This is a genomic window from Vibrio sp. 9-16B-A1 (assembly GCF_056726165.1).
Genome location: NZ_JBSDZD010000002.1, coordinates 230,685 through 346,027 on the forward strand (window position 1 = coordinate 230,685; position 115,343 = coordinate 346,027).

Here is a 115,343-nt window from a genome sequence, read left to right on the forward strand (position 1 = left end):
ACGATCACGCCCTGAGCGATCCGGACGGGCTGCTCGCCATGGGCGGCGATCTCAGCCCTGGCAGATTGCTGACTGCCTACTCGCAGGGGATCTTTCCCTGGTACAGCGCAGGTGAGCCTATCCTGTGGTGGAGCCCGGCAAATCGAGCTGTGTTTGATCCTAAGACATTCAAACCGTCCAAAAGTCTTAAAAAATTTGTCAGAAAAAGTGGCTACCAGGTGTCCGTCAACCGGGCAACCGACGAAGTGATCCGCCTGTGTGCCGAAACCCGCGGCCCGGAAGAGACCTGGCTGCTGCCGGAAATGCGCGAGGCTTACCTGGCGCTGGCAGACCTTGGCCGGGTTCACTCTGTGGAAGTGTGGCTCGAAGACAGCCTGATAGGCGGCCTGTATGGCGTCTCAGTCGGCCAGGTCTTTTGTGGCGAGTCGATGTTCAGCCTGGAAACCAACGCCTCCAAAACGGCGCTGTGGTACTTCTGTGAGCACTTTTCTGCCCATGGCGGGCAACTTATCGACTGCCAGGTGATGAACGACCATCTCAGCTCGCTTGGCGCGCAGGGCATGGCGCGCGAAGATTTTCTTGCCCGGCTGCGTGACTGGAAAGACCAGCCATTGGCTGAGCGCTGTTTTCAGCCCCAGGCACTGCGCTCACCGCAGACAGAGGAGCCCCATGAATAAAAAAGATCAGACCCAGATCCGTATCGGACTGACCGACAACCACCCCTGCAGCTATCTGGAAGATCACCAGGAGCGCGTTGCAGTGGTCATGGATCCGTCCCTTCACAACAGCAATGGCTATGAACTGCTGCTTGCAAATGGCTTTCGCCGCAGCGGCGATACTATTTACAAACCCCATTGTGACAACTGCACCGCCTGCCACTCACTCAGGCTGAGCGTGCCCGAGTATACGCCGACCAAAAGCCATAAGCGGCTGATCAAACAGGCTGATAATCTGGAATGGCAGATGAAGGACAAACTGGATGATGGCTGGTATGAACTTTACGAGCGTTACATCGAATCCCGCCACGCCGGGGGCAGCATGTACCCGCCAAATAAACAGGAGTTCGACGAGTTCGCCCGCTGTAAATGGCTCGACTGCCAGTTTTTACACGTCTACCAGAACGGCAAACTGATTTCGGTTGCGGTCACCGATGTGATGTCTCAGTGCGCGTCTGCGTTCTATACCTTCTTCGACCCGGACAGCCCGTTATCACTGGGTACTCTGTCGGTATTACTGCAAATTGCCTACTGCAAACAGGCCCGTAAACAGTGGCTCTATCTTGGCTATCAAATCGACGCCTGTCCCGCAATGAACTACAAAGTGCGGTTTAAGCCAAATCAAAGGCTAGTAAATCACCGGTGGCAAGGGTAGAATACGCCGCAACTTTACTTTTTTCATTTTTAACGGCAAAATTCGCCCGTTAAAAATGCAGCCAATTTTCAAAGAGGATTAAATGGCCAAAGAAGACGTAATTGAGATGCAAGGCACGGTTCTTGACACTCTTCCAAACACTATGTTCCGTGTTGAGCTTGAAAACGGTCACGTAGTGACTGCGCACATCTCTGGTAAAATGCGTAAGAACTACATCCGTATTCTTACTGGTGACAAAGTAACCGTAGAGATGACTCCATACGACCTGTCTAAAGGCCGTATCGTCTTCCGCGCGCGTTAATCTCCCGGCATACCCCGGTGCAGGCCTCTGTCTGCTGAAACGGTATACGAGAACGGAGCCTGAGGCTCCGTTTTTGCGTTTTCATATTTGTTCAGTTCCGCTCCTGCCGGGTCTACAGGCTCCGGATAAGACTCTGGATCAGTGCCGCTGTAGTCATCTGATTCGAGTGATAGTTCCCACCGGTTGCGACAATAACTGCATTCTTGTCCGGCACCACGACAATATATTGCTCACCATACCCCTGAGCCGCGTACGCACCTGAACCATCTTTCCATTGCCAGAAATGCATCCCATAGCCGACGCTGTAGTAACCAAAACGGCTTTTGCTGACTTCCTCAGCCCAGTGCGCTGCCACAATCTGTTTGCCCTGCCAGACGCCCCGGTTCAGCCACATCTGGCCAAAACGGCCCATCGCTTCAGTGTCGATCATCAGCCCCCAGTCTGCTCCGGGCTCTCCGCTCCCCTGATGAGGTATCCAGCGATAGTTCTTGATCCCAAGCGGGTCAAACAGTTTTACTTTCATCACCTTTGCGAAAGGCTCGCCGTATAACTGCTCCACTATTTTGCTCAGTCCAACCGTAGACATACCGCTGTAACAGAACTTAGAGCCGGGTTCAAATGCCAGCCGGGTTTCAAGAAACTGGGCCTTCAGATCAGGCGCCATATAGTGCCGGTTGAAAGGATTACCTGTGCCGTATGGCACCGAGAGCTCATCGAGTGCGTACCCGGCAGACATATCCAGTAAATCCCGCACCGTCATTGCCTGCTTCTCCTTCCGGTCATCCCCCTCATATTCAGGAAACAGAGAAAACACCGGAACATCCAGCCCCTCAAGCCGGCCTTCATCTACAGCGATGAATATCAGCGTTGCAACGAAAGATTTGGTGACTGAGTGGACATTATGGAGCTCTCCGGGCCCCGACGGGACATTCGGCGTATTGTACAGGCCATAATACCCGGAGCCGCTGCGATACAACTCCAGTTCCTTAATCCCATCCTGCCACACCACCAGGCTGTGCAGGTTACCTGTTTGTTGTTGCTGAACCTTTTCTGTCAGCAGCTGAAAACGTTCACCAGCAGTAACCACATCGACATCTTTCTGCCCGCAGCCAGCCACTACCAGTGTAATTAAAACCCATTTAAACCATTTCATATCTGTCTGTCCGCTGTATCGTTCAGCTCAGGTATAGCAGCAGTCAGATAAAGAAACGATAAACAGCAGATGAAATCGTACGTTCTTACAAAACCATGCGGGGCAAATAAAAAAACGCGCGGTAAATACCGCGCGCTTTATCAGGTTTGAGTCAGATTAATGGACCGCTTCCGTGGCCTTGTCCACGTAATGGAAGTCCAGCTCGCCGTCTTTCAGCGTCACCCTGACGGTGCCACCGTTGACCAGTGAGCCAAACAGCAGCTCATTCGCCAGAGGCTTCTTAAGCTGCTCCTGAATAACCCTGGCCATAGGACGGGCGCCCATGGTCTTGTCGTAGCCTTTTTCTGCCAGCCAGTGACGGGCATCCTGGGATACTTCCATCGACACGCCACGGGAATCCAGCTGCGCCTGAAGCTCGACGATGAACTTGTCCACTACCAGGTGAATAACGTCTTCGCTCAGGCTGTTGAACCAGATGATGTTATCCAGACGGTTACGGAACTCAGGTGCAAACACCTTGTTGATTTCACTCATCGCATCATGGCTGTGATCCTGCTCGATCAGACCGATCGATTTCTTCACAGTTTCACTCACACCGGCGTTAGTGGTCATCACCAGGATCACATTGCGGAAGTCCGCTTTGCGGCCGTTGTTATCAGTCAGGGTACCGTTATCCATCACCTGCAGCAGCAGGTTGAAGATATCCGGGTGCGCTTTTTCAATCTCATCAAGCAGCACCACCGCGTGCGGATGCTTGATCACAGAGTCAGTCAGCAGACCACCCTGGTCATAACCCACGTAACCCGGAGGTGCGCCAATCAGACGGCTTACCGAATGACGCTCACCATACTCAGACATATCGAAACGCAGCAGCTCAACACCCAGCAGTTTGGACAACTGAAGGGTAACCTCGGTTTTACCCACACCGGTAGGACCAGCAAACAGGAACGAACCAACCGGCTTGTTATCCGCACCCAGGCCGGCACGGCTGAGTTTGATTGCTTCTGCCAGCACTTCGATAGCCGGATCCTGCCCAAACACCAGCATTTTCATCTTGGCGTCCAGTTTGGCAAGAATGTCTTTATCGGTAGACGACACTGACTTCTCTGGAATACGGGCCATTTTGGCAACCATATTCTCAATATCCGACACTCCCACAGTTTTCTTACGACGGCTGGCCGGAGCCAGACGACAGCGGGCTCCCGCTTCATCAATCACGTCGATCGCTTTATCCGGCAGGTGACGTTCATTGATGTACTTAGCCGACAGCTCTACTGCAGCACGCAGTGCCTGCTTGGTGTAGCGAACCTCGTGGTGCGCTTCGTATTTTGGCTTCAGGCCCATCAGGATCTTGGTGGTATCGTCCAGCGATGGCTCCACCACATCAATCTTCTGGAATCGTCGTGACAGCGCGCGCTCCTTATCGAAGATATTGCTGTATTCCTGATAGGTGGTTGAACCGATGCAACGCAGCTTACCGCTGCTCAGCAGTGGTTTGATCAGGTTAGCCGCATCCACCTGTCCGCCTGAGGCGGCACCCGCACCGATAATGGTGTGGATCTCATCGATAAACAGGATGGCTTCGTCTTCTTTCTCGAGCTGACGCAAAATCGCTTTAAATCGTTTCTCGAAGTCACCGCGGTACTTGGTTCCCGCCAGCAGCGAGCCGATATCCAGCGAGTAGATCACGCTGTCCTGGATCACTTCCGGTACCTGACCTTCAACAATGCGCCAGGCCAGACCTTCTGCAATCGCAGTTTTACCCACACCGGCCTCACCCACCAGCAGCGGGTTGTTTTTACGGCGGCGGCAAAGTACCTGAATGGTACGTTCCAGCTCTTTGTCACGGCCAATAAGCGGGTCAATGTTGCCCTGTCTGGCCAGCTGGTTCAGGTTGGTGGCAAAATTCTCAAGGCGCTCTTCTGAGTTACCCTCTTCACCAGACTGATCATCACCGAACACACCGCCGGAGTGCTGATCTTCATCCCCGCTCTGCGGAGATTTGGTAATACCATGAGAAATGAAATTAACGATATCCAGACGACTGATGTCATTTTTCTTCAGCAGGTAAGCCGCGTGCGACTCCTGCTCGCTGAAAATGGCAACCAGTACGTTGGCGCCGGTCACTTCACTGCGACCGGAAGACTGAACGTGGAATACCGCGCGTTGCAGTACGCGCTGGAAACTCAGCGTTGGCTGGGTTTCGCGGGTATCATCGTTTTCGGGAATAAGGGGCGTGGTTTGATCGATAAATGCATCAAGTTCCTGGCGCAGAACGTCCAGGTCTGCCTGGCAGGCCTTCAGCGCTTCCTGAGCCGCCCCGTTGTCCAACAGTGCCAGCAACAGATGCTCGACTGTCATAAATTCGTGGCGCTTATCCCTTGCGCGTGCGAACGCGCTGTTAAGGCTCGACTCTAGTTCTTTATTCAGCATAAGTACCTCCCCAAAGAACAACTCCGTTGTTCACACAGACTTTTTATGCCTGTTCCATTGTACATAACAGTGGATGCTCATTTTCCCGTGAATACGTGGTGACCTGGGCCACCTTGGTCTCAGCAACTTCTGCAGTAAACGTGCCACAAATCGCCTTGCCGTCATAATGCACTTTGAGCATCACTTGCGTTGCTTTTTCCAAATCCATGGAAAAAAAACGTTCAAGAATTTCAATAACAAAATCCATCGGGGTGTAGTCATCGTTGTTGAGCACGACGTTGTACATCGCCGGTGGACGGACTTTTGTTTTCTCTTTCTCCAGTAGATCTGAGTCTGGAGTGACCCATTGATATTGCTTACTCATGGTTCCGTCGAAATTCTGGCGCTTTTTTGCCGTTATCGGCTTTAAAACACTCTCAGTTAAAGACTAATGCAGCAATTGTATCCCTGCAAATAAAACATTGCTATCGCGGCGCTTCAAAGAAACGTAACTGACTAAAAAATAACAGTTCCATCAGAAGCTCACTGTGTGATGCAGCACGTGTCAAATCATTCCTCAGTTAATACTTTGTTAATCTCAAAACTGAAATCTTTGTGAAAGTGTTAGAGTTTATTCCCCAAAACTATTGACTCCCGCAAGTCATTGACTAAATTGTGTTCTGATGCTTTGAAATTTTATTGCTATGAAGTGACATGCATCAAACCCCGTAAACGCAACCCAAACGGCATGACGCCAGGATTGCACCGTAACAACTCAGTCAGTAAACAATGCAACGAAGGATGTAACGCATGGCTACAGGTACAGTAAAGTGGTTCAATAACGCCAAAGGATTTGGTTTTATCTGCGCAGAAGGTGGTGACGATGGTGATATTTTTGCTCATTACTCAACCATCAAAATGGATGGGTATCGCACCCTCAAGGCAGGCCAGTTGGTGTCTTACGAAATAGAAGAGGGCCCTAAAGGCTACCATGCAAGTTCAGTTGTCCCGATTGAAGGGGAAGCTGTAAAATAAATTAAAATATGCTCCCATAAAGAGCAGTTACACCAACAGCGCTCAGCCCTCTTTTGCGACTGCCTGTCGCACCCCATTTTGCTGATCGCGACTGGTGCCTGAGGCCCGTGTTTGCGGGCTTCTTTGTTTTTAAAGAACAGGTTCTGGGTTCTGGGTAGCTATTCCCAGGCACCAGGACCTGTCAACCCAATCCCCAAAAAACAAAGGCCACCCTTTCAGGCAGCCTTACTCATAATGTTCTGCGACTAATTACAACGCGTCAATCACCTCATTCAACAATGCACTTGGGCGCATCAGCGCTGCCGTTTTTGCATCGTCCGGTGCGTAGTAACCGCCAAGTTCACCCTGTACGCCCTGAGCGTCGTTCAGCTGCTTAACAATTTCTGCCTCGCCTTCTGCCAGAGCTTTGGCTACCGGAGCAAACTGCGCAGACAGCTCTGCGTCTTCTGCCTGCTCTGCCAGAGCCTGTGCCCAGTAGGTGGCCAGGTAGTAATGGCTGCCGCGGTTATCCAGTTCATTCACTTTACGTGATGGTGACTTGTTGTTGTCCAGGAACTGGCCGGTGGCTTTATCCAGTGCATCAGCCAGAATCTGAGCCTTACCGTTGCCGGTTACTGTACTGAGGTGCTCCAGAGAGGCCGCCAGTGCCAGGAACTCACCCAGCGAGTCCCAGCGAAGGTGGTTTTCCTTCTGAACCTGCTGAACGTGCTTAGGCGCAGAACCACCCGCACCGGTCTCAAACAGACCGCCACCATTCATCAGAGGCACGATGGACAGCATCTTGGCCGAAGTACCCAGCTCCAGAATCGGGAACAGGTCGGTCAGGTAATCACGCAGTACGTTACCGGTCACAGAGATAGTGTCCAGCCCCTGTTTAATACGCTCCAGCGAGAATTTGGTTGCTTCCAGCGGTGCCAGGATCTTAATTTCCAGACCGGAAGTATCGTGCTCTGGCAGGTACTGGTTAACCTTTTTAATCAGCTCGGCGTCATGAGCGCGGTTTTCATCCAGCCAGAATACCGCCGGTACACCGGTTGCACGCGAGCGGGTTACCGCCAGCTTCACCCAGTCCTGTACCGGTGCGTCTTTCACCTGACACATACGGAAGATGTCTTCCTGCTCCACCGGTTGCTCAAGCAGCACATTGCCATCTGTATCAACCACTTTCACCACACCGTCTGCCGGCAGCATGAAGGTTTTGTCATGTGAGCCGTACTCTTCGGCTTTTTGCGCCATCAGACCTACGTTAGGCACGCTTCCCATGGTCGTCGGGTCAAATGCACCGTGTTCTTTACAGAAATCAATCACCGCCTGGTACACGCTGGCGTAGCTGCGGTCCGGGATCATCGCTTTGGTGTCTTTCAGGCGGCCATCCGGGCCCCACATTTGGCCGGATGAACGCAACATGGCCGGCATAGAGGCATCGACAATTACATCACTCGGTACATGCAGGTTGGTGATACCGCGGTCTGAGTCAACCATCGCCAGTGCCGGGCGGGTTTCATATACCGCATCCAGCGCAGCTTTGATTTCATCCTGCTGCGCCTGTGGCAGGGACGAGATTTTCGCGTACACATCGCCAATACCGTTGTTGGCGTCCACACCCAGCTCTTCAAACAGCGCTGCGTACTTCGCAAACACGTCTTTGTAGTACACCTTCACCGCATGACCAAAGATCACCGGATCCGAGACTTTCATCATGGTCGCTTTCATGTGCAACGACAGCAGTACGTCCTGCTGCTTCGCCTCTTCGATCTGCTGCTCAAAAAACGCCACCAGGGCTTTCTTGTTCATCACAGCCGTATCGATGATCTCTTTATCCTGCAGGGAAAACTCCGGCTTGAGCACCTGAGTGTTACCCGCGGCATCGGTGAACTCGATACGAACCTGAGTTGCTTTATCCAGGGTGAGTGATTTCTCACTGCCGAAGAAGTCTTTATCCGCCATGCTGGCCACATGAGACTGGGACTCAGAGCGCCATGCGCCCATCGAATGCGGGTTTTTCTTCGCGTAATTCTTAACAGACAGTGGCGCGCGGCGGTCAGAGTTACCTTCACGCAGCACCGGGTTTACCGCACTGCCTTTCACTTTGTCATAAGTCGCTTTGATTTTTGCCTGCTCATCGTTAGCCGGCTCTTCCGGGTAGTCCGGCAGCGCATAGCCTTTCTCCTGCAGCTCTTTAATTGCCGCTTTAAGCTGAGGGACTGAAGCGGAAATGTTTGGCAGTTTGATGATGTTTGCCTGCGGCGTTTTAGCCAGTTCACCCAGTTCTGTCAGGGCATCACCGATGCGCTGCTCTTCGCTCAGGTATTCGGGGAAGTTAGCAATGATCCGCCCCGCCAGCGAAATGTCCCGGGTATCTACCTCAATTCCTGAAGAAGCCGTGAATGCACGAATGATCGGCAGCAGAGAGTAAGTTGCCAATGCCGGGGCTTCATCAGTAATGGTATAAATAATCGTAGGCTTAGTCGTTGACATGAAATTTCCCTATTTTTTGACAGTCTCCGTTGGATGAGGAACAGAGCTGTATATCTGTATTGCTGGTCAGTGCTCCACCCCCGACTCCGGAAGCGGTGACACAACATCCTGTGGGGAACCCTTTTCCCCTCTCCTGACCGCAAGTTTTTGCGAACAAACACCTGTTTATCATATTATTGGCCAGGTGTCGCCTTTCTGAGCGCCATCCGGTATCAAACACAGCACATGCTATGCTGTTGATTTAAGAGTTGAATACCGTTTCAGGGCGGCCAGATCATAGCGTACCTGATTTTTATTTTAAACTTTTGCCCACAGCGCATTTACATTTTTGCAAGGTAGTTAACATGTCTTTCCGCTCCCGCAGCGTCTCTTCTTCCGACAAATCCCCGGCTGGTAAAACCCGTTTTAAACGCAGCAAACCTTCCGGTAGCAGCCACGGAAATCCCCCGCGAAAAGGTACGCGCAAGCCAGGTTCACAGGCTAAGAAACCCGCTATCAGCCCGGAAGAACGAAAGATCATCCTGTTTAACAAGCCGTTCGATACCCTGAGCCAGTTTACCGATGGCGAAGGCCGCCAAACCCTGGCCGACTATATCCCGGTCAAAGATGTCTACGCCGCCGGCCGCCTGGATCGCGACAGCGAAGGGCTGATGGTGCTGACCAACGACGGCATTCTTCAGGCGCGCCTGACTCAGCCAAAATCAAAATCGGCCAAAACCTATTGGGTGCAGGTCGAAGGCGCACCAACAGAAACTGACCTGCAGAAACTTCGTGATGGCGTCACACTAAAAGACGGCCCTACCCTGCCAGCAGAAGTAGAGGTAATGGAACAGCCCGCGGTCTGGGAGCGTAATCCGCCTGTGCGCTTTCGCGCCGCCATCCCGACCACCTGGCTTGCAATCACCATCATCGAAGGACGCAACCGCCAGGTGCGACGCATGACTGCCAACATCGGTTTTCCGACCCTGCGCCTTATCCGCCATTCAATGGGGCAATGGCAGCTCGGCGACCTTCAGCCAGGCGAATGGAAAGAGGTTAAACTCTGAGCATTTTTGTCGCCAGTGAACTGAATTTGGCCGAAAAAACTGTGATTAAGCTCCCGGATCTGTTTTGACACAATTCTTTCTGATAGAATCTGCGTCCGAGTAATTTTTGTGGTAGAGAACCATGTCAGATAACAGCCAAAAGAAAGTGATTGTCGGTATGTCCGGCGGTGTGGACTCATCTGTGTCAGCGTATCTTCTTAAACAACAGGGCTACCAAGTGGAAGGTCTGTTTATGAAAAACTGGGAAGAAGACGACAACGAAGAGTATTGCACCGCGGCGGAAGATCTTGCCGATGCTCAGGCTGTGTGTGACAAACTGGGTATTCATCTGCACACCATTAACTTTGCTTCTGAGTACTGGGACAACGTGTTCGAGTACTTCCTGGCAGAGTACAAAGCCGGCCGCACGCCAAACCCGGACATTCTTTGTAACAAAGAAATCAAGTTCAAAGCCTTCCTGGAGTTTGCAGATGAAGTGCTTGAAGCGGATTATATCGCTATGGGCCACTACGTGCGCCGCACCTTCCCGACTGCCGAAGGCGAAAAGCCGCAAATGCTGCGCGGTCTGGACGGTAACAAAGACCAGAGCTACTTCCTGTACACCCTGAGTTCAGATCAGGTTGCACGCAGCCTGTTCCCGGTTGGTGAACTGGAGAAACCTGAAGTACGCCGCATTGCGGAAGAGCAGGATCTCATCACCGCCAAGAAAAAAGACTCAACCGGCATCTGTTTTATCGGTGAGCGCAAATTTACTGAGTTTCTTTCTCGCTACCTGCCTGCGCAACCGGGTAAAATCAAAACCCCTGAGGGTGAAGTGATCGGTGAGCACCAGGGTCTGATGTACCATACTCTGGGTCAGCGTAAGGGCCTTCACATCGGTGGCCGTAAGGGCGGCAGCGAAGAGCCATGGTACGTGGCAGACAAAGATCTCAAGCGTAACGTACTGATCGCCGTACAGGGCGGTGACCACCCACTGCTGAAGTCGCAGGGTCTGGTTGCTTCCCAGCTGCACTGGGTTGACCGCGAAGTCATTCGCGAGCCACGCAGCTGCACGGTGAAAACCCGTTACCGCCAGCACGATATCCCTTGTACCATCATCCCGGTTGATGATGAGACCATTAAGGTGATCTTCGACGAGCCGCAGGTAGCGGTGACTCCGGGACAGTCCGCCGTATTTTACGATGGTGATGTCTGCCTGGGCGGTGGCATCATCGAACAACGAATTTAAAAGCAGTATATAAAGAGGAGTTTCTAAGTGGCTAATACACTATACGACCGTACAATCGCATTCGCAGGCATGTGTCAGGCTGTTGCCCTGGTTCAACAGGTCGCGAAAGACGGTCATTGTGATTCAGACGCTTTTGAAACTTCCATCAACGCGATTCTGAACACCAATCCAGCCAGCACGCTGGATGTGTTCGGTCACGAATCTGACCTCAAACAAGGCCTTGAATGTCTGATCTCTGGTATCGACAGCACCCCGGCCGGCAGTGAAGTGACCCGTTACCTGATCAGCCTGATGGCGCTGGAGCGCAAGCTCTCTGCCCGCCGTGATTCGATGGCCCAGCTGGGCGACCGCATCTCCATGGTTCAGCGCCAGACCGAACACTTCGACCTGTTCGATGACCAGATGATCAGCAACCTTGCCAGCATCTACCTGGACGTGATCAGCCCTGTCGGCCCGCGTATCCAGGTCACCGGCACCCCATCCGTATTACAGCAAACCACCAACCAGCACAAAGTGCGCGCCCTGCTGCTTTCCGGCATCCGCTGCGCCGTACTTTGGCGCCAGACCGGTGGTAAGCGTCGCCATCTGATTTTCGGCCGCAAAAAAATGATCGAGCAGGCCCAAATTCTTTTGGCCCGAATCTAACCCCACTAACACAATTTCAGGAGAACAACATGGAACTGTCAGCTTTGACTGCTGTTTCACCAGTAGATGGCCGCTACGGCAGTAAAACGATTGCGTTACGCAGCATCTTTAGTGAGTATGGCCTCCTAAAGTACCGCGCTATCGTTGAAATCCGTTGGCTACAGAAGCTTGCAGCCACTGATGCCATCGCAGAAGTGCCTGCTTTCAGCGCTGAAGCAAACAAATTCCTGGACGAGCTTGCGGCTAACTTCAACGAAGAAGACGCAGCACGTATCAAAGAGATCGAACGTACTACCAACCACGACGTAAAAGCGGTTGAGTACTTCCTGAAAGAAAAAGTGGCCAGTGTTCCTGAGCTGCACGCAGTGAACGAGTTCATTCACTTTGCATGTACTTCAGAAGACATCAACAACACTTCTCACGCTCTGATGCTGAAAGAAGCGCGCGATACCGTGATCCTGCCTGAGATCCGCAACATCATCGACGCAATCAGCAAGCTTGCAGAAGAGTACCGTGACATTCCTCTGCTGTCGCGTACCCACGGCCAGCCTGCCTCTCCTTCTACCATGGGTAAAGAGATGGCGAACGTGGCGTACCGTATGGAGCGTCAGTACAAGCAAATCGCTAACGTTGAGATCCTGGCGAAAATCAACGGTGCTGTAGGTAACTACAACGCTCACCTGTCTGCTTATCCTGAAGTAAACTGGCACCAGTTCAGCGAGGAGTTCATCACTGAATCTCTGGGCGTAACCTGGAACCCGTTCACCACTCAGATCGAGCCGCACGATTACATCGCAGAGCTGTTTGACGCTATCGCACGCTTCAACACCATCCTGATCGACTTCGACCGTGACGTATGGGGTTACATCGCTCTGGGTCACTTCAAGCAGAAGACCATCGCGGGTGAAATCGGCTCTTCAACCATGCCGCACAAAGTTAACCCAATCGACTTTGAAAACTCAGAAGGTAACCTGGGTCTGGCGAACGCAGTATTCGGCCACCTGGCACAGAAACTGCCAATCTCACGCTGGCAGCGCGACCTGACTGACTCAACCGTTCTGCGTAACCTGGGCGTGGGCGCTGGCTACGCAATCATCGCGTACACCTCTACCCTGAAGGGCATCAGCAAGCTGGAAGTAAACCGCGAAGCACTGCTGGCAGAGCTGGACAAGAACTGGGAAGTACTGGCTGAGCCTGTACAGACCGTTATGCGTCGTTACGGCATCGAGAAACCATACGAGAAGCTGAAAGAGCTGACCCGTGGTAAGCGTGTAGACGGCGATGCAATGCGCGCTTTCATCGACGGCCTGGAACTGCCAGAACACGAGAAAGCACGTCTGAAAGAGATGACTCCGGCGAACTACATTGGTCAGGCTATTGAGCTGACTGATTCGCTGTAAGTTTATCGGCCCTGGGTGCTTGGCTCTGGGTACTGGGTTAAGAGCCGTCCTGCTTTGCAGGGCGGCTTTTTTTTTGTTTTCGTTCTGACCAGAATCTAAAAAATACTCCCGGCCCTGAGCCGGTATCTCATAAAGCATGCGCCAAACCAATTTCTTGAAAAAGCTTTTATGTAGAAAGCCCCTTTGGGATAGCAGGTAAATGTCAGGCCTGATAATTTCACATTAGCCTGTTACCGACTATCTGCACTGCAACTCCCGTCACGCTACCAAACCCCTCCTAACCTCCCCTTGGAAAGGGGAGGAACTGGTCCTGATCCGGCTGAATATATCGGACAAAACGCAAGAGTTTCCCTGCCTCTTAAACTGACGCCCCTCAGACAAAGATTTAATAACAAACAATTATAATATTCTCCACGACTCCAACAAATATCAGAACGAATGACCAGATTCCTGACTCCCAAGATCATCCTTACTGTAGTTCTTAACAGCCTCTACCTGACCGCATCCATACTATGGTACAAATGGACAGAGGAGAGTGTGTTCGGCACACCACATCATATCTTCTGGATGCCTCTTGTTGCCGGTATCCTGGCCTGCAGAGTCGTCTTTCCCGATGCTCTGGCAAGCTATCGGCACGCACTGTCCGGAGCCATAACCTATTGTGTTATTTCCGCAGGAGGAGGCGCACTGCTGTGGGTTGGCTATGCGCTTGTTGCGTCGGGTTTCTCAGTCATGATCTTTGACCCATTCTCAATGTTTCCGGCTTTTATGATGGGGGTTGACGGTGTCAGGAACATGCTGGTAATGGTGCCTGTTTTTATAGTACTGGCATGGGCCTGGAAAAAGCTGGACAACTAACTGAGCGGCGAAAAAGCTCGCTGCCCCTGTTATGACATCCTCACTGGCTCCAGTGCACGCCCCACCAGATCCCGGCTCTACCGGCCGGGATGACACAAATTCTTGCTTTAACTCATTCCGTACCCCCTAATCCCAGGTTCCGCGACCAATGCCACGTTCAATACACCCGCCATTCACTGCATTTCACCCCTCTCTCCATTATCATACTGGCTGACTAATACATTCAGGTTCAGATAACAGGGAGGTTATTTTGACCAAAGCACAACTGGCAAAAGCCATTTACGAGATTTCCAACATCCGCGGTGAGTTCCGTCTTCGCTCCGGGGTAACTGCAACGGAGTACTTTGATAAATACCTGTTTGAAGCCAACCCCATTATCCTCAAAGCCATTGCAGAGCAAATGAGCGCCCTGCTCCCGGCAAGATATGACCAGCTCGCGGGTCTTGAGATGGGCGGCATTCCTGTCGCTACGGCACTTTCCCTTGAAACCGGCATGCCGGCTCTGTTCGTCAGAAAGAAAGCCAAAGAATACGGCACCTGTAAACTTGCAGAGGGAGGGCTGGTTGAAAGGAAGGATCTGATGATTATTGAAGACGTTGTAACCTCCGGTGGCGCTGTTATAGATGCAGTTCATGCTCTTCGCAAGCGCGGCATCATGTTTTATGTGTCATAGACAGAGAAGCCGGTGGCCGGCAGCCCTGGAGGCACTGGGACTGACGTTTTCACCTTTGTTTACCAAGACAGAGCTGGAAAGCACTAGCAACTGACACTCTCAGCCTCACTCACTGATACAGCCTGCTGATTTCGAACCCGGCAACTCCTGCCGGGCCCTCTCCATTCTGAAGACTATCTGTTCTGTACCTCAACCACCACAGACAAACCTGGCATAAGACTGTACCGGTGGTATTTCTGCGTACCTGCTACATAGCCGAGAATAGTGACAAGCCTCGCACCAATTCACACGGATAATAAGCATGTTTATATATACTCTATAAAATCAGCTGTGTTAGCACGAATCAACATGTTATTACGTGCGCCGTCAACACCAATACTTCCACACAATAAGGGTTGCTCATGGACAGAAAAACGATTGTATCTGCGCTCGTCATTGCGCTCGCTTCCCCTGGGGCCCTGGCACTGGATACGGTTTACTACAACGCTGAAGTATATACCGTAGACACAAACCAGCCATGGGTAACTGCGTTTGCTGTTGACGATGGAAAGTTCGTTGCGGTTGGCAATGACAGTGACATCAAAGCTATGGCGACCAAAAACACCAGGTTGGTCGATATGAAAGGGCAGTTCGTCATGCCTGGTATGATCGACAGCCATACACATCCGGTTCGGGTGATTATGATGGAAGATATCCTGTTCCGTAATGATAACTTCATCCCCCGCACGCCCGATGAGTTTGGGAAAATTCTGAAAGCATACGCAGATAAAAATCCGGACAAAGAGTGGATTTACGGCGCGGCGTTTTCCTGGAGCTACTTCCTCAACTCTGGCATCACCATGGATCGCCATTTCCTTGATAAGTATGTATCAGACCGCCCGGTTGTAGTGGAAGACGACGGTGGGCATGTCGTAGTTGCCAACACCAAAGCCCTGCAGATTGCCGGTATAACCAAAGATACACCAGACCCTGTCGGTGGCTCCATTGTAAGGGATGAGCAGGGAAATCCGACCGGACGGTTAAACGCCGCGCCAGCCATCAAACTGGTCCTGAAACATCATCCCAGGTTTGAGTTTGATGATGTTTATTATGCCGCAAAAAAAGCTACCGACATCATAACCTCTTTCGGCTTTACCGGAATTAAAGTGCTCGAAGGTGATGAGGTACAGATGGCAGCGTTCAAACAGCTGGATCTGGATGGTCATCTGAAAATGGACATACGTCATTACCCATACCAGGAAGACTTCTATTTTGGATTCCGCAATGACGATGCGATTTTAAAACGGGCCGAATACGAGACCGGGCATTATAAAGTTGATGGCGTGAAGCTGTTTATTGACTCAACTCCATTTGGCCGGGCTATCGCGGTTAAAGAACCGTTTACCGGTGATGGTACCGATTTCGGCCAGACGTTTACCACCTATGAACAGTTCCGGGATGATATGGTTCGGTGGAACGGTTTGGGGCTTTCTGTCGCAACCCATACCATGGGGGATCGTGGCCTGGAACTTGAAGTAAGCGCAATGGAAGAGTCCGCAAAAATCAATGGTCTGGAAGAAGTCCGGGCACTGCGTAATCAGGTAGCACACGCAATGATGGTGGACCCGAAAGATCTGCCGCGTCTGCGTCATGTCAACGGATTTTTGGAATTCTCACCAAACGTGTTCCTGGGCATCCAACTGGTAGACGCCGTCAAACCTGAAATGAAAATGCATGTCATCCGGCGCTTTTGGCCAATGGCAGACGCGGTTAACTATGGCGTGAACTATACCATTGCCAGTGACTGGATTCAGGCACCAATGAACCCGTTCCTGCATATCGAACAGGCAATGACACGGAGCCCTGCAGGGGCAGGAGAAATTCAGGACGAATTTGCGTACTCACAAACCATTTCACTGCCACAGGCCATCAATGGCTACACCATTAATGCTGCCCGTTTGTTGCGTATTGAAGATAAAGCCGGCTCAATTGAAGTAAACAAAAATGCGAACTTCGTTGTTATTGACCGCAATCCATTCAACGTTCCTGTATTTGAAATCCATAAACTTTTTGCAAAAGAGGTGTTCTTTGAGGGAGAGTTAGTTCACACCAACGAGAAACAAGTTGAACGTAATTGACCTTCGGTTACCTTTCATCGATGGTAATACTCAGGCAGGTCTGGCTCCGTCCAGACCTGCATCATATCCTGCCGCTACACCAGCTATTTCAGTTTAGCATCCAGCTCAATCAGCTGTTTTTTACCCTCTTCTGTCGCATACGGCGTGACCATCGAAGTCATCTGCTTCATCCCCTGAAGAATAATTTGCTCAGTTACCTGAGTTTGGGGAGAGATAGTAAACTGGTAGCTCAGCCAGTTAGTCGCGATCAGGTGCAGGGTGCGCAGAAGATATTTCATTTCATCATCGCTGGCGGCAAGCAGCTGCTGTGAACGGAACTCCTGCATAATCGCCAGCAGGTTGGACTGCAGTTTGCCCTGAACAATCAGGTAATCATCGTGCAGTGACGGGTCACGGCTCAGGATTTCAGGCAGATTGGAGTAGAAAAAGCGGTATTTCCACATCAGTGTGAAAATGGCTTCCATATAGTATTCCAACAGGGTGAGATCATTAGGCGTTTCTGCAGCCGGGGTGAACTTCTCCAGCAGCTCCTGAGAATAGAGATCAAAAATGCTGCGGACAATTTCCTGCTTATTACGAAAATGGTAGTAAAGGTTCCCTGGGCTAATCTCCAGATGAGCGGCGATATGGTTAGTGGTGATTGTACGCTCTCCCTGTTCATTAAACAGCTCAAGTGCACCAAAGACGATTTTATCGCGGGTTTTCATCCGGCTCCCTCAAAATATAATAGGTTAACCTTCAAATGATCGCCCAAATCCTGGCGGGTTGCAAGTTGCGCAAGGCCTTTCAGGCCGTTGTTTTGCCATTAGTTGACCTGGTCGGGCCAACGTTCGGGCGCTCACTGCCTTCAGCCTGGGTAATACACGCACTAAAAGAGATGGGCCAGTTCGAATCCGAAAGCGCATCAATACAATCATTCGAATTCGAACATAAAACAGCTTTATGGCCCGGATAATTTCGAAACCGAAACCCTGTAATGTTCGGTTTCGCTCACCTCACTCCGGAATGATAACCCCACCCCGCCCATCAAAAGGACAAATAACCTCTTACAGTTTTGAAAACAATATTATGTTTTAATGACTTAACCTGGACTGTCACAATATCTTCATCTTTCGCCACTACTCTCACTGCAACTTAATTTGCCTGAGCAGACTACTCTTATGAAACACTTTACCCTGGCTCTGTCCTCTCTGTTACTGACAGCACCTGTTGCAGCTTTTGATCTTGATGCGCCATCAAACAATGACACAACTAACCTGGTCTGGACCGGTCACCTCAGCCCGGATACCGATACCGTGACTTCAGCGATGATTGCCGCGCACCTGTATGGCGGCGAAGCGGTTGTACCTGGCAGGGTTAATCCGGAAAGCCAGTTTGTACTGGAGTACTGTAACGCAGAGCAACCACCACTCCAGGTGGACTTCTCCGGCAAACGGGTAGGCCTGGTGGATTTCAACCAGAAAACCCAACTGCATAAAACCATTGATGAAGCCAGTATCGTCGCGATTGTGGACCATCACGCGATTGGGGGACAGCCGGTAAACATGGCTCAGGTGGCGACGCTGGATGTTCGTCCATGGGGCTCTGCGGCGACCATCCTGGCTGACCGCGCAGCAAAGATGAACCGTAGCCTGACCAAAGAGATTGCCTGCGTGACCCTCGGCGGGATCCTGTCTGATACTGTCGTGCTGCAATCACCGACCACCACACAATATGACCATCAGTATGCTGCTTCACTGGCAAAGCAGGCCGGGATTACAGATATGAAAGAGTTCGGCCGCAGGATGCTTGAAGCCAAATCGGACCTGAGCCGCCTTGATGCAAATGTGATTCTGACCATGGATTACAAGAACTTTAAGTTTGCCGGTAAAAAAGTTGGCATCGGCGTGGCAGAAACCCTGACTGCAGAGCAGCTTCTTAGCCGCAAAGCCGAGTTCATCCAGGCGATGAAAGCACACAAAAATTCAGCCGGACTGGATCATCTTTTCTTCTCGGTAACTGACACCAAAAACAAGCAGGCGAACCTGATCTGGATTGATGAAAGCGATACCAAAGTCGCGCAAAAGGCGTTTAAAGGCAGTAAAGCTGAAAAATGGCTGACACTGCCTGGCGTAACTTCCCGTAAACGTCAGCTGGCACCATCCATTCAAAAAGCCGTTGAAGCGCTGAACTAAGCAAGCAGTAAAAACAGAAAGAGAGGCAAAGTGCCTCTCTTTCCTGTCCGGTATCAGGGAAGGATTGAAAAACCGTACTTCCCATAAATACTGATTGTTGTACCTTCTTCCGCCATTTGCCGAAACACGGGCCCAAGTCTCTCAGCTAATGCTTTATGACGCTGATGAAATGCAACATAAACCGACACGCTGAAAATCGGATCGTCACTGACAGCCAGTTCGCTGTACTCCTCCCAATCAAGCAACTTTTTTGCTCCGCTGAAAGAGAGAAAGGCAAACGCCCGCTCATGCAACACCATTTTCATCCCGGCTTCTTTTGAATTGACCCAGTGGACATTCAGGCCCAGGCTCTCTACCTGTTTGTCACCCCTGACCGCGACCACCTTTTCCGCTTTCCACTGCTCAAGACGCTGCACGGCTTCTCCCTTCCTGTAGAACAGGTAGTAATGAGCGCTGAATACTGGTGAAGATGGCAATACCACCTCTTCGGTATCCTGATACGCCAGCAGGGTACGGCCAAAGTCCGCATCCAGTTTACCCGCCTCCATCATGTACCGGGCCCGCTCCAGCGGAACCAGTTTCCACTCCGTCCCGATGCCGGGAGCCACTCTGGCTATTGCAGCATCGATCACCTCTTTACTCGGCGCAATTAAATCGTCCGCATGATTGCGGTAAGCAATGGTCAGTTGCCCTGCCCATCCACCGAAGCTCACCAAAAGTAACAAAGAGATTATCCCGCGCATTTCACCTGCCTGTTGGTTAAGCCGCTTAAACTAACCTTAGCCAGGCCGATTCCGGGTGTCGAATATGCTCAGCAACTCTCCGGCGCATGCCACAAAGTTACTGACATCCAAACCTAACCCGCGCACTTCGCCAGCAAAGCACCAACTGCGTGCTTGCTGGTTTTGCCGATTTTCTGCATCAGCGCAAAGTCTGGCTGATGAACGCCCTTTTCTTCCAGCTCCCTGAGCATCAGCATCCAGAGTCTCGCTGTCATCTGGGAGTCTGCCAGCGCCCGGTGGAAAGTGCCGTCGTTTTCAATTTGCTTATAACGCACCAGATCACCCAGCTTATGGGTGGGCGCATCCTGGATCAGGCGGCGTGCAACCAGCATGGAGCAGGCAAACTGCCCCGGATAACAGGCACCGATACGGTCAAACTCAGCATCGAGAAAACGCTTATCGAAAGAAGCGTTATGCGCGACAAGTGGTGTGTCACCGATAAACTGCGCAAACTCTGCCATCACTTCCTCACAGCCCGGCGCTCCACTTAGCATGTTATTGGTGATCCCGGTATAGTTCTCGATAAAACCGCTAACCCGAAAGCCCGGATTCATCAGCTGCTGAAAGGTATCTGTGACCTCACCATCAACCAGCTTTACTGCACCAATCTCTATTGCCCTGTCTCCCATATTTGGAGAAAGACCGGTGGTTTCGAAATCGAGTACGATGACTGAGTTTGCCAAAGGCTGCATGGGATAATCCTGAAATGGGGTAAACCCGGAATTATAGCGGGAATGAGCAGAAACAAAACACCCGGCCAGATGCCGGGTGCCCGTTTTATCAGAAATTGCCCGCTCTGGCGACAAATGCTCGGGTACGCTCATGCTGCGGCTCACCAAAGATCTGCTCCGGAGGTCCCTGCTCGACAATCACGCCACCTTCCATAAAGATGACTTTATCTGCAACTTCACGGGCAAACTGCATTTCATGGGTAACCACTATCATGGTCTGTTTCTGCCGGGCAAGCTGCTTCATCACAGCCAGCACTTCCTCAACCCACTCAGGGTCAAGGGCAGAAGTCGGTTCATCAAACAGGATGACCTCTCCTTTACAGGCCATAGCACGGGCAATCCCCACCCTTTGCTGCTGGCCACCAGAGAGCTGGGCCGGGTATTTATGCTGATGCTCTGTCATACCGACGCTGTCAAGCAGCTCTGCTGCGGTTTGAAATGCCTCTGCTTTGGGCTCTTTCCACACGGTTACCAGAGATTCAGCGACATTCTCCAGCGCAGTTTTATTGGCAAACAATGCGTAGTTTTGAAACACAAAACTGCTTTGAGTTCTGAGCCGGTGGATCTCTTTCTCACTGGCCTGTTCAGCATCCAGCGCGACATCGCCAATTGAAATCTTACCGCTGGTTGGCGTCTCCAGGTAGTTCAGGCAGCGCAGCAGGGTTGATTTTCCGGTGCCGGACGGGCCAATGATCACCACTATCTCACCTTTCTCCACTTCCAGGTCTATCTGATTCAGCACCAGATGGTCACCAAATTGTTTACTCAGTTGTTTTACCTGGATCATCGTACAAACGCCTTGTTCAGTTTAAGCTCCAGGGCGTGCTGAATTTGTGTAAAGAACACCACCACAACCCAGTAAATCAGTGCTACGGCCATAAACGCCTCAAAAAACTTAAAGCTTGAGGAAGCTTCCATCTGCGCTTTTGCCATGATTTCGGCAACACCCAGGGTAAAGGCCAGCGAAGTACTTTTTATCATGTCGATAAAGTAGTTCATCAATGACGGAGTGGCGACACGGGCAGCCTGCGGCAAAATGATCCGCTGCATAGCCTGCAGCTTTGTCATACCTATGCTCAGGCTGGCTTCCATCTGACTTTTATCTATACCCAGAATAGCGGCGCGAATACTCTCTGCCATGTAGGCAGAAAAGTGCAACGAAAGACCAGTCACCGCTGCGGTGAACGCGTCCATTCCGACAAATACCGGGAAGATCTGCGGCAGACCATAGTAGAGCAGAAACAGCTGAACCAGCAGCGGCGTACCACGAAAAAATGAGATATATACGACAACCAGAGCGCTGAGGCCTTTCACCCGGAAGACTCGCACCAGAGCCAGGAGGACGGACAGGACCAGAGCGACTGCAAATCCTGTCAGCGACATCTGCAGCGTTATTCCCAGATACTTTACCAGTATCGGGAATAACGCCAGCATGTAATCTAAATCGAAGCTACTCATTACTGGGTGATATCTGCATCAAACCACTTCTGAGAGATCCGGGTCAGGGTGCCGTCGGCTTTCATTTCGGTCAGCGCCTTATCCACCTTAGCTTTGATGGCCAGTTTTTCAGGCGTGTTCAGAAACGGCATCGCGTTCTCGATAGTTTCAAACGGCTTACCTGCCAGTTGAAGAGGCAGACCAGACTGCTTAATCAGCTCAGCAGAGGAAACACGGTCCATCACGAAGGCATCGGTACGGCCAAGGGCGACGTCCTGCTCAAAACCACTGTCATAAGTGATGATATTAATCTCGTTGCTTTTATCGTGGCTGCGCAGCAGTTGCTCGAAGTTACTGCCCAGGTTAACCGCGACTTTCTTACCTTTCAGATCTTCAATACCCTGAATATCATCACGGCCTTTACGCACAACAACCTGAGCGCCGTCCACTACGTATGGGACAGAAAACGCATACTTGGCTTTACGCGCGTCAGTGATGGTGATCTGGTTACTGATAGTATCGATATGGCCGGCTTCCAGCATACCGAACAGGCCGGAGAAGTTTGCGGTCACGAACTCGACTTTGTAGTCAGCACGCTTGCCGATTTCATTCCATACATCGATTTCATAACCCTGAAGCTCATCAAGTTTGACAAAGGTAAACGGGAAATAGCGGCCAGACATGCCCACCTTGACTTCTTCCTGAGCGAGCGCTGCGCTTGAAGTGAAAGTAGTGGCGATAGCGAGGGAAGCAAGTAATAGTTTTTTGAAAGCGGACATGATTAGTACTCCTTGATCTAATTTCCGCTCACTCTAACCCAGGCTGAAATCTGTGATAAATAACGAATTGATCTATGTAATTCACCACAAGAATGAACCAGAATCGTGATATTGAACAGGTTCCTTATTCAAGGGCCCGGCCTTCACAGAACACGCCCCTTACAAAAAAGCCCGGCATTTCGCCGGGCTCTGATTATTTTCCACACTGACTGCGGTTTCCCGAAGGACACCCCGAACAGCCACCACACTGACCGCGCTTTCTCACCCATTTGTAGTAAAGGTATCCACCTGCTGCGGTAACAGCAGCTGCAAGAACCAAAATTTCTGTCAGGCTGGTTGATTGTTCGTACATAGTCACTCCTTATCCGGCTGAAGGCTGGGTGGTCATATCTTGACTGGTTTTGTGCTTATACAAACCGATGGTCAGCAGCAATGCCAGTGCCAGGGCATAAGTCCCCCCCATCGCAGCGATACCCGATATCGCAAACGCACTGCCGATGGTATAAACCGCAGAGGCAACACCCAACCCAAGTGCCGTTGGCAGCGTCATTGAAAGCAGCATCCAGCGGTACTGACCGGTCTGAACTTTGATCATCATGACCGTCGCCAGACAAGGCGGGTACAGGGCGAAGAACAGGATCAGCGCCACCGCAGACAGCTGGCCTTTCTGTTTGAAATCGCTGGCAGAGCCAATACGGTTTTCCAGTTTTTCACTGCTGTCTTCATCCGGCTGGAAAAGCACGCCCAGGGTTGCCACGCTTGACTCACGGGCAGCAAATGATGAGAACAGAGCGACGTTGATCTTCCAGTCAAAACCTGCGTATTGTGTCACCGGCTCCAGAGCGCGGCCAAAACGGCCAAGCAGGGAGGTAGCCAGTTGCTGCTCTTTGATCTCGCGTCGGATCTTTTTACGCTCCGAGTCCAGTTTACGCAGCGCACGGTTAAGCTGCTTCGCCTCTTTACTGCGTGGCACCACGACGGTGAAATACTCACTGTTACGGGCTTTGAATTTCTCGCTCACCGCTTTCGAACCTTCTGCGCCTGAAGCGTTCAGTTTGGCCCGCTTAAAGTCGGTGTAGTAGTTAACCAGATCGGTCAGGTTGTCACGGTTGATGTGCTCAGCGTACTGCGTTTTATTCAGTGCGCGTTCAAATCTGGTCACCGCCTTCTCAGCACGTACCTGATAGCCCTGCTCCGCTTCCTGTGACAGGCCCGGGAACTGAAGCAATACAAAAATCACGGTAGAAACTGCGACAACGATAGTTCCGACTTTTTTCACGTAGGTCCAGGTACGTTCAAACGCACGGGTCAGCACGCTGCGCAGTGTTGGCAGGTTGTATCGTGGCAGCTCCATTACGAACGGGGCCGTTTCCGTACCTTTAAGAACAGTTTTGGTCAGCAGTTTGGCCACCAGCAGTGCAAAAACGATGGTAATGGTCGAGATAAAGAACATCATCAGCGCTTTGTCTTCAGCGAAGAAAGTACTCACCAGCAGGGTATAAAGCGGTACCTTAGCCAGGCAGTTCATAAATGGCACCGTCATAATGGTGGCCAGCCTCGCCCGGTTGTCGGGAATGCCTTTGGTCGCCATGATGCCTGGTACGGCACAGCCACCGGCAAACACACCGCTCAAAATCATGGGTAGCGTGCTCTGGCCGTGCAGACCAAAACGGTTCAGTACCCGATCCGCAATAAAAGCAATACGCGCCATATAACCCGAGTCTTCCAGGATAGCGATAAGTGCAAACAGGATCAGGAAGATAGGAATATAGTTCAGCAGTGTGTTGGCTGAGTCCACGATCCACAGACCCAGTGCTCGGGTGTATGGATCATGCAGGAAACCGGCTGCCGGAAGCAGAGATGCCGCCCACTCACGCAGGCTTGCCAGCAGCGGCCAGGTGTAGTTGGTCAGTTCATAACCCCAGACAATCGATGCCTGATAGATAGCAAATACGGTAGCCAGCAGACAAAGCGGCGCGCCGATCGGATGCAGCACAACTTTATCTATTTTGGCGCTCAGGCTGTTGGCCTTACCCGGCTCAGACACCTGAGTGCAGTCCTGCAGAAGCTGCTGTATATAAGCGTGACGCTGGGCAACGATATAGTCACGTACCGGCAGTTCCAGTTGCTCCTCAGCCTTGCTGACCAGAGACTCGACCGAAGGGCTGAGTTCAGGCGACAACTGCTGCCATACCTGGTCGTCACGCTCCAGCAGGCGCAGGGCCAGCCAGTTCAGTGGTGCATCAAGACTGATCTCTTCGCTTTCCAGCAGGCCCGCAATGGCTTTAATACTGATATCCAGTTCAGGAAAACCGTAATCAGGCTTGCCATTGGCTACAGAATCAAGCTCAGACAGGATAGCTTCCGTTCCCTGAGCCTTACGGCCAACCGCTTTGATTACCGGTATCCCAAGATTGCGGGACATAGCATCACCGTCGATGCTCCAGCCGGCCTTTTCTGCCACATCCATCATATTGAGGACCAGCATCAGCGGCTTTTCCATTTCAATCAGCTGCAGGGTAAGGTGCAGTGAGCGCGACAGGTTCGCGGCATCAACCACGTTGATCACCGCATCCGTCTGCTCATCGAGCAGTGCGCCACGGGCCACCCGCTCTTCCAGAGAGTAACAGGTCAGGCTGTATGTACCCGGAAGATCGGTAACGCAGACAGTACGGCCGTCATGCGACAGGTTGCCGCTCTTCTTATCAACAGTGACACCCGGATAGTTGGCAACGTGCTGGCGCGCACCTGTCAGCATGTTAAACAGGGTGGATTTTCCGGCATTTTGCTGCCCGGCAAGCAGAACATTCATCGGTTTCATTGTTTCTTATTACCCGGCCAGCGCTACCTGAACGGTATCCGCTTCAGAGATGCGCAGAACCACGTGATTGTGACCCACTTTTACTTCTATCGGGTCACCCAGTGGTGCAGTGCGAACCAGCGTAATATCGGACGACGGGATCAGGCCAAGGTCAAGCAGTCGCTGCCTTATCGCGCCCTGACCATGATGAGAGAGAATTTTACCTGTACGTCCCACTTCCAGTTGCGAGAGCAGCTTGTTATTACGCATAGCGTTCTACATCCAATTACTTACTGTTTATTGCTGAGCAAAGTCTAGCACAGACACAATTGAGAACCATTATCATTTTTATGATCCAGATCAATTTTATTGCAAATGAGATTAATTCTCCATTCCAAATGAGAATAATTCCGGATAGACTGCATCGCATCTGAATCGGGCCCGTTTAAGAAAAGCCCGTAATGCACTGAATTAAGGAATAAATAATGAAAAAGTCTGTTGCCGTTCTAATCGCAGCTACATTCGTACCAGGCCTGGCGATGGCGCATACCCCTCTGTTTTCCTGCTATGACTTTGGTGACAACACGGTACTGTGTGAAGGCGGATTCTCTGACGGCTCTTCTGCCGCAGGCGTTGAGATCCTGGTAAAAGATGGCAACGGTGCTGAAGTAGTTAAAGGTAAAATGTCTGAAGACAGCGAGTTCGAGTTCCAGAAACCGGCTGGCGACTACTCAGTGGAGTTCAATGCAGGCCCGGGCCACTCTATCGTAATTGCAGGCAAAGACATCGTCGAATAAACCTCATAGCCCCCTTTTTTTGGCGTTGCCCCTTTTAGCAGCGCCCTATAATCGTTTACAGGATGAACAATATGAAAAAACTGACTCTGGCCGCTACTGCTGCAGCCCTGACATTCTCGGCAGCATCAAACGCTCACTTCCTTCTGATGTACACCCCGGAATCTATGGTTGAACAGCCAACAACACTGGACATGAAACTGGTGTTTGGTCACCCAATGGAAAACGGCCACGTAATGGATATGGAAAAACCAGAACAGTTTTTCGTATCATTCAAAGGCAAGCAGACTGACCTGACCTCTTCACTGAAAGAGATCACCTGGACTGGTCCGGACAACAAAGCGAAAGCTTACCAGGCAGAATACAAAGTACGCCGCAACGGCGACTACATCTTTGCAGCAACTCCGGCTCCATACTACGAGAAAGGCGAAGACATCTACATTCAGCAGATCACCAAGCGCTTCATTAACAAATCTGCGATGCCAACTGGCTGGGAAGAGCCTCTGGGTCTGAAAACCGAAATCGTTCCTATGAACAAGCCATACCAGGTTATTGCAGGCAGCACGTTCAGCGGTCAGGTTCTGTCAAACGGCAAGCCGGTTGCAGGCGCTGAGTGTGAGATCGAGTTCATCAACACTGATATCGACAGCAAAGCGAACGCATTCGGTAAAGGTACGCACAAAGATGTACCGGCAGCGTCAATGGTAGCGTTGACTGATGCGAACGGCGTGTTCACTTTCGGTATTCCGGCAGCCGGCCACTGGGGCTTTGCGTGTCTGGGCACCGGTCCTGACACCGAGTACAAAGGCAAAGAGCTGTCTCAGGACGCTGTTATCTGGATTGAAGCAAAAGACCTGTAATGTCAGCTTAGCTGACAATCGGGAACAAGCACGGGGAGCCGTTGGGCTCCCCGTCTCTTTCGAGTATTCAAATGCCAGGGTGGCTCAGTGTGAGACCGTCTGGGAGAACAAGTTGATAATCGCAGTACCGGCCAGAATAAGTGCAATCCCGAGCACTGCATAGATATCCAGTTTCTGACCGTAGACCAGCCAGCCAAGGCCGGCAACCAGGACAATGCCCGCGCCACACCAGATAGCATAAGCGATACCGAGCGGCATTGTTTTTACTGCTATCGCCAACAGGTAAAATGCGGCACCATACCCTCCAAGAACGAGTGCCGTCGGCAGCAGCTGGGTAAACTGCTCCGTTTTGGGCAGATAAGAGGTAGCAAATACCTCACAAATAATTGCCATGCTCAACGCCACGGCGGGCGGAGCGGATGCAAGCAGAGATAACATTTCAGTACTCCCGAACTTAAACCATAAACTAACAAAGCTGCTTTCCGCTAAATAGCAATACCCTCAGTGACAGCATCACTGTTGCATTTCAGGTACGCAATGTCGTCCAGATATCCCTTAAGATGCCCCTTCTCCAGATTGTCCAGAAACTGCTGATCTCCTTTGCTGGCCTGAGCGCGCATAAAATCCACCAGAGCTCTGAGCCGCTTTATCATCCACTCAACCAATGTCAGCCGCTCAGCCTGAGACAGGCCGTAACTATCGCAAAAACATTTCGCCCTTCGGATCTGCTCTTCCAGCCCACCGAGCTTATCCCCCTCATCGGTTTTAAACGGTGCCCAGCAATAAACGGCATAAGCGACATCCCAGACCCGGGGGCCCGGATGAAGCGTGTCGAAGTCAATGATCCCGGTGACCTCCTCCCCCGTCATCACCAGGTTATAAGGAGCAAAATCACCATGACACAATACCTGCAGAGGCTGCTGAGGTGGCAGCATCCAGCACGCGTTTTCCGGCACAGGGTAATCCTGGGCGGCCTGATGGTAATCGCGAAGCAGGCGCGCAGCTGACAGCAGAGCCTTTTCCCCGGCCACAGCGCCACTTAGTGGATAATTGCTCACTTCTCCGGGAACAAAGCTCACCACTTCCTGGCCATCAGTAAGAGTAACCGGCCGGGGCGCAGCATGAAAACCACGCAGATGGAGGTGATTGAGAAAGTCATGCACATACGGCGTCCAGGGACTGGCAGGGCGGTACACATTATCTCCTTCGCGGTAAATCCCGTCACGCCCGCCTTCCAGCGCCTCTCTGGTTTCACTGTTCATCAAACACCAGCTCCATTTTAAAATAAGCGACATCCGCCTTGTAAAAACGCTCACCAAAAGGCTCAAGCCCAAAGCGGCGGTAAAAATCCAGTGCGCTTTCCCGGGCATCACACCAGAACCGGGTAGCCCCGCTGGCAGTGAGCTCATCCAGGAGATAGCGCAACATTTCACTGCCAATCCCCTTCCCCTGAAACGCATCCAGAGTGGCAAACTTACGCAGCCGGACCTCCCCTTTATGCTCAAACAGGGAAGCCACACATACCAGCTGCTCATCAACAAAAGCGCCATAGTGCGCACCGTTTTGATCGTCTTCCAGCAGACAAAAACTGGCTGGCTTGTGGGGCCAGAGAACCTGGTGGCGAACGGGAACCGTCTGCTGAGGTGAAACAGGGCGAATAGTCAGTGCGCGTTGCATGTAGCCTCCTGAATGCGGGATGATCTGCTCTCGCAAAATTCCATACTTTTTGGCTATAATCAACCACCTTGTGCGCAAAGCGCGCTCTGGATAATAAGGAATCTAAATGAAAGTCATCAGCTTCAACATCAACGGCCTGCGAGCCCGCCTTCATCAGCTTCAGGCTATTATCGACAAACACGACCCGGATGTGATCGGTCTGCAGGAAATCAAGGTGCATGACGAGGCTTTCCCGGTCGCAGACGTTGAGGCGATGGGTTACAAAGTTTACTTCCACGGCCAGAAAGCCCACTACGGTGTAGCTATGCTGTGCAAGCAGGAGCCGGTGAAAGTACAAAAAGGCTTCCCGACCGATAATGAAGAACACCAGAAACGCATGATCATGGCGACGTTTGAGCAGGAAGATGGCCAGAAAGTAACGGTTCTGAACGGCTACTTCCCTCAGGGTGACAACATCAGTCACGAGACCAAGTTCCCGTACAAAGAACAGTTCTACAAAGATCTGATGACGTATCTCAATGAGCACCACAACCGCGACGAGCAGCTGATTGTGATGGGTGACATCAACATCAGCCCGATCGACGCTGACATCGGTATCGGTGAGCCAAACCGCAAGCGCTGGCTGAAAACCGGCAAATGTTCATTCCAGCCAATTGAGCGCGAATGGCTGCAGATCCTTCTGGACTGGGGCTTTGAAGATACCTTCCGCAACCTGCACCCGGATGTGGATGACAAGTTCTCGTGGTTTGATTACCGCTCAAAAGGCTTTGACGATAACCGTGGCCTGCGTATTGACGTGATCCTGGCGACCCCATCTCTGGCAGGTAAGTGCACCGAAGCTGGTATCGACTACGAACTGCGTGGTATCGAGAAACCTTCCGACCACGCACCTATCTGGTCTGTGTTTAAGTAATCCCTTTCTGTATAAAGTAAAAAGCCCGGTTTTGAGCATTCAAAACCGGGCTTTTTTATACTTCACACTCTCAGCCTGACTTTAACAGGTCATCCTGAACCATAGCGTTAGACTGCTCGTGCATGGTGTTGATCCGGACACGCTTCTCCGGCTGAGCCCGCTCATACTCGGTCAGGTAGATATCACTGTGGATGTGTTCGGCAATCATCTTCACCATAAGTTTATTGTTGGTGTACAAGCCAACCGTTTCTGCCCGGTGAGAAAAAACCAGCGCCTTCTTCATGTCAGCCACCAGCATAAAGCGGTGAGACGGGTAATTTTTTTCGGTCTCTTCTGAACGGGAGTACATCTCCATTTTTTCATGCGGAAGTTCAAGCTTATTAAATGAAAACCCGATGACCCGTACACCACGTTCAATCGCCTCACACAGCTCTTTGCGGAACAGCTTCAGGTGGAAGTCTGAGTTAATGTAAATTTCCAGATGTGCCTGAACGATCAGCTCCTTTGCCTTCTGAACCAGGTTCTCATAGCCGGATACGTTGTAAACAAACTCTTTCTCTTCCTGAAGCGCCATCTGAGCCAGTTCTTTTTTCAGGTAAGCAATATTAGTGAGCGTGTTCTTTTCGATCTGACTGAAGATAAGATCCGGTGACTTCGCCTGATACTCTTTAGTGTCACCGTCAGACAAAAAGATAAAGCCATTGGCATAAAGATTATCAATCGAAGAGTAAACCGAAGAGCGGGAAAGGGAGATTTCCTTGGCAATTTTATAGCCACTGGAGCGCCCGTTTTTTAACAGGTTGATATACACCATGGCATCGGTTTTGGTAAATCCGAAGTCCATCAACTTGGTTACAATATCTGACACCGACTGACCTCTGAAACTATTCATTGTAAATTTTTCCCAAGATTATCACTCCAGACACACTGACTCTAGTTTTTTATAGGCAAGATGCAGCGCCTGTAAGCTCATGAAAAACCACAAACACCTGCATCAACAGGAAAGATATAATTGAAGAAAAAACCTGGCTGTGAGGAACACAGCGGATACTGCTGTGTTCCTCAAATACAGGGAGAATTCTGAGCCGAAGGGTTTCAGGCAATGGTGTCTATCTGGTAACCGTATTCACCCAAAGTCACCTCTTCTCCGGTCACACAGATACATTTAGACTGTCTGGAATTGTTCAGTACGAAGCGAAACTTACCACGCTGATAAGCGACACAATCCTCATCACCGGTTTCCAGCCAGTCGATTGATGCCTGATTGAACTCAGGATGCCCGCGGCGCAGTTCGATCATCGACTTAATGAAAGCCCGGAACTCCAGATCCTGATCTGCCTCGTCCCACGGCATGCATTTTCGGTTGCCCTCTTCACCCATACCGCGGCCACCATCCAGACCAATCTCTCCACCGTAGTAAATACATGGTGCACCCACCTGGGTGAACATAAACAGGTACGCCAGCCGGGCTTTCCTTTTGTCCCCACCACACAGAGTGATAATCCGGGTAGTATCGTGACTGTCGAGCAGGTTAAACATCGCTTCGTTAACGTTACGCGGATAGGCCAGATACGACTGACTCACACCATCCATAAACTCCTGCTTGTCTGTCGAACCCAGGGCGAAATAATCTGTTACCGCCTGGGTCAGCGGGTAGTTCATCAGTGAATCGTACTGGTCACCACGCAACCATGGCATGCCCTCATGCCAAATCTCACCCAGAATGTAGCAATCGGGTTTGAGATCTTTTACCACCCGGCGGAAATCACGCCAGAAATCATGGTCTACTTCATTGGCTACATCCAGGCGCCAACCATCGATATCAAACTCTTCCACCCAGTGGCGGGCCACATCCAGCAGGTAGGCCCGGCATTCTTCATTTTCAGTATTGAGTTTTGGCATCTCAATCACGTTGCCAAAGGTCTCGTAGTTAAAGTTGTGGTAATCCCACTCTTCACGGGGTTTGTCCGGATAAACCGGGAAGCGGTGGATCCAGAACCAGTCTGCGTATTTGGAATCCTGACCGTTTTCCACCACATCCAGCCACAGTGGTGACTTTGAGCCAATATGGTTGAACACGGCATCGAGCATCACTTTCATACCGCGTTTATGAGCTTCTTCCACCAGGGCTTTAAACGCTTCATTGCCACCAAAATGCGGGTCGACATTGTAATAATCCACCGTGTCATACTTGTGGTTGGCATTAGCGGTAAAAATCGGGCAGAAGTACAGGCCGTTGATCCCCAGCTCCTGAAGGTAATCGAGCTTATCGATCACTCCCCACAGATCGCCGCCCATAAAGTTGTCCGACTTCGGCACTGAGCCCCATGGCATCACGCCTTCTGGTGAAATCTCCGGACGGCCATTGGCAAATCGTTCCGGGAAAATCTGATACCAGATGGTGTCTGTTACCCAGTCCGGTGTTTTTAAAACATCTCTGGGATTGATGTACGGGAAGCAATAGAAGTTGCTGAGATTACTCAGCTCTGACTTCGCTGTGTTTTCATCACTCAGATCCACACTCTTCTTTTCACCAAAGAGGATCTTTTCTCCTTCCTTACCGTGCAGAATAAAACCGTAGCGGCTGCGGCGCTTTGGCGGCTTAAACTCGGCAAACCAGTGGTCATGATGTTCGGTACGCCCTTCCAGGCTCATCTCTACTTCGTTACCACCAATCCATCCGTGAGCATCACTGCCACCGAGATTTCCGCCATCCAGACCACCCTTGGCCCATACATAAGGGTCACCTATCCAGAGTGATACACGTTCAACTTCGCCTTTGGCGCTGCGCAACCGAATGTGCAGGGTTTCATTATCGTAGGCGTAACTGTCCGCACTCTTTGCCGAGTGTACTAATGCACTTCTTGTAATCATAAAACTGCTTCCTGATTATTATTCTTTTACTGCACCGCTGACGAGACCGGTGGTGATGTGTTTTTGAGTCGCGACAAACAGCAGGGTGATTGGCACCGCGACTAACAGGGAACCTGCAGCAAACAGGGTAAAGTTTTCGGCCGAGTTGGAAGAGATCCAACTGAAGATGCCGATTGCCAGGGTCATTTTTTCTTCGCTTCGCAGGATCAGCGTTGGCAGAATAAAGTCCATCCATGGCCCGGTGAAGGAGACCAGCCCGACAAACACCAGGATAGGTTTTGCCAGTGGCAGGATGATCTCCAGGAAGATGGTCATGTGTCCCGCACCATCGATTTTGGCCGCCTCATCCAGTGAGGTGGGAATCGCATCGAAGTAACCTTTTACCAGCCACACCATAAAGGGCAGCGAACCGGTCACATAAACAAACAGCAGGCCGATATAGGTGTCGATCAGTCCCATTTTTGACAGCAGAATATATATCGCGGTCATGGAGAGGAACGCCGGAAACATCTGCAGGACCAGGATACTCATCATGATGTTGCGCTTACCCTTAAAGCGGTAACGGGAAAACACAAACGCCGTCATGGTCACGATCACCAGTGAAATCAGCATGTTCGCCGAGGCCAGAAAGAAGGTGTTCTTGTACCACTCAAAATAGGGTGTGTCGGTAAACAGCGCCACGTAGTGGTCCAGAGTAAACTCAAAGTTTCCAAACGATGAGCTGAACAGGTTATTACCCGGCTTAAATGAAGCCATGATGGTCCAGATCACCGGCCCCAGCACCAGCAGGGCATTCAGGGTCAGGAACAGGTAGACTATCGCTGTTCCCAGTTTTTCAAGTAGCTTACCCATAATTACATCCCCACATCGTCTTTAAAGGATTTCATTCTGCGGAACTGCCAGATGGCAATGCCGGAGAGGAACAGGAAGATAATGATCGAAATCACTGAAGCAATCTGATACTGCTGGAAGTCGAGCGTCAGCTTGTAGATCCAGGTGATCAGAATGTCTGTGTGTCCTGCAAAACGGTACTCAGGGTTAATTGGCCCGCCTTCTGTCAGCAGGAAAATCGCGCCGAAGTTGTTAAAGTTGTGGGCAAAAGTCATCACAAGAGATGGCGCTACCTGGTGTAATACCATCGGCAGGGTTATCTCCCAAAACTGCTGAAACTTGTTTGCTCCATCCACTTCACTCGCCTCATAGAGATCGGTCGGGATGTTGGTCAGCGCACCGGAGATAAGCAGCATAAAGTAAGGTGCCCCCACCCAGACACTGACCGCGATAACGGTGATTTTGGCCAGCACCGGATCAGACAGGAACGCCACTGAGTCAAATCCCCAGCTGTTCAGCGCAGCGTTAACCGGCCCCACCCCATTAAGCAGCAGGCGGAACATCAGCAGAGTAACAAACGCGGGGATCGCATAAGGCAGAATGAATACAAACCGCCACGCCTTTTTGGCTTTGATCTTTTTGTTCGCCAGCGCCAGCGCCAGAACAAAGCCAAAGCCACAGGTACAAATCGTTGCGAACAGTGCCCACAATACCGTCCAGGTTGCGACCCCAAAGAAGGTCGAGGACCAGATTTTCAGTTCAAACAGTGCAATAAAGTTCTTAAATCCAACCCAGTCCACCAGATTCCGTGGCGGAATATGGTTCGGGGCAGAATAGTTGGTAAATGAAACCAGCACCGTGATAACAATCGGCATGATAATAAAGGCGATACTGGCCAGCACTGCCGGTGACAGCACGATAAACGCAAACTTATCATCATAGATCGCTTTAACTTGCTGTCCGGCCGTCAGGGTACAACGCTGACACGCTCTGGCGTCTTTGATGTTAATAGCGTAAGTACAGGCCACCAAAAACAGACAGATAAGGGCGATAACGCCTTCTACCAGCATAAATATTGAGTTATCACCCTGAATGATCTTGAAGCCCTTGCGTACCTGGGCTACGTCCCCCAGGCTGACCAGACCTTTCAGAGTTACGATCAGTTCAGGCAACATCAGCAGGGTCAGCAACTGAACACTGAGGAAGAACAGCCCCTTAACCCAGTGCCCTCTTTGCATTTGCGTCGCCCCCATCAGCAGGATGGAAGCGGGCACCCGGGGTGCCGCTCTGGTTTCAGTTAACAACATAAGTCCTCTTTATTCCTGCAGGTCGATTTGTTCCTGAATGATGGCTTTCGCCCGCTCCAGTGACTCTTTGGCCGGCTTGTTATTCACCCAGGTTGCGGTAATAGCACTCGCCATTGGAGACCAGATAAAGCCCATTTCAGGAATCGAAGGCATCGCATCAGAGAAGTAGCTCTGGGCAATAATCGCGTAAGTGGCTTCATCCGCTTCGCTGATAATATCCTCCAGCACCGACTTCATCGGTGGAATCGAACTGGTCATTTCATAGCGTTTGAGCAGCATTTTCTTTGAGGAAATATAGTCAGCAAACAGCTGAGCAGCACGCGGATACTCTGTGTAGGACGAAACCACGGCAAGACGTACAGTAGAGAAGGTCCGTGGTTGCTGGCCATCCAGCTTCGGCATTGGTACCACACCGAAATTCACACCGGAATTCTGGTAACCCTGTATTGACCATGGGCCATCGATAATCGCCGCTACTTTGCCTTCGTTGAACAGACCACGGCGTACCTGAGGGTTACGCATATCCATTGGGTTGGAATCATTCGCCACCTGCAGCGACTTCATCGCCATCAGGCCTTTTTGTGCTTCTTCAGAGCTGATACCAATGTCTTTGGCATTCGTACCCTGGTTACCGAACTCATAGGCACCATACAGGGTCAGGAACATACGCGATTCATAGTAGTTCTGGATATCCCACAACAGCGCGTACTTGTGCGCCTTTTTATCATTAAAGGTTTTGGAAAACTCAATGATCTCTTCAAAAGTCTCCGGCGGTTTTGGCAGCAAATCTTTGTTATAGAAAAGCGCCGTAGTAGCGAAACTGACCGGGAAGCCGTAGTCCATGTTTTCAGACTTTGAAGCCGCAACAGCACTGTCAAGAAAATCGGCTTTGATCTTGTCTGCCGACACCAAGTTCTCCATCGCACCACCGGCTACTACCAGCCGGCCAAGCAGGTCATGCTCGATTTCAGCCACGTCCGCAACCCTGGCGGAACCACCGTCCTGAATCAGGCGTGATGCAGAGTCAATCGGGGCCAGACCGCGAAAACTGAATTTGACCTTATAACCAAAATCCGCATTAAACTCCTTTGCTGCGTACTTCATGTAGTCAACTGTGGACTTATCCGTCCAGACCAACAGTTCTGCTCCGGCTTCCGGCTTTATCTCTTCTGCACTGACGTGACCGGCAAATAAAGCCGAGGTTATCAGGGCTGCTGCTATCAGGTTTCTTTTCATAATTGCACCGTCTGGTTGTTCATGGTAGTTCACCTTGTACGACTAGGTTAATTTCGTCGACTTATATGTCAACATTTAATCACACCAACACAAGTACATTTGTGATCACAGTCACCAAGCCTTTAATGGCGGGGCATTTACGATGCCCTAAAATCGTGGCCGTTTTACTAAAAGAACCAGGGTCGAGACAGCCACCCAACTGTCAAAACAGAGTCCATCACAGCCAAAAATGTGACCGCAATCACCAAAAATGAACCACCCAGGTGACCAATCTCTCATTTATCTTCCAACAGGGGAGAAAATTCAAAATAAATACCGAACAATAAATAGGCGTCCAACGTGAACTACTAACTTTTAACTAGTCTCAGCTATTACTCGCAACTCTGGATGAGTTGATAAGGACATACTGTGAAAAAAACTCTGATTTCGGTACTGGTTGCCAATGCAATTGTCGTCAGTACCACCGCTTACGCTGCAAACACACAACGTGGATTCAAAGTCGAAGACAATATTTATGACTCCATTCTTAATGACGCAATGGAATTTGGTGGTCATGTTGGAACGTCTTATGAGTTCGAACAAAAACACGTAACCGATTATAAATCCTGGGGTGGTGACTTTACCGAGAAAACCAAAACCCACGAGATCCTGGGGCTTTTCTACAAAAATCCCAAATGGAACTTCAATGCCTTATATGCACTGAAACAAGTCGACCGCAATAAAACTAACGACAAATCAAATTACACGGAAGTTGAAAATTCATTCAAACACCTGATGTCACTGAATAAAGGCTTCAATTTAGGCAGTGGCTGGACAACCGGCCTGATTTACGACCTGGAATATACCCGTGGCCGAATTACAACTACAGCCGGTGTAAGTGGACTTGGAATTGAAAAGTATGAACACAGTCTTCGCCCATACCTGACCTACTGGAACAACGAATACAATATGGGTGTCTATTCCAATCTGGAATATCTCTACAACGATGAAGATAAAAGTGAATGGGGTACCCGTCAGGAAAAAGGCTACAGCTTCCTGATTAAGCCTTATAAGCGAATGGGTAACTGGGAGTTCGGTGTCGAGTTCTATTATCAGATCAAAGATAACGAAGCGAAAACTGCTCAGGGCGCTATCAACGAAGTCAGCGACTTCACAGAAAAATACATGGAACCCATCGTACAATACAGCTTTGAAGATGCGGGCGCATTGTATGTCCGCACCCGCATAGGTGAAAACCAAACCGACATGACAGATGGCTGGGCAAAAGGTGAGTCCTACTTCAAAGACATCCGTAAAGCAACGGTTGGCTATGAGCAGGCAGTTGGCGAAGACTGGATTGTAAAAGCCGAATACGAGTGGGCCAGCGATAAAGAAACCTTCACCAAACTTGAAGGTGAACAAAAAGACATCGATCAAAGCACATTCTTCCTGCAGGCCCTTTACCGCCTCTGATAAATAGAGAGTAAGCACTATGATTAAAGTTTCGGAAATTGCCGACATTGTAAGTGGTCAAATAAACGGCGGCGGTATTGATGAAATATCATTCATTCGCCCGGTTCGCAGCCCCGTAAAAGGTGGTCTTGCTATCGTGTTTGCAAAAAAAGACCTGAAAGCCGTTTCCGAGACTTTCGCAGATGTCATCATCGGCCCCAAAGAAATACTGGCCAGTGATGCAAAAGTAAAAATCGTTATAGATACGTTGGAAACGACAAAGCTTAACCACTTACTCAAACTATATAAAATCCATAAATACCGCCTTTTCGATCAGGGAAATACCTCTGAATTACCGGATGTATATATAGGAAAACACTGCACCATAGGTAAAGGATGTCATTTCATGCCAGGTGTAAAGATCATGAATGGCGTGACCATTGGCGACAATGTAGTTATTCATGCTAATACGGTCATCAAAGAAGGCACCACCATTGGCAACAACGTGACTATTGACTCCAATAACTCAATTGGCAACTTCAGTTTTGAGTATATGGCGGGGACACACACCCGCTATGAAAGAGTGGAAAGTGTTGGCAGGGTGATCATTGAGGACGATGTCGAGATCGGCTGCAACAACACCATTGACCGTGGCACCCTTGGCGACACCATCATTGGCCGGGGCACGAAAATAGATAACCTGGTGCAAATCGGCCATGACTGCCATATCGGCAAACACTGTCTGCTGGTATCGCAAGCCGGTTTTGCCGGGCATACCACCCTGGAAGACAACGTTATTGTCCACGGCCAGGCAGGCACCGCCGGCAACCTGACGATTGGCCGCAACTCTGTGGTAAAAGCCAAATCCGGCGTCAGCCACTCCTTTCCGGAAAACAGTGATCTGTTTGGCTACCCGGCCAAAGATGCACGGGCCTACTACAGGAACCTGGCAGCCCTTAACCGCCTGACCCAGAGTCAGGAGGAAGCCAAACGTCAGATAAAAAGCGCGACGCAGGAAAGTCACCAGAAGGAAAAAGGGCTGTTTGCCAGGCTGTTTAAGTGATCAGGATGAGGTAATGAAGATGACGGATAACCGCTTTAATTTAATAGAATCCACCATCAGACAAGACGAACACAACCTGTTCGTCGAACTGGTTGATGGTAGTCGGCTGTTCATTCCTGAACACCAACAACACCGGCTCTATCCGTATATTGATCAAAAAGTCGATTTTGGCATTCGTCCTGATTTTATCTCAGTCGCCGCTGATAGTGATGAGCTGAACACTATCCATGGCCGATTAACAGCGCTTGAAACCGTTGACGGATGCCAGCTGATCCATTTTAGGGTGGCGCATAAGGAAGTCATTTCCCGCCTGAGGGAGATCCGGTTTGCCGCCAGTGATATCGGCCGCTCACTGCGCTTTAACTTCGATACCTTTTTCAGTCACATTTTCGATCAGGAAACACAGGTTAACCTGACCATCTAATACCAACGAACATACACTGACAAACAATAACCACCAGGTGAATCACGATGAAACGTACACTACTTCTTACTGCCATTTTATCCTCTGCCCTAATGGGTTGTGCCAGCACAAGCGATGAAGCGGCCACTGCCGCCGCTCCACTTGCAAGCGGTCCGTTTGCTGACTGCAGCCTGCCTGCCGTTGAAGACCGCGGCCCAATCCGCCCATCCCTTTATGTGGTTGGCACATTCCCGGAAAGCCAGTGGATCCACGACGAAAAACACCAGATGAAACACAAAGGCGACGGTATCTACCAGGTCGTCAGCGAAGAGAAAGCCGGCAACATCAGCCTTCAGTTCGCCACTATGAGCTGGAATCCACAGTTTACCGCCGCCGAAAAGTCTCTGACCGTTGGTTATGAGAAAGAGCTGAAGCGCGGTGGGTTTGCCAAAGATACCGTAGTTACCCTTCCTGAAGACGGCACTTATCTGTGGAGTATTCAGATCTCCGAAGACAAAAAGCCTGTCCGTGCCCTGGTGACCAAATGTAAATAAGTTACCATTCATCGTGCGTTCCTGCCTTTTCAGGAACGCACCTGTTTACTCAGCAAGGCAATTCAGCCAGAGTTCCCTTACTAAGTAATCAGACATTTCTATTTAAACCACGAGTGCGGAGTATCACATGGCAACGGTTAGCCTACGCAAAGTAGAAAAACAATATGACAACGGCTTTAAGGCCGTGCACGGCATTGACCTCGATATCCATGATGGTGAGTTCATGGTGTTTGTCGGGCCGTCAGGCTGTGCTAAGTCAACCACACTGCGGATGATCGCCGGCCTTGAGGAAATCAGCGACGGCGAGATCCGTATCGGCAGTAAGGTGGTTAACGCCCTGCCACCAAAAGATCGCGGTATTGCGATGGTATTTCAAAACTACGCCCTCTATCCGCACAAAACGGTGTTCGACAATATGGCGTTTGGTCTGAAGATGCAGAAAAGACCAAAGGAAGAGATCAGGCAGCGGGTTGAAGACGCAGCCAAAAAGCTCGAAATTACCGACCTTCTTGACCGGAAACCCAAAGAGATGTCCGGTGGACAGCGTCAGCGTGTGGCTGTTGGGCGCGCCATCGTTCGCAAACCGGAAGTGTTCCTTTTTGATGAGCCTCTTTCAAATCTGGATGCCAAGCTTCGTGTTTCTATGCGAGTTAAAATCGCCCAGCTTCACCAGTCACTGAAAGAAGAAGGCAATCCGGCAACCATGATTTATGTAACCCATGATCAGACTGAAGCTCTGACACTGGGTGACCGTATCTGTGTCCTGAACCAGGGTAAGATCATGCAGGTCGATACCCCGGCCAACCTTTACAACCGGCCAAACAACAAGTTTGTCGCCAGCTTTATCGGCTCTCCGGCAATGAACCTTGTCGACACGGTACTGCGCCAGTCAGAAGAAGGGATTTTCATTGAAATCGCACCTGAGGTGCGGATTTACATCCCTGAGGAAAAGCAGGCCAAACTGGCTGAATTTATTGATAAACCAGTCTGCTTTGGCATCCGCCCGGAGCATATTTCCCTTGCCGAAGAGAGCGATACTTTCAATGCCTTTGAGGGAGAGCTGACGGTGGTAGAAAACATGGGTAACGAGAAATACCTGTATTTCAAAATCGGCGGTAAAGAGCTTATTGCCCGGGTCAATAACCAGGACATCACCACTTCAGATATCGGCAAAACATTCCGGTTCAATCTGAATACCGGCTTTTGCCACATCTTTGATTTTATTACAGAAGAAAATCTCACCCTCGCCTGAACAGGGTACAGCCCCGGCCAGGTGAAACCTGTTACCAGTGTTAGGGTACAGGGACGTACTTAACCACGACACATATAAAAAGCCCCTTAATCCAGCAGCTGGTAAGGGGCCTTTTTATAGACATTATCTTACTGTCAGCTCAATGGCCTCATATACGCCAAAAACCGCTTTTCGGCATTCTTAAATACCCAAAGGATCACAAAAGTCAGTGCCATATAGAACAGCCCCGCCGTAAGGAAAGATTCAAACGGCGCGTAATAACGTGAGTTGACCAGCCTTGCAACACCGGTCAGGTCCAGAATAGTGATGATGCCTGCAACCGCTGAGCCATGCAGCATAAAAATCACTTCATTGCTGTAAGCCGGCAGCGCGCGACGCAGAGCGCCAGGCAGGATAATACGGCGGTAAGTGAGCCAGTGACTCATGCCGTATGCACGTGCCGCCTCTACTTCCCCTTTGGGCAGTCCGTTAATCGCACCGCGGATGATCTCTGCGGTATAAGCGGAAGTATTGAGGGTAAAGGCCACCAGTGCGCAGAACCAGGCGTTTTCCCACAGGGTATCTTTGACAGGGAAGAACTGGTCCATGCCGTAATAGATCAGATAGAGCTGCACCAGCAGTGGCGTGCCACGCAGAAAATAGATATACGCCCAGCATGGCAGACGCAGCAGCGGGTTATGGCTGTTGCGGGCTACGGCGAGCGGAATAGCAATTGCCAGACCGATGACAAGCGATACTGCCACCAGCCAGGTCGTTGTCCATAGTCCTTCCAGGTAAACCGGGAAGCTTTCAATAATAAGACTGAAATCCATACCGGTTACCTCGTGTGAATACTGTATCTGCGTTCAACCAGTTTCAGCAGACCAGTCGAAACAGCAGTAAGAAACAGGAAGATCACCGCCACTGTCATATAGAAAGTAAACGGCATCCTGGTTGAACCGGCGGCCAGCGCGCTGACCCGGACCATATCTTCAAGGCCGATTATCGAAACCAGCGCGGTGGTCTTTAACAGAACCAGCCAGTTGTTACCAAAACCGGGAATTGCGTGGCGAATCATCTGGGGCAAAAGAATGCGGCGGAAAGTTTGAAACCCCGTCATACCATAAGCTTTGGCCGCCTCCAGTTCCCCTTTATCTACCGCCATGATCGCGCCGCGGAACGTCTCCGCCATATACGCACCAAAAATAAAGCCTATGGTCAGTACCCCGGCGATAAACGGACTGACATCGATATAATCGGGCAGATAAGAGGTCCACTCATGGTCCGGATTTCCTGACGCCATCCACTCATTCAGCCATTCGTTCACCGAATAAAGGCTGTTATTGAGTAGCGTCTGACCGCCAAAGAAAATCAGCATCATCAGAACCAGATCGGGAATACCGCGGATAATTGTGGTGTACAGTGTCGCGACGGCGCGTGCCCAGGCATAAGGTGCCAGTTTAGCGAGCGCGCCAAGCATGCCCAAAATGACAGCCAGCGCAAGCGACAGCACTGCCACTTCCACCGTCAGCCAGGCACCTTTCAGTATCGAGACTTCATATCCCTGAAGATCGAGCATAAAAATTCCATTTACAGCAGAAGTTAAAAAACCCGAAGCGGGAAATGAGAGACAACCTCTCGTCTCTCATTTCTCGTCACTCGCTTCTGACGGCCACTTTAGTCGCCATACACATCATAGTTAAAGTATTTGGACGCGATGCGCTGGTATTCACCACTTTCACGCAGGGCCAGAATGGCAGCATCCAGCTTTTTGGTCAGGTCTTTATCCTGCTTACGGACGGCAATACCAAAACCTTCACCAAACCATTTCGGGTCGGTCAGGGACGGGCCGGTAAATTCGTAAGCTTCACCACCAGCTTTATTAAGTACGCCCTCTTCCAGCGCAGATGCATCACCCAGTACGGCTTCGATACGGCCGTTACCAAGGTCCAGGTACGCTTCGTCAAACGAGCCGTAGCGGACGATCTCTACATTTTTGTAGTTATCTGTCAGGTACTTATCGTGAGTCGTTGCACGCTGAACACCAATTTTCACACCATCCAGTTTACTGAAGTCAATGTTGGCGCCTTTCTTGGCGATGAACTTGTTAGGGATAAGCGCGTACTTGCCGGTAAAGTCGATTTTCTTCTTACGCTCTTCGGTAATAGACATAGCCGCGATAATCGCATCGTACTTACGTGCCAGCAGCGACGGAATAATACCGTCCCAGTCCTGCGGTACGATCTTACATTTCACCTGCATCTCTTTACACAGGGCATTGGCCATATCGACATCAAAGCCTTTCAGCGAGCCATCGGCTTCTGTCCAGCTAAACGGAGGATACGCCCCTTCAATACCAAAGCGCACAACTTTCCAGTCCTTAGCCTGTACTGCACCTGTCATCGCTGTCGCAGCAACCGCTGCTGCAAGTAACCACTTTTTCATTTCCATACTCCTGTGATTATAAAATCAGGCTCCAGGCCCTGGGTACTGGGCGCTAGGCCGATGAAAGCGCCGCCCCGAGCCTAGTGCCCAGAGCCCAGCGCCTGCTATTAATAAATCGATGATATAAACTGCTTTAACCGTTCCGATTCCGGGTTACTGAAAAGTTTAGCCGGATCGCCCTGCTCTTCCACCAGGCCCTGGTGGAGGAACATGACGTGGCTGGATACATCCCGGGCGAAGGCCATTTCGTGGGTGACCACCACCATGGTACGGCCCTCATCAGCAAGGTCGCGCATTACACCAAGCACTTCGCCTACCAGCTCAGGATCGAGCGCGGAAGTCGGCTCATCGAACAGCATAACCTCGGGATCCACGGCCAGTGCCCTTGCGATAGCAGCGCGCTGCTGCTGACCTCCGGATAGGTGGCCCGGGTAATAATCCCGGCGTTCATACAAGCCGACCTTTTTCAGCAGGGCTTCTGCCTTATCGATGGCCTCTGCTTTAGGGACACCCAGTACGTGGACCGGCGCTTCAATCACATTTTCAAGCACCGTCATGTGGGACCAGAGGTTAAATCCCTGAAACACCATCGCCAGACGGGAACGGATCCGCTGAACCTGCTTTTCATTGGCGGGCATAGCCAGCCCGGCGCGGTTGGTTTTCATCTGAATCAGTTCACCATCCACGCGGATCTCTCCTGCAGTCGGTGTTTCAAGCAGATTTATGCATCGTAGAAAGGTGCTCTTTCCTGAACCGGAAGAGCCGATAACTGAAATGACGTCGCCCTTATGGGCCTGAAGCGAGATCCCTTTTAAGACCTCATTTTGACCAAATGTCTTGTGTAAATCCCTGATATCGAGCGCAGCAATATCCTTCATGCGCATCCACTCCCTGTGTCATCGTGACTGTGGCACTCCGGCCTTTTTATAGTTTTGTTACAAACTAGCATCCAAACCAGAATCGCGCAACAAATTATTAACTTTTAAGGCATTGTTATTTTGGTCAATATAACTGAATTTTTATGCAGAATTCAAGGGTAATATTCCGGATATGCAGTGGAATGCAGGAAAAAATAAAGCCTCCGGATGGAGGCTTTAAGTGGTTTCCAAAAGTATAAAATCTACCGAACGTGGTTATCAATTATCGTCAGGTCCTGCCCCATCACCGCTTTCTTCCGGCTTAATACAGTGGCTGGCAGAGTTATCAGACCATTGACATCCAGATAGTTCAGACTGTCATCAGGTGCTATGATCTTTTGAACATCAAGATACTGTTGTGCAAAGAACTTCTGGGAGGTTTCGTTCACTTCACCTGTCATCAACGAAACTTCAATCCTTTCTGAAGTGTTATCGATCACCATCGCCTCGGTTGATGAACGCATAAACGGCTGCTCACTATTTGGTGGCGAAATAATCGTTTGATAAAACAGTTGCCCTTTATTGGTCTTTGCGCGCAAATGAGTTCTTTGCATGGTGAACTCAGTCGCATCAAAAGTGCTGCTCAAACAATAGTTAGCATTTCCTGTGCAACTTGAGCTTACCGTTGTGGAGCTGAAGTCCACCACTGGTGGCGCAACTATGTTTTTATTCACGTCATCCAGCTTGGTCAACGAATAATACTGCCAGCTGTGGGACAGATTGCCATTCAGCTCTACTGTCCAGTTTGAAAACAAACCAGAATTATCCACATAACTGATGTTAAAGGTAGCCGGAGCAGGGTAAACAGGTTGCCAGCTGAAAATCTTTGAACCATATATCGTTTTAACACCACTGGATTTGGTGGTTGACAGAGTTATGCCGGTGCGGGTTAACTGGCCATTAGTCAACAAATTCGCATCAGTCAGACTCGTATTGGGAACACTGCCTGGACGGTTGTCATTATCGTAAATTTTGCTTTTATCAACTACAGCATAGTGAGTTACGTCTTTAGGCTCTCCCGAGACGTAACTACCAAAGCCAACCACCAGTACATTCTCTGAAGCTGGTAAGTCAGACTTTACCGGAACATGTGCTGATAACTCCTGACCGCTAAGACGCTCTCCTGAGCTTGAAGTCTGATAGTATGCGACTCCCTGTTCCTGAAGCATAGTAATGACTGCAGATGAGTCCTCGGTAATGTCTTTGTACTGATCTCCGGCATAGCAGGCATTCTGTGTAGCCTGATCCTGACGAACATTGATGACCATATCCCGCATCAGGTCTGCCTGTACGGTGTAGATAAACGATTCTTTGTTACCATTACTCAGGCCGAACTGCTCCTCAACAGACACATATCCCTTATCAGGAATATCACTCTTTAAAATGGTAACACGCCCATTCGCGGGAATCTGAGAACCTTCAATCGTCTTGCTTACCGAACCATCGGCGTTGTGGTACAAGATTTTGTAACCCTGATTGGCTACCCTTGCCGTAATGACTTCATTTGTTGTCGTTCCGTCTTTGTCTGCAAATATGGCACAACCAGCTGCCACGTCAGTCCGCGCGTCAACATAGAGTTGCACCATCTGCCAGGTATAAGTTGTTACTGGCGGTGGGGTGGGACCCGGACCGGGAGTATCACTGCTCTTACTAGAACTCCCACACCCGGTCAGCGCCAATGACACAGCCGCCATAACCGGCAGCAGCTTAAATGCTTTCATCTCTGATCCCCTTAACACGCCTGAGCGTCAAAAAATTCTCTGTAAATCGAACTGGATTTTGTAATGCAATTAATATGCCATCAGATCCGCATTCCTGTCGCATTCACAGTGGTGATATGAGACCAATTTAACAACTGCCGAATGTTTGCGCACAGCCATGATTACTTGTCATACACCTGCTGCGCAGTTTGCCAAGCGGATCAAAAAAACATGCAAACTTTAAACTTTATGTAAGCGATAATGACAAAGATCATTTTAATTGAAATGGATTTGGCTGATGCTGCGCCGTCGTCAGATTCAACTTGTTTAATTACATGTAAATAAGTGACAGGTTATGACACAGACCGCATTCGGGCGTTGGTTTTTCTGTAGTTTTCTTTCAACTTTATCGCTAAAGTGATCAAGATCAATCACGAAAAACAGGCCTGTTGATAAACTCGGCGCGCATACAAATAAGAAGAAACTTTTCAGTAAAATAGTTCCAATATTTGTAACGCTGCCGCATTAGTCACGTGCTACTGTTTTAGCAATGCGTTCAGTATCATAATCTTGATTGATGATACACTTTTTCCGAAACACTAACTTTCATAATATGAGGAATCTATGTCAGACGTAGTCAAAGACAACTCAGATCAGGAAAAGAGCTATTCCGAGCTGCACCGTCCTGCATCAGAGTTCAAAAGCCGCTCTGATTACCTGGATCACGAACTGCAGATCATGAAGCCACGCCGCTTCGGACTAAACCTGCCTGGCCGTGATTTCCGTTTTGAGCTCGAAGACCTGGTGCCGGCACTGGCAGGTACTATCGGCATTATCGCGATGTACTCCGCGGTAATGATGTCTTGGGCTGACGGCCTGACTCAGGCGTGGGACCACATCAACCTGGGTAAAGAATTTGCGATCGAAGTTGCTCGTGTGGAAATGCTTTTCCCTGCGCTGTTCTTCTGTGTTATCGCTTCAGGCTTCCTGAACCCGCGCGCAAACCTTGCGGGTAACCACGGACCAATGATCCCTCTTATCGGTGCAATTGCGCTTGCCGGTGCTCACCCTCTTGCTTTGGCAATCCTTCTGGGTGTATTTGGTCTGCTGCTGAGCTACTTCAAAGGTGGTTCGAAACTGGTCAACCTGACTTCGGAAGGTACCGCCGGCGGCTTGCTTATCTTCCTTGGTTTTACCGGTACCATGAGCCAGATCGGCTCTATCCAGTCTTGGGCAACCGGCCTTCAGTCTGCTGAAGTTGCAGCAGGCAGCATGGGCTACGTTGGTCTGGTGGTACTGGGTGTGACTATCGGTATCTATGCATTCCTTGCAAAAATCGGCATGCGCTGGCTGGCAATTCCGGTTTGTGCGTTTGTTGGCCTGATCATCGCTCTGGTAATGGGTGCAGGCTTTGACCTTCAGTTTGAAACTGAAATGGGTCTGCCTAACCTGAACCCTGTTTACTGGTGGGGCAGCACTGAGACGGGCTGGCAGCTGGGTCTTCCAAACCTGCAGCACTTCATCGCGTCTCTGCCGTTCGCTATCCTGGCCGTTGCCATGTGGTCTCCTGACTTCCTTGGCCATCGTATTTTCCAGGAATTGAACTATCCTAAGAAGACTGAAAAAGTACTGATGGATGTTGATGACACTATGACTATGTGTTCTATCCGTCAGATGGTTGGTACCGCGCTGGGTGGTGGTAACATCACTTCTTCATGGGGAACTTACATGATCCCTGCGGCAATCGCGAAACGTCCGATTCCTGGCGGCGCGATCATCCTGGGTCTGCTGGTTATGGGTATCGCAATCCTTGGTTTCCCAATGGACGTAGCGGTATGGCCACCAGTAATGCGTGTTGCTCTGCTGGTAGGTGTATTCCTGCCTCTGCTTGAAGCAGGTATGCAGATGGTTAAAGACACCAAAGACTCTCAGGCTGCTGGTATCTGTATCTTTGCATCGGTTGTTGCTAACCCGGTACTGGCATGGGCTCTGACCATGTTCCTGGATAACAACGGCCTGATCGGCGACAAAGAGCGTGCTGAGCGCCTGTCGTTTGCAGATAAGATCATCATCCCTGTGGGTGTGTTTGTTATCTGTCTGATCGCGATGCTTGCGGTTGGTATGCTTGAAGGCCAGTACGGCATTCCTGCCTTCCTGTAAGTTATCGGAAATCAGGTAATTTTGTTTGGGTAGTGTTAACGCACTACCCAAACTTTATGTGCAGTGTTTAAGTTTTATTGATTTAGTTTAAGGTTTACAAAAAATTTTTAGACTAACCTTGAAATCTGTCAGGAAAATGCCAATATGTGTGACCATGCGCTACGCGACGTAGTCACACATATTTTCATTTATATAAAGAGTGTGCTGTTTGCCGTAGGGTGTTGATGCACTCAACAGCCCAAACAGTACGTGTTTTTTCTACTAAAAAGGTAGGTATGTCATGGCAGAGCAATTTGCTAAAGCTTGGGAAGGTTTTGCTGAAGGTGAATGGCAAAACGAAGTAAACGTACGTGACTTCATCCAGAAAAACTACGCACCGTATGAAGGTGACGAGTCTTTCCTGGTTACTGAAGGTACTGAAGCAACTAACAAGCTTTGGGCTAAGGTAATGGAAGGTATCAAGCAGGAGAACTCTACTCACGCTCCTGTTGATTTCGACACTTCAGTTATCTCTACCATCACTGCTCACGATGCAGGCTACATCGAGAAAGACCTGGAAACTATCGTAGGTCTTCAGACTGACGCTCCTCTTAAGCGCGCAATCATCCCTAACGGTGGTATCCGTATGGTTGAAGGTTCTTGCAAAGCTTACGATCGCGAGCTGGATCCACAAGTTAAGAAAATCTTCTCAGAGTACCGCAAGACTCACAACGCAGGTGTATTCGACATCTACACTCCAGAAATCCTGAAGTGTCGTAAGTCTGGTGTTCTGACTGGTCTGCCTGACGCATACGGCCGTGGTCGTATCATCGGTGACTACCGTCGTGTTGCTCTGTACGGTATTGACTTCCTGATGAAGGACAAGCTGGCTCAGTTCGCTTCTCTGCAAGAGAAGTTCGAGAACGGCGAAGACCTGCAGATGACTATGCAGCTGCGCGAAGAGATCGCTGAACAGCACCGTGCTCTGGGCCAGATGAAAGTTATGGCTGAGAAATACGGCTGTGACATCTCTCGTCCTGCTGAAACTGCACAAGAAGCTATCCAGTGGACTTACTTCGGTTACCTGGCTGCTGTTAAATCTCAGAACGGCGCTGCTATGTCTCTGGGCCGTACTTCTACTTTCCTTGATATCTTCATCGAGCGCGACATCGCTGCTGGCAAGATCACTGAAGTAGACGCACAGGAAATGATCGACCACTTCGTAATGAAGCTGCGTATGGTTCGCTTCCTGCGTACTCCTGAGTACGATGATCTGTTCTCTGGTGACCCAATCTGGGCTACTGAGTCTATGGGTGGTATGGGTCTTGACGGCCGTACTCTGGTTACCCGTACTAACTTCCGCTTCCTGAACAGCCTGTACACCATGGGTCCTTCTCCAGAGCCGAACATCACTGTTCTGTGGTCTGAGCAGCTGCCTGAAGGCTTCAAGAAGTTCTGTGCGAAAGTATCTATCGATACTTCTTCTATCCAGTACGAGAACGACGACCTGATGCGTCCGGACTTCGAGTCTGACGACTACGCAATCGCTTGTTGTGTATCTCCAATGGTTATCGGTAAGCACATGCAGTTCTTCGGCGCTCGTGCAAACCTGGCGAAAACTCTGCTTTACGTAATCAACGGTGGTGTTGATGAGAAGCTGAAAATCCAGGTTGGCCCTGAAATGCCTAAGATCACTGACGAAGTTCTGAACTTCGACGACGTGTGGGGCAAACTGGACCACTTCATGGACTGGCTGGCTAAGCAGTACGTGACTGCACTGAACAGCATCCACTTCATGCACGACAAGTACAGCTACGAAGCTGCACTGATGGCTCTGCATGACCGTGACGTTCGCCGTACTATGGCTTGTGGTATCGCAGGTCTGTCTGTTGCTGCTGACTCACTGGCTGCAATCAAGTACGCAACTGTTAAACCAGTACGTGACGAAGACGGCGTAGCTACTGACTTCGAAATCGAAGGCGACTACCCTAAATTCGGTAACAACGATGCTCGCGTAGATGACATCGCTTGTGAGCTGGTTTCACGCTTCATGGACAAGATCCGTAAGCTGAACACTTACCGTAACGCTATCCCAACTCAGTCTATCCTGACTATCACTTCAAACGTGGTATACGGTAAGAAGACTGGTAACACGCCTGACGGTCGTCGTGCTGGTGCTCCTTTTGCTCCAGGTGCGAACCCAATGCACGGTCGTGATGAGAAAGGTGCTGTAGCATCCCTGACTTCTGTTGGTAAACTGCCGTTTGCTGATGCGAAAGATGGTATCTCTTACACCTTCTCTATCGTTCCTAACGCTCTGGGTAAAGACGAAGGCGCTCAGCGTGCTAACCTGGCTGGTCTGATGGATGGTTACTTCCACCACGAAGCTGGTATCGAAGGTGGTCAGCACCTGAACGTTAACGTTCTGAACCGTGAGACTCTGGAAGATGCAGTTAAGCACCCAGAGAAATACCCTCAGCTGACAATCCGTGTATCTGGTTACGCTGTACGCTTCAACTCTCTGACTGCAGAGCAGCAAGCTGACGTAATCGCACGTACTTTCACTGAATCTCTGTAATAAGAGCTTTAGCTGAACAGTAAAAGGGCTGGCATCGCGCCAGCCCTTTTTTATTGGCTGCCGCTCCCAACTGCAGCGGCTCTGTCTCACAACAGATAACCTTATCTGTGATACTCACTCCAGCCTGACTCCCAATTCTCTCTTGTTGCTCACGGAAGAAACGCCTCGTTCGTTCTATTCTTTAAATATCAATTACTAACTGGTTCAGATATGAAGAAGACGTGGTTGCTTAGCCTGACAGCCCTGCTGCCTGCATACACTTCGGCCCACGGGCTTACACTCAGCATAGATAATGACGGGATATTCGGCAGCGACAAAGACTACAGTTCCGGGTTGTATCTCGACTATTACCAGCGCCTTGAATCCTCACCACTGGTCCTTCTCAGCACATCAGACGCCCGGCACTACTGGGGCATCCGTCTCGGCCAGCAAATCCTGACGCCTGACGATATAGAGTCACCAGTTCCCATTGAAGGGCAGCGGCCTTACGCAGGTCTTTCATATCTCGAAGGAAGGCTTGTATCCATAACCAGCGATAAGTTCGCTGCTGTTGAAGTGATGCTTGGCACCATGGGAGAAAACTCGCTGGCCCATGACGGGCAGTCGATCATTCACTCCATTATTGGCTCACCGGATCCCAAAGGATGGGCATACCAGATAGAAGAGCCCGCTGTCTGGGGAGTGACAGGGCACTACTTCACCGCACTGTCACGGGATAAAAACACAGAGCTGAGCTGGCAGTCCCGCGCCCAGCTGGGTAACTTCCAGCCGGAAATCGCAACCGGGTTGATGTGGCGATCAGGGCAGTATCTGGAACAGAGCTATGGCAGCAACCATATCCGCTATTATGCCCCCACCTCAGCCCTCTATATGGATGAGCCTGCCTCCGGCTGGTACTGGTTTGCCGGAGCGGAAATTCGTTACCGCTTTGCCGACCTGACCGTGAGCGGCAATACCAACAAACCCATTCCCCGCGTGGATGTTCAGCACCTTCAGGCCACCGCAGTAGCGGGTGTTCAGCTCCTGTTTGGTGACAACTGGGGAGTCGGATTCAATGCTGCAGTAAAATCACCGGATTTCAAACAGGATACGGCCATTGCACATGCCATTGGTTCAATATCACTGAACTGGCGTTTTTAACTCCCCTCAGCTCTCCAGGCCAAAGCTGAGTAATTTCCAAACATCAGACGCGGATTGGGCCGTTTCGACTAGGTTGACGCCGGTTTTTGTAATAAAATGACGGCAAAAATACATACAGAGAAAAGTTCATGTCTACAACTGGTCGCATTCACTCATTCGAATCCTGTGGCACTGTCGATGGCCCTGGCATCCGTTTTATCGTCTTTATGCAGGGCTGTCTGATGCGCTGCAAATACTGTCATAACCGTGACACCTGGGACACTCATGACGGCAAGGAAGTCAGCGTTGATGAGATCATCACCGAAGCCAAAAGCTACAAGCACTTTATGAATGCGTCTGGTGGCGGCGTGACCTGCTCTGGCGGCGAAGCCATGCTGCAGCCAGAATTTGTACGTGACTTCTTCCGCGCAGCGAAAGCAGAGGGCATGCACACCTGTCTGGACACCAATGGCCATATCCGCCGTCATACTGATGTGGTTGATGAAGTCCTCGAAGTCGCTGACCTGGTGATGCTTGACCTGAAACACATGAAAGATGAGATCCACCAGGACCTGATCGGTGTATCTAACAAACGTACTCTCGATTTTGCCCGCTACCTGCACAAAATCGGCCAGACCACCTGGATTCGCTATGTAGTCGTACCTGGTTACACCGACGACGAAGAGTCTGCGCACCTGCTGGGCGAGTTCATCAAGGACATGGACAACATCGAAAAAGTTGAGCTGCTGCCGTACCACAAACTGGGCGCGCACAAGTGGGAAGCTCTGGGCCATGATTACCCGCTGGAAGGCGTGGAGCCTCCGTCAAAAGAGACCATGGAAACCATCAAAGACATCCTGCTTCAGTACAACGACAACGTTAAATACTGATCCTCAAAAGCCAGCTGCCCAGCTGGCTTTTTTCATTCCGGCCTCTCTGGTTTGTCCATCTTCTGCAATAACCCTGTTTGTGGCACGGATGTTACGGACACAAAATGTGCTAACAGCTTTGATTCTGTGTTGAGATCATGTTTCAAACAGAAAAAATCCTGTTACTCTTATTCGCGAATGAATTATTAGAAGTAACGAGGCCATAAATGGAAATGACCAACGCTCAACGCCTGATCCTGTCAAACCAGTACTACCTGATGGCACAGATGGATCCGGAAAACTCACAAAAATACAAACGTCTGCAAACCATCGTTGAACGTGGTTACGCACTGCAAATGCAGGAGCTGAACAAAGACTTCGGCTGCCTGGAAGAAGACGAGTGCCGCGAAATCATCAACATGATGGAGATGTACCACGCGATGCAGGAGTCTTACAAAATGCTGTCTGGCGAAGACCAGTCACAGGTTGATGCCCGCCGCCTGACCTTCCTGGGCTTTGATATCGCCAGTGAAGCACAGCAGGTGAACTATGTTCGCTTCCTGGTGGACTCTGAAGGCCTCTACCCTCAGTTTGACAAAGGTGACCACCACTTTAACTCCCAAATCCCGATGCACGACAAGTATCGCCGTATGCTGCGCACCTGGCAGAACTGCCCGCGCCAGTATCACCTGTCTCCGGCTGAATTCCAGCAAATCTTCAACGCATAAGCGCAAAGGCTGCAGACACCACTGCAGCCTTTTTACCTCTCCCCTCTGTTTACAGCCCTGCCATTCACGCGCTAAATACCAGCAACACCATCGATTACAGAATGTGCAATACCATCCATAAGCGCTCTTTTCCAGCCCGTTTTTTTCCTTCGCTACCCAGGTCAAACTTTTACTTTATATTTTAAATAAATGTCGAAAAATTAAGCATAATTCTAAAACGCCGTCTAATCTTTAATACTGACGGAAGTGACATTTCGCTGTTTTTGCTAAACAGGTTTAGAGGGGTATTCGCTATGAGCATTTTCGACCACTACCAGGCGCGCTATGAAGCAGCCAAGGATGAAGAACTATCAATACAGGACTTTTTGTCACTATGTCGTGAAGATAAAAGCGCTTATGCCAACGCAGCAGAACGCTTGCTTCTTGCGATCGGTGAGCCCGAGATAATCGATACCGCGCAGGATCCGCAACTCAGTCGTATCTTCTCCAACCGGGTGATCTCCCGGTATAAGACATTTAAAGATTTCTACGGTATGGAAGACGCCATCGAGCAGATCGTCTCCTACCTCAAACACGCCGCGCAGGGGCTGGAAGAGCGCAAGCAGATCCTTTACCTGCTGGGCCCGGTTGGTGGCGGTAAATCGTCACTTGCTGAGAAGCTGAAAGCCCTGATGGAAAAAATGCCCATCTATGTACTTTCTGCTAACGGAGAGCGCAGCCCGGTGAACGATCACCCGTTCTGCCTGTTCGATGTAAATGAAGACGGCGACCTGCTCAAGTCCGAGTACGGCATTGAGAAGCGCTATATTCGCTCAATCATGTCTCCATGGGCAGCCAAACGCCTGCACGAATTTGGTGGTGATATTTCCAAATTTAAAGTGGTGAAAGTACGTCCGTCCATTCTGGACCAAGTGGCCGTCGCCAAAACCGAGCCAGGTGACGAAAACAACCAGGACATCTCATCTCTGGTAGGTAAAGTCGATATCCGTCAGCTTGAACACTACTCCCAGGATGACCCGGATGCCTACAGCTATTCCGGTGCCCTGTGTCGTTCCAACCAGGGCCTGATGGAATTTGTTGAGATGTTTAAGGCCCCGATCAAGGTCCTTCACCCGCTGCTGACCGCGACTCAGGAAGGCAACTATAACGGTACCGAAGGTCTGTCTGCCCTGCCGTTTGACGGTATGATCCTGGCACACTCCAACGAGTCCGAATGGCAAACGTTCCGTAACAACAAGAACAACGAAGCATTCCTCGACCGAGTGTATATTGTAAAAGTGCCATACTGTCTGCGCGTTTCTGAAGAGGTGAAAATCTACCAGAAGCTGCTCGACAACAGTGAACTGGCGCTCTCTCCCTGCGCACCAAGCACACTGGAGATCCTGTCTCAGTTCAGCATCCTGTCCCGCCTGAAAGATCCGGAAAACTCCTCCATCTACTCTAAGATGCGTGTTTACGATGGTGAGACCCTGAAAGACACCGACCCGAAAGCCAAGAGCTATCAGGAGTACCGTGATTACGCCGGTGTCGATGAAGGCATGTCAGGTCTGTCGACCCGTTTCGCCTTTAAGATCCTGTCACGGGTATTCAACTTCGACCAGACCGAAGTGGCGGCTAACCCGGTTCACCTGTTCTATGTGATTGAACAGCAGATTGAACGCGAACAGTTCCCGCAGGACATGGGAGAGCGTTACCTTGAATTCCTGAAAGGGTATCTGGTTCCGAAATACATCGAGTTTATCGGTAAGGAAATCCAGACCGCGTACCTGGAGTCCTACTCCGAATACGGTCAGAACATCTTTGACCGTTACGTCACCTACGCTGACTTCTGGATTCAGGATCAGGAGTACCGCGATCCGGAAACCGGTCAGCTGTTTGACCGCGCGGCTCTCAACAACGAGCTGGAAAAAATCGAGAAAACCGCCGGGATCAGCAATCCAAAAGATTTCCGTAACGAAATCGTCAACTTTGTCCTGCGTGCCAAAGCAAGCAACAACGGACAAAATCCGGTCTGGACCAGTTACGAAAAACTGCGCACCGTTATCGAGAAGAAAATGTTCTCCAATACCGAAGAGCTGCTGCCGGTTATTTCGTTTAACACCAAGACCTCAACCGATGATCAGAAAAAACACGACGACTTTGTCGCCCGTATGATGGAGAAAGGCTACACCAAGAAACAGGTCAGATTGTTGTCTGAGTGGTATTTGCGGGTTCGTAAGTCCTCTTAATACCTGTCAGGCGGTGCCCGGGGACATTTCCGGGCATCACCGCTGACCGGTAGAACGCAACAGATGTACAGGTGTCTTAGCCAGGTAACGCCCTTGCTGAGCACGGTTAAGACACTTTGATGTTTCAAAGGGAGTAACTTATGGCTCAATTTATCGACAGAAGGCTCAACGGTAAGAAACGCAGTACGGTGAACCGTCAGCGTTTTTTGCGCCGTCATAAAGAGCAGATCAAAGAGTCCGTCGCTGATGCCGTCAATCGCCGCTCCATTACCAATACGGAGACCGGTGAAGACATCTCGATCCCACACAAAGACATAAAAGAGCCGGTATTCCACCACGGACAGGGTGGCGTACGGGACCGGGTGCACCCGGGTAACGATCAGTTCTCACCCGGAGATAAAATAGAACGTCCAAAAGGTGGTGGCCAGGGCGGAGGCTCTGGTGAAGGTGAAGCCAGCCCGGATGGTGAAGGCCAGGACGAGTTCGTATTCCAGATCTCCAAGGACGAGTATCTCGATATTCTGTTCGAAGACCTGGAGCTGCCTAATCTTCGCAAAAACCAAATCAACAAAATCACAGAGTGGAAAACCCACCGCGCCGGTTTCCAGACTGCCGGGATCCCGGCCAATATCTCTGTGGTTCGTTCACTGCAACAGTCACTGGCACGCCGTACGGCAATGACAGCAGGTAAAAGGCGCCTGCTGAATGAGCTGGAGGAGGAGCTGGAAAAAATCAAAAATACCGAGCCAGCACAGCCTCTGGAAGAGAAGAAAATCACAGAACAAATCGAGGAGCTGAGAGCAAAAATAGAGAAAGTGCCGTTTATCGACACCTTCGACCTGAGGTTTAAAAACTACGAGAAGCGCCCGGTTCCTTCCAGCCAGGCAGTCATGTTCTGTCTGATGGATGTATCGGGTTCAATGGACCAGGCAACCAAAGACATCGCCAAGCGATTCTATGTACTTCTTTATCTGTTTTTAAACCGCACCTATGAGAACGTCGATGTAGTGTTTATTCGCCACCATACTCAGGCTAAAGAAGTAGATGAGCATGAATTTTTCTACTCACAGGAAACCGGTGGCACCATAGTATCGAGTGCACTTAAGCTGATGGATGAGATTGTAAAAGATCGCTATCCACTTAATGAATGGAACATCTACGCCGCCCAGGCTTCAGATGGTGATAACTGGGCCGATGACTCACCAAGGTGTAAAGAGTTGCTGGTCAACAACCTGTTGCCGAGCTGTCAGTACTACTCTTACATCGAAATCACCCGCCGCTCTCACCAGACACTGTGGCACGAGTATGAAAAACTGACGGAAGCTTTTGACAACTTTGCGATGAAAAACATCCGCTCGGTTGACGATATTTTCCCGGTATTCCGGGAACTGTTTCACAAAGAAACAGCATAGGGAGGTGCGCGATGACTACCAAAACCAAAGCCAGCAGCAAAAACAAGAACATGCTGCCTGACGGGCCAGACTGGACTTTTGAGCTGCTTGAGCGTTACCACACCGAGATCAAGCGTGTCGCGGCTCATTACAGGCTGGATACTTACCCCAATCAGATTGAGGTGATAACAGCTGAGCAGATGATGGATGCCTATTCCAGTATCGGTATGCCGATCAATTACCACCACTGGTCGTTCGGCAAAAAGTTCATTCAGACTGAGCAAAACTATAAACATGGCCACATGGGGCTGGCCTACGAGATCGTGATTAACTCCGACCCCTGTATTGCCTATCTGATGGAGGAGAACACCGTCACCATGCAGGCACTGGTGATGGCGCACGCCTCTTACGGCCACAACTCATTTTTCAAAGGTAACTATCTGTTCCAGACCTGGACCGACGCCAGCTCAATCGTCGACTACCTGCTGTTCGCCCGCAATTACATTGCCCAGTGTGAAGAGAAACATGGAGTAGAAGAGGTCGAGAACCTGCTCGACTCCTGCCATGCGCTGATGAACTTCGGTGTTGACCGATACAAACGTCCGGAAAAAATCTCCATCGTGGAAGAGAAAGCACGCCAACACGCCCGGGAAGAGTACCTGCAATCTCAGGTCAATGAGCTGTGGCGAACAGTGCCTAAAAACACAGAAAAGGAGAAAGTCGAACGTCCCCGTTTCCCGTCTGAACCGCAGGAGAACATCCTCTACTTCATTGAAAAGCATGCGCCTCTTCTGGAGCCATGGCAGCGTGAGATCGTGCGTATTGTACGTAAGGTAAGTCAGTACTTTTATCCTCAGAAGCAAACCCAGGTCATGAACGAAGGCTGGGCTACTTTCTGGCATTACACCATCCTCAACCACCTGTACGATGAAGGGCTGGTATCCGAGAAGTTTATGCTGGAGTTCCTCCACAGCCACACCAATGTGGTGATGCAGCCTCCATACAACAGCCCTTACTTCAATGGTATCAACCCTTATGCACTTGGCTTTGCCATGTTCCAGGACATAAGACGTATCTGCGAAGAGCCTACCGACGAAGACAAAGAATGGTTCCCGGAGCTGGCCGGCAGTGACTGGCTGGATGCCCTTCACTTTGCAATGGCAAACTTTAAAGATGAGAGTTTTATCAGCCAGTACCTGAGTCCGAAACTGATGCGGGACTTTAAGCTGTTTGCCATCCGCGATGATGACAGGAAAAATTACGTTGAAGTCAGCGCTATCCACAACGAGACCGGTTACCGCGAAGTACGTGAGCTGCTGGCCTCCCAGTACAACCTCAGTAACCTGGAGCCAAATATTCAGGTATGGAATGTAGACGTACGCGGAGACCGTTCACTGACCCTGCAGTATGTACCGCATAACCGTATCCCGCTGGATAAGAGCTATAAAGAGGTCCTTAAACACCTTTATCGTCTCTGGGGCTTCGATGTCATCCTTCAGCAGGCAGCTGAAACCGGTGGCACAGAAATTCTCGGTGTCTGTCCCGAAAGGGAAAATTATTCGGGTGAAATCTGACCCGTTCCCCTCTGGCCCGCTCAAGCGGGCCTTTTTTCAAATTGACAAACCCCTCTCCAGCCGTTTTAATCCCTTACTTAGTTTGCTTTTGCAGCATATACTTAGACAAACCGGGCTACTTTCCCGGGAACGCAATGAAATGAACTGTGCCGCTGTGGAAACGGTGGCAAACAGACAACAAAAGAGCCAGACATGCGCGATAATCCAAACATCATTACCTGCTTACTGCCTGCCTACAACGAAGCTGAAAACCTGCCTCACGTAGTAAAAGAAGCCAGCGAGTTCCTGCGCGACTTCTGTAACGAAGTCGAAATCCTGGTGGTAGACGACGGCAGTTCCGATGACACCGTCGCTGTTGCCCGTCAGCTTTCTGAAGAATACCCGGTATCCCTTGTTAAGCTGTCACGTAACTTCGGTAAAGAGATCGCCATCAGCGCCGGCCTGGATAAAGCCCGCGGTGACGTAGTGATCCTGATGGACTCCGATGGTCAGCACCCGCTGAAAGTCGTGGAGCAGTTCATCACTCACTGGCGTGAAGGTTATGACATGGTTTACGGCGTGCGCGACAACCGTGCAGATGAGTCATTCGCCAAACGTGCGTTCACCAAAGTTTACTACAGCCTGCTGAACCGGATTTCTGACGTACACATCCACCCGGACGCTGGTGACTTCCGCCTGATCGGCCGTAACGTGGTCGATGCGCTGAATGCCCTGCCGGAAAGAACCCGGATGATGAAAGGCCTTTACGCATGGGTAGGCTTTAAGACCAAATCCGTGACCTTTGAAGTGGAGGAACGCCTGAGCGGCACCAGTACATTCCGTTTCCGCGACCTGACTTCACTGGCGATCACCGGCCTGACCTCATTCAGCAGCATTCCACTGAAAATCTGGATGGTCATTGGCTTTGGTATCTCTGCACTGTCTTTTGCCTATGGTCTGCTGATCCTGTTCAAAACACTGATCTTTGGCGCAGACGTACCCGGCTGGCCAACCCTGACCGTTGCTATCTTCTTCCTCGGTGGTATTCAGCTGCTTTCCATTGGCATCATGGGTGATTACCTTGCCCGCGTATTCAGTGAAGTGAAAAAGCGCCCGCTGTATATCATCGAAGAATATAAGCAAAGCGAAGACAAGCTGAAAAAAGAAAGCCAGGAAGAAGCGTAATGAAGCAGATCATCGTCTGCGCCGATGACTATGGTATGGCCCCTCAGGTTGATGAGGCCATACTCGAACTGATTAGCAATCACCGCATCTCAGCAACCAGCTGTATGACTCTGATGCCAGGCTGGCAGCAAAGTGCCCGCCAGCTGGCCCCCTTAGCAGACAAAGCGGCGTTCGGCCTTCATTTTGACCTTGGGGATACCGCTCCCCTTGGCCAGCTGATGCTGCGTTCAATGCTGCGCTCTGTTGACAGCGCCGCGATTCTGGACACACTGAAAAAGCAACTCGACCGGTTTGAAGATGAAATGGGCTGTGCACCAGACTATATAGATGGTCACCAGCACGTTCACGCCTTCCCTCAGATCCGCGATATCCTGCTGACTGAGCTGAACGAGCGCTACCATGACCATCCACTGTGGATACGTGACCCGGCTGTACCACTGACAGGGCACGACTCCGGCGTTAAGGCAGTGGCGATAAAGCTGCTTAACCATGGCTTTCAGAAAGCCATTCATAGCGCGGGCTTTACCCACAATAACGGCTTTGCCGGTCTCTACTCCATCAGTGAAAAAGCGGATTTTGCCACTATGATGGAAGGCTGGTTATCCGCGCTGCGTCATCAGGGGCTGATCATGTGTCACCCATCTGTTTCAGGTTCTGATGTCGAACATGCCGCTGCCCGTGAAAAAGAGTACGAGTATCTGATGTCAGACCGCTACAAAGAGTATCTGCTTCACGCAAATATTCACCTGACAAATTTTAAAAGTCACCACTAATCAACATCTTGTCTGAGTTCCACCCGGAGCTCAGACGCAGCGCAAACTCCTGGCAATCTCTCCTTTTCTCCCCGCACATTTATTGCTATAACCAAAAGCAGGAACAGGATGTTTCCATATCGTGGGTAAGATGCCAATCCCAGCTATTTACCGCCATGGTCGGTAAATCAGAGGCATTGGTATAATGACAAACAAGGAGTTGTTATGCTTGTACCATCTACCTCAGTATACCCTCTTACGTCGAACTGCCATATCGCAGGACTTTCCGATCACAGTGCAAATTTCATGTCTGCCCGAAGCCGGCAGCGCGCCTTTCTGCCACAACAGGGCTCACACTGGTGGCGCTTTGAATTCTGCTCCGCTATCAACCTTGAACAGTTTATCTCTGACATCTACCTGTTTGGCTTTTATGGAGAAATTCAGGTCAAGGGCCTGGTGGTTGAAATTCAGAGCCACACCGACCTCACTGCCACCATGCTGCGTAACCTGACAGGACGCGAGCATGATCTGTCACTCAGTGAGCTCAAGTCCGATGTCGTTACCATCTGTAATGATGCTCACGCACTGCTTTGCAACAGCAAAAACAGCGGTGCACTGGTCTTTGCCGGAGAGCAGACCTGTAACTTTGAGTTTGATGCGAAACCCAGCGCCTGGCTGGTGCTCGAAGAGCTGAGTCACAGTATTGATATCAATGACATCATTCACTTTGACCCACGCGGACATTTAATCGTCCGGGGCGGCGAAGAAGTCCGGCTGAAAATCACAGACCAACTGTACAGATTTACAACAAACTAGCTCTTTAGCGTGACTGCTGCCATTATATGAAGAGAGTCGCAGTAGTCATCAGGGAGAATTATGCAGCATCGTGGTATTAAGCGCAGGGAGCAGCTCCAGCAGGCCGCCCGGGAGTTACTGGCAGAGCGGGATGTCACCCTGGTGACATTTGCAGATGTGGCTGCCCGGGCCAAAATCCCAAAGAGTTCGGCTTACCACTTCTACGCCAATATCGATGACCTGTACACAGAGATCGCAGCCCAGTACGGCGCTGAGCTGCTGACCCTGCTGAGCGAGCTGCCCGATGACAGTGAAGTGAACAACTGGCACGATATCGTGGATATTCTGGTTGCCCGTGCAATAGATTTCTACGAACGCGAAAGACCCGCAGCCCAGCTGATCATTTCCGGCAAAACCTCCGCCAGCATCAAACAGAAAGACCGCTCAAACGATCAGCTCATCGCGGCGGCCTGTTTTGATATTCTTGATCATTTCTTTGAACTGCCTGCACTTGACCGTCATTCCGACATCTTTTTCATCTGGGTAGAACTGGTTGATACGGTTTTCACCATATCCCACATGCGCTATGGCATGATCACCAAAGGAATGGAAACCGAAGCCAAACGGGCGGCCAAATCCTATCTGGGCTGTTACGTGCCAGTTGATACCCCAAAAAAAACAGCCGCTGATTAGCGGCTGTTTCAATATCTGGCGGTTAACTGCCCAGAATGTTTCTGACCAGTTCCAGGTCTTCCGGAGTATCCACCCCCGGAGGCGGCGCAACATCCGCAACGGCTACATGAATTTTCTCACCATACCAAAGCACGCGAAGCTGCTCCAGACACTCAATCTTCTCAAGCTGGCTCGGCTCCCAGTTCACGTAGGTTTTAATAAACCCGGCACGATACGCGTAAATACCGATATGACGCTGCAGAGGCTGCTTCACCGGCTTTTCATCCGTTGCAAAGGCATCCCTGTCCCACGGAATCGTTGCGCGGCTGAAATAGAGCGCGTAACCATCTTTATCGGTCACAACTTTCACGGCATTCGGGTTAAACACCTCAGCCTGATCTTCAATTTCCACCGACAGTGTCGCCATCGGCGCTACCGAGCCAGCCAGGTTGTCAGCAACCTGTGCAATGATCTGCGGCGGGATCAGAGGCTCGTCCCCCTGAACATTCACCACGATATGGTCATCGGCAATGCCCATCTTATCGACCACTTCTGCCAGGCGCTCAGTACCGGATTGGTGATCCGGTGAGGTCATACACACATCAGCGCCAAACGCTTTTGCCGCCTGTTCGACCTTACTGTCATCGGTAGCGATGATCACCCGCTCAGCCCCGGCCTGAATCGCCTGAAGATACACCCACTCAATCATAGGCTTACCGGCAATATCTGCCAGCGGTTTACCGGGCAGACGGGTAGACTGGTAACGGGCTGGAATAATTACGGTAAAAGACATTACTTACCCTCTTCAAGGCTCATGCTGCGCGCCTCTGGCTCCAGCAATACCGGAATACCCTCTTTGATAGGGAATGCAAGACGGTCCAGTTTGCAAATCAGCTCTTGATTCTCTTTGTCGAACGTCAGTTTTCCTTTGCAAACCGGGCAAGCCACGATTTCAAGAAGACGATGATCCATACTCTTCCTTTACCTCTTTTATAGTTCTGATAATCTTCCGAGCGGCGCTGCCCAGCTCTGCACTGACCGGTAAATACCACCAGGTTTGCTGCGCATGCTGATAACACTTCACCGCATCTTTCTCAGTCATAATAACGTTGTCTGCGCCGGCTGCCAGCGCGCTGATTTTCTCTACCGGCAGGGCTTTATGATCTTCTGCCGGTAACGTATCGGCCAGTGTGGCCCCCAGTTCCGTCAGGGTATTAAAAAAGCGCTGCGGGTAACCAATAGCGGCAAAGGCCGCCAGTGAACCCAGCTCTGTCACCGGCTTTCTCTCACCGGTTTTCAGGTTAACGGCCAAATCAGGCTTTAACGTCATGGCGATTTCATTGCTGTGCGGCTGGCCTCCGTTGGTAATAATGAAATCCACCTCACCCAAACGCTCTGTACTCTCACGCAGCGGTCCGGCCGGGATCAGCTTCTGGTTACCAAACCGGCGCTGGCCATCAACCACCACGATTTCAATATCGCGCTGAAGTGCGTAATGCTGAAGTCCGTCGTCAGTGATGACCACATCCACCTTCGATTCCAGCAAAGCTTTTACCGCAGCGGAGCGATTCGGGTCTACAACCACTGGCGCACCGGTGCGGCGGTGAATCAACAGCGGCTCATCACCACACTCGCTGGCCTGGGACTCTGCACTCACCTGATATGGATAATGCGGCGCTTTGGCACCATATCCCCGCGAAACCACGCCCGCTTTTATGCCCTGCCTGGCCAGCTCTTCCACCAGCCAAACCACGACCGGCGTTTTACCGTTACCGCCGGCAGTAATATTGCCGACCACAACCACTGGCAGCGGCGCACGGTAACTGGGCTTATCACCATTTTGATACGCACAGCGACGGCGACGACTAATCTGTCCAAACAGCCAGCTGAGCGGTGTCAAAACCGGCCAGAGCAACAGCCCCAGCCAGTGTTTGCCAAACCACAGAGATTCGACCATGCGATTTACTCGCTGAACTGGATACGGTGCAGCTGAGCATAAGCACCATCTTTTTCCAGCAACTCGCCGTGGGTACCCTGCTCAATCACCTGGCCGTTATCCACCACCAGGATCTGGTCCGCATTCTCAATGGTAGACAGACGGTGCGCGATAACCAGTACCGTCTTGTTCTTCTGCAGCTCATCCAGTGCACCCTGAATAGCACGCTCAGATTCAGTATCCAGTGCAGAGGTTGCCTCATCGAGAATAAGAACAGGAGAATCACGCAACAGCGCACGGGCAATCGCCAGACGCTGACGCTGACCACCAGACAGGTTCACGCCATTTTCACCGATAATGGTGTCATAGCCCTGCTCCAGGCCCTGAATAAACTCATCGGCATGAGCCAGTTTGGCAGCGTGCTGAATTTGCTCAAGACTGTACTTATCTTTAGCCGCATACGCGATGTTGTTGGCAACGGTATCATTGAAGAGGTGAACGTTTTGCGATACCAGGCCAAAGTGAGTACGCAGGTTCTTCAGTTCATAATCCCGCACATCGTAGCCATCAAGAGTGATTTGGCCTTCGTCCAGATCGTAGAAACGGGTAAACAGATTCGCGATAGTACTTTTACCTGAGCCGGAGCGGCCAACCAAGGCAAGGGTTTTACCGGCAGGCAGATTGAAACTGACTTTTTTAAGCGCTGGTGTCTCACGGGTCGGATAAGTGAAAGTGATGTCTTTTACTGCGATGTCACCCTGTACCCGATCTTTGGCAAACTTGCCGTGGTCATTCTCGGTTGGCATATCCATCAGACCAAACAGGGTCTGACACGCCGCCATACCGCGCTGGAAGTCAGACGTCACTGCCGTCAGACCACGCAGTGGGCGCAGCATGCTCAGCATGGCCGAGAACACAACGGTAAACGTACCGGCGGTCAGCTCGGCACGAATCGAGTCCACGCTGGCCAGGAACAGGACCGTTACCAGCGCAAGGGAACCAATCATCTGAATTACCGGGCTTGCCAGCTGCTGGGCGACTACCATCTTCATGCTTTGCTGGCGCATGCGGTTACTCACGCTCCCAAAACGTGATTTCTCTACGTCCTGACCTCCATAGCTCAGCACTACTTTATGGCCTTTCAACATCTGTTCAGAAGAGGTCGTAAGGTTACCCATTTCTGTCTGCATCGCTTTAGAGATCTTACGGAAGCGGCGGGATACCGTACCAATTGCCCACGCCACAACAGGGCCGACAACCAGCAGCACCAGAGACAGTTCCCAACTGCTCCACACCATCAGACCAATAAGACCGATAATACTGGCAGTTTCACGCACAATATTGACCAACGCCTGACTGGTTGAAGATGCTACCTGCTCGGTATCATAAGTAATACGCGAAAGCAGCTTACCGGTAGACTCACGGTCAAAAAATGACACCGGCATATCCATAAAGTGGTTAAAAATCTTGCGGCGCATCGCCATGACGACATGGTTGGATACCCAACTCATACAGTAAGCCGAAACAAATCCACTGGTACCGCGGATAAGCATCAGTGCCAGGATAATAAATGGCATCTTGCGAAGAAAATCAGAATCTGCCTGACCAAAGCCTTCATCAAGCAATGGTTTAAGCAGGGAAAGCATGTAGGTATCACTCAGGGCGTTGATAACCAACATGACAACCGCGACAGCCAGGCCAGCTTTGTACAGCGAAATGTACGGCCATAAACGTTTAAATGTCGCGTAAGTCGAATGATCTTGTTGATTGGACATAACTAATTGTAATTGGAAAAATTCGCCCCATTCTATACCCAAACCCAGCCCGGATGCGAGTCCCGGGGTCAGAATTTCCGGCCAGGATTGCGCTGCACATCGCGAAACCAACGTGGACGAAAATGGCCACGCGCCGTTTTTACATCCGGCTCATCACCACTCAGAACAATCATGATCTGACCACTGGTGGCTGTGTCCAGCCATCGCGCACCATACTTTCGGTAACGCGCCACCACTTTGGGGTTTGGCATGTTCCAGTGATTATCATAAGCCATGGCACCCAACGCCAGGCCGGAGGATACCTCCTTAACAAAGCTCTCCGTAGAAGAGGTAATACTGCCATGGTGCGGCACCAGAATAATGTCTGCAGCCAGGCTCTTTTCGCTACGCAGTATCAGCCACTCGCTGATTGCATCAATATCCCCGGCAAGCAATATCCTGTACTGCCTCTCTGTCACCATCACTACACACGAGTGTGGATTATACGCGCGCGTAACCTGTACCGGTGGCCAAAGCGCATCAAACTTCACCCCCTGCCACTCCCATTGCTCACCCCGCACACAGGGCTGATAACCTGGTTCAGACTGACTGGCGCGCATCCAGTCAGGCGCGAGAAGTCGCTCCGCATCCTCTTTCCCTCCCGCATGGTCTGAATCAAAATGGCTGATAATCAGCCCTGTCAATGACCGGATCCCCTCACTACCGAGAAAGGGCACCACCACAGACTCCACATTACTGCCACCAGGCCAGGCGGTACCGGTATCATAAAGCACCGCTTCCCCATTTTTGGTCAAAGTAACAGCAAGACCGTGCCCGACATCCAGTAACGAGAGTTGTAACCCACTTTGACGGGGAGCGGGCCACAGCTAGGCAAATATCATTACGCTCAGCGCGACAGCCAGACGTCCCTGATTCCAGTACCATCCTGCCAGCAGTATCGCCGGCACCAGAAACAGAGCGGCATCCAGAGGTGTCATAGAAACCCAGCCAAGGTTCTGAGGCTGCCAGAAAAGCACGGGAGAGAGGCTCATATCCACCACCTTCCACAGATAAATACTCATGCCAGGCGCAAGAGGTGAGAACAGCAGGCCTGCCATCACCAGTGGCATACTCACCATACTGACCCAGGGAACAAACAGCACATTGGCTGCAAGCCCAAGCCAGCTGACACCCTGATAGAAAAGCAGGCTGAACGGCAACAGCCCTATAAACAGCCACAACTGAACTATCACCAGTGCTCTGAGCTTCCCCGTAAAAGCAGCGGTCTGAAGCGAATGAAAGACATTGGCGAGAAAAATCGCGCTCACTGCAGCAAAAGAGAGCCAGAATCCCTGGCTAAGAGGAGCGAAAGGGTCCAGGGTTAATATGACTGCGAGGGCCGCCATCAGTATCTGCCAGGGAGACCAGTGTCGTCGCAGTAGTCGCTGCATAGCAATGAAAACACACATAATAAGGGCCCGCTGGGCAGGCAGGGTAAATCCCGACAGCCAGGCATACCCGGCAGCAGCCAGTAACCCGGTTACCAGACTCAGCCATGGCGGAGCCGGCAGGAGCAACGATGCCAGCCAGCGCCCGCCCCACCAGCCAGCAAAATAAGCCAGGCCAACATGAAGCCCGGATATCGCCAGCAAATGAATAAGCCCGCTGTTACGTAGCCCCTGCCACTCCTGACTGCTTATCCCGCTGCGGTCTGCAAAAGTGAGTGCCAGAATGTACTCCTGATACTCAAGCCCCCGGGTTACGGCAATGATCTTCTGATACCACGCCCCCCTCAAACTGCTGCGGTCACCCAGGCGTTTTGCTTCCCTGACCACTGCGTCTGCATGCCAGCCCCGTGCCAGATAATGAGCCTCTTTATCAAACCCGGTTTTGTTCAGACGTCCCTTGATTGGTTTGAGCCTGACACTCAGCTGCCAGTTCTGGCCAGGTGCCGCATCAGGTGGAAGCTCCGGCCAGATCACGCGTACCACTGGGCGCTGTATATAGCTCAATGTACGACCATTTATCGAATCGACAGTAAAACTCGCCTGAAAACCATAATTAATTTGCTTAAAAAAGCTGTCAATTTGTCCCGATATGGTAATATCCTGACCTTTATCAAATACGGCATTGATTCTGTCCTGATATAAATGGCCGTGAAGTATGACCAGGCCAAGCGCGACTGCCAACGCGCCCAGCCATTTAAGGCGTACTGAAAGAAATGAAATCCCCAGCAGAATCGCTGAAAGCACCAGGTAATCCGGCGTCGGCATAAATATCCACCATCCTGCCGATCCCAGTACCAACAGGTATATACTTAGTGCTGAGCCAGAAAAGTGAGTTGTCATCCGCTATGCCAAGAAAATTTATTCAAAAGTTCATGCCAGACCACGAGGTCATTAAACGGCAAAAGGCACTCAAGATCTTTGGCAACGTCCTGTATAACCCCAACCTGTGGTGTCTGAACCGCCGCTCTGCAGCCGGCGCTTTTGCCGTTGGCCTGTTTATGGCGTTTGTGCCGCTGCCAAGCCAGATGATCATGGCGGCCGGGCTGGCCATCGCCTGTGGTGTTAACCTGCCTCTGTCGGTTGCCCTGGTTTGGGTGAGCAACCCGGTGACCATGCCGGTACTGTTCTACTTTGCCTACAAAGTAGGCGCGGTGGTCATGTCAACGCCTCCCCAACACTTCCATTTTGAACTGTCATGGGAATTTATTGGCCAGCAGATGTCGACTATCGGTCCTCCGTTCCTGCTAGGCTGTGCTATCTGTGGCGTGGTATCGGCCGTCATCGGCTATTTCGGCATTCGCGGCCTGTGGCGTTACTCTGTTGTTCGCAGCTGGCAAAAGCGCAGTTTTCGCATTCGACGCAGTTAAGGCAAGCGTGATGTACAGAGCTGAGAGAGATACAGCAATTCCAGCTGAAAGCTCGGCCATGCTGTGACAAATAAATTGAATTGAACTAAAAAAAGGGCCATTTGGCCCTTTTTTACTATTGTACTTTCGCTGTTCGAAATGATGCCACTATTTGGCGCTAAGCACCTGAGCCGGATGAGTACGGCTGGCGCGCTGGGCAGGATAAAGCGTTGCCAGAAGGCTGAGACCAATCGCAGTACCCGATACCAGCGCAACGTCACTCAACTGCACCATAGACGGCAGAAAATCAACAAAGTAAATGTCTCCGGACAGAAACTTATGACCAACCAAACGTTCCAGGCCGCTGATGAGCGTGGTCAGATTAGATGCCACCAGATAACCGGCCACTGAGCCAAGCAGCGCACCAGTGACACCGGAAAACACACCCTGCCAGATAAAAATCCGCCCGATAAGCCCATTACCGGCCCCCATGGTCTTAAGTATCGCGATCTCCCCGGCGCGGTCTTTCACCGCCATCATCAGGGTCGAGACAATATTAAAACTCGCTACCCCAATAACCAGCACCATCACCAGATACATAATGGTTCTGACCAGCTGAATATCGCGATACAAAAATCCGTACTGTTGTTTCCAGCTTTTCAGGTAAACGTAAACCGACAGCTCCGAGCCCACTTCACGAACAATATCCGGCGCATCGAGCACCCGGCTGGTACGAATCGACACACCACTCACACCATCGCCCATACCGGTGTACTTCTGGGCGTCCTCCAGCGGGATCAGCGCCAGACCATGATCAATTTGACCACCAAGGGCGAGCAGCCCGCTCACTTTCAGACGAACCCGCTTCGGCGCCCGGACGCTGCCCTGCTCACCGATTTGCGGCAGCATCAGGGTTATCCAGTCTCCAACTTCAGCGCCCACGCTTTTTGCAATTCCCTGACCGAGGATCACCTGCTTGTTACCCGGCTCAAGCGCCTGCCAGGCGCCTGGCGTAATAAAACGGTACAGATCCGATACCTGCTCCTCAGCCGTTTGATCCACACCGCGGACCTGAAGCGCCTTCAGCTTGGCGCCTTTTTCTACCAGCCCGGTCAGCTTGACATAGGGCGCAGCCGCCGTGACATCCGGATGTTTCTCAGCCTGGGCAATCATCGGCTGCCAGTCATCTATCGCGCCGCGTACGCCTTCAAATTCACCATGAGCCACCACAGACAGAACCCGCTGCTTAAGCTCCCGCTCAAAACCATTCATCGCAGACAGACCAATAATGATCACCGCTACACCCACCGCAATTCCCACCGTAGAGGACAGCGAAATAAAGGACACCATTTTGTTGCGTTTTTTGGCACGGCTGAAACGCGCGCCAATCATCAGTGAAAGCCAGGAACTCATTGCGTGACCTCAGCTTCCGGCTCCAGCAACTCGCCATCCTGCATGCTCAGCTGACGATCCATTTTCGCGGCCAGTTCGTTGTCGTGCGTGACCACCAGAAAGGCAGTGCCCGACTCACGATTAAGCTCACGCATCAGATCATAAATTGCCAGCGCGGTTTTGTGGTCCAGGTTACCGGTTGGTTCATCGGCCAGCACCAGCGACGGCTGATTGACCAGTGCACGGGCAATGGCCACCCGTTGGCGCTCACCACCGGAAAGCTCCGACGGACGATGGTCAACCCGGTGGCTCAGCCCTACTTTATCCAGCAACTTTCGTGCGGCGTCCTGAGCCTCTTTTACCGGCTTGCCACCGATCAACAATGGCATCGCGACATTTTCCAGCGCGGTAAAGTCGGCCAGAAGATGGTGGAACTGATACACAAAACCAACATGCTGGTTGCGAAGCTTAGCCTGCTTATTACTGCTGAGAGACGCAAGATCAGTTCCCTGAAACACCACATGACCAGAACTGGCATCATCCAGCGCGCCCAAAATATGCAATAAAGTGCTTTTCCCTGAACCGGATGAACCGATGATGGCCGCCAGTTCGCCCTCTTTGAGCGAAAAGCTCACGCCTTTCAGCACTTCGGTATCAATCCCGCCTTCCTGGTAGGTTTTGCAGACAGAGTGACAGGAGAGTAAATCATTCATAACGTAGTGCCTCAGCAGGTTTGACCGATGCGGCCCGGTAAGACGGGAAAAGAGTTGCAGCTACACTCAGTGAGATAGCCAGGAAAATCACCGTTGCGATTTGCCACGGATTGATCAGTACAGGAAGCGCGGTGCCAACATTAAACAGATACACGCCAAGGACATCCAGAATGGCGTTCAGATTTGCCGCCAGAAGTGCGCCGAGCGCGCCTCCCACCAGGGCACCAAACACGCCACTGCTCGCTCCCTGAACCATAAAGGTCGCCATCACCTGGCCTTTGGTCATCCCCTGGGTTTTCAGGATAGCCACTTCGGACTGCTTCTCCATCACCACCATGATCAGCGCGGAAATAATATTAAAGGCGGCCACGGCCACAATCAGCCCAAGCATCAGCCCCATCATGTTTTTTTCCATCCGCACTGCCTGGAACAGCTCGCCGCGCTGCTCGCGCCAGTCACTCCACTGCCAGCCATCAGGAAGTTTACGCTCTGCAAGAGTGCCGACTGCAAACGGATCATCCAGAAACAGCCGCCAGCCACTGATCTGGCCCGGAGCCATGCGGAGCAGACGCCCTACATCGGAAATGTTGCCAACCATCAGTTGAGCATCGATATCTGAGCCGGTGTTAAACACGCCCGCCACGGTAAAATTACGCTGACGCGGCACCCGGCCAAGCGGGGTAAACTGGCTCGCACCAGTAACCATCAGGCGCACTTTATCACCCGCGCGCACATTCAGCTGGCGTGCCAGCGCGTAGCCAATAAAGACCCGGTATTCTCCGTCCTCAAGATCAGCAAGCGTCCCCCCCAGTAAATACTGACTGACCGGGTCACCCAATGCCGGATCCACTCCGATAAGCATCCCGGCAGAGAGCTGAGATGCACTCTGGATCACCGCTTCGCTGCGGGTAAGTGGCGCAGCTGCCTTCACGTGCCCGATTTGACGCAGAAAATCCGGCTGAACTTCAGAAAAGGTTTTGGCTTCGCTGACAACGGCATGGGGCAGTACGCCAAGAATGCGTCCTTTGAGCTGGGCTTCAAAGCCATTCATAACCGAAAGGACGGTGATGAGCGCCAGCACCCCTATGGTGATCCCGGCGGTAGACATGATGGAAACAAACCGGCTGAACCGGTCCCCTGAACGCCCCCGAAGGTAGCGCAGGCCGATATACGCCGATATTGGATGGAACATACTGTTAAACCTTGAATTCACTTCTGCGGCTACTGTACCGAATGCGGGGCGTTACGCCTAGACCCGGCAGGGAGAAAAGCCAAAAAATGACAGGCATGTCCGGCAAGATGACGAAAACCTGACGGATTCGTTACAACATTCCTTGATTCGTGAGCTGACACTGCGATAATCAAAAGGTTAGTCTAATGGGCAGGCTGCCCACAGGAAGCGAATTATGGATCAACAAGAATATTTCACCGTTCAGCACAGCTTATCTGCCAATATCGAACCGCTGGGTTCAGACTTTGTTCTGCCAGAGCAGGAGCAATTTGTTGAAGAGATCCCCACCCCGTTTCTGGTCGCCACCGAGTTCAGCGCTCTGGACTCACTGACCGACAAAGCCATCAATGAGCTGCGTAACAGTGACCTTTCCAACGTGGTCCAACTGCTTGAATCACAAAACAGCAAGCTCAACCTGCTGCTGACCTTTATGCTGTCACAGCAGGACGATGCCCGCTTATCCCATAAGACAGAAAGCTTTGGCGCCAGCCAGTTTACTTACCATACTGCTCATCCGCCAAAACAGGACCAGCTGGCCCGCGTGAAGCTGTTCATCGAGCGTCCGGCATCCGCCGTCTACTGCTACGGCAAAGTCACAGCCGTTGAAGTGGGTGATGACACCAGCCGTGTAACCATTGTCTTTGTCCGTATGCGCGATGAAGATCAGGACCTGCTGATCAAAGCCGCCCTGTTCCAGCAACAAAAACTACTGCGTAAACGCTCGCTTGAGCGCGACGAAAAAAACTAATTCAGCACTATGTCGAATACATCTCTGCTCTCCCTCGCTTTACCCGATAAAGCGGGGGATAAAAAATTTCTTGGCAATCTGACCGGCGCCGCGCTGGCTATCGCCATTGCCAAACTGTCTGACAAACACCAGGGGCACACCCTGCTTGTAGTGCCGGATCCTCAGACCGCGCTCAAACTGACCGCTGAGCTGGAACAGTTCACCAGCGAGCCGGTAAAACAGTTTCCGGACTGGGAGACCCTGCCGTACGACAGTTTTTCCCCGCATCAGGACATTATCTCTGAACGTATCGCACACCTGTATCAGCTTCCGTCGCAGACAAACGGGGTGACCGTTATTCCAGTCAGCACCCTGCTGCAGCGCCAGTCTCCACGGGATTATCTGCTTCAGCATACCCTGATGGTTAAAACCGGTGATCGCTACTCGCTTGAAACGCTGAGAATGCAGCTGGAAAAATCCGGCTACCGCCACGTGGATCAGGTTTTTGGTCCGGGTGAATACGCCAGCCGCGGCTCGATCATCGACCTGTTCCCAACCGGCAGCCAGGATCCGTTCCGGATTGACTTTTTCGATGATGAAATCGACACCATCCGCACCTTCGACCCGGAAAATCAGCGCTCCATCGAAGACATGGATGAGATCCGCCTGTTACCCGCGCACGAGTTCCCTACCACACCAGAAGCCATTGAGGCGTTCCGCACCCGCTGGCGTCAGCGCTTTGAAGCGCGCCGTGAACCGGAGTCCATTTATGCTCAGGTAAGTAAAGGTACCTGGCCTGCCGGTATCGAATACTGGCAGCCACTGTTCTTTGAGCAGAGTGAAACCCTGTTTGATTACATCGGTGAACAAACTCTGGTTGTCATGACAGGAGATACCGAAGCGGCGATTGATCAGTTCCTGACTGACGTTGACCACCGCTTTGAGCAGCGCCGGGTTGACCCGCTGCGTCCGCTGCTGCCACCTGAAGAGCTGTGGCTGAAAAAGGACGAACTGTTTTCCCGGCTGAAAACCCTGCCCCAACTGGTACTGACTGAGCAGGCCGCTGCGAAAAAAGCCGGACGCCACAATCTGGACAGTGAACCGCTGCCGGCACTGGCTGCTAACCAGCAACTGAAAGAACCTTTTGCCGCTCTGCGTCAGTTTATTGAGCAGTACAGTGGCAAAGTCATCTTCTCTGTGGAATCTGAAGGCCGCCGGGAAGCACTGCTGGAGCTGCTGCAACGCATTAAGCTCAAACCGGCCGGACGGGACAGCCTTGATGATGCCCTGGCACACGATGACCGTTTCCACCTGATCCTTGGCAGTGCTGAACACGGCTTTATTCACCGCCAGCCGGACTTTGCGCTGATCTGCGAAAGCGACCTGCTGGGTGACCGGGTTATTCAACGGCGCAAAAAAGACCGCCGTGCAGTTAACAGCGATACGGTGATCCGCCACCTGGCCGAACTCAAGCCTGGCCAGCCGGTCGTTCACCTTGACCACGGTATTGGCCGCTATATTGGCCTGCAAACCCTGGAAGCAGGCGGCCTGACCACCGAGTACGTAACCCTGGAGTACCAGGACGGTGCAAAACTGTACGTGCCGGTTGCCTCACTGAACCTCATCAGCCGCTACTCCGGCGGCGCAGAAGAGTCGGCGCCGCTGCACAAACTGGGCGGTGAAGCCTGGGCAAAAGCACGCCGTAAAGCGGCAGAAAAAGTGCGCGACGTAGCAGCGGAGCTGCTGGATGTGTATGCTCAGCGCGAGCTGAAACCCGGTTACAAGTTTGCGCTGGATCGCGGCCAGTACGCCAGCTTTAAAGCCGGTTTTCCGTTTGAAGAAACCGACGACCAGGCCACGGCGATCAACGCCGTAATGTCAGACATGTGCCAGCCAAAAGCCATGGACCGCCTGGTGTGTGGTGACGTAGGCTTTGGTAAAACCGAAGTCGCTATGCGCGCCGCATTTGTTGCCACCGACAACAGCAAGCAGGTCGCAGTACTGGTACCGACTACCCTGCTCGCCCAGCAGCACTTTGAAAACTTCCGTGACCGTTTTGCCAATCAGCCAATCCGGGTTGAGGTTCTGTCACGTTTTCGCAGCGCCAAAGAGCAGAAACAGGTACTGGCCGATGTGGCCGAAGGTAAAGTCGACATCATCATCGGCACCCACAAGCTGCTGCAGAGTGACATCAAGTTCAAAGACCTGGGGCTTCTGATCGTCGATGAAGAGCACCGCTTTGGCGTTCGTCAGAAAGAAAAAGTCAAAGCAATGCGCGCCGATGTCGATATTCTGACCCTGACCGCCACCCCAATTCCGCGCACCCTGAACATGGCAATGAGCGGTATGCGCGACCTGTCGATCATTGCCACTCCTCCGGCGCGTCGCCTGGCGATCAAAACCTTTGTCCGTCAGGGCGAAGACAGCGTGATCCGTGAAGCCGTGCTGCGTGAAATCATGCGCGGTGGTCAGGTTTACTTCCTGCATAATCAGGTCGAGACCATCGACAAAGTAGCTGCCGATCTGGAAAAACTGATCCCGGAGGCCCGGGTCACCGTGGCCCATGGTCAGATGCGCGAGCGCGAACTGGAACGGGTGATGAATGACTTCTACCACCAGCGCTTTAACCTGCTGGTATGTACCACCATCATCGAAACTGGTATCGACGTTCCGACCGCCAACACCATCATCATGAACCGGGCAGATAACCTGGGTCTGGCGCAGCTGCACCAGCTTCGCGGGCGGGTTGGCCGTTCTCACCACCAGGCCTACGCCTACCTGCTGACGCCGCATCCGAAAGCGATGACCAAAGACGCCATCAAACGTCTTGATGCCATTGCCTCTCTGGAAGATTTGGGTGCCGGCTTTACCCTGGCGACCCATGACCTCGAGATCCGCGGTGCCGGTGAGCTTCTGGGCGATGAGCAAAGCGGTCAAATCCAGTCAGTCGGCTTCACCCTGTACATGGAAATGCTGGAACAGGCTGTTGAAGCACTCAAAGAAGGTAAGGAGCCATCACTGGATGAGCTGCTGCGCGATCAGAGTGAGGTCGAGCTTCGCCTGCCTGCGCTGCTGCCGGATGAATATATTCCGGACATCAACACCCGTCTGTCTATGTACAAGCGCATCGCCAGCGTAAGCAATGATGACCAGCTGGCTGAAATGAAAGTGGAACTGATCGACCGGTTTGGCTCTCTGCCGGACGCTGCCCAAAACCTGCTGGCAGTTGCAGAGGTCAAACTCAAAGCCGCTGGCATGCACATTAAGAAGATCGAGGCCCATCCGAAAGGCGGATACTTTGAATTTTATCCGACGGCTGACATCAACCCGGCTTATCTTGTTAAACTTCTTCAGTCCGCGCCACAAAAGTATGGAATGGAAGGTCCAACTAAGCTCAAGTTTACGGTACCATTAGCCGACCGTCGTGAGCGGATCCGGTTTGTAAATGGCCTGATGGCAGACTTTGCCCAAAACCGGCTGCCCGCCTGAACCCGGCGGAAAGCTGTAAGAATTTAATCACGTGGCGGCCGACACCGCCACCGGGAGAAATAATGAGAAAACTGGTCCCTTTTTTACTGTTTTTAGTTTCTTTTCAATCTTTTGCACAAAGACAGTTCGATATTGAGGTGATTCTGTTCAAACGTTCGGTCGATGCTGAGCAGGTAAAGGAATCATGGCCTAATCAGCTTCCGGCTCTTGAAATGGACAAAGCGATTTCGTTCCAGAACGCAGTCGCGATGGACAAAAAAGGCGCCAAACTGCTGCCAGCGTCCGAGTACCACCTGAATGATGAGTACGCTGCGCTTTCCCGCCACGCTGCTTTTAAACCACTGCTTCACGTTGCCTGGCGTCAGGGGGATCAGGGCCGCTTTGCTGCACCTGTTTTTCATATCGAAGCAGGTAAGGATTACTCCAGCCGTTTCGACGAAGCCGGTAACATGCGGGTAGATACCGAGTCCGTAGAGGGTATGAGCCAGGATATTAAAGAGCAGACCATCCACTCACCAATTTATGAGCTCGATGGCAAGCTGCAGGTTTACGTTCAGCACTACCTGTTTGCCGAGCTGGAAATGGATCTGAAAGCACCGGGGATCCGTGAAGTGAGCTTTGCCGAGCCGGAAACCGAACTCACAGCTGCCGGTGAAACAGAAGCGGAAAGCGATACCAATGTTCAGATTGGTAACCTGGAATCAGTCTCACCCACTCTGGAAGTGGAAGAGTTCCTGAAAAGCTACCGCATGAAGCAAAAACGCCGCATGCGCAGCACCGAAACCCATTACCTGGACCACCCTCTGATGGGCATGATCATCCAGGTACGCCGGGTTCCGCAAGCCTGATAACGGTCGCTCCTGCCCTGGCAGGAGCGTTTTTTTATTATGCACATATCCCACCAGCTTACCCTCACCACTCCACGCCTTGAACTGCGCCTTATCACTGCAGAGCACAGTCAGGCGTTCAGCAAACTGATACAGAACTCGCCCAGCCTGCACCAATGGCTGGACTGGTGTCATCCGGATTTCAGCGCAGAAGAGAGCGAAGAGTTTATCCTCGCCAACCGGGTCAACTGGCTCAAAGGGCTGTCATTTGGTTTTGGTATATTTGAAAAAGAGAGTGGTGCATTTGCCGGAATGGCCGCACTGACCGAGCACTCCCGTTCATTCAACTTAGGCGCTCTCGGCTACTGGGTTGGCGATGCGTACCAGCAACAGGGCTATGCCGCAGAAGCACTTCATCCGCTTATCCGCCACTGCTTCCGTACTCTCAGACTGACCCGGCTGGAGATCATCTGCGATCCTGACAACTGCGCCAGCCATCGCGTTGCAGAAAAGACCGGCGCGACGAAAGAAACACTGGCCCGAAACCGGTTTGTATTTAACGGCCAGCCTAAAGACGGCCTGGTCTACTCACTGATACCCACAGACCTGCCTGAAGAATAATCCCGCAACTGCGCCCTAATCCCTGCTCCGCCGCCCGTTTTTTAGAGTATGCTTTATGGGTATCGGCTGACAAAGGAGCAGGAAAATGGCAAATCCGTATATCCCACCAAAAGTCTGGCAAATGGAAGAAGGCAACGGCGGCCAGTGGTCGGGGATCAACCGCCCGGATTCAGGTGCCCGCTATGAAGAATCCCTGCCGGTTGGCGATCACACCCTCCAGCTTTATTCAATGGGTACCCCTAACGGCCAGAAAGTCACCATCATGCTCGAAGAGCTGCTGGCAGCAGGTAACGACGCAGAGTACGATGCCTTTATGATCGCCATTGGCGAAGGACAGCAGTTTTCATCCGGATTTGTCGAGGTTAATCCCAATTCAAAAATCCCCGCCCTGGTCGATCACTCCTGGGATGAACCTGTGTACGTGTTTGAGTCCGGCGCGATCCTGCTCTACCTGGCAGACAAGTATGGCCACCTGATCCCCAAAGATCCTCAACAGCGCGTAAAAGTACTCAACTGGCTGTTCTGGCTGCAGGGCTCAGCCCCTTATCTTGGCGGCGGATTCGGTCATTTTTACGCCTACGCGCCGGAGAAATTCGAGTACCCCATCAACCGCTTTGCCATGGAAACCAAACGCCAGCTGGACCTGCTCGACAGACAACTCGCCAAATCCCCATATATCGCCGGAGAGGACTACTCCATCGCTGATATCGCCATCTGGCCCTGGTACGGCAACCTGGTTCTCGGCAGGATCTACGACGCCGCAGAGTTCCTCGATGTGGACAGCTACCACCACCTGAAGCAATGGGCAGAAAAAATCGACCAGCGCCCCGCCGTGCAGCGCGGACGCATCGTCAACCGCACCTGGGGAGAAGAGTGGGAACAGCTAAAAGAGCGTCATTGTGCGGGGGATATAGACAGGGTGCTTGGGCTGAAACCGTGATTTGAGGGGTGCTGGGTGCTGCAAGCAGACTTCGCCACTCCGCTCGTAGCGTCAAGTCAAAAACTTTTGCTTGTTCACAGCAATTTCAGCGAACTCCCCCAGGACCCAGGACCACTAAACCCAGGTCCAAAAAAACGGGCTCCATGAGCCCGTTTTTCCATCAATGCAATTTCAGATTCGGTCTGAGCACCCGGTTGATCCGCCCAACCAGCATCATCAGTCCGGTCTTAAACATACCGTGCAGCGCCATCTGGTGCATGCGGTAGAGTGAGATGTACACCACGCGGGCGATGCGGCCTTCGACCATCATTGAGCCTTTGGTCAGGTTGCCCATCAGGCTGCCGACGGTAGAGAAGCGGCTCAGGGATACCAGCGAACCGTGGTCGTTATACACGTAAGGCTTGAGTTCGCGGCTATTCATCTTAGCCACGATGTTTTTGTACGCCAGGCTTGCCATCTGGTGCGCGGCCTGGGCGCGTGGCGGAACAAAGCTGCCATCGGCCTGGGTGCACCGGGCCAGATCACCAATCACAAAAATATTGTCATCACGGGTCGTCTGAAGGGTGTCTTTGACCACCAGCTGATTAATACGGTTGGTTTCAAGGCCGGCAATATCTTTGATAAAGTCCGGCGCTTTAATGCCCGCCGCCCATACCATGATCTGAGCCGGGATCTTGTCGCCGTCTTTGGTCACCAGGCCATCTTCGTCTGCCTGAGTCACCATAGTGGCGGTGCGAACATTTACGCCCAGCTTGGTCAGCTCGCTGTGCGCCGCAGAAGAGATACGTACCGGAAGGGCCGGAAGAATGCGTTCACCGGCTTCCACCAGGTTTACGTTCAGCTTGCTTGAGTCCAGGTCACCAAAACCGTAGGTTTGCAGCTCTTTCACTGCATTGTGCAGCTCTGCAGACAGCTCAACGCCGGTTGCACCGGCACCAACGATAGCAATGTCCACTGTGCCCTGGCCGTTTTTCGCGTGCAACTTGAGGAACTGATTGTTCATCTCGGTACGGAAACGGTGCGCCTGCTCCGGGCTGTCGAGGAAGATACAGTTATCACGCACACCCGGGGTATTGAAGTCATTCGAAGTAGAGCCAATCGCCATCACCAGGGTATCGTACTCCAGCTCTCGCTCTGGCATCAGCAGCTCATCGTTATCATCGCGCAGCTCGCCCAGTTTGATCACTTTACGCTCACGGTCGATATCGGTCAGGCTGCCCATCTGGAAGTCAAAATGATGATTCTTGGCATGAGCACGGTAGCTCAGCGCGTCCACACCTTCATCCAGTGAGCCGGTCGCCACTTCATGCAGCAGCGGCTTCCACAGGTGACTGGCTTTGCGATCTACCAGGGTGACCTTAGCGCGGCCTTTACGGCCCAGTGTCCGGCCAAGCTTAGTTGCCAGCTCAAGGCCGCCGGCACCACCACCTACAACAATAATCCGCGTCATGATGACACTCCTTCTGAAGTTTACTTAATTTTTATGGCCGCCCCGGCCTGCCTGTCTGGCTGGTACCGCAACCGCCTGGTATTTGTTCTGACTTTTTTTCGCGCCGGCTCGGGCCCGCGTCGTTATATTCTTACTGGCTCATAACTGGCCATTTTCAACTTTCTTTGATATTTATCAAAAAAACTTAGTATACCTGCATTATAAAGACCCTTTTTTTTATGGCAACGCTGTTTTGTAATATTTTTTCAATTCATAGCCTGAATAGCGCCGCTTTAGCGCGATACAGTGGCGCAACGTGTAGAAAAACAACAAAACGCATATTTGAGGCACAAAAAAAGCGCCGTTAAGGCGCTTTTCATTCAGTTTTCAGATTTTATCAGGCGTTTTTGAAAGCTTTCATCGCCTGAAGATGCTGGGAGATCTTCTTAAACTTATGGGACTGATTCTCATCCCACACAATCCGGTAGTAATCGGACAGCTCCTGCGCCGTCTCCTGATTGTTATGAACCTCACTGTGCCTTGAGAGGAACACCATACAGCGGTCACGGTTTTTATCCCGGAACTTGGAGACACACTTGGTTGCGATGTCTTCATACTCTTCAGGACGGTCGATTCTGCCTTCCATGTTCTTTTCAGGATGCAGATTCGGGTTAAAAATCACCTGGCGGATCCCGCACAGAAAGCCTATTCGCTCAGACCAGTATCCACCAAGCCCGACACCACAAATCAGCGGATTAGGATCGTCAGACTGCTCAACGGCCCGGTTGACCTCTTTAAGCAGGTACTGCATATCATGTTTAGGATGAAGGGTACTGTAGTTGATGAAGCGGACGTCTTCATCGATAAATTGCAACTGCAGTATCTTCTCGTGGTTACCCGGACTTGTTGAGTCAAAGCCGTGTAAGTAAATAATCATAGTTCCTCCCCGTTTCCCTGGGTGTTGTTATGCTTTCAATCTACCACGACCGTAAGGCATTGAAAGTGGCAAAGCCGGATTTCATTGGGCTAAAACAGTGATCCGAATTGCAGAATTACCATTTCTGCCGGGCTCCTGATTAAATCACATACCAAACGGTCACTTATACAGCAAACGTGTTAACAGCATACACCTGTCAAAGCAAAGGATCAGCCTCTGGCTCATGATTGTCTGAAAAATGACACAACTCATCCCGCAGGCGGTCACCGTGCTCCCTGTAGGTCTCATCGTCCCACAGTTGAAAGCCAAGGTAGTACCACAGCATCGCCATCATCCGGATATGAGGCAGCCATGTCCGGGTGGCTCGTTGCCACTCTTCCACTTCCTCTATGCCGCGAATGGCGCAGTAGAGGCGCACCATTTCATCGCTGTCCAGCCCGGCAATATCGCAGGTCATTGCCAGATCCATGCGGGGATCGCCAATAGCTGCATACTCCCAGTCAATAGCCGCGATGCCTGAGCGGGTAGAAAGCAGGTTGTAACCGCCGAGGTCAAAGTGACACAGGGTGCGGATTGCAGGCGGTGTGTAGGGGCCGGAGCGAAGCGTGGTATAAATCCGTTCAACATCCGGTGAGAGGTTTTCCAAATCGAGCTGAAACCAGTAAGCATCGACCCGCTCGGTCAGGTTGAACTTGAGAACAGGCTTATTGTTGATGCTGACCTGGTGGATTCGGGCCAGAATGGTCATCAGGGATAAGGGGTGAACGCCGTCACTCAGTACCTCGCCTTCGAGCCAGCGAACCAGCAGACCATGTTTGAGGTGCACCACCGCATCTGGTGAAAAATCGTAACCACGCAGTGCCTGAAGCAGGGTGTATTCATGAGCGCGGTCCACGCAGAACGCGCGGGATATGGAAGTAACAGGCCGCCACACAAAGTGACGGCCTTTAATATCGGTGAGCTTCCAGCAGCGGTTGCTGAGCCCGCCGGAGAGCAGTTCGGCCGAAACCGGAGCAGAGGGAAAGAAATCATCCAGACCGGTGAGAGTATCATCCAGCGCTTTGGCTTCATTCCATCCCATTATTGCCATACAACTGCTCCCTGAGTGCTTCCGGCCTTACAGGCCCAGGAAGCTCTTGGATTTCTGCTTGCGGATCTCTGTTTCGTCCGCCCACTCAATCAGGCCGGTTTCCAGATCCATCAGACGCATGGTCATTTTGTAGTACACATCCTGATCGCTGCCATCGTTCTTCACGATGCTCGCCAGGTTACCGTACAGCATGTACTGAGCACCCACCATTTTACCAAACTGAATCGCGCTGCCCTGATCAACCAGCTCATCATTGTTCTGGAAGTTCAGCTGCTCACGTACTGCTTCTACACGATCCATATCAACAAAACGGAACTTACCTGAGTTCAGCATCTTGGTGCTGACGGTATCAGTAATAGACTCAGTATCGATATGCTCGCTGGTTTTGTTTTTGATGCGCTCGACAAACACGATTGGACGGCTGTCACGGGTAATCGCAGCAACCGAGCCTGACATCATCATGCTATCTACCATCTGGCCAGCGATAGTCTGCAGATCCGTTGAGCCAAAATCGATAGTCGTGGTTTCAACAGCCTGAGCGTCTCCGTAAGAAACCTGGTTAGAACAACCGCCCAAAACTACAGCAAGACCCAACAGGGCAATAACACTTTTTTTCATAACGTTTCCTTTATTAATCTGCCTGACGAATCTGAACACGGTATTGTGTTCCGTTCGGGTTCACAGATACTTCAGAGATTGAAATGGTTTCATAACCACGAATCACAATTTGTTTCCACGGGCCAGGTTTGGTATTCACTTCCAGGCCTTTATCATCGTACCAGTAAAAGCGGTACTGAACGTTCTGATCGCCTTTGAACTTACTGGTCAGCGTCACGATACCGCGGGTATGGTCATTGACCATATCTGTATCGATTTGTTCAATATCCAGCTTGCTGCTCAGTACATTGTCATTAAACAGTACACGCTGAGACTGACCGTCAACACTCAAACCCGAAGTCGGTGTCGCACAACCTGCCAGCGCAAAAGCCGTCAGCAGTGCAATCCAGATTTTTTTCATTAGATAGCTCCCAGTTGTTTATGCCAGACACTGTAGCCCTGGCCTTGTCTTGAAATCCATACCAGCGTGGTACGTCCGGCTGATACTTTAAATTCATACGGCTGATTATTCACCGCGATACTGTGCTCACCGGCTGCTACCAACTCACTACTACTATAGACCTGAGCAGGAAGCGTCTGCCAGCTGCGGGTATCCGCCTGCTCTGTCAGAATATTCCACAGATTAACCAGTACATTGCCAACGTCATCTTCATTCTTGGCCGCCTGACGTCGAAGCTGCTCTTTGGCTACCACCCGGAGAGCCTGACGCAGCACCATACCCGGCAGTTTTTCCACCAGGTCCTGCTCTGCCATGAGATCGACATCCACCAGCTGAGACGGAGAAAGAGTGCGGCCATCCAGCATCAGCTCATTAAGCGGAATACCCTTACGATCCTGATAAAGAGGCAGTGACAGGTTGTAGTAGAAGTACTGATTCGCATCACTGTCATAAAGCGGGAACGAATACTGCCAGCTGTCGAGCGCTCTGACAACACTGCGCTCATCAATAATGATCACTCTGCCCTTGTCTTTAGCAGGGCTCTGGTACTTACCGTAACGTTTCTCCAGCTTGGCCAGATCCTGCTTCATACCCAGCTTTTTACCGGCACGCATGGTGCCCTGGATGATCTCACGGTTTTCCGGCATCACAGCCAGAGCACGACGATAATCCACATAAGCACTGTTCAGGTCACCGGATGTTTCATACAAAAGTGCAGAGAGATACAGCAGATAGCCGTTCTGAACCGCTGCCAGCTTTTTACCTGCCGCCGGGTAATTGGCCATAATGGCGCCAAGGTTGGGATCGACCCCCTGCTCTGAAGCCGATTTCTCAGCTGCTTCAAGCTCATCCTGACGACGCTTGCGCGCAGCTTCCTGTACCTGGTTTGCCCGGCGCATTTCAACCAGAGCACCTTCAAGATCGTTACCACGCAGGTAGTTCAGACCAAGATACAGGTGAAGAAAGCCCAGCTCATAATCCGCTGGTTCAAAACTGGTGAGGTTATCATTCGCAGCCAGCGCGCCAACAGAAGATGCGGTTTCGCTGATGGAAATCACCGCCTGGTCGGCCTGAACGCGTGCGGCCTGATCACTGAGTTTCAGTGACGCCATGCTTTGCGGGTAGTCCTCATTCAGGAATGCAACCCGGCCACGCTCCATATTATCGAGAATATCCCCGGCGATTTCAGATTCAGCGGCATAAGCCTGGGCCTGCTGGTAATCGCCCTGACTGAGCGATTCATACACGTAAGAGTGCTGAGAGCTGTAGTCACTGAACAGATTACCCGCGCTCATTCCGGCGCACGCAGACAAAGTAGCGCTGATCAGTACAACGCCTGTTTTTCGTAACAAAGAGTTCAAACTTGCCTCTGCTTGAGTGAGTATCAGCTGACCAGCATCGGGCCCAGTGGCTTACCACCCAGCAGGTGCATATGAATATGGTAAACTTCCTGGCCGCCGTGCGCGTTACAGTTCACCAGAAGGCGATAGCCGTCCTGTGCAATACCTTCCTGCTCTGCAATCTTACGCGCCACAGTAAACATGCGGCCCATCATCAGCTCATCTTCGGCTTCCACGTCGTTAACGGTCGGGATCAGCTTATTAGGAATGATCAAAATGTGTTTTGGAGCGCGTGGATTGATGTCGCGGAAAGCGGTAACCAGTTCATCCTGAAATACGATGTCTGCCGGAATTTCCTTATTGATAATTTTGGTAAAAATGGTTTCTTCGGCCATATTGGCTTCCCCCGGGGTATTCATCACAACAAATATTTTACCGTTGATATTCAACGCCAAAATCCTTATGGAATTAGGTGCCTAGTATGCGACAACACTGGGCAAACCTCAATTAAAAACATCGTTCGAATAGCACTGTTTTGTCATGATTCGTAGTCAATAAGTAACAGAATTGCAATAACCGTCAAAGTAATTCGCTACCGCATTCCATACAATGAGACGTTCTTTTTTGAAAGACCCATTTGTCTTTCACATATTTTTTACGCATCAGAGTATATGGAGAGAAAGCAATGCAAGGTTCTGTGATCAGGCGAATGTACGCCGGATTTACGCTGATAGTGGTGCTGTTTGTAGCCACTATTGCAATGATGTTAGGTGGAATGGACAAGATCCATTCTAACTTTGAAACCGTATCCGACACCTCCCTTCCGCTGGTTGCCCTCTCCAACCAAACCAGTGTTAAGCTGCTGTCCGCAGACAAATCCTTTAAAGATTTCCTGACTACGCAGAATACCCAGCGAATGGAAGCGTCACGCAACAACTTTAAAGCCGCCCAGGAGAGCTTCCAGCAAACCCTGGCAGAGCTGGAAAAAGTCGCCCAACACACCCCTTCAATCGCCCCACGTATCGAAGAACTGAAAGCCCTGGAAGCGAGCTACTTCAGTGAAGCGCTGGAAGCGATGAACAACTATCAGGCGATGTTTACCGCTCAGGCTGAGGTACAGAAATCCTCCCGCCGTTTCCAGAAACTGCAGACTGAACTGAGTGTTGGCATGAAAGAGTATGTCGATGACCAGGACAAAATCGCGGTTAAACTGATGGCCAAGAGCTATTTCATCAAGCTTAAAGACGCGGAAGTGGTCACCTCTGACGCACTGGCGAGCAGCGATGCGGATTTCGTTAAAAAAGCCGTGACCAAAAACAAGAAGGCTGTAACTCACCTGAACTACGCCTACCGCGGTCTGGCAACCCAGCTGCCGTCGCTGAAAGAGGTGTTTGACAAGTCGGTCGCACAGTTCAGCCAGGACATCGGTAAATCCGGCGGTGTGCTGGATCAGCACTACACTTACCTGACCTCTAAAAATGCCCTGTACGACAACATCGCCAACCTGGCAGTGAAAGTCGATGACGCAATGACCGTACTGGCAACCTTTAACACTACCGCAGAAGAACAGCTGGAAGCATCACTCAGCGAAGCCAGCGCCATCTACTCTGAAGGTCATATCCAGGCGATCCTGATCGGTATCGTGGTGTGTTTGATTGCAGTGGGTATTGGCTGGCACGTTGCCCACAGTGTACGTGAACCGCTGACCCGTATTCTTGATGCGCTGGAAAGCCTGACCAAAGGCGACATGACCCAGCGTATCGAGATCAAACGCAACAACGAGTTCAGCCGCGTTGGCCGCCATATCAACACCCTGGCAGGCAGCCTGCACGAAATTCTTCAGGAACTGAATGATGCAGCCGATGACCTGACCAGTGTGGCACAGTCTAACCGCCAGACCTCCGTTGAAGCCCAGGATCAGCTCAACAACCAGCGCAGCCAGACCGCAACTGTCGCGACCGCGATGACAGAAATGGAACAGTCGGTCAGCGAAGTCGCGCAGAGCGCACAAAGCTCATCTGATATGGTTCGCCAGGTTGAGACTGCTTCTGAGTCCGGTCGCCAGATCATGAGTGCAAACATCAGCACCATCAACCAGCTGGAAAACCGTTTGAATGAGTCGGTAGAAGCCGTAGGTGAACTTCAGCGTATGAGCAGCCAGATCGGTTCGATTCTGGATGTGATCCGTAATATCGCAGAACAAACCAACCTGCTGGCGCTTAACGCCGCGATTGAGGCCGCCCGGGCAGGTGAACAGGGCCGTGGCTTTGCGGTGGTTGCCGATGAAGTTCGGGTACTGGCAATGAAGACCACTCAGTCCACTGCTGAAATCGAAAGCATGATCAGCAACCTTCAGTCCAGCTCCAAAGCTGCCGGTACCGTGATTGAAAGCTGTATGACAGATATGGAAGAATCTGTATCCCAGGCATCCAGCGCCAACAGCGCAATGGAAGAAATCCAGGCGCTTATCATGGAAATCAGCCAGATGAGTACTCATATTTCTCAGGCCGCCGATGAGCAGCGGGTCACCACCTCTGACATCGCCCGTACTCTGGAAGATATCAACCACATCGCTAACCGGAGCTACCAGGCGATGCACGAAATTGCTTCTGTCAGCGAGGACCTGTCCAAACTGTCTGCGACGCAGAGCGACATCGTTCACCGTTTCAAGCTGTAAGCTTTTCATAGTTTTTGTGAATAAAGGGCAACCTAAGCAACGGGTTGCCCTTGTTTTTTCTGACGCGAATCCTTATATCTGTTATTGCCTGCCGACCTTTGTCTTTCGTGCTTCCACGAAGAAGTATGAGGCGACTTTCCCTTTTTCCCGGCAGGCCTGTTATGTTGAGGACATGATATGGCCGTACATGTAGGTATTATTGACCAGGACCCGGTTCGTTTGATCACCCCGTTGTTTGACCAGCGCACCATCAGCCGTCACATCATCTTTATCGGAGATGAAAGTCAGAAAGAGATGTATCACCGGCTCGATTCCGTTTTGAACAAGCGTGACATCACCTCGGAGTTTTATGAGATCCCGTCGGTGGTTAACACCTCTCTTATCAAGCGCTCAGTCATGGCTCTGGCCGAAGATCTTAAGCAGCGCGGCCTGGATGTTAAACTCAACGCCAGCTGCGGCCTGCGTCACCGTCTGCTGTCCGTCTACGAAGTCTTCCGCACCTATCACTGGCCAATTTTCGTGGTGGAGCCGTTCAGCGACAAAATGTGCTGGCTCTACCCGGATGGACGCGTAGAAAGCCAGGTGCAGGACCACATCAAGATTGAAGACTACCTGACCATATTTGGCGCACGTGCCGAGTTCAGTGATGTTGAGCTGCCTGAAGTACTGGACAAGAAACTCCACCAGCTCGGTGAACGCTGGGCAGGTAACGCGCTGGAGCTTGGCCCTGGCCTGGCGACCCTGAACTACCTTGCCACGACCTGCCGTAAAGAACAGAAACTGGACGTTGAGCTGACCGAAAAACAGCAGGGCTACCGCGAGCTGGATATGCTGATCACCGACCTGGTAGAAACCGGCCTCGCCCAATACGATAAACGCGTTCTGACCTTTACCAGCGAAGATGCCCGCCGCTTCTCCAATGGTGAATGGCTGGAAAACCTGGTCCACAGCACAGTACGCCAAATTCAGGATGAGATGCCGACCATTCAGGATCGCTCCCTGAACGTGCAGGTCTACCGCCAGCTGGGCGAACGGGAAGTGCGCAACGAACTGGATGTCGCGACCGTCGTGAACAACAAACTGCACATCATCGAATGTAAGACCAAAGGTATGCGCGATGACGGCGATGACACCCTCTACAAGCTGGAATCCCTGCGTGACCTGCTGGGGGGCATTCAGGCCCGCGCTATGCTGGTGAGCTTCCGCCCGCTGCGTCACAACGACATTACCCGTGCTGAAGACCTTGGTCTGGCCCTGATCGGCCCGGACGAGCTGAAAAACCTCAAGCACTACCTGACCGCCTGGTTTAAAGAAGCCGGCGGATACGACGAACTGGCTTAACTCTTATGATAAAAAAACCGGCCACCTGTTCAGGGGCCGGTTTTTTATGACTATCGCTTTTCAGGTATAAAAAGGCCCGGTACAGGACCGGGCAAAAAGGCATGGCTGGTAGTAATTAATTAAAAGTAAACTGTTGCACCGATACCAAAGCGGCTTTCACTCTCTACCGCAGTCAGTCCAACCGTCGCCTCAGATTCTTTGTTGGTAAAGCTGGTTGTCACACCATCAGCATACGCGTACTCCGCATAGACCCGGGCTGAACTGTTGAACTTGTATACAGTACCAACATAGAAGTTCTTGCCATCCCCTTTCTCATCAATACCAAAGCCTGACGGTGTTTGCTCAACATACTCAAATCCTGTGTGTACGCTCGCTTTATCCGTCAAAGAGTAATTACCGGCAAGGCTGACTGCATTTTCGCCAATAGCCCCGGGGCCCTGGAGATCTTCAAGTTTTGCGTTGTAGTAGGTAAAGCCAACCAGGGCATCACCAGCGCTATATTCCACCGTACCTTCAAAGTAGGTATTGCGCAGATCAGTGATCTTCTCTTTCTCTACATCTACACCATTTTCTTTCACCGTATACTTGCCAAGACTGTGGTCTTTCTTAGTGTTGACACCACCGCCAAAGTGCAGGCTGATATCTCCAAATGATGTACCGGCATACAGCTCAGCCAGTTCCTGATGGGTATCGTTGTTGGTAACCCCAACGTTTGCTGCCAGCCAGAATGCATCACTGTCATAGTTATACTTAACCAGTGCATCATGCCGGGCACCGGATAGTGTTGCATGACGCATACCCGTACCACCAAAGAAGTAGGAGTAATCAGCACCGTATGCATTATCTGACACAATCCACTGACGCCCAATGGTGATTTTTCCGAAGTCGCCACTCACACCAATATAGTGAAGGCGATTTTTCAGTACATAATCTGCACTGCCACCCAGACCAAATTCTGCCTTACCAAAAATTCGAACCCCTTCGGTCAACACATAATCACCGCTAACACCAGCCCGGGATGAGCCCGCTGTCATTTCAGGATTATTCATTTCCGGCTCTTTTTTCACCCTGGCATACAACCGGCCGTAAAACTCCGTGCTACCATCTTCCGACTTAAAAATCTCCGCTGCGCCGGCCGAACCTGTGGCCAAAACGGCAGGAAGAACTGCTGCTAATATTGTTTTTTTCATTGTTTACTATCCTGTATGTATTTATCCCTGATACACATTCTCTTGTGGAATGCGTTGTTATCAGATTACAAAATAGTTTCAGCCGGACAATGCCATACCTGATGTTTTGCGATGCATAAAACATCTATAAAATCAACAACTTCAAACAAAATACGTACGACAGCAAACAAAATGAAAATGGAATAACTATTCACCACAAAAGCGGTCAACCGGCAGAACAATGCTTTGTATACGGGAGCAAATACGCCTGAACAGCACTCAGCGCCGCATAAAATGTCAGTACGAATGAATATCTGAGAGGCCAGGTGAAAATCGAAAGGGAATTTCAGAGGATGATTTCTAAAAAATCGGTGAATAAAAATCTTCGGGCAGGTTCAAATTTATAAAAAAGGCAGAGTAAGTCACTCTGCCTTCTTAAATCAAATCAGTAAGTTAGTTTCAAAGCATCTTGCGAGCTGCTTCAACCACTACTTTGATAGAACGAGCTTCAGTCTCTTTCAGAGTCGCGTGATCCGGGATCTCTTTCTGAGTACGGTTGATGATTACACCCGCAACACAACCCGCTTTCAGACCTGAGCTTGCACACATGGTCAGCAGGGTTGCTGATTCCATTTCAAAGTTCAGAACGCCCATTTCCTGCCACTCTTTCATTGAACCCTGGAAGCGGCGAACAACGCGGCCGGTAAAGGTGTCGTAACGCTCCTGGCCCGGGTAGAAAGTATCACTTGATGCAGTCACGCCAGTGTGAACTTTCGCGCCGCTCTCGTCTGCTGCGTGCTTCATTGCTGTTGCAATTTCAAAGTCTGCTACTGCCGGGAACTCCATTGGAGCAAAATGCAGGCTCGCACCATCCAGACGTACTGAACCGGTAGTAACGATCATGTCGCCCACGTTTACGTGTGGCTGAATCGCACCAGTGGTACCAACACGCAGGAACGTATCTACGCCCAGCTGAGCCAGCTCTTCTACCGCGATAGAAGTAGAAGGACCGCCGATACCGGTAGAACAAACCACAACTGGCTTACCGTCCAGCTCAGCACGGTACAGCGTGTATTCACGCTGGCTGGCCAGAAATACCGGGTTTTCCATTTCCTCAGCGATTTTCTGTACACGCGCAGGGTCGCCTGGAATAATCGCAAGTGTTGCACCAGCAAGATCTTCTTTGGTTACACCTAAGTGGAAAACTGTAGACATAGAGGGCTCCTTTTGTTCACCACGCTCTGTTACGCGATGAGTTGTCATATTTTTGGGTACAGGAAGCACTGTACCCGACCGGGGGGACAATAATTGTGATCATTTTCACGAATAAAAATGAATGCAATGTACACCTTGCAAGGAAAACCGATTGGCATCACACTTTGTCCGCAAAACTGGTAACGCTTTGCACAAATACTGTTTAGCAGATCGATTACCTGCATGGCGTGGGCTGGCTCCCAGAACTGCATGCAATGATTTTTAAATACCCTCAGGTAAATAGTCGATTGCAACAAAACAAGTTCGCCGTGCCACTGAGGGCACGGCGAAACTCAACAGGAGGATTTACGGATATTTACTCAGCGGCTGTGTGCCCGAATCAAATATCCTCACTCCCCTTCCGCTTCTCTCTGAGCAAACGCAGTGAGTTCAGCGTTACCAGCGCGGTCGCCCCGCTGTCTGCCAACACCGCCATCCACAACCCGGTAATACCAAGCAGACTGGTAACAAGGAAGACGCCTTTCAGTCCCAGCGCCAGAGTGATGTTCTGACGGATGATCTTAAGCGTTGATTTTGACAAACTGATCATAAACGGCAGCTCAGCCAGACGATTGTGTGTCAAAGCCGCATCGGCGGTTTCCAGCGCCACGTCGGTTCCGCCTCCCATTGCGATACCAATGGATGCGGCTTTCATCGCCGGCGCATCGTTAATACCATCTCCGACCATCGCTACCCGTTTCTGCGCAGCAAGCGCTTCAACATAGTTCACTTTGTCTTCCGGCAGCAGTCCGGCTTTGAACCCTACTCCGGTTTTCTCTGCCATCGCCTGCGCTGAAACCGGGTTATCCCCCGTCAGCATCAGGGTGGCGATCCCCATCGCTTCGAGTTCCTGCACCGCCTGGCGGGCATCGCTGCGCAGGGTGTCGCGCCACGCCACAAGACCGGCAACCCCGTCGTCGATCATCGCCACGACCAGAGTTTTGCCCTGCTGTTCAAGCCTGCGCACCTCTGCTTCAGTTTCCGCATCCAGTGCCTGCGGGCACCTGTCCGGAGCCAACAGTACCACTTCCCTGTCCTCCACCAGGCCCCGAATGCCTGCACCGGGCAGCGCTTTAGTATCGGCAGCAAACGGAATATCGATGCCCTGCTCCGTAGCATGCTTCACCAGCGACACCGCCAGCGGGTGGCGCGAACCGCTTTCTACCGATGCTACAAACCGGAGAAGTTCCGTCTCACTCCAGCCGTTAAACACCCTGATGTCCGTCACTTTCGGCCTGCCTTCAGTCAGGGTGCCGGTTTTGTCAAACGCGACACTCTCGATACTGCCAAGCTGCTCAAGCGCAGCTCCACCTTTGATCAACACGCCATGACGGGCTGCCGTCGCAAGTCCGGAGGTGATGGCTGCCGGAGTGGAAATTACCAGCGCGCACGGGCAGGCAATCAAAAGCAGCGCCAGGCCGCGATAGAGCCAGGTCTCCCACGGCTGGGCAAATAACAGCGGCGGAGTCACGATAACCAGCAGGGCAACCAGCATCATCAGCGGCGTGTACCAGCGGCTGAATCTGTCCAGGAAGCGCTCCAGCGGAGCTTTGCGTGAATCTGCTTCTTCAATCAGGTGTAAGATACGGTCAATGGCATTTTGGCCCGGCAATGACGTGACGTTAATCAGTACAGTCGCATCTGCTACCACACTGCCGGCCATCACTTTATCACCGGTCTGCTTCTCAACCGGGACAGATTCGCCAGTCAGGGCGCTCTCATCAAGACTGGCGCACCCCTGACTTAACACACCGTCGGCAGGAAGACGGTCACCCGCCGCTACTTCGATTTGATCGCCGGGCTTTAACTCACCGGCTGGCACGACGCGGCGCTGGCCATTTTCGATAAGGGTTGCCGTTTCCGGTACCAACTCCATCAGGGCCTTAACCCCTGTCCGGGCCCGGCCCGCAGCGTACGCTTCCAGTCGCTCTCCGAGTAAAAACAGCAGCAACACCATGGCTGCTTCCACACTCTCTCCCAGATACAGGGCGCCCACGGCAGCGGTCGTCATCAGGGTTTCAATAGAAAATGGCGTTCCGGATCTGGCCATGGACCAGGCTTTGCGCGCAACCGGCGCCAGACCAGCCAAACAAACCAAAGTAAACAGATAACCGGCCAGCTGAGGTTCAAAACGGCTGATCAGCGCACTGATGGCCATCGCCAGTGTCAGGGAAATCAACAGTGCATTGCGTTTGATGCGCCCACGTAAGCCGCTTTCTTCTTCGGCAGGAGGCTTCGCCTTCCCGGCGGATTGTAAATCAAATCCGATCGCCCCAACCGCCGCTTCAACAGCTGCCGGGGTAAGCACCGCACTGCCTTTAACGACAAGCTTCTGCGTTGCGAAAAATACCTGATTTGAAGTCACGCCAGCTACAGCGCTGACCGCCGTTTCCACTTTTTTTGCGCAGGACGGACAATCCATCCCGGCGACATACCAGGAATAGGAATGGGCACTGCCGGATAAGGGCTCTTCCTCTTCAGGCGGCGCGTCACTCACCGAATCACAGCAGCCGGAACCGCTGCAGCAAGCCGATACTGACGCTGTCTGTTTCACCGCAGCCGGCGTCGCTGGTGAGCATGAGGTTGTTTTTGCCGGTGCACTGATTTTGTCAGAGCAGCAGGCGGTATGTTTGGTACACATAAGAATTTCCCTGTTATTCGTCTTCACCCTGACTATACACCCTGGAGTCCACTCCAGGGTCAAGGGTTTTCCCATAAAAAAAAGCTCTGCGCTTTAAAAGCACAGAGCCCGTTTCCATCAACAGTGAGTCGGGCGGTTAACGCAACCGGCTCAGCACTACCTGCTGGTCCAGCTCCTGTTGCCAGCTCTCATAATTCAGCCCCTGGTCGAAGATATACTCCGTCAGCAGAGTACGGGCGCGCTCCCTCAGCTCCTCACCCTGCCAGGGCTTTTCAAAATAACTTTCGATACGCGCCTTATTAATCGCGGTGATCGTATCATGGTGGGTCGCCTGCCCGGTCAGCAACACTTTTTTGGTGTGCTCAAAACGGCTGTCTTCAGAAAGCTCTGTAAGCAGCTCCACCCCGGTTTTGCCCGGCATAATATGGTCCGAGATCACCAGAGCGATAAACTCCCCTTCGGCGTCCAGGTCGTCGATCACCTCCAGCGCTTCCCCGGCAGACTCACAGGCTTCCACGTTCACCCAATCGCCGAGCGGCGCCAGGTCCTGAAGCACAGCGCTCAGTACTTCACGTTCATCATCCACACAGATCAGATTTAGCTTTTCCATCACTTATTTCTCCAAAACCCGTTAACCAATATGTCCGACCGAATGAAGGATCCAGACCATTACAAAGCTGAGCAATACCCCAACCAGTCCCAGAATCACACCAACCCGCGCCATCTGGCTGCTTTGCACGTTTCCGGTCGCATGTGCCAGCGCATTCGGCGGAGTACTGATAGGCAGCGACATACCCAGCGATGCCGCAAAAGTCACCACCAGGATCAGAGTGATCTCGCCGCCAAGCGGAGCCAGAGACACCATAGAGGAGCCCAGTGCCGCCATGATAGGCATCAACAGGTTTGCCGTTGCGGTATGCGACATAAAGTTCGCCATCAGCAAACAGAGGAAAGCCGCGCCAAACAGCACCACATAAGGTGAGAACTCATCAAACGGAATACTGTGAACGACCAGCCGGGCAAGACCGGTCTGATCCAGCGCCAGCCCCAGGGCGATACCACCGGATACCAGCCAGAGTACATCCCAGGAAATCTTTTTAAGGTCTTCTTTGTTGATGATGCCGGTCAGCGAGAAAATCGCGACCGGAATAAGCGCAACCGTGTAAGAGTTCATCCCGTGTGATGACCCCATCAGCCACAGCAAAATAGTACCGCCAAACACGATATATACCGTGATCGCTTTCGGTGTTTTAAGGAACTTACCTTTAATATTGAGATCGATTTTCTTCTGATCCGCCGGATAAAGCATACCAATCAGTACCCAGGCCAGTGCCATCATCAGGATCACAAACGGCACACCGAACATCATCCACTCACCAAAAGAGATGTAGTTTTCGCCCACCAGATATTTCAGCGCAATGGCGTTGGGCGGCGTACCAATTGGGGTACCAATGCCGCCGACGTTCGCCGCCACCGGAATACACAACGCGAACGCGATCCGGCCCGGGTCTTTGGGACCGAACACCGCAATCACCGGCGTCAGGATGGAAAGCATCATTGCCGTAGTTGCCGTGTTAGACATAAACATTGAGAATACGCCGGTGATCAGCATCAGGCCCAGCATCACAAACTTAGGGTTCGAGCCGAACGGACGCAGCAGCACCCGCGCAAGGTTCACGTCCAGGCGATATTTGGTCGCCGCCATCGCAAGGAAAAATCCGCCAAGAAACAGCATGATGATTGGGCTGGCAAAGGTTGCCATGATATCACTGTATTTCAGCAGTTCTCCGAACTCAGCACTTCCGTGGCCCTGCTTAAAGAAGATAAGTCCTTTATCCGACAGCAGCAGTAATTCCAGTACGATGATCACCACAGAAGTGGCATAAATGGGAATGGGTTCGAACACCCAGCAAAGCGCAGCCAGCAGGAAAATCGCGATCACCCGCTGCTGAATAATGGTCATTCCTTCAAACGGAAAAGCTTCCAGCGGAAGCAACAAGACGATAAGGGGAATGATTAGGGGGATAATATACTCGTAATACTGGCGCATAATCCTTCAATACTTCCTTTTGTTATCCGGTGATACGACAAGAACGCAGTACCCGGAAAAGAAACCGGGTACTAAATTTGAGACGAGATATTATCAGGCAGGCACCACCGCAAAGGTTTGGTGCCAGATCAAGGAATATGCAAACAAATTATTAGGTTAGCTAAGTTCTGATTTTGTTGCTATTTGGCTCACAGATTTGTGGCTGGTCACTTCTTCCATCAGAACCGGATCGCAGTTACAAAACGGCGTCATGTTCACACTGGTAGTAGCCGGGTCGATCTGCTCTGGTTCCGGCTCATGCTCACGTACCATTGCCTGAATATGCAACCGAAGTACCAATATGCCCAACACCCCAAACAAAATACTGCCCACCGCCTGACCATACAGTACCCCCAATGCGCCATACCACTGCGCTCCCAGCCAGACAAACGGCAGGGTACCAAGTGTGGCCTTGCCAAGGTTAAGTGCGGTGGAATAAACCGGTTTACCCAGGTTGTTAAACGAGGTGTTGGCAACAAACAGTGCGCCGTTAAACACAAAAGTAATCGCCACAAAAGTACAGAAAGCACTGACCATCGCCGCCGCATCCCCGTTCAGTGCGAACATACTTATCAGACTGTCCTGCAGCAGGTAAAGCAACGCAGCAACGGCAATACAGTACACCGTCACAAACAACATCGAGTTCATCAGGGTCTCTTTCACCCGATCGATGCGCCCGGCACCATAGTTCTGGCCAATGATTGGCCCTACCGAGCCGGAAAGAGCAAAAATAACCGCAAATGCCACCGGCGACACCCGGCCGATGACGGCAAAACCAGCCACAAAGTTTTCACCAAACTGAGCGATACCGGCAGTGACGATGGCATTACCAACCGGTGTTGCGGTATTGGTGATAATTGCCGGGACCGCAATCGCCATAATGGCCCGCGCATCGATCCTGAGTGCTGAAAGTGACGGCCACGCCACCAGCTTATGAACACGAAGCAAAGGGATAAAAGAGAACCAGAATACGGTCAGGCGTGCCACCACAGAAGCTGCCGCCGCGCCTTCCACATTCCAGCCAAAACCGAAGATAAAGATGGGGTCGAGTATGGCATTCACAATGCCGCCGGACAGGGTTGCCCACATACTCCTTTTTGCATCACCGGCAGCACGCAGACCGGCACCGCTGGCCATTCCCAGCGCCAGGATCGGACTGCTTGGCAGCAAAATATGCAGGTAGGCCGTTGCTTTTTCCAGCGCCATACCCTGAGCGCCGATTGCGCGCAGCAAAGGCTCGATATTGACCCACATTACCAGGGTTATGACCAGGCTTATCGAAAAGGCCAGTACCAAGGTATTCGAAGCCTTACGCCTCGCTTCATCAAACCGCTTCGCACCAATCGATTTTGAGGCCAGCGCCCCCATAGCGATTGAGGTACCAATAGAAACCGATGTAGAAAAAAACAGCAGTGTCCCGGCAAAGCCAACCGCTGCCGCCAGCTCCACCTGACCCAGCATACTGATAAACAGCATATCGACCAGGTCAACGACAAAGAGCGCCAGCAACCCTATCGAACCGGCACCAGACATGGTCAGTATGTGTTTCATGGTCGAGCCCTGAACGAACTTCGCCTGCTGGGTCATTACTTATCTCCTGGCCACATATAATCAGGGCGCCACTGTGGCGCCCTGGTTCTTATCTCCCATTCTGACTTATACCGGATGTTTAAAGCAATCCTTTAAGTTCGCTCCCACCGCTTTCAGCACTTCTGTGCGGGTGATAATACCGAGGAACTTATTCTGATCATCAACAACCGGATAACCTTTAGGTTTTCCTGGCCGGATCATCTCTGCCAGCTCAATAATCGACATTTCCGGTTTCACTGAAAGCACCTCAGTACTCATGCAGTCCCCGACGATGTGAGAGTCCTGACAGTAATAGCTGACCTTAATCAGCTTCTCAAGCAGATCCTGCTCAGAAAGATAACCAATCACTTCTTTACGCTCGTTGATTACCGGCCCGCCCAAATGTTCAGAAGTCATAACTTTATCCAGCGCGGCGGTCAGCGACATATCTTTCGTGAAGGTGACTGACTTATGTATCATATAATCTTTAACTTTAATCGATTCCATACCTTGCTCCTTAGACCATTCCCTTGCCTGGTTGCACCTGTTTTCTCCATGCCTGCGCGCATGGCTTGTAATCTTCTTATAATAAGTGTCGTCTAATTTCTTGTTTTTACTAAATCGGAATCAGCAATTTTATTGAAAGGCAAAACCTGTCAGCGGCCGGGCACATCCTTTTTGAGCTTCATACACAACATGTTTCGCCCAAAAACGCCGGCAGTGAAAAAAAACCGCTCTTCTCACACATTTTTCCATTGCAGAAATAGAGTTTCTCAATTTATTGTGGCTATACTTGATAGAACAACAAATAAATCAATCAATAGGATACCTCTCTTGCTGAGTATCATGGAGCAGTACAACAATGCCCACTAAACCCTTTGTCTCCATTGTGAGCAAAGTCGCCAGACGGGTCAGACTGCCAATTTTATTGCTCACTTTTGCTGCCGTCGTTGCCCTCTCTGTGGGCAGCTACTTTCTCTCGCTCAGTGAAATGAAAGAGAATGCGCTGTCTCGCATTAACTCCATTGAGCTTTCCACTGCATCTGCTATCTACAACTTCGATTTTGAACAGCTCGACGCCATCACCTCCACCTTCACCAGTGACCCGCTTTTCAGCCACTTTTCTATCTGGTCCGAAGGAGAGATGCTCGCCCAGACTCATCAGCTGACCAAGCCAAAAAAACTGCTCATCTGGAGTGAATGGGACCACAACTTCCCGCTCTACTACATGACAGCAGAAGGCGAACGGCTGAAAGTCGGCCAAATTGAAGCCTACGTAAACCCGGACTATCTCTACCGGTTTTTTGCTTTCTCAGCCAGCGCATTTCTGATCACCATTTTTATTATCGCCACGGCGCTGTTGTACATCGTACGCAGCACTTTCCATCAGACCGTCGCCTTCCGGCTCAAATCGCTCTCATCCCAGTTCGCTTTTATCCGCGATGATTACGAGCACCTGCCTGCCATTCATGATCAGGAGCTGCCAGAACGCGATGAAATCTCTGACCTGGTCGATGCTTACAACCTGTCATCCAAGCATGCGGCGAAATACATCGAAGCGATTAACGAGAACAACGAACTGCTCAGCACCCTGGCAAAAAAAGATCCGCTCACCGGCAACCTTAACCGTCAGGCGTTCATCGAGCACATGGAAAAAGTGCTGGATGAAAATGGCGTTCACGGCACCATCATGCGGGTCAACGTGCTCAACTTCTCCAGCATCAACCTGAAGTTTGGCCAGAAGCACGGTGATAATATTCTGAAAAAAGTCAGCCAGGCTCTGGTTGGCAGCCATTCTGAAGACGCGGTTGTCTGCCGTCTGGGTGGCGATGATTTCTTTGTCTTCCTTCCGTCACGGGAGCCGCTTGAGGGGCAGAAACTGTTTGATAACGTCAGCAGCGCAATGGCAGAGATTGGCCTTGCCGCCAACATCGGCATCGCACGCCATCCGCTCGATGCCTCTGAGCCAGAGCTGTTGATCCACTGCGCCGAAATTGCCCTGCTTGAAGCCCGCGAAGGTAAACTTGATTATTCCGATTACCACCTCAGCTATGAAGAGGGGCTCAAGCATAAGATCTACCTGGACAGCGTTATCGAAGAGTTACTGATCAGCCGGGATTTCCACGTTTATTACCAGCCGCAGATCCACCTCAACAACAACCACTATTTCGGCGTTGAGTCTCTGCTGCGGCTTAAGGAAGCGGATCAGTCGTCGCCATGGGAGATCATCACCCGAGCAGAAGACACCGGCGCTATTCAGCCGCTTACCTTCGCGATACTGGAAAAGGTGTTTGAGCAGTGGCGTCCGCACAGCCCGGATCTGCCCAAAGATTTCACGATTTCAGTTAACATCTCTCCCCAGTCGCTGGGACAAAAACACTTTATTGTCCGGCTTCAGCAACTGGCAGAGCAGTACAACTTCCCTCTGTCGAGACTGGTTCTGGAGCTGACTGAGCTGACTAAAGTAAAGCAGGGCAAACAGGTATCCGAGACGCTGGAGCAGCTTCGCAGCCTGGGTGTCAGGCTGTCACTGGATGATTTCGGAACCGGTTTTTCTTCGCTTGAATACCTGCTCAGCTACGGTTTTGACGAACTGAAAATCGACCGGAAGTTTGTGATGGATCTCGATAAACGTGATGAATCGGTTCAAATCATCAAAGTTATCAGCTTCCTGTGTAATACTCTCGGCATGCAGGCCATCGCAGAGGGCATTGAGACCGAACGGGAGCAGGAAACACTGAGAAAGCTGGGGATCCGCGTTGGTCAGGGCTTCCTGTACAGCCACGCCATTTCCTTAGACCGTCTGCTGGAGCAGATGCAGCACCACAATGACCCGGAAAAAGCAGCTCATCATAAGCTGTAAAATAAACTAGTCTTGTAGTAACAAGCCCAACTTAGAACGACAAAAAGATGAGTGATTCAACCCAAAGTAATATCCTGACCGAAAGTGGTACCAACGAGCTGGAAATCATTGAATTCCACTTACGCAAAAAGATGCCCGATGGCAGCACCAAGACCTGCTACTACGGCATCAACGTCGCAAAAGTACGGGAAGTGATCCAGGTACCGGAAACCACAGACTACCCGAACGCCCAGCCACACATGGTCGGTGTCTTCTCTTCACGTGAGAAACTGACCCCGCTGGTTGACCTTGCGGGCTGGCTTGGTGTGCCGACGGATAAAGACATTTCCAATAAGTTCGTCATCGTGACCGACTTTAACCGCATGACCAATGGTTTCCTGATCGACAGTATCAGCCGCATTCACCGTATCAGCTGGGAAGACGTGGAGTCTCCAAGCCAGTTCCTTGAAGCGGGTGAAAACGATTGTGTGGTCGCCGTTGTCCGTATGGACGGCAATCTGATCATGATCCTCGATTTCGAAAAGATCATCGCCGATATCAACCCGGAATTGAGTATGGAGAAATACGATATCGAGATGGACCGCAGCGTGGATCTCAACCAGCGGATGGTCACCAAGCGCCAGGCCAGAACCATTATGGTCGCGGACGATTCAGCCTTTATCCGAAGCCTGATCGAAAACACCCTGCGCTCTGCCGGTTACAACATCATCTCCTGTAAAGACGGTGGTGAGGCACTGGAAAAACTGAACGAGTTTGAGCGTCTGGCAAAAGAAGAAGGCGTACCGATAACGGAGTTTGTCGATGCGCTCGTCAGCGATGTGGAAATGCCGCGCATGGATGGTATGCACCTGCTCAAACGCCTGAGAGACAGCGAAACTTACGCCACCCTTCCAATCGTCATGTTCTCGTCCCTGATGAGTGATGATAACCGGGCTAAAGCCCTGGCGCTGGGCGCCAACGACACCATTACCAAACCGGAAATCGGCCGTATGGTGACCATGGTAGACGGATTCATTTTTGAGCACCTGCCATCGGCTTAACCGCTTTCACCGCCAAAATAGAGCCGGGCCCGCAAGCCCGGCTTCTCTTTGCCCGGCTGATTATCTTTCAGCAGCACCTCTGCCTTATGACGGCGCATAATAGCGTCCACCAGTGATAACCCGAGACCATTGCCCTGATTTGCACGGCTTTTGTCGGCGCGGAACATAGGCTCGCACAGGTGTTTTTTATCCTGATCCGCCACACCCGGCCCGCTGTCAGCGACCACTACCCCCAGTGAATCCACCACCACCTCTATCCTGCCGCGCTCCGGGGTATATTTCACTGCATTTTCCACCAGGTTAAACAGGGCGCGAAACAGCAGACTGCGGTCGCCGGTCACCCGGCAGGGCTGGTCTTCACGCAGGCTCAGCCACTGCAGTTTCTGCTCCGCTATTGGCTGAAGAAATTCGGTCACATCCTGTGCCACCTGAGACATACACACGGTGCCACTGTCCACCGGCTGCTGGCCACTGTTCAGCCTGGCGATCTCCAGCATGGAATTGAACAGGGACAGCATCAGCTCCAGCTCCTCCTGGCAGGCGGCCACCTGCTCATATTCCGCTTCCCCCAGCGTATCTTTGGCCAGCACCTCTTCAAGCCGGAGTTTCAGCCGTGACATGGGCGTACGCATATCATGGGCAATCCCGACCGAAAGAGACTTGAGCGTCTCTTCGTTCTTTTCCATTTGCTCAATCATAAAGTTGATATGAATAGCCAGAATATCGAACTCATCATCGTTGGCAGACACCGGGATCTTGACCCCCTTCTCCCCGCATAAAAACCGGTTCATGGCCTGATTCACCCGCTGCAGCTTACGCAGAATCACAATCGCAAACACCGCCGTTCCGGCAAACATCAGGGAAATGGGCAGTGCGACCCCGGTCAGGATCATGGGAACCACACTGGCACGATAAGCCTGCAGCAGGTCCGGCTTGATCCCTATTTCAATCAAACGACCATCTTCTAGCCGAAAATGAGGAGGCATACTCTCCGGCCCTGCAGCCGGATAACTGTGACGGGGAGGCTCCGGGGAAAGAGTCACCTGATAAGTAAAAGGGGACTCGCCCTGCTGCTTTCGTAAAAGCAGCCTGTCTACTGCCGCAGACCCGCGCAGGGAGGCATCATCAAACTCACGGATTTCATCCTGCAACTGCCTGGTCAGCTGATTACGGTGAAAAGACTCCGAGCTCACCAGCACCTGATGGCTGAACAGCGCATATAACATGGTAATGCTGACCACCAGTCCGGCCAGCACCTTAAATACCGATGAGCGGGAGAGATCATACTCAGCAACGAAGTACATACCCGGCTCCCCTGACCGTATGCAAAAGGTTTTCGCCCCCCACTTCATCGAGCTTTTTACGCAGGTTAGCGATATGCACATCAATCACATTGGTTTTGGGGTCAAAATGATAATTCCATATCGACTCAAACAACCGCATCCGGGAAATCACCTGCTCGCTGTTCTCCAGAAAATACTGCAACAGCTGAAACTCCTTAGGCTGCAATACCAGCTCCCGGCCGTGACAGGTGATCCGGTGAGCTTTAAGATCCAGCTCCAGTCCGTGATAGGAAAGCACATTGCTCACCACCTTCGCACCGGCGTGATGGCGGCGCATGATAATTTCACAGCGGGCCACCAGTTCAGCCAGGGCAAATGGTTTGGTCAGATAGTCATCGCTGCCCGCCTGCAGCCCGTCTACCCTGTCTTCCACGCTGTCCATCGCCGACAAAATCAGCACCGGCGCCGGGATCTCCGTGGCCCGCAGCGCAGCCAGCACCTTCATCCCATCCAGGCCCGGTAACATACGATCCAGGACAATAAGCTGATACTCACAACTGACTGCCATCATCAGCCCCTGCTGACCATCTTCGGCTTCATCAACCACATAACCGTGTTCCCGCAGCCCTTTGGCCACAAAATCCCGGGTAGTATGATCATCCTCAATCACCAGTATTTTCATCGCTGACGTCCTTTTATAAATCCCAGTCCTGATGATATGAAATCCCGCCCGGAAATGAAAAACAGGCTCGCCTTTCGACGAGCCATATCACGGTTAGGGGGGACTCCGTGAGTAAATTCAGCCTAGCAACATCCCGCTAAACATCTGCTGGCCTTAAGATTAATTTTTATTAATCCGATCTTTTTATCCCCACTCTCTCCCGCCAGGTCACAAATCACTTGCAGATCACAAACGGCAAATTATACTGTATATGTATACAGGTATTTTATTATGCATGAACTGATCTCTCACCTGGAGCGCAAGCAATGGCTGTGGCGCGCCAACCAGCAGCAACAACAGCCCGATCTGCAGCCAAGCGGTTACCCGGAGCTGGATGAAAAACTCAGCGGCGGCTTTCCCCGCCAGGGGCTGACTGAAATTCAGTCATCACCGGGGATCGGAGAACTGCGCCTGCTCCAGCCTCTGCTGAGTCAGAGCCCGCAACAAAAGCTGAGCGTCTTTATCGCCCCGCCCGGGCAGATCTGCGCGGAATTTCTTGCAGGCCACGGCCTCTCCCCGGGCCAGATACTGCTGATCCGGCCCAAAAATGAAAAAGAAGTGCTCTGGACCGCCGAACAGTGTGCCAGAAGCGGGGCCTGTGCCCATGTTCTGCTGTGGCAGGAAGCCCTGTCCGTTCATCAGGCCCGGCGGCTGCAACTGGCCTGTGAAGCCGGTCAGTGCAGCCAGTTCATCTTCCGTCGCCCGGTGACGGACGGCCTGCCCCTGCCTGTCAGCCTGAGTCTGCATCTTCAGCCTCACCCACAGGGGCTGGAGTGCACCATCAACAAGCGCAAAGGTGGCTGGACACCAGGTCGTTTCCATATCAGCTTCGCCGGGCACTGGCCAGCGCTGTGCCAGGCACCGCAGACGCATCAGGTTATCCCTTTCCCGCAGCGCAAACGGGGCTGATATGACACTCTGGCTTTACCTTCACTTTCCGAGCCTGCAGCTCGACAGTCTCTGCTCTTCTGAAGAGCAGCAAACCCAGGCTGTAGTCATCGTTGATGAGCGCAGCCACCAAATCCTGCAGGCCAGCCACTGCGCCCGTCAGGCAGGCATCAAACCCGGCATGGGGATCGCCACTGCTGCGTCCCTGTGTGCCGCCCTGCAGGTACATCCCGCCCGGGAAGAACACAGTCAGGGAAAAATTACTGAGATTGCCCAGCAGCTCTACAGCGTCACCTCCGATATGGTGCGCTTTGAGCCCGATGGTCTGCTGCTCAAAGTCAGCGATATGCTGACTCTCTACGCCAGCCTGGAGAACTACTGGCAAACGATCCGCTGTCAGCTTGAAGAGCTTGGCTACCGTTTTCACTACGCCACCGCCTGCTCGCCACTGGCTGCCCGTCTTCTGGCAAGAAATGGCATGGACCGCTGCCTGACCGACCCGAAGCAACTCAACCGTCATCTGGCGGATTTTCCACTGCGGGCCACCGATCTTGCCCCCAAAACCATTGAATCCCTGGAACGGGTTGGCATACGTGAACTGGGCGGGCTGATAAAGCTGCCCTGGTCCCAGCTTGCCAAGCGCTTTGACAGTCAGCTGGTCACCTGGCTTGGTCGCCTCAGCGGCCAGTTCCATACCCCGGTGGACTTTTTCCACCCACCCCAGCAGTTTCAGCGCGAAATGGATCTGCTCTATGAACTGAAGAATCTGCAAAACCTGGAAAAGCCTCTGCTGCGCCTGCTCGGCCAGCTGGAGCTCTGGCTGCGTCACCGGGATCTGCTGGCGCTTGATCTGCTGCTGGAGCTCAGACTGAGAAACGATGAAAGCGTGCCAGTCCCACTGGCCTCCGGACTGGGTGAATATCAGGCAGAAAAGTGGTGGCAGCTGGCTCAGCTCAAATTTGAATCCGTGCGCCTCAGTGCGCCGGTGATCCATATAACACTCAGCGCCGGACAGCTGACCGGACAACAGGGAGAATGCCAGGATCTGTTCGATCGCAGTCAGGGCGCCATGCCCGCAGCCGGGCTGGTTGCCCTGCTTCAGGCCAAACTGGGCGATCAGGCGGTACGTGGTATTGCGCTGGGTGATGATCCCAGGCCGGAATTTGCCAGCCTGGTCACCCCGCCGCTTAGTGCGCCACAAAAACGGACATCACAAGAGCCTGGCCCGCAGAAGCTGCCGCTGCGCCCGGGCCTGCTGCTGCCGGTGCCCCGGCCCCTGAAAGAGAAAGTCACCCTGCTGCGGGGCCCAGAGCGCATCGCAACCGGCTGGTGGGATGAACATCAGGTCACCCGGGATTACTTTATCGCCCGCAATACTCAGGGACAGTGGCTGTGGGTTTACCGCACCCCGGCCATGACCTGGTTTGTCCATGGCATGTTCTGTTAAGAGGTGAATATGCAGTACGCCGAGCTGTTTTGTCAGAGCAATTTCTCATTTGCAGAAGGGGCTTCCCACGCGGAAGAGCTGGCCCTTCAGGCAGATTTTTTACGCTATCAGGCTCTCGCTATCACCGATGAATGTTCGGTTGCCGGGATAGTACGTGCTCACACCGCTATCCGGGACCACAAGCTGGGGCTAAAACTTATCACCGGCAGCCTTTTCCGGCTGGGCAACGAGCTGGAGCTCCTCCTGCTTTGCCCCAACCGCCAGGCCTGGGCCGAGCTGTGCCGGGTGATCACCAACGCCCGGCGGCGGGAAGAGAAAGGCCGTTACCAGCTCTCTGAGTGGGATCTGATGTCGGTTAAGCACTGCCTGGTCATCTGGGTGCCATCGGGTAACGTGCGCGATCATCACTGGGCAGACTGGCTGCGGCGCTACTTTTCAGGCCGGTTGTGGCTTGGCGTTCAGCGTCACCTCAAACCAGGCGAAGACGACTACATCAGCCACTGTGCCGCCCTGGCTGATCAGTACACCATGCCCGTCACCGCCTGTGGTGGAGTGCTGATGCATAATGCCAACCGCCTGCCACTGCAACATGTGCTGAGTGCCGTCAGACTTGGCACCACGGTGGATAAAGCCGGTAAGCGTCTGCTTGCTAACACAGAGCGCAGCCTCCGCTCCCGGGAGAAACTGGCCCGGCTGTTTCGCCCCGAATGGCTGGAAGAGAGTGTGCGCATCGCCGCCCGCTGCAGTTTCAGCCTGGATGAACTCCGCTACGAGTACCCCAGCGAACTGGTACCGGACGGCTTCACCGCGATGGGCTACCTGCGTCATCAAGTCCTGCAGGGCAGTGCGCAGCGCTTTCCCGGCGGCGTTCCGGCAGAGGTACAGGCCACCATAGACAAAGAGCTCGACCTCATTGAAGAGCTGGAATATCCCTTTTATTTCCTCACCATCCACGACCTGGTGATGTTTGCCAGACGCAGCGGGATCCTCTATCAGGGACGCGGCTCTGCAGCCAACTCGGTGGTCTGTTACTGCCTGGGGATCACCTCTGTTGATCCACGCCAGATCTCGGTTCTGTTCGAGCGCTTTATCAGTAAAGAGCGCAATGAACCGCCGGATATCGACGTCGATTTTGAGCACGAACGCCGCGAAGAAGTGATCCAGTACCTGTACCAGAAATACGGCCGTGAACGCGCCGCACTGGCGGCAACCGTGATCAGCTACCGGTTCAAAAGTGCCGTACGCGACGTGGGGAAAGCGCTGGGGATCCATGATACCCAGCTGGATTACTTTATTAAAAACATCCACCGCCGCGACAGCGGCCTCAACTGGCAGGCTCAGATAGCCAGCCTGGGGCTCGACCCGGCCTCGGCTACCGGCAGCCAGTTTATCGCTCTGGTCAACGAGCTGATCGGGTTCCCCCGCCACCTCTCCCAGCACGTGGGCGGCTTTGTGATCGCCTCCGGCCCTCTCTATGAACTGGTGCCGGTGGAAAACGCCGCCATGCCTGACCGCACCGTGATCCAGTGGGATAAAGACGACCTGGAAAGCCTCGGCCTGATGAAAGTGGATGTACTGGCGCTGGGTATGCTGAGCGCGCTGCGCAAGTGCTTTGACCTGCTGGAAAAGCACCACCAGCGTCGCCTTTCGATTGCAGACCTGACCCGGATGCAGGATGACCCGGGGGTTTACGGTATGCTGCAGCGGGCCGACAGTATCGGGGTGTTCCAGATAGAATCGCGGGCCCAGATGAGCATGCTGCCACGCCTGCGCCCGGCCTGCTATTACGACCTGGTAATCCAGATAGCCATCGTCCGCCCCGGACCGATTCAGGGCGATATGGTGCACCCGTTTCTGAAGCGCCGCCACGGAGAGGAAGCCGAAAGCTACCCCTCCCCGGAAGTCGAAGCCGTGCTCAAGCGCACCCTGGGAGTACCGATTTTTCAGGAACAGGTAATCAAGCTCGCCATGGTGGCCGCCGGTTTTACCGGGGGGGAAGCCGACCAGCTCCGCCGGGCCATGGCATCATGGAAAAAATCCGGCCAGCTGATGCAGTTTAAAACCAAACTCATCTCCGGGATGCAAAAACGCGGCTACGAGGTCGCCTTTGCTGAGCGGATCTTTGATCAGATCTGCGGCTTTGGTGAGTACGGTTTTCCCGAAAGCCATTCCGCTTCGTTCGCCGTACTGGCTTACGCTTCCGCCTGGCTTAAGTATTACTATCCGCACGCCTTTTACGTGGCCCTGCTCAACAGCCAGCCCATGGGGTTTTACAGCCCTTCTCAGCTCATTCAGGACGCCCGCCGTCACGGTGTCACCGTCCTGCCAGTATGTGCCAACCACTCCGGCACCGACCACCAGTTGGTTCCCGGTAACGGCAAGCTGGCAATCCGGCTCGGACTGCGGCTGGTTAAAGGACTCAGCCAGGAAGGGGCTGCAAAACTGGTCACCAAACGCCCGGCAGAAGGCTACCAGCATCAGAGCCAGTTACGCCAGGCGGGACTGAATCGCAAAGATCTGGCCGCACTGGCCTCGGCTGATGCCCTTAAAGCCTTTGCCGGAGACCGTTTCTCTGCCCGCTGGCAGCTGATGGATAATCTGGACGATCTGCCGCTGTTTCGCGGCCTGTCCGAGCCGGATACCGGCTTTGAGCACAAACCCGATGAACTGGCACAACTGGTTGAAGATTACGCCGCAACCGGACTGTCACTGGGCAAACACCCCATCACCCTGCTGGATGAAAGCGGCGTACTGGGGCGTTTTACCCGCCAGCGGGACCTGGCCGGGCTGGAACATAAATCCCTGGTGCATGTCGCCGGTGTCGTCACCGGCAGGCAGTCACCCGGTACCGCAGCCGGGGTCACCTTTTTTACCCTGGAAGACGATACCGGCAACATCAATGTCGTGGTCTGGGGCTGTACCGCCCGGGCGCAGAAACAGGCCTACCTGACTGCAAAAATACTTAAAGTCAGCGGCATTATGGAAAAAGAGGGAGAGGTCATTCACGTGATCGCCGGCAAGCTGACCGACCTTTCCGGCCACCTGGCAGCACTCAACAACAAATCACGCGACTTTCATTAACAGACTGTCTGATAACTGGTTTTCCTGTAACAGACACTCTTAACGCTCAAGCCCGGTCTCACGAAAATACTTCTGAGCCCCGGGATGCAGGGGCACAAAAATCCCCTGCCGGGCCATACTTTCCGCGCTGAGCGGCGCAAACACAGGGTGAAGACGTTTAAACGCCGAGAAGCGGCTGAAAACCGACTCAACCAGCCGGTAAACCGTATCGGAATCCACAGCGGCAGATGTCACCAGCGTTGCTCCTACCGCAAAAGTCTTCACGTCCTGCGGATTCCCGCGGTAAATCCCGCCGGGTACTACATCCGGACGGTAGAAGTTATGCATACGGATCAGAGCATTAATTTCATCCCCGCTGACTTCCACCACGACCGTATCGCAGTCCATAGTAGCAGACCTGATTGCTTCGCTGGGGTGACCAACAGTATAAACCATGGCATCAATCTCCCCATTACACAGCGCGCGGATCTGCCCCTTTGCATCCAGCTCTGACGCCCCGGAAAAAGTGGACTTATCCCAGCCCATGGCCTGCATCACCACTTCCATGGTTGCCCGCTGGCCTGAGCCCGGATTACCGATGTTGACCCGCTTTCCCGGCAACTGAGAGAAATGACGAATGCCGCTGTCACGACGGGCGATCACGGTAAACGGCTCAGCATGCAGGGAAAACACCGCCCTCAGGTCGAGAAACGGGCTGATGTCGTTGAACTCATGAGCGGCAATAAAAGCGAAGTACTGCCAGTCCGCCTGCACGATAGCAAACTGCTTTTCACCGCTGCGCAGCGCTTCAATATTAGCGACGGACCCTTTCGAGGTCTCCGCCACACAGCCTTGTTCGCCCCAGACCTGATACCGGGCTACCGTACGGCAGATCGCCTGGCCGACCGGATAATAAACCCCGTTCTCAGACCCGGTTCCAATCCGCAGCGTCTGTTCCCCGGCCAGCGCAGAAAAGCTCATCACCAGCACCCAAAACCAAGCGGCACAACCCCTGATACCTGTCATTACCCTGTCCACAACACTAAAACCCTGATTAAAAGATAGCTGCTGAAAAGCGCTTGTGACAACTTAAGTAGTTGGTGATAAAAGAATTGATAACTCCCCCGTAATCAGCCATAAAAACACCGGGATCTGCAGCCACCAATAACAGATAGCATTTTGAAAAATAACACTATACTTAATGCATGCGCACGGGGGTTGCCTTATGAATATGATTGAGCACCTGCTGAGAAAACTCAAAATCCACCATCGTCTGATGTTTGGGTATCTGATGCTGTTTGTTGCGGTACTCACCGTGGGTGGCTTCTCCCTCTATATCATGGTCCGCTCCCTGATCGTCCAGAGCGTAGAAAGTGACCTGACCCGAACCACCGATGCCATCGTTAACCAAATCAAAAGCACCGCCGACATTACCATCCGAAACCACTTAAATGCCTACTCACGGGTGAACTATCAAATCGTCGAAAAAGCCTATCAGGCATACCAGCGTGGTGAGCTCAGCGAAGAAGAAGCCAAACAAAAAGCTTTTGATGCCCTGGTGCAGCAAACCATCGGCGACAGCGGCTACCCTTATGTGGTCGATTCAAAAGGCATCATCCAGGTTCACCCCAAGCAGGCGCTGATTAACGTCAGCCTCGCCAAATACGACTTTATTCAACAGCAGATCCGCCAAAAGCAGGGTTACATAGAATATGACTGGAAAAACCCGGGGGAAGAATCCGAACGCCCAAAAGCACTGGATATGGTCTATTTTGAGCCATGGGACTGGATCATCTCTTCTTCCTCCTACCGGGAAGAGTTTCTGCAACTGCTCAATGTCAAAGACTTTGATGAGTCAGTTTCCGACCTTAAGTTTGGCGAAAGCGGATATACCTATATCATCGACGATAAAGGAGACTTCATTGTTCACCCGTTTCTGAGCGGGAATTTCTACAACGTCACCGACTCCAATGGCTACGAGTTCGTCAAGGACATGCTGGAACGTAAAAACGGCATTATTTTTTACACCTGGCGTAACCCCCAGGAGCCGGACTACCGGGAAAAGATGGCCTTTTTTGCTCACATGGAAGAATTTGACTGGTACATCGTCTCCTCCACCTATACCGATGAGCTCTATAAACCACTCACCCAGCTGACCCGGATAAGCCAGGGGATCCTGGCCGCTTCACTGCTGGTGGTTATCCCGGCTACCCTGATGCTGAGCTCTTCCATTGTTCATCCGCTCAGGCGGGTGATGACATCGGTCAAGAAAGCGGCCGGGAAAGATTACTCGACCCGTATCGAAGATCCGGTCAGCAGCAATGATGAACTGGGCAAACTGACTCACTTCTTCAACCACTTTATGGATGAACTTGAAAAATCCAGCGATGCCCTGCTGCGCGAAATTGAAGAACGCAAAGAAGCCCAGGAACGCCAGAAAGAGCTCAACCAGGAGCTGGAAGAGTTCAACACCCACCTTGAACAGCGGGTGGAAGAGCGTACCCGCGCCCTGCAGGAATCGATGGAACGCCTGACCGAAATGCAGGACAAACTGATCGAAAGCGAAAAAATGGCCTCAATGGGGAACCTGGTCTCCGGCGTCGCTCATGAAATCAATACACCACTGGGCAGCAGCCTGACCATCACCTCATATGTCAACGAGCAGACACACGACCTGGCGGTAAAAGTGCAACAGGGTCAGCTGCGTAAAGAAACCCTGGAAAACTACCTGCAAAATACCGGCGAAAGCCTGGACTACATCAACAAAAACCTCAACCGGATCACCGAGCTGATCAGCAAGTTCAAACTTATCTCTATTGATGGGGATTATGGCGCACAGTCTGACTTCTTACTGGCTGGCATGCTGGACGATCTCAGTCACTTCCTCTACAACAAACCGGATAACGTCAGTATTGATATTCAGGTAGACCCGGAAATGACACTGAACTCATATCCTCAGGTGTTTACCACCATTTTCACCGAGCTGATGAACAACTCCATCACCCACGGGTTCGCGCTGGAAGACCCGGGGGCGCACACCATTACTGTCAGCAGTCGCATGGAGGATAATGAACTGATTCTCGACTACGTGGACGACGGCACCGGTGTAAGCGAAGAGGTTGGACACAAACTGTTTGATCCCTTCGTGACCACCAACCGTATCGCAGGTAATTCCGGCCTTGGTATGCACTATATTTACAACCTGATCACCCAAAAACTCGACGGAGAGCTGGAATGGATAAGCGAGTACGAAGGATTCCACTTAAGACTGCGCCTGCCCGGCTCGATCCTTCAGCGCCAGACAGTTAACGGATAACCGCCTGATGGAAGCCTGGCTGCGAAAACTGAAAATCCACCACCGGCTGATGTTCGGCTATCTGCTGCTGTTTCTTGCAGTACTGAATGTCGCCGGTATCGCGCTCTATTTTCTGGTTCGCAGTATCATCACTGAAGGCGTAGAGGCCCAGCTCAACCGAACGACCACCGCCATCGTCAATCAGATTGAAACCACCGCAGCAATCACCATCCGCAATCATCTGCGCGGTTTTTCTGTGGCAAATTACCAGGTAGCAGAACAGGCGTACCAGGCATATCTCCGCGGTGAACTGACCGAACAACAGGCCAAACAGCAGGCGGGTGATACCCTGACAGGGCAAAAAATAGGCGACAGCGGTTACCCCTACGTTGTCGATTCAAACGGCATCATTCAGGTGCATCCGAAAGAAGCGCTGCTCGGGGCGGATCTGAGCAAGCATGAGTTTATCCGTCGCCAGATGGAGCGCAAACAGGGCTATCTGGAATATGACTGGCAAAACCCGGGGGAGTCAGAGCCGCGGGCCAAGGCTCTGGATATGATTTACTTTGCCCCCTGGGACTGGATCATTTCCTCTTCTTCCTACCAGGATGAGTCCGTCCGCCTGCTCAACAGCAAAGACTTCGAAGCCTCGGTGCTGGCACTGCGCTTTGGTGAAAGCGGCTACGCTTATGTAATGAATTCCAACGGGGATCTGATCATTCATCCGCTGATCAGTGGTAACTTCTACAACGTCACCGACTCCAACGGCTATGAATTTGTCAAAGACATCATTAAGAAAAAAAATGGCCTGACCTACTACACCTGGCGTAACCCCAAAGAACCGGAATACAGAGAAAAACTGGCCCGGTTTACCTACTTACCGGCACTGGACTGGTACATCATCGCCACCACCTACACCGATGAATTCTACCAGCCACTGACAACCTTTACCCGGCTGGTTGTTGTCATGATGATGATCTCAGCGATCATTATCGTTGCGGCAACCCTGGCGCTGAGTTCATCCATCATCCGTCCTCTTCAGGAGGTCATGGCCGGTGTCCACAAAGCCGGGCAGAAAGATTATACGGTCCGCCTTCACGAGCAGCGCGGCACGCGCGATGAACTGGGCGAACTGACCCATTTCTTCAATCAGTTTATGCAGGAACTTCAGACCTCCGGCCGGAAACTACACGAAAAAATTCGCGAACGGCGCCAGGCCCAGCAGCAGGAACAGGAGCTTACTACTCAGCTTCAGCATTCTACCGAAGAGCTGGAGCAGAGAGTGCAGCGGCGCTCAGAATCGCTGAAAGAGTCGATTACCCGCCAAACTGAAATGCAGGATAAACTGGTGCAGAACAAGAAAATGGCTTCAATGGCCAGTCTTGTGTCCGGTGTCGCCGGGCAAATCAGCCCGCCGCTGGTCAGTTCGCTGGCGCTGACTTCCAGCATGCACGCACAAAGCAAAGAGACAGGTAAAAACCTGAGTCACAACAAGCTGCAAAAAGAGTCCCTGGCGACATTTTTGGCGAACAGTGAACTGACACTGACCACGGTAACCAACAATCTCAACCATATCTCCACCCTGATCAGCCAGTTTAAACTGATCTCCGTTGACGGCGATTACGGTGAACTGTCCGGTTTTTACCTCAGTAACCACCTCTCTGCTCTGACCGAGCTGCTCACTGAGCTGCCGGATAACGTCACCATTGAACTGGAAATAGATCCTGAACTGGTGATCTGCTCATGGCCGCAAATTTTCACCACCATTTTCAGCGAACTGATCAACAACTCGATCATTCACGGATTCAGTCACAATCCCCAGATACAATACAACGTCACGATTACAGCTACCTCTGAGGACGATCAGCTGATCATCGACTACCGGGACGATGGCAAAGGCATCAGCCCCGATACCGGCCATACCCTGTTCAGTGCCTTTACGACCGGGCGCCGCCACCGGGGCAATGCCGGGCTTGGACTTCATTACGTCTATAACCTGGTTACGCAAAAACTCAACGGTGACATCGAATGGATTGAACACCCCGGCGCTGGCTTCCACCTGCGTATTTCCCTGCCCGACGCCTCTGTTATCCCCACAGCCGTAAGCGGCTGATCCTGCAGTAACGAGCTCAGTCTGCTTCCAGCCACCACCAAATAGCTGGTTTTTCATACCCGGGATCACACTTAACAAACCTCTTGCACAGCAACACCTCCCTTGTCGCTAGTATTTGAATGCTACTCAACTAACCGGCTCCGTCCGGAAATATCAATACTATCAATCGGGTAATAACAATATGGAAAAACAGTTTTCAGCGCAGCCATTTGCGCTCGCTTACCAACCGCAAACCACCGCTCTGGTGATGATTGACATGCAACGGGACTTTGTTGAACCCGGCGGCTTTGGTGAAGCGCTCGGCAATGACGTCAGCCTGGTCAGGAGAGCGATTGCTCCCTGCATGCGGGTACTGGAAGCCGCGCGCAATGCAGGGCTGTTCGTCCTGCATACCCGTGAGGGACACCGGCCGGATCTCACAGACTGCCCTCCGGCCAAACTGACCCGGGGAGGCCAGACATTTATTGGCACCGATGGCCCCAAAGGACGCATTCTGGTGCGGGGAGAACACGGCCACGACATTATCCCCGAGCTTTACCCTGTTGAGGGAGAGCCGGTGGTGGATAAGCCAGGCAAAGGCGCGTTTTATCAAACCGATCTGGAGCTGATTTTACGCAGCCGGGGGATCAAAACCCTGATCCTGTGTGGCGTAACGACCGAAGTCTGTGTCAACACCACCGCAAGGGAAGCCAACGACCGGGGCTTTGAATGCATCATTGCCGAAGACTGCGTGGCCTCCTACTTCCCCGAGTTTCACCACATGGCGCTGGAAATGATCAAAGCCCAGGGCGCCATTGTTGGCTGGGTGTCCGGCTCAGCAGAGATCATTGAAAGCCTGAGCTCTCATTCAGTTCACGAAAAGCAGGGAGCCCTTTCATGACTACCCGTAAAATCCCCCTTTGGCAAAAAAGCGACTGGAACGGCTATTTCGGCCTGTTCACCAATGTACTGCTCAACGTTATGGTGCTGACCCAGCTCAGCCTGATGGTACTCAACTTCCCGGAAGACCTGGTCTATGGCCGTATCCTGCCCGCACTGGGCCTTGCCCTGCCGCTTGGTAACCTTTGGTACGCCTGGATGGCACACAGACTGGCGAAAAAACAGGGGCGTGACGATGTCACTGCGCTTCCCTACGGCCCTTCTGTACCTCACATGTTTGTGGTGGTGTTCCTGGTTATGCTGCCGACCCTGCTTAAAACCGGTGATCCCATCATTGCATGGCAGGCCGGGCTGGCGTGGTGTTTTATCATCGGCATTATCGTCATCATCGGCGCCTTTATCGGGCCTGCGATCCGCAAAGTGACGCCCAAAGCGGCCATGCTGGGTACGCTGGCGGGTATTGCGATTGCATTTATCTCAATGCGTCCGGCATTCAGCATGTTTGAAACGCCGTGGATTTCACTGGTCGCGCTGGCGTTCATTCTGGTGACCTGGGCCGGTAACTACCGCCTGCCATTTGGCCTGCCCAGCGGACTGGCGATCATTCTGCTCGGGGTGATCCTCGGCTGGGGCGGACTGCTGTTCGACCAGAACGTGGTCGCGATTGAACAGATCCAGTCAGCCAATCAGAATCTGGCGTTCTACTTCCCAATCTTCTCACTGGATGTATGGCACGGGCTGTTGCAGATCACGCCGTTTCTGGCCATCGCGATTCCGCTCGGGGTATTTAACTTTGTAGAAGCGATGAACAACGTAGAGAGCGCCGAGTCTGCCGGGGACAGCTACAACCTGCGCCAGGTACTGCTGGCGGACGGTATTGGTGCCCTTGTCGGCGGCTGTTTTGGCAGCCCGTTCCCGCCAGCGGTTTATATCGGTCACCCGGGCTGGAAGAGCATAGGTGCGCGGATCGGCTACTCTCTGGCAACCGGTGTCTCTGTAGGCGTGATTTGTA

At 51.8% G+C, this 115,343-nt stretch carries 101 protein-coding genes (2 of these 101 cut by a window edge); 49 read left to right on the forward strand and 52 right to left on the reverse strand.

Annotated elements, in window-relative coordinates:
* The 3 genes from aat to infA form a co-directional block, all read left to right on the forward strand.
* Positions 1-677, forward strand: partial view of a leucyl/phenylalanyl-tRNA--protein transferase gene (aat, locus tag ACVB80_RS04740; RefSeq protein ID WP_481080122.1) — the 3' portion only. Its footprint begins 52 nt before the window's first position; 677 of the gene's 729 nt are visible here — the last part of the coding sequence; its start codon lies off the left edge, out of view; its stop codon occupies positions 675-677.
* Positions 670-1,371: an arginyltransferase gene (locus tag ACVB80_RS04745; protein ID WP_481080123.1), complete on the forward strand. Its 702-nt coding sequence runs from the start codon at positions 670-672 to the stop codon at positions 1,369-1,371. Before aat ends, ACVB80_RS04745 begins: the two co-directional genes overlap by 8 nt.
* Positions 1,372-1,453: 82 nt before the next feature.
* Positions 1,454-1,672 carry a translation initiation factor IF-1 gene (gene infA / locus ACVB80_RS04750; RefSeq protein WP_001040192.1) on the forward strand — a complete coding sequence of 73 codons (219 nt, stop codon included), beginning with the start codon at positions 1,454-1,456 and terminating at the stop codon, positions 1,670-1,672.
* 112 nt (positions 1,673-1,784) lie between these two features.
* Here the strand turns inward: infA and ACVB80_RS04755 are convergent, their stop codons facing one another.
* The 3 genes from ACVB80_RS04755 to clpS all read right to left on the reverse strand — a co-directional run bounded on the left by ACVB80_RS04755 (position 1,785) and on the right by clpS (position 5,622).
* Positions 1,785-2,825 carry a serine hydrolase domain-containing protein gene (locus tag ACVB80_RS04755; RefSeq protein WP_481080124.1) on the reverse strand — a complete coding sequence of 347 codons (1,041 nt, stop codon included), beginning with the start codon at positions 2,823-2,825 and terminating at the stop codon, positions 1,785-1,787.
* A 156-nt stretch (positions 2,826-2,981) separates the two neighbouring features.
* Complete coding sequence (gene clpA / locus ACVB80_RS04760) at positions 2,982-5,258, reverse strand: ATP-dependent Clp protease ATP-binding subunit ClpA (protein ID WP_481080125.1); 2,277 nt, start codon at positions 5,256-5,258, stop codon at positions 2,982-2,984.
* 43 nt (positions 5,259-5,301) lie between these two features.
* On the reverse strand, positions 5,302-5,622 hold the full coding sequence (gene clpS / locus ACVB80_RS04765; RefSeq protein WP_481080126.1) for an ATP-dependent Clp protease adapter ClpS: 321 nt from the start codon (positions 5,620-5,622) through the stop codon (positions 5,302-5,304).
* A gap of 425 nt (positions 5,623-6,047) precedes the next feature.
* Between clpS and cspD the strand changes: the two genes are divergently transcribed.
* Entirely contained in the window at positions 6,048-6,272 is a 225-nt protein-coding gene (cspD, locus tag ACVB80_RS04770; RefSeq protein ID WP_481080127.1) for a cold shock domain-containing protein CspD, read from the forward strand.
* Positions 6,273-6,521: 249 nt separating this feature from the next.
* Here cspD and ACVB80_RS04775 read toward each other — a convergent pair whose 3' ends face one another.
* Positions 6,522-8,750 (reverse strand): NADP-dependent isocitrate dehydrogenase, encoded by a 2,229-nt coding sequence (locus ACVB80_RS04775; RefSeq protein ID WP_481080128.1) that lies wholly within the window; start codon positions 8,748-8,750, stop codon positions 6,522-6,524.
* Between the two features lie 344 nt (positions 8,751-9,094).
* On the opposite strand from ACVB80_RS04775, the gene ACVB80_RS04780 reads away from it, so the two are divergent.
* From ACVB80_RS04780 to ACVB80_RS04810, 7 genes are all read left to right on the forward strand, one after another.
* The gene (locus ACVB80_RS04780) at positions 9,095-9,796 is read left to right on the forward strand and encodes a pseudouridine synthase (RefSeq protein WP_481080129.1); all 702 of its coding nucleotides are present in this window, start codon (positions 9,095-9,097) and stop codon (positions 9,794-9,796) included.
* 121 nt (positions 9,797-9,917) lie between these two features.
* Complete coding sequence (gene mnmA / locus ACVB80_RS04785; protein WP_481080130.1) at positions 9,918-11,024, forward strand: tRNA 2-thiouridine(34) synthase MnmA; 1,107 nt, start codon at positions 9,918-9,920, stop codon at positions 11,022-11,024.
* Positions 11,025-11,051: 27 nt separating this feature from the next.
* Positions 11,052-11,669, forward strand: coding sequence for a high frequency lysogenization protein HflD (gene hflD, locus ACVB80_RS04790; protein WP_481080131.1), 618 nt, complete (start codon positions 11,052-11,054; stop codon positions 11,667-11,669).
* A gap of 29 nt (positions 11,670-11,698) precedes the next feature.
* On the forward strand, positions 11,699-13,069 hold the full coding sequence (gene purB, locus ACVB80_RS04795) for an adenylosuccinate lyase (RefSeq protein WP_481080132.1): 1,371 nt from the start codon (positions 11,699-11,701) through the stop codon (positions 13,067-13,069).
* A 438-nt stretch (positions 13,070-13,507) separates the two neighbouring features.
* Complete coding sequence (locus ACVB80_RS04800; RefSeq protein WP_481080133.1) at positions 13,508-13,927, forward strand: hypothetical protein; 420 nt, start codon at positions 13,508-13,510, stop codon at positions 13,925-13,927.
* A 250-nt stretch (positions 13,928-14,177) separates the two neighbouring features.
* Positions 14,178-14,600, forward strand: coding sequence for an orotate phosphoribosyltransferase (locus tag ACVB80_RS04805; protein ID WP_481080134.1), 423 nt, complete (start codon positions 14,178-14,180; stop codon positions 14,598-14,600).
* 401 nt (positions 14,601-15,001) lie between these two features.
* Positions 15,002-16,717 (forward strand): amidohydrolase, encoded by a 1,716-nt coding sequence (locus ACVB80_RS04810; protein WP_481080135.1) that lies wholly within the window; start codon positions 15,002-15,004, stop codon positions 16,715-16,717.
* A gap of 83 nt (positions 16,718-16,800) precedes the next feature.
* On the opposite strand, the gene ACVB80_RS04815 is transcribed toward ACVB80_RS04810, so the two are convergent.
* A complete protein-coding gene (locus tag ACVB80_RS04815) occupies positions 16,801-17,424 on the reverse strand; it encodes a TetR/AcrR family transcriptional regulator (protein WP_481080136.1) in 624 nt (207 codons plus the stop codon).
* Between the two features lie 453 nt (positions 17,425-17,877).
* Between ACVB80_RS04815 and ACVB80_RS04820 the strand changes: the two genes are divergently transcribed.
* Entirely contained in the window at positions 17,878-18,891 is a 1,014-nt protein-coding gene (locus ACVB80_RS04820) for a manganese-dependent inorganic pyrophosphatase (RefSeq protein ID WP_481080137.1), read from the forward strand.
* A gap of 53 nt (positions 18,892-18,944) precedes the next feature.
* Here ACVB80_RS04820 and ACVB80_RS04825 read toward each other — a convergent pair whose 3' ends face one another.
* The 8 genes from ACVB80_RS04825 to ACVB80_RS04860 form a co-directional block, all read right to left on the reverse strand.
* Positions 18,945-19,634 carry a substrate-binding periplasmic protein gene (locus ACVB80_RS04825; RefSeq protein WP_481080138.1) on the reverse strand — a complete coding sequence of 230 codons (690 nt, stop codon included), beginning with the start codon at positions 19,632-19,634 and terminating at the stop codon, positions 18,945-18,947.
* Between the two features lie 113 nt (positions 19,635-19,747).
* Entirely contained in the window at positions 19,748-20,365 is a 618-nt protein-coding gene (locus tag ACVB80_RS04830) for a 3'-5' exonuclease (protein WP_481080139.1), read from the reverse strand.
* Positions 20,366-20,453: 88 nt separating this feature from the next.
* Positions 20,454-21,191 (reverse strand): amino acid ABC transporter ATP-binding protein, encoded by a 738-nt coding sequence (locus ACVB80_RS04835; RefSeq protein WP_481080140.1) that lies wholly within the window; start codon positions 21,189-21,191, stop codon positions 20,454-20,456.
* Positions 21,188-21,862, reverse strand: a complete 675-nt coding sequence (locus ACVB80_RS04840) for an amino acid ABC transporter permease (protein WP_481080141.1) — start codon at positions 21,860-21,862, stop codon at positions 21,188-21,190. The genes ACVB80_RS04835 and ACVB80_RS04840 overlap by 4 nt, the downstream gene beginning before the upstream one ends.
* Positions 21,862-22,620, reverse strand: coding sequence for an amino acid ABC transporter substrate-binding protein (locus ACVB80_RS04845; RefSeq protein WP_481080142.1), 759 nt, complete (start codon positions 22,618-22,620; stop codon positions 21,862-21,864). Before ACVB80_RS04845 ends, ACVB80_RS04840 begins: the two co-directional genes overlap by 1 nt.
* 193 nt (positions 22,621-22,813) lie before the next feature.
* Entirely contained in the window at positions 22,814-22,972 is a 159-nt protein-coding gene (locus ACVB80_RS04850) for a FeoB-associated Cys-rich membrane protein (RefSeq protein WP_481080143.1), read from the reverse strand.
* A gap of 9 nt (positions 22,973-22,981) precedes the next feature.
* Positions 22,982-25,441 (reverse strand): ferrous iron transport protein B, encoded by a 2,460-nt coding sequence (feoB, locus tag ACVB80_RS04855; protein ID WP_481080144.1) that lies wholly within the window; start codon positions 25,439-25,441, stop codon positions 22,982-22,984.
* Positions 25,442-25,450: 9 nt separating this feature from the next.
* A complete protein-coding gene (locus tag ACVB80_RS04860) occupies positions 25,451-25,690 on the reverse strand; it encodes a FeoA family protein (RefSeq protein ID WP_481080145.1) in 240 nt (79 codons plus the stop codon).
* Positions 25,691-25,905: 215 nt separating this feature from the next.
* Here ACVB80_RS04860 and ACVB80_RS04865 point away from each other — a divergent pair, with 215 nt between their 5' ends.
* Positions 25,906-26,217, forward strand: a complete 312-nt coding sequence (locus tag ACVB80_RS04865; protein ID WP_481080146.1) for a hypothetical protein — start codon at positions 25,906-25,908, stop codon at positions 26,215-26,217.
* 71 nt (positions 26,218-26,288) lie between these two features.
* Positions 26,289-27,074, forward strand: a complete 786-nt coding sequence (locus ACVB80_RS04870; protein ID WP_481080147.1) for a DUF4198 domain-containing protein — start codon at positions 26,289-26,291, stop codon at positions 27,072-27,074.
* Between the two features lie 84 nt (positions 27,075-27,158).
* Here the strand turns inward: ACVB80_RS04870 and ACVB80_RS04875 are convergent, their stop codons facing one another.
* Genes ACVB80_RS04875 through ACVB80_RS04885 form a run of 3 tightly spaced genes read right to left on the reverse strand, consistent with a single transcriptional unit; the run spans position 27,159 to position 28,751 of the window.
* A complete protein-coding gene (locus ACVB80_RS04875; protein ID WP_481080372.1) occupies positions 27,159-27,503 on the reverse strand; it encodes a DMT family transporter in 345 nt (114 codons plus the stop codon).
* 56 nt (positions 27,504-27,559) lie between these two features.
* The gene (locus tag ACVB80_RS04880; RefSeq protein WP_481080148.1) at positions 27,560-28,336 is read right to left on the reverse strand and encodes a phosphotransferase enzyme family protein; all 777 of its coding nucleotides are present in this window, start codon (positions 28,334-28,336) and stop codon (positions 27,560-27,562) included.
* Positions 28,326-28,751, reverse strand: coding sequence for a GNAT family N-acetyltransferase (locus ACVB80_RS04885; protein ID WP_481080149.1), 426 nt, complete (start codon positions 28,749-28,751; stop codon positions 28,326-28,328). The genes ACVB80_RS04880 and ACVB80_RS04885 overlap by 11 nt, the downstream gene beginning before the upstream one ends.
* A 106-nt stretch (positions 28,752-28,857) precedes the next feature.
* On the opposite strand from ACVB80_RS04885, the gene xthA reads away from it, so the two are divergent.
* Positions 28,858-29,664 carry an exodeoxyribonuclease III gene (xthA, locus tag ACVB80_RS04890; RefSeq protein WP_481080150.1) on the forward strand — a complete coding sequence of 269 codons (807 nt, stop codon included), beginning with the start codon at positions 28,858-28,860 and terminating at the stop codon, positions 29,662-29,664.
* A gap of 70 nt (positions 29,665-29,734) precedes the next feature.
* Here the strand turns inward: xthA and ACVB80_RS04895 are convergent, their stop codons facing one another.
* The 5 genes from ACVB80_RS04895 to ACVB80_RS04915 all read right to left on the reverse strand — a co-directional run bounded on the left by ACVB80_RS04895 (position 29,735) and on the right by ACVB80_RS04915 (position 35,912).
* Positions 29,735-30,532 (reverse strand): TrmB family transcriptional regulator, encoded by a 798-nt coding sequence (locus ACVB80_RS04895; RefSeq protein WP_481080373.1) that lies wholly within the window; start codon positions 30,530-30,532, stop codon positions 29,735-29,737.
* A 227-nt stretch (positions 30,533-30,759) separates the two neighbouring features.
* Entirely contained in the window at positions 30,760-32,538 is a 1,779-nt protein-coding gene (locus tag ACVB80_RS04900) for a glycoside hydrolase family 13 protein (protein ID WP_481080151.1), read from the reverse strand.
* A gap of 18 nt (positions 32,539-32,556) precedes the next feature.
* The gene (locus tag ACVB80_RS04905) at positions 32,557-33,390 is read right to left on the reverse strand and encodes a sugar ABC transporter permease (protein ID WP_481080152.1); all 834 of its coding nucleotides are present in this window, start codon (positions 33,388-33,390) and stop codon (positions 32,557-32,559) included.
* A gap of 2 nt (positions 33,391-33,392) precedes the next feature.
* Complete coding sequence (locus ACVB80_RS04910) at positions 33,393-34,676, reverse strand: carbohydrate ABC transporter permease (protein ID WP_481080153.1); 1,284 nt, start codon at positions 34,674-34,676, stop codon at positions 33,393-33,395.
* A gap of 9 nt (positions 34,677-34,685) precedes the next feature.
* The gene (locus tag ACVB80_RS04915; RefSeq protein ID WP_481080154.1) at positions 34,686-35,912 is read right to left on the reverse strand and encodes a sugar ABC transporter substrate-binding protein; all 1,227 of its coding nucleotides are present in this window, start codon (positions 35,910-35,912) and stop codon (positions 34,686-34,688) included.
* A gap of 408 nt (positions 35,913-36,320) precedes the next feature.
* Between ACVB80_RS04915 and ACVB80_RS04920 the strand changes: the two genes are divergently transcribed.
* From ACVB80_RS04920 to ACVB80_RS04940, 5 genes are all read left to right on the forward strand, one after another.
* Positions 36,321-37,364: a porin gene (locus ACVB80_RS04920; protein WP_481080155.1), complete on the forward strand. Its 1,044-nt coding sequence runs from the start codon at positions 36,321-36,323 to the stop codon at positions 37,362-37,364.
* Positions 37,365-37,383: 19 nt separating this feature from the next.
* Complete coding sequence (locus ACVB80_RS04925) at positions 37,384-38,406, forward strand: UDP-3-O-(3-hydroxymyristoyl)glucosamine N-acyltransferase (protein ID WP_481080156.1); 1,023 nt, start codon at positions 37,384-37,386, stop codon at positions 38,404-38,406.
* Positions 38,407-38,419: 13 nt separating this feature from the next.
* Positions 38,420-38,830, forward strand: coding sequence for a hypothetical protein (locus ACVB80_RS04930; RefSeq protein WP_481080157.1), 411 nt, complete (start codon positions 38,420-38,422; stop codon positions 38,828-38,830).
* Between the two features lie 47 nt (positions 38,831-38,877).
* Positions 38,878-39,363, forward strand: a complete 486-nt coding sequence (locus tag ACVB80_RS04935; RefSeq protein ID WP_481080158.1) for a glycosidase — start codon at positions 38,878-38,880, stop codon at positions 39,361-39,363.
* A 127-nt stretch (positions 39,364-39,490) separates the two neighbouring features.
* Entirely contained in the window at positions 39,491-40,615 is a 1,125-nt protein-coding gene (locus tag ACVB80_RS04940) for an ABC transporter ATP-binding protein (protein ID WP_481080159.1), read from the forward strand.
* Positions 40,616-40,749: 134 nt separating this feature from the next.
* On the opposite strand, the gene ACVB80_RS04945 is transcribed toward ACVB80_RS04940, so the two are convergent.
* The 5 genes from ACVB80_RS04945 to ACVB80_RS04965 all read right to left on the reverse strand — a co-directional run bounded on the left by ACVB80_RS04945 (position 40,750) and on the right by ACVB80_RS04965 (position 45,677).
* Positions 40,750-41,427, reverse strand: coding sequence for an ABC transporter permease (locus ACVB80_RS04945; RefSeq protein ID WP_481080160.1), 678 nt, complete (start codon positions 41,425-41,427; stop codon positions 40,750-40,752).
* 5 nt (positions 41,428-41,432) lie between these two features.
* Positions 41,433-42,173, reverse strand: a complete 741-nt coding sequence (locus ACVB80_RS04950; RefSeq protein ID WP_481080161.1) for an ABC transporter permease — start codon at positions 42,171-42,173, stop codon at positions 41,433-41,435.
* Positions 42,174-42,271: 98 nt separating this feature from the next.
* Entirely contained in the window at positions 42,272-43,039 is a 768-nt protein-coding gene (locus ACVB80_RS04955; RefSeq protein WP_481080162.1) for an ABC transporter substrate-binding protein, read from the reverse strand.
* A gap of 107 nt (positions 43,040-43,146) precedes the next feature.
* Entirely contained in the window at positions 43,147-43,917 is a 771-nt protein-coding gene (locus tag ACVB80_RS04960) for an ABC transporter ATP-binding protein (RefSeq protein WP_481080163.1), read from the reverse strand.
* A 242-nt stretch (positions 43,918-44,159) separates the two neighbouring features.
* Entirely contained in the window at positions 44,160-45,677 is a 1,518-nt protein-coding gene (locus tag ACVB80_RS04965; RefSeq protein ID WP_481080164.1) for a hypothetical protein, read from the reverse strand.
* A 603-nt stretch (positions 45,678-46,280) separates the two neighbouring features.
* On the opposite strand from ACVB80_RS04965, the gene ACVB80_RS04970 reads away from it, so the two are divergent.
* The 12 genes from ACVB80_RS04970 (at position 46,281) to ACVB80_RS05025 (ending at position 61,686) form a co-directional block, all read left to right on the forward strand.
* A complete protein-coding gene (locus tag ACVB80_RS04970) occupies positions 46,281-47,816 on the forward strand; it encodes a DUF3360 family protein (RefSeq protein WP_481080165.1) in 1,536 nt (511 codons plus the stop codon).
* Between the two features lie 280 nt (positions 47,817-48,096).
* Complete coding sequence (gene pflB, locus ACVB80_RS04975; protein WP_481080166.1) at positions 48,097-50,373, forward strand: formate C-acetyltransferase; 2,277 nt, start codon at positions 48,097-48,099, stop codon at positions 50,371-50,373.
* Positions 50,374-50,583: 210 nt separating this feature from the next.
* Positions 50,584-51,513 (forward strand): lipid A deacylase LpxR family protein, encoded by a 930-nt coding sequence (locus ACVB80_RS04980; RefSeq protein WP_481080167.1) that lies wholly within the window; start codon positions 50,584-50,586, stop codon positions 51,511-51,513.
* A gap of 128 nt (positions 51,514-51,641) precedes the next feature.
* Positions 51,642-52,382 (forward strand): pyruvate formate lyase 1-activating protein, encoded by a 741-nt coding sequence (gene pflA / locus ACVB80_RS04985; protein WP_481080168.1) that lies wholly within the window; start codon positions 51,642-51,644, stop codon positions 52,380-52,382.
* Positions 52,383-52,588: 206 nt separating this feature from the next.
* A complete protein-coding gene (locus ACVB80_RS04990) occupies positions 52,589-53,089 on the forward strand; it encodes a YfbU family protein (protein WP_481080169.1) in 501 nt (166 codons plus the stop codon).
* A 293-nt stretch (positions 53,090-53,382) separates the two neighbouring features.
* The gene (locus ACVB80_RS04995) at positions 53,383-55,317 is read left to right on the forward strand and encodes a PrkA family serine protein kinase (RefSeq protein ID WP_481080170.1); all 1,935 of its coding nucleotides are present in this window, start codon (positions 53,383-53,385) and stop codon (positions 55,315-55,317) included.
* Between the two features lie 140 nt (positions 55,318-55,457).
* Complete coding sequence (locus tag ACVB80_RS05000; RefSeq protein WP_481080171.1) at positions 55,458-56,729, forward strand: YeaH/YhbH family protein; 1,272 nt, start codon at positions 55,458-55,460, stop codon at positions 56,727-56,729.
* Positions 56,730-56,740: 11 nt separating this feature from the next.
* Entirely contained in the window at positions 56,741-58,282 is a 1,542-nt protein-coding gene (locus ACVB80_RS05005; protein ID WP_481080172.1) for a SpoVR family protein, read from the forward strand.
* Positions 58,283-58,474: 192 nt separating this feature from the next.
* Positions 58,475-59,446 (forward strand): glycosyltransferase family 2 protein, encoded by a 972-nt coding sequence (locus ACVB80_RS05010; RefSeq protein WP_481080173.1) that lies wholly within the window; start codon positions 58,475-58,477, stop codon positions 59,444-59,446.
* Positions 59,446-60,219, forward strand: a complete 774-nt coding sequence (locus tag ACVB80_RS05015; RefSeq protein WP_481080174.1) for a ChbG/HpnK family deacetylase — start codon at positions 59,446-59,448, stop codon at positions 60,217-60,219. Before ACVB80_RS05010 ends, ACVB80_RS05015 begins: the two co-directional genes overlap by 1 nt.
* Before the next feature lie 204 nt (positions 60,220-60,423).
* Positions 60,424-61,014, forward strand: a complete 591-nt coding sequence (locus tag ACVB80_RS05020; RefSeq protein WP_481080175.1) for a hypothetical protein — start codon at positions 60,424-60,426, stop codon at positions 61,012-61,014.
* 60 nt (positions 61,015-61,074) lie between these two features.
* Complete coding sequence (locus ACVB80_RS05025; RefSeq protein WP_481080176.1) at positions 61,075-61,686, forward strand: TetR/AcrR family transcriptional regulator; 612 nt, start codon at positions 61,075-61,077, stop codon at positions 61,684-61,686.
* 22 nt (positions 61,687-61,708) lie between these two features.
* Here the strand turns inward: ACVB80_RS05025 and kdsB are convergent, their stop codons facing one another.
* The 6 genes from kdsB to ACVB80_RS05055 all read right to left on the reverse strand — a co-directional run bounded on the left by kdsB (position 61,709) and on the right by ACVB80_RS05055 (position 67,628).
* Complete coding sequence (gene kdsB, locus ACVB80_RS05030; protein ID WP_481080177.1) at positions 61,709-62,458, reverse strand: 3-deoxy-manno-octulosonate cytidylyltransferase; 750 nt, start codon at positions 62,456-62,458, stop codon at positions 61,709-61,711.
* Positions 62,458-62,637, reverse strand: a complete 180-nt coding sequence (locus tag ACVB80_RS05035; protein WP_481080178.1) for a Trm112 family protein — start codon at positions 62,635-62,637, stop codon at positions 62,458-62,460. The genes kdsB and ACVB80_RS05035 overlap by 1 nt, the downstream gene beginning before the upstream one ends.
* Positions 62,618-63,622, reverse strand: a complete 1,005-nt coding sequence (gene lpxK / locus ACVB80_RS05040) for a tetraacyldisaccharide 4'-kinase (RefSeq protein ID WP_481080179.1) — start codon at positions 63,620-63,622, stop codon at positions 62,618-62,620. Before lpxK ends, ACVB80_RS05035 begins: the two co-directional genes overlap by 20 nt.
* 5 nt (positions 63,623-63,627) lie before the next feature.
* Positions 63,628-65,376, reverse strand: coding sequence for a lipid A ABC transporter ATP-binding protein/permease MsbA (gene msbA, locus ACVB80_RS05045; protein WP_481080180.1), 1,749 nt, complete (start codon positions 65,374-65,376; stop codon positions 63,628-63,630).
* 68 nt (positions 65,377-65,444) lie between these two features.
* Positions 65,445-66,242 (reverse strand): DNA internalization-related competence protein ComEC/Rec2, encoded by a 798-nt coding sequence (locus ACVB80_RS05050; RefSeq protein ID WP_481080374.1) that lies wholly within the window; start codon positions 66,240-66,242, stop codon positions 65,445-65,447.
* Entirely contained in the window at positions 66,243-67,628 is a 1,386-nt protein-coding gene (locus ACVB80_RS05055; protein WP_481080181.1) for a DNA internalization-related competence protein ComEC/Rec2, read from the reverse strand. It lies immediately after the preceding gene.
* A gap of 80 nt (positions 67,629-67,708) precedes the next feature.
* Between ACVB80_RS05055 and ACVB80_RS05060 the strand changes: the two genes are divergently transcribed.
* On the forward strand, positions 67,709-68,230 hold the full coding sequence (locus ACVB80_RS05060; protein ID WP_481080182.1) for a DUF2062 domain-containing protein: 522 nt from the start codon (positions 67,709-67,711) through the stop codon (positions 68,228-68,230).
* A 147-nt stretch (positions 68,231-68,377) separates the two neighbouring features.
* On the opposite strand, the gene lolE is transcribed toward ACVB80_RS05060, so the two are convergent.
* The 3 genes from lolE to lolC are packed head-to-tail and all read right to left on the reverse strand — an operon-like array spanning position 68,378 to position 71,506.
* On the reverse strand, positions 68,378-69,622 hold the full coding sequence (lolE, locus tag ACVB80_RS05065) for a lipoprotein-releasing ABC transporter permease subunit LolE (protein ID WP_481080183.1): 1,245 nt from the start codon (positions 69,620-69,622) through the stop codon (positions 68,378-68,380).
* Positions 69,619-70,314: a lipoprotein-releasing ABC transporter ATP-binding protein LolD gene (lolD, locus tag ACVB80_RS05070; protein WP_481080184.1), complete on the reverse strand. Its 696-nt coding sequence runs from the start codon at positions 70,312-70,314 to the stop codon at positions 69,619-69,621. The genes lolE and lolD overlap by 4 nt, the downstream gene beginning before the upstream one ends.
* Positions 70,307-71,506 (reverse strand): lipoprotein-releasing ABC transporter permease subunit LolC, encoded by a 1,200-nt coding sequence (lolC, locus tag ACVB80_RS05075; protein WP_481080185.1) that lies wholly within the window; start codon positions 71,504-71,506, stop codon positions 70,307-70,309. The genes lolD and lolC overlap by 8 nt, the downstream gene beginning before the upstream one ends.
* A gap of 214 nt (positions 71,507-71,720) precedes the next feature.
* Between lolC and ACVB80_RS05080 the strand changes: the two genes are divergently transcribed.
* From ACVB80_RS05080 to yghU, 5 genes are all read left to right on the forward strand, one after another.
* Complete coding sequence (locus tag ACVB80_RS05080; RefSeq protein WP_481080186.1) at positions 71,721-72,293, forward strand: PilZ domain-containing protein; 573 nt, start codon at positions 71,721-71,723, stop codon at positions 72,291-72,293.
* 9 nt (positions 72,294-72,302) lie between these two features.
* Positions 72,303-75,761 (forward strand): transcription-repair coupling factor, encoded by a 3,459-nt coding sequence (gene mfd, locus ACVB80_RS05085; protein WP_481080187.1) that lies wholly within the window; start codon positions 72,303-72,305, stop codon positions 75,759-75,761.
* A 62-nt stretch (positions 75,762-75,823) separates the two neighbouring features.
* Positions 75,824-76,609, forward strand: coding sequence for a peptidoglycan binding protein CsiV (locus tag ACVB80_RS05090; protein ID WP_481080188.1), 786 nt, complete (start codon positions 75,824-75,826; stop codon positions 76,607-76,609).
* Positions 76,610-76,654: 45 nt separating this feature from the next.
* Positions 76,655-77,209: a GNAT family N-acetyltransferase gene (locus tag ACVB80_RS05095; protein WP_481080375.1), complete on the forward strand. Its 555-nt coding sequence runs from the start codon at positions 76,655-76,657 to the stop codon at positions 77,207-77,209.
* A gap of 85 nt (positions 77,210-77,294) precedes the next feature.
* A complete protein-coding gene (gene yghU / locus ACVB80_RS05100; protein ID WP_481080189.1) occupies positions 77,295-78,149 on the forward strand; it encodes a glutathione-dependent disulfide-bond oxidoreductase in 855 nt (284 codons plus the stop codon).
* Between the two features lie 160 nt (positions 78,150-78,309).
* On the opposite strand, the gene ACVB80_RS05105 is transcribed toward yghU, so the two are convergent.
* The 7 genes from ACVB80_RS05105 to hinT all read right to left on the reverse strand — a co-directional run bounded on the left by ACVB80_RS05105 (position 78,310) and on the right by hinT (position 84,397).
* Positions 78,310-79,599, reverse strand: a complete 1,290-nt coding sequence (locus tag ACVB80_RS05105; RefSeq protein WP_481080190.1) for an NAD(P)/FAD-dependent oxidoreductase — start codon at positions 79,597-79,599, stop codon at positions 78,310-78,312.
* 376 nt (positions 79,600-79,975) lie between these two features.
* Complete coding sequence (gene ycfP, locus ACVB80_RS05110) at positions 79,976-80,515, reverse strand: alpha/beta hydrolase YcfP (protein ID WP_481080191.1); 540 nt, start codon at positions 80,513-80,515, stop codon at positions 79,976-79,978.
* A gap of 196 nt (positions 80,516-80,711) precedes the next feature.
* The gene (locus ACVB80_RS05115; protein WP_481080192.1) at positions 80,712-81,605 is read right to left on the reverse strand and encodes a phosphotransferase; all 894 of its coding nucleotides are present in this window, start codon (positions 81,603-81,605) and stop codon (positions 80,712-80,714) included.
* Between the two features lie 27 nt (positions 81,606-81,632).
* The gene (gene lpoB / locus ACVB80_RS05120) at positions 81,633-82,223 is read right to left on the reverse strand and encodes a penicillin-binding protein activator LpoB (protein WP_481080193.1); all 591 of its coding nucleotides are present in this window, start codon (positions 82,221-82,223) and stop codon (positions 81,633-81,635) included.
* 13 nt (positions 82,224-82,236) lie between these two features.
* Positions 82,237-82,623, reverse strand: a complete 387-nt coding sequence (locus tag ACVB80_RS05125) for a YcfL family putative periplasmic lipoprotein (protein ID WP_481080194.1) — start codon at positions 82,621-82,623, stop codon at positions 82,237-82,239.
* Positions 82,623-83,957, reverse strand: coding sequence for a COG3014 family protein (locus ACVB80_RS05130; protein ID WP_481080195.1), 1,335 nt, complete (start codon positions 83,955-83,957; stop codon positions 82,623-82,625). The genes ACVB80_RS05125 and ACVB80_RS05130 overlap by 1 nt, the downstream gene beginning before the upstream one ends.
* Before the next feature lie 89 nt (positions 83,958-84,046).
* On the reverse strand, positions 84,047-84,397 hold the full coding sequence (gene hinT / locus ACVB80_RS05135) for a purine nucleoside phosphoramidase (protein ID WP_481080376.1): 351 nt from the start codon (positions 84,395-84,397) through the stop codon (positions 84,047-84,049).
* Positions 84,398-84,687: 290 nt separating this feature from the next.
* Here hinT and ACVB80_RS05140 point away from each other — a divergent pair, with 290 nt between their 5' ends.
* Together ACVB80_RS05140 and ACVB80_RS05145 are read left to right on the forward strand one after the other, a co-directional pair.
* Complete coding sequence (locus ACVB80_RS05140; protein ID WP_481080196.1) at positions 84,688-86,679, forward strand: methyl-accepting chemotaxis protein; 1,992 nt, start codon at positions 84,688-84,690, stop codon at positions 86,677-86,679.
* A 177-nt stretch (positions 86,680-86,856) separates the two neighbouring features.
* Positions 86,857-88,020 (forward strand): DUF1887 family protein, encoded by a 1,164-nt coding sequence (locus ACVB80_RS05145; RefSeq protein ID WP_481080197.1) that lies wholly within the window; start codon positions 86,857-86,859, stop codon positions 88,018-88,020.
* A gap of 119 nt (positions 88,021-88,139) precedes the next feature.
* Here ACVB80_RS05145 and ACVB80_RS05150 read toward each other — a convergent pair whose 3' ends face one another.
* From ACVB80_RS05150 to ACVB80_RS05180, 7 genes are all read right to left on the reverse strand, one after another.
* Complete coding sequence (locus ACVB80_RS05150) at positions 88,140-89,210, reverse strand: porin (protein WP_481080198.1); 1,071 nt, start codon at positions 89,208-89,210, stop codon at positions 88,140-88,142.
* A 438-nt stretch (positions 89,211-89,648) separates the two neighbouring features.
* Positions 89,649-90,404: a uridine phosphorylase gene (gene udp, locus ACVB80_RS05155; protein WP_481080199.1), complete on the reverse strand. Its 756-nt coding sequence runs from the start codon at positions 90,402-90,404 to the stop codon at positions 89,649-89,651.
* 379 nt (positions 90,405-90,783) lie between these two features.
* On the reverse strand, positions 90,784-93,084 hold the full coding sequence (locus tag ACVB80_RS05160) for a zinc/cadmium/mercury/lead-transporting ATPase (RefSeq protein WP_481080200.1): 2,301 nt from the start codon (positions 93,082-93,084) through the stop codon (positions 90,784-90,786).
* A gap of 136 nt (positions 93,085-93,220) precedes the next feature.
* Complete coding sequence (locus tag ACVB80_RS05165; RefSeq protein ID WP_481080201.1) at positions 93,221-93,694, reverse strand: response regulator; 474 nt, start codon at positions 93,692-93,694, stop codon at positions 93,221-93,223.
* Between the two features lie 21 nt (positions 93,695-93,715).
* Positions 93,716-95,134 (reverse strand): SLC13 family permease, encoded by a 1,419-nt coding sequence (locus ACVB80_RS05170; RefSeq protein ID WP_481080202.1) that lies wholly within the window; start codon positions 95,132-95,134, stop codon positions 93,716-93,718.
* A 156-nt stretch (positions 95,135-95,290) separates the two neighbouring features.
* Entirely contained in the window at positions 95,291-96,760 is a 1,470-nt protein-coding gene (locus ACVB80_RS05175; RefSeq protein WP_481080203.1) for an MATE family efflux transporter, read from the reverse strand.
* A gap of 69 nt (positions 96,761-96,829) precedes the next feature.
* Positions 96,830-97,249 (reverse strand): CBS domain-containing protein, encoded by a 420-nt coding sequence (locus tag ACVB80_RS05180; RefSeq protein ID WP_481080204.1) that lies wholly within the window; start codon positions 97,247-97,249, stop codon positions 96,830-96,832.
* A 355-nt stretch (positions 97,250-97,604) separates the two neighbouring features.
* Here ACVB80_RS05180 and ACVB80_RS05185 point away from each other — a divergent pair, with 355 nt between their 5' ends.
* Together ACVB80_RS05185 and ACVB80_RS05190 are read left to right on the forward strand one after the other, a co-directional pair.
* The gene (locus ACVB80_RS05185) at positions 97,605-99,605 is read left to right on the forward strand and encodes a putative bifunctional diguanylate cyclase/phosphodiesterase (protein WP_481080205.1); all 2,001 of its coding nucleotides are present in this window, start codon (positions 97,605-97,607) and stop codon (positions 99,603-99,605) included.
* Between the two features lie 47 nt (positions 99,606-99,652).
* Positions 99,653-100,645 carry a chemotaxis protein CheW gene (locus tag ACVB80_RS05190; protein WP_481080206.1) on the forward strand — a complete coding sequence of 331 codons (993 nt, stop codon included), beginning with the start codon at positions 99,653-99,655 and terminating at the stop codon, positions 100,643-100,645.
* Here ACVB80_RS05190 and ACVB80_RS05195 read toward each other — a convergent pair.
* Complete coding sequence (locus ACVB80_RS05195) at positions 100,642-101,949, reverse strand: sensor histidine kinase (protein WP_481080207.1); 1,308 nt, start codon at positions 101,947-101,949, stop codon at positions 100,642-100,644. The two genes, ACVB80_RS05190 and ACVB80_RS05195, sit on opposite strands and share 4 nt — an antisense overlap.
* Complete coding sequence (locus ACVB80_RS05200; protein ID WP_481080208.1) at positions 101,933-102,610, reverse strand: response regulator transcription factor; 678 nt, start codon at positions 102,608-102,610, stop codon at positions 101,933-101,935. Before ACVB80_RS05200 ends, ACVB80_RS05195 begins: the two co-directional genes overlap by 17 nt.
* Positions 102,611-102,880: 270 nt before the next feature.
* Between ACVB80_RS05200 and imuA the strand changes: the two genes are divergently transcribed.
* From imuA to ACVB80_RS05215, 3 genes are read left to right on the forward strand one after another with little or no spacing between them, the layout of a single operon-like run.
* Entirely contained in the window at positions 102,881-103,558 is a 678-nt protein-coding gene (gene imuA, locus ACVB80_RS05205) for a translesion DNA synthesis-associated protein ImuA (RefSeq protein ID WP_481080209.1), read from the forward strand.
* 1 nt (position 103,559) lies between these two features.
* On the forward strand, positions 103,560-104,984 hold the full coding sequence (locus ACVB80_RS05210; RefSeq protein ID WP_481080210.1) for a Y-family DNA polymerase: 1,425 nt from the start codon (positions 103,560-103,562) through the stop codon (positions 104,982-104,984).
* A 9-nt stretch (positions 104,985-104,993) separates the two neighbouring features.
* A complete protein-coding gene (locus tag ACVB80_RS05215; protein ID WP_481080211.1) occupies positions 104,994-108,065 on the forward strand; it encodes an error-prone DNA polymerase in 3,072 nt (1,023 codons plus the stop codon).
* A gap of 39 nt (positions 108,066-108,104) precedes the next feature.
* Here ACVB80_RS05215 and ACVB80_RS05220 read toward each other — a convergent pair whose 3' ends face one another.
* Positions 108,105-109,025, reverse strand: coding sequence for a TAXI family TRAP transporter solute-binding subunit (locus tag ACVB80_RS05220; RefSeq protein ID WP_481080212.1), 921 nt, complete (start codon positions 109,023-109,025; stop codon positions 108,105-108,107).
* 244 nt (positions 109,026-109,269) lie between these two features.
* Between ACVB80_RS05220 and ACVB80_RS05225 the strand changes: the two genes are divergently transcribed.
* The 4 genes from ACVB80_RS05225 to ACVB80_RS05240 all read left to right on the forward strand — a co-directional run.
* Positions 109,270-111,360 carry a cache domain-containing protein gene (locus ACVB80_RS05225; protein WP_481080213.1) on the forward strand — a complete coding sequence of 697 codons (2,091 nt, stop codon included), beginning with the start codon at positions 109,270-109,272 and terminating at the stop codon, positions 111,358-111,360.
* Between the two features lie 7 nt (positions 111,361-111,367).
* Positions 111,368-113,452: a sensor histidine kinase gene (locus ACVB80_RS05230; RefSeq protein WP_481080214.1), complete on the forward strand. Its 2,085-nt coding sequence runs from the start codon at positions 111,368-111,370 to the stop codon at positions 113,450-113,452.
* 181 nt (positions 113,453-113,633) lie between these two features.
* Entirely contained in the window at positions 113,634-114,332 is a 699-nt protein-coding gene (locus ACVB80_RS05235; RefSeq protein WP_481080215.1) for a cysteine hydrolase family protein, read from the forward strand.
* On the forward strand, positions 114,329-115,343 hold the 5' portion of the coding sequence (locus tag ACVB80_RS05240; protein ID WP_481080216.1) for a hypothetical protein. 551 nt of this gene lie beyond the right edge of the window; only the first 1,015 of its 1,566 coding nucleotides appear in the window; it begins with the start codon at positions 114,329-114,331; its stop codon lies off the right edge, out of view. Before ACVB80_RS05235 ends, ACVB80_RS05240 begins: the two co-directional genes overlap by 4 nt.

What these genes read in the sequence shown, in the direction of transcription:
- ACVB80_RS04870 (WP_481080147.1), top strand. Translation starts at nt 26,289, where the DNA reads ATGAAAAAACTGACTCTGGCCGCTACTGCTGCAGCCCTGACATTCTCG.
- ACVB80_RS05180 (WP_481080204.1), bottom strand. Translation starts at nt 97,249, where the DNA reads ATGGAATCGATTAAAGTTAAAGATTATATGATACATAAGTCAGTCACC.
- ACVB80_RS05145 (WP_481080197.1), top strand. Translation starts at nt 86,857, where the DNA reads ATGGCCGTACATGTAGGTATTATTGACCAGGACCCGGTTCGTTTGATC.
- ACVB80_RS04830 (WP_481080139.1), bottom strand. Translation starts at nt 20,365, where the DNA reads ATGCAGCCTTTGGCAAACTCAGTCATCGTACTCGATTTCGAAACCACC.
- ACVB80_RS04930 (WP_481080157.1), top strand. Translation starts at nt 38,420, where the DNA reads ATGAAGATGACGGATAACCGCTTTAATTTAATAGAATCCACCATCAGA.
- pflB (WP_481080166.1), top strand. Translation starts at nt 48,097, where the DNA reads ATGGCAGAGCAATTTGCTAAAGCTTGGGAAGGTTTTGCTGAAGGTGAA.
- ACVB80_RS04900 (WP_481080151.1), bottom strand. Translation starts at nt 32,538, where the DNA reads ATGATTACAAGAAGTGCATTAGTACACTCGGCAAAGAGTGCGGACAGT.
- ACVB80_RS05215 (WP_481080211.1), top strand. Translation starts at nt 104,994, where the DNA reads ATGCAGTACGCCGAGCTGTTTTGTCAGAGCAATTTCTCATTTGCAGAA.
- ACVB80_RS04840 (WP_481080141.1), bottom strand. Translation starts at nt 21,862, where the DNA reads ATGAGTAGCTTCGATTTAGATTACATGCTGGCGTTATTCCCGATACTG.
- yghU (WP_481080189.1), top strand. Translation starts at nt 77,295, where the DNA reads ATGGCAAATCCGTATATCCCACCAAAAGTCTGGCAAATGGAAGAAGGC.
- clpA (WP_481080125.1), bottom strand. Translation starts at nt 5,258, where the DNA reads ATGCTGAATAAAGAACTAGAGTCGAGCCTTAACAGCGCGTTCGCACGC.
- pflA (WP_481080168.1), top strand. Translation starts at nt 51,642, where the DNA reads ATGTCTACAACTGGTCGCATTCACTCATTCGAATCCTGTGGCACTGTC.
- ACVB80_RS04950 (WP_481080161.1), bottom strand. Translation starts at nt 42,173, where the DNA reads ATGCTCGATCTTCAGGGATATGAAGTCTCGATACTGAAAGGTGCCTGG.
- ACVB80_RS04915 (WP_481080154.1), bottom strand. Translation starts at nt 35,912, where the DNA reads ATGAAAAGAAACCTGATAGCAGCAGCCCTGATAACCTCGGCTTTATTT.
- udp (WP_481080199.1), bottom strand. Translation starts at nt 90,404, where the DNA reads ATGTCTACAGTTTTCCACTTAGGTGTAACCAAAGAAGATCTTGCTGGT.
- ACVB80_RS05210 (WP_481080210.1), top strand. Translation starts at nt 103,560, where the DNA reads ATGACACTCTGGCTTTACCTTCACTTTCCGAGCCTGCAGCTCGACAGT.
- ACVB80_RS05020 (WP_481080175.1), top strand. Translation starts at nt 60,424, where the DNA reads ATGCTTGTACCATCTACCTCAGTATACCCTCTTACGTCGAACTGCCAT.
- infA (WP_001040192.1), top strand. Translation starts at nt 1,454, where the DNA reads ATGGCCAAAGAAGACGTAATTGAGATGCAAGGCACGGTTCTTGACACT.
- ACVB80_RS05230 (WP_481080214.1), top strand. Translation starts at nt 111,368, where the DNA reads ATGGAAGCCTGGCTGCGAAAACTGAAAATCCACCACCGGCTGATGTTC.
- ACVB80_RS04995 (WP_481080170.1), top strand. Translation starts at nt 53,383, where the DNA reads ATGAGCATTTTCGACCACTACCAGGCGCGCTATGAAGCAGCCAAGGAT.
- ACVB80_RS04860 (WP_481080145.1), bottom strand. Translation starts at nt 25,690, where the DNA reads ATGCGTAATAACAAGCTGCTCTCGCAACTGGAAGTGGGACGTACAGGT.
- ACVB80_RS04845 (WP_481080142.1), bottom strand. Translation starts at nt 22,620, where the DNA reads ATGTCCGCTTTCAAAAAACTATTACTTGCTTCCCTCGCTATCGCCACT.
- ACVB80_RS05200 (WP_481080208.1), bottom strand. Translation starts at nt 102,610, where the DNA reads ATGAAAATACTGGTGATTGAGGATGATCATACTACCCGGGATTTTGTG.
- ACVB80_RS04965 (WP_481080164.1), bottom strand. Translation starts at nt 45,677, where the DNA reads ATGAAAGCATTTAAGCTGCTGCCGGTTATGGCGGCTGTGTCATTGGCG.
- ACVB80_RS05185 (WP_481080205.1), top strand. Translation starts at nt 97,605, where the DNA reads ATGCCCACTAAACCCTTTGTCTCCATTGTGAGCAAAGTCGCCAGACGG.
- ACVB80_RS05055 (WP_481080181.1), bottom strand. Translation starts at nt 67,628, where the DNA reads ATGCCGACGCCGGATTACCTGGTGCTTTCAGCGATTCTGCTGGGGATT.
- lolC (WP_481080185.1), bottom strand. Translation starts at nt 71,506, where the DNA reads ATGTTCCATCCAATATCGGCGTATATCGGCCTGCGCTACCTTCGGGGG.
- lpoB (WP_481080193.1), bottom strand. Translation starts at nt 82,223, where the DNA reads ATGAAAAAAAGTGTTATTGCCCTGTTGGGTCTTGCTGTAGTTTTGGGC.
- ACVB80_RS05170 (WP_481080202.1), bottom strand. Translation starts at nt 95,134, where the DNA reads ATGCGCCAGTATTACGAGTATATTATCCCCCTAATCATTCCCCTTATC.
- ACVB80_RS04815 (WP_481080136.1), bottom strand. Translation starts at nt 17,424, where the DNA reads ATGAAAACCCGCGATAAAATCGTCTTTGGTGCACTTGAGCTGTTTAAT.
- imuA (WP_481080209.1), top strand. Translation starts at nt 102,881, where the DNA reads ATGCATGAACTGATCTCTCACCTGGAGCGCAAGCAATGGCTGTGGCGC.
- ycfP (WP_481080191.1), bottom strand. Translation starts at nt 80,515, where the DNA reads ATGATTATTTACTTACACGGCTTTGACTCAACAAGTCCGGGTAACCAC.
- ACVB80_RS04960 (WP_481080163.1), bottom strand. Translation starts at nt 43,917, where the DNA reads ATGAAGGATATTGCTGCGCTCGATATCAGGGATTTACACAAGACATTT.
- ACVB80_RS05235 (WP_481080215.1), top strand. Translation starts at nt 113,634, where the DNA reads ATGGAAAAACAGTTTTCAGCGCAGCCATTTGCGCTCGCTTACCAACCG.
- ACVB80_RS04945 (WP_481080160.1), bottom strand. Translation starts at nt 41,427, where the DNA reads ATGGATTTCAGTCTTATTATTGAAAGCTTCCCGGTTTACCTGGAAGGA.
- ACVB80_RS05225 (WP_481080213.1), top strand. Translation starts at nt 109,270, where the DNA reads ATGAATATGATTGAGCACCTGCTGAGAAAACTCAAAATCCACCATCGT.
- ACVB80_RS05005 (WP_481080172.1), top strand. Translation starts at nt 56,741, where the DNA reads ATGACTACCAAAACCAAAGCCAGCAGCAAAAACAAGAACATGCTGCCT.
- msbA (WP_481080180.1), bottom strand. Translation starts at nt 65,376, where the DNA reads ATGTCCAATCAACAAGATCATTCGACTTACGCGACATTTAAACGTTTA.
- ACVB80_RS05195 (WP_481080207.1), bottom strand. Translation starts at nt 101,949, where the DNA reads ATGTACTTCGTTGCTGAGTATGATCTCTCCCGCTCATCGGTATTTAAG.
- xthA (WP_481080150.1), top strand. Translation starts at nt 28,858, where the DNA reads ATGAAAGTCATCAGCTTCAACATCAACGGCCTGCGAGCCCGCCTTCAT.
- ACVB80_RS05175 (WP_481080203.1), bottom strand. Translation starts at nt 96,760, where the DNA reads ATGACCCAGCAGGCGAAGTTCGTTCAGGGCTCGACCATGAAACACATA.
- ACVB80_RS04935 (WP_481080158.1), top strand. Translation starts at nt 38,878, where the DNA reads ATGAAACGTACACTACTTCTTACTGCCATTTTATCCTCTGCCCTAATG.
- ACVB80_RS05150 (WP_481080198.1), bottom strand. Translation starts at nt 89,210, where the DNA reads ATGAAAAAAACAATATTAGCAGCAGTTCTTCCTGCCGTTTTGGCCACA.
- ACVB80_RS04955 (WP_481080162.1), bottom strand. Translation starts at nt 43,039, where the DNA reads ATGAAAAAGTGGTTACTTGCAGCAGCGGTTGCTGCGACAGCGATGACA.
- feoB (WP_481080144.1), bottom strand. Translation starts at nt 25,441, where the DNA reads ATGAAACCGATGAATGTTCTGCTTGCCGGGCAGCAAAATGCCGGAAAA.
- ACVB80_RS04885 (WP_481080149.1), bottom strand. Translation starts at nt 28,751, where the DNA reads ATGCAACGCGCACTGACTATTCGCCCTGTTTCACCTCAGCAGACGGTT.
- ACVB80_RS05165 (WP_481080201.1), bottom strand. Translation starts at nt 93,694, where the DNA reads ATGGAAAAGCTAAATCTGATCTGTGTGGATGATGAACGTGAAGTACTG.
- ACVB80_RS05130 (WP_481080195.1), bottom strand. Translation starts at nt 83,957, where the DNA reads ATGAGCGCGGGTAATCTGTTCAGTGACTACAGCTCTCAGCACTCTTAC.
- purB (WP_481080132.1), top strand. Translation starts at nt 11,699, where the DNA reads ATGGAACTGTCAGCTTTGACTGCTGTTTCACCAGTAGATGGCCGCTAC.
- ACVB80_RS05010 (WP_481080173.1), top strand. Translation starts at nt 58,475, where the DNA reads ATGCGCGATAATCCAAACATCATTACCTGCTTACTGCCTGCCTACAAC.
- ACVB80_RS05105 (WP_481080190.1), bottom strand. Translation starts at nt 79,599, where the DNA reads ATGACGCGGATTATTGTTGTAGGTGGTGGTGCCGGCGGCCTTGAGCTG.
- ACVB80_RS05060 (WP_481080182.1), top strand. Translation starts at nt 67,709, where the DNA reads ATGCCAAGAAAATTTATTCAAAAGTTCATGCCAGACCACGAGGTCATT.
- kdsB (WP_481080177.1), bottom strand. Translation starts at nt 62,458, where the DNA reads ATGTCTTTTACCGTAATTATTCCAGCCCGTTACCAGTCTACCCGTCTG.
- ACVB80_RS04780 (WP_481080129.1), top strand. Translation starts at nt 9,095, where the DNA reads ATGTCTTTCCGCTCCCGCAGCGTCTCTTCTTCCGACAAATCCCCGGCT.
- ACVB80_RS05160 (WP_481080200.1), bottom strand. Translation starts at nt 93,084, where the DNA reads ATGTGTACCAAACATACCGCCTGCTGCTCTGACAAAATCAGTGCACCG.
- ACVB80_RS04800 (WP_481080133.1), top strand. Translation starts at nt 13,508, where the DNA reads ATGACCAGATTCCTGACTCCCAAGATCATCCTTACTGTAGTTCTTAAC.
- ACVB80_RS05000 (WP_481080171.1), top strand. Translation starts at nt 55,458, where the DNA reads ATGGCTCAATTTATCGACAGAAGGCTCAACGGTAAGAAACGCAGTACG.
- ACVB80_RS04880 (WP_481080148.1), bottom strand. Translation starts at nt 28,336, where the DNA reads ATGAACAGTGAAACCAGAGAGGCGCTGGAAGGCGGGCGTGACGGGATT.
- ACVB80_RS05015 (WP_481080174.1), top strand. Translation starts at nt 59,446, where the DNA reads ATGAAGCAGATCATCGTCTGCGCCGATGACTATGGTATGGCCCCTCAG.
- clpS (WP_481080126.1), bottom strand. Translation starts at nt 5,622, where the DNA reads ATGAGTAAGCAATATCAATGGGTCACTCCAGACTCAGATCTACTGGAG.
- ACVB80_RS04940 (WP_481080159.1), top strand. Translation starts at nt 39,491, where the DNA reads ATGGCAACGGTTAGCCTACGCAAAGTAGAAAAACAATATGACAACGGC.
- ACVB80_RS04910 (WP_481080153.1), bottom strand. Translation starts at nt 34,676, where the DNA reads ATGTTGTTAACTGAAACCAGAGCGGCACCCCGGGTGCCCGCTTCCATC.
- ACVB80_RS04745 (WP_481080123.1), top strand. Translation starts at nt 670, where the DNA reads ATGAATAAAAAAGATCAGACCCAGATCCGTATCGGACTGACCGACAAC.
- ACVB80_RS05025 (WP_481080176.1), top strand. Translation starts at nt 61,075, where the DNA reads ATGCAGCATCGTGGTATTAAGCGCAGGGAGCAGCTCCAGCAGGCCGCC.
- mnmA (WP_481080130.1), top strand. Translation starts at nt 9,918, where the DNA reads ATGTCAGATAACAGCCAAAAGAAAGTGATTGTCGGTATGTCCGGCGGT.
- ACVB80_RS05140 (WP_481080196.1), top strand. Translation starts at nt 84,688, where the DNA reads ATGCAAGGTTCTGTGATCAGGCGAATGTACGCCGGATTTACGCTGATA.
- mfd (WP_481080187.1), top strand. Translation starts at nt 72,303, where the DNA reads ATGTCGAATACATCTCTGCTCTCCCTCGCTTTACCCGATAAAGCGGGG.
- ACVB80_RS04825 (WP_481080138.1), bottom strand. Translation starts at nt 19,634, where the DNA reads ATGCGCGGGATAATCTCTTTGTTACTTTTGGTGAGCTTCGGTGGATGG.
- lolE (WP_481080183.1), bottom strand. Translation starts at nt 69,622, where the DNA reads ATGAGTTCCTGGCTTTCACTGATGATTGGCGCGCGTTTCAGCCGTGCC.
- ACVB80_RS04980 (WP_481080167.1), top strand. Translation starts at nt 50,584, where the DNA reads ATGAAGAAGACGTGGTTGCTTAGCCTGACAGCCCTGCTGCCTGCATAC.
- ACVB80_RS04810 (WP_481080135.1), top strand. Translation starts at nt 15,002, where the DNA reads ATGGACAGAAAAACGATTGTATCTGCGCTCGTCATTGCGCTCGCTTCC.
- ACVB80_RS04835 (WP_481080140.1), bottom strand. Translation starts at nt 21,191, where the DNA reads ATGATCCAGGTAAAACAACTGAGTAAACAATTTGGTGACCATCTGGTG.
- lpxK (WP_481080179.1), bottom strand. Translation starts at nt 63,622, where the DNA reads ATGGTCGAATCTCTGTGGTTTGGCAAACACTGGCTGGGGCTGTTGCTC.
- ACVB80_RS05115 (WP_481080192.1), bottom strand. Translation starts at nt 81,605, where the DNA reads ATGGCAATAATGGGATGGAATGAAGCCAAAGCGCTGGATGATACTCTC.
- ACVB80_RS05220 (WP_481080212.1), bottom strand. Translation starts at nt 109,025, where the DNA reads ATGAGCTTTTCTGCGCTGGCCGGGGAACAGACGCTGCGGATTGGAACC.
- ACVB80_RS04970 (WP_481080165.1), top strand. Translation starts at nt 46,281, where the DNA reads ATGTCAGACGTAGTCAAAGACAACTCAGATCAGGAAAAGAGCTATTCC.
- ACVB80_RS05190 (WP_481080206.1), top strand. Translation starts at nt 99,653, where the DNA reads ATGAGTGATTCAACCCAAAGTAATATCCTGACCGAAAGTGGTACCAAC.
- ACVB80_RS04990 (WP_481080169.1), top strand. Translation starts at nt 52,589, where the DNA reads ATGGAAATGACCAACGCTCAACGCCTGATCCTGTCAAACCAGTACTAC.
- cspD (WP_481080127.1), top strand. Translation starts at nt 6,048, where the DNA reads ATGGCTACAGGTACAGTAAAGTGGTTCAATAACGCCAAAGGATTTGGT.
- ACVB80_RS04925 (WP_481080156.1), top strand. Translation starts at nt 37,384, where the DNA reads ATGATTAAAGTTTCGGAAATTGCCGACATTGTAAGTGGTCAAATAAAC.
- ACVB80_RS05035 (WP_481080178.1), bottom strand. Translation starts at nt 62,637, where the DNA reads ATGGATCATCGTCTTCTTGAAATCGTGGCTTGCCCGGTTTGCAAAGGA.
- ACVB80_RS04850 (WP_481080143.1), bottom strand. Translation starts at nt 22,972, where the DNA reads ATGTACGAACAATCAACCAGCCTGACAGAAATTTTGGTTCTTGCAGCT.
- ACVB80_RS05090 (WP_481080188.1), top strand. Translation starts at nt 75,824, where the DNA reads ATGAGAAAACTGGTCCCTTTTTTACTGTTTTTAGTTTCTTTTCAATCT.
- ACVB80_RS05125 (WP_481080194.1), bottom strand. Translation starts at nt 82,623, where the DNA reads ATGAAAAAAATCTGGATTGCACTGCTGACGGCTTTTGCGCTGGCAGGT.
- ACVB80_RS04755 (WP_481080124.1), bottom strand. Translation starts at nt 2,825, where the DNA reads ATGAAATGGTTTAAATGGGTTTTAATTACACTGGTAGTGGCTGGCTGC.
- ACVB80_RS05080 (WP_481080186.1), top strand. Translation starts at nt 71,721, where the DNA reads ATGGATCAACAAGAATATTTCACCGTTCAGCACAGCTTATCTGCCAAT.
- ACVB80_RS04820 (WP_481080137.1), top strand. Translation starts at nt 17,878, where the DNA reads ATGAAACACTTTACCCTGGCTCTGTCCTCTCTGTTACTGACAGCACCT.
- ACVB80_RS04865 (WP_481080146.1), top strand. Translation starts at nt 25,906, where the DNA reads ATGAAAAAGTCTGTTGCCGTTCTAATCGCAGCTACATTCGTACCAGGC.
- lolD (WP_481080184.1), bottom strand. Translation starts at nt 70,314, where the DNA reads ATGAATGATTTACTCTCCTGTCACTCTGTCTGCAAAACCTACCAGGAA.
- hinT (WP_481080376.1), bottom strand. Translation starts at nt 84,397, where the DNA reads ATGGCCGAAGAAACCATTTTTACCAAAATTATCAATAAGGAAATTCCG.
- ACVB80_RS04905 (WP_481080152.1), bottom strand. Translation starts at nt 33,390, where the DNA reads ATGGGTAAGCTACTTGAAAAACTGGGAACAGCGATAGTCTACCTGTTC.
- ACVB80_RS04775 (WP_481080128.1), bottom strand. Translation starts at nt 8,750, where the DNA reads ATGTCAACGACTAAGCCTACGATTATTTATACCATTACTGATGAAGCC.